This window comes from Marinicrinis lubricantis, from assembly GCF_042658665.1.
GTDB lineage: Bacteria > Bacillota > Bacilli > Paenibacillales > KCTC-33676 > Marinicrinis > Marinicrinis lubricantis.
This window is the reverse complement of sequence record NZ_JBHSQV010000035.1, coordinates 1-115343: the sequence shown is the minus strand read 5'-3', so window position 1 is coordinate 115343 and position 115343 is coordinate 1. Positions and strand designations below refer to the sequence as shown.

General features: G+C 46.4%; 99 protein-coding genes and 4 pseudogenes (1 of these 103 running past the window's edge). 71 read left to right on the top strand and 32 right to left on the bottom strand.

Going from position 1 to position 115343, the window contains the following annotated elements:
* The 3 genes in view from dinG to ACFPXP_RS06465 are tightly spaced (at most 45 nt apart) and all read left to right on the top strand, a layout consistent with a single transcriptional unit that may run on beyond the window.
* Positions 1–826, top strand: partial view of an ATP-dependent DNA helicase DinG gene (dinG, locus tag ACFPXP_RS06475; protein WP_379893399.1) — the 3' portion only. 2057 nt of this gene lie to the left of the window's left edge; the window shows 826 of its 2883 coding nt (coding positions 2058–2883); its start codon lies beyond the left edge, outside the window; the stop codon is at positions 824–826.
* Positions 827–829: 3 nt separating this feature from the next.
* A complete protein-coding gene (locus ACFPXP_RS06470) occupies positions 830–1450 on the top strand; it encodes a redox-sensing transcriptional repressor Rex (RefSeq protein ID WP_379893398.1) in 621 nt (206 codons plus the stop codon).
* A 45-nt stretch (positions 1451–1495) separates the two neighbouring features.
* A complete protein-coding gene (locus ACFPXP_RS06465) occupies positions 1496–1894 on the top strand; it encodes a DUF3052 domain-containing protein (protein WP_379893397.1) in 399 nt (132 codons plus the stop codon).
* Between the two features lie 107 nt (positions 1895–2001).
* On the opposite strand, the gene ACFPXP_RS06460 is transcribed toward ACFPXP_RS06465, so the two are convergent.
* Complete coding sequence (locus tag ACFPXP_RS06460) at positions 2002–3054, bottom strand: inorganic phosphate transporter (RefSeq protein WP_379893396.1); 1053 nt, start codon at positions 3052–3054, stop codon at positions 2002–2004.
* Positions 2999–3622, bottom strand: a complete 624-nt coding sequence (locus ACFPXP_RS06455; protein WP_379893394.1) for a DUF47 domain-containing protein — start codon at positions 3620–3622, stop codon at positions 2999–3001. Before ACFPXP_RS06455 ends, ACFPXP_RS06460 begins: the two co-directional genes overlap by 56 nt.
* Positions 3623–3991: 369 nt before the next feature.
* On the opposite strand from ACFPXP_RS06455, the gene ACFPXP_RS06450 reads away from it, so the two are divergent.
* The 7 genes from ACFPXP_RS06450 to ACFPXP_RS06420 all read left to right on the top strand — a co-directional run bounded on the left by ACFPXP_RS06450 (position 3992) and on the right by ACFPXP_RS06420 (position 11354).
* Positions 3992–5293, top strand: coding sequence for an amidohydrolase (locus ACFPXP_RS06450; protein ID WP_379893393.1), 1302 nt, complete (start codon positions 3992–3994; stop codon positions 5291–5293).
* Between the two features lie 15 nt (positions 5294–5308).
* Positions 5309–5806 (top strand): cell wall elongation regulator TseB-like domain-containing protein, encoded by a 498-nt coding sequence (locus ACFPXP_RS06445; RefSeq protein WP_379893392.1) that lies wholly within the window; start codon positions 5309–5311, stop codon positions 5804–5806.
* Positions 5807–6047: 241 nt separating this feature from the next.
* Positions 6048–6587: a hypothetical protein gene (locus ACFPXP_RS06440; protein WP_379893391.1), complete on the top strand. Its 540-nt coding sequence runs from the start codon at positions 6048–6050 to the stop codon at positions 6585–6587.
* A complete protein-coding gene (locus tag ACFPXP_RS06435; protein ID WP_379893390.1) occupies positions 6580–8094 on the top strand; it encodes an AAA family ATPase in 1515 nt (504 codons plus the stop codon). Before ACFPXP_RS06440 ends, ACFPXP_RS06435 begins: the two co-directional genes overlap by 8 nt.
* Before the next feature lie 480 nt (positions 8095–8574).
* The gene (locus ACFPXP_RS06430; protein ID WP_379893389.1) at positions 8575–9444 is read left to right on the top strand and encodes a 3-hydroxyacyl-CoA dehydrogenase family protein; all 870 of its coding nucleotides are present in this window, start codon (positions 8575–8577) and stop codon (positions 9442–9444) included.
* Positions 9441–10643 (top strand): acetate/propionate family kinase, encoded by a 1203-nt coding sequence (locus ACFPXP_RS06425; protein WP_379893388.1) that lies wholly within the window; start codon positions 9441–9443, stop codon positions 10641–10643. Before ACFPXP_RS06430 ends, ACFPXP_RS06425 begins: the two co-directional genes overlap by 4 nt.
* 24 nt (positions 10644–10667) lie before the next feature.
* Positions 10668–11354, top strand: a complete 687-nt coding sequence (locus tag ACFPXP_RS06420) for a DnaD domain protein (protein ID WP_379893387.1) — start codon at positions 10668–10670, stop codon at positions 11352–11354.
* Positions 11355–11619: 265 nt separating this feature from the next.
* Here ACFPXP_RS06420 and ACFPXP_RS06415 read toward each other — a convergent pair whose 3' ends face one another.
* The 7 genes from ACFPXP_RS06415 to proB form a co-directional block, all read right to left on the bottom strand.
* Positions 11620–12048: a ferritin-like domain-containing protein gene (locus tag ACFPXP_RS06415; protein ID WP_379893385.1), complete on the bottom strand. Its 429-nt coding sequence runs from the start codon at positions 12046–12048 to the stop codon at positions 11620–11622.
* A gap of 141 nt (positions 12049–12189) precedes the next feature.
* Positions 12190–12834 (bottom strand): methylthioribulose 1-phosphate dehydratase, encoded by a 645-nt coding sequence (gene mtnB / locus ACFPXP_RS06410; protein WP_379893383.1) that lies wholly within the window; start codon positions 12832–12834, stop codon positions 12190–12192.
* A gap of 38 nt (positions 12835–12872) precedes the next feature.
* Positions 12873–13547, bottom strand: coding sequence for a 2-hydroxy-3-keto-5-methylthiopentenyl-1-phosphate phosphatase (locus ACFPXP_RS06405; protein ID WP_379893382.1), 675 nt, complete (start codon positions 13545–13547; stop codon positions 12873–12875).
* Entirely contained in the window at positions 13544–14818 is a 1275-nt protein-coding gene (locus tag ACFPXP_RS06400; RefSeq protein ID WP_379893381.1) for a 2,3-diketo-5-methylthiopentyl-1-phosphate enolase, read from the bottom strand. The genes ACFPXP_RS06405 and ACFPXP_RS06400 overlap by 4 nt, the downstream gene beginning before the upstream one ends.
* Positions 14815–15681: a pyrroline-5-carboxylate reductase gene (gene proC, locus ACFPXP_RS06395; RefSeq protein WP_379893380.1), complete on the bottom strand. Its 867-nt coding sequence runs from the start codon at positions 15679–15681 to the stop codon at positions 14815–14817. The genes ACFPXP_RS06400 and proC overlap by 4 nt, the downstream gene beginning before the upstream one ends.
* Positions 15682–15738: 57 nt before the next feature.
* Complete coding sequence (locus tag ACFPXP_RS06390; RefSeq protein ID WP_379893379.1) at positions 15739–16986, bottom strand: glutamate-5-semialdehyde dehydrogenase; 1248 nt, start codon at positions 16984–16986, stop codon at positions 15739–15741.
* A gap of 40 nt (positions 16987–17026) precedes the next feature.
* Positions 17027–18130, bottom strand: a complete 1104-nt coding sequence (gene proB / locus ACFPXP_RS06385) for a glutamate 5-kinase (RefSeq protein ID WP_379893378.1) — start codon at positions 18128–18130, stop codon at positions 17027–17029.
* 484 nt (positions 18131–18614) lie between these two features.
* On the opposite strand from proB, the gene fabV reads away from it, so the two are divergent.
* The 4 genes and pseudogenes from fabV to ACFPXP_RS06365 form a co-directional block, all read left to right on the top strand.
* Positions 18615–19808 carry an enoyl-ACP reductase FabV gene (fabV, locus tag ACFPXP_RS06380; protein ID WP_379893377.1) on the top strand — a complete coding sequence of 398 codons (1194 nt, stop codon included), beginning with the start codon at positions 18615–18617 and terminating at the stop codon, positions 19806–19808.
* Between the two features lie 276 nt (positions 19809–20084).
* A complete protein-coding gene (locus tag ACFPXP_RS06375; protein WP_379893376.1) occupies positions 20085–20522 on the top strand; it encodes an Rrf2 family transcriptional regulator in 438 nt (145 codons plus the stop codon).
* Positions 20523–20664: 142 nt separating this feature from the next.
* Positions 20665–21309: a nitroreductase family protein gene (locus ACFPXP_RS06370; protein ID WP_379893375.1), complete on the top strand. Its 645-nt coding sequence runs from the start codon at positions 20665–20667 to the stop codon at positions 21307–21309.
* A 257-nt stretch (positions 21310–21566) separates the two neighbouring features.
* Positions 21567–21822: pseudogene (locus tag ACFPXP_RS06365) on the top strand (hypothetical protein); the annotation flags it as partial.
* Between the two features lie 310 nt (positions 21823–22132).
* On the opposite strand, the gene ACFPXP_RS06360 reads toward ACFPXP_RS06365, so the two are convergent.
* Positions 22133–23323, bottom strand: a complete 1191-nt coding sequence (locus tag ACFPXP_RS06360; protein WP_379893374.1) for a pyridoxal phosphate-dependent aminotransferase — start codon at positions 23321–23323, stop codon at positions 22133–22135.
* A gap of 266 nt (positions 23324–23589) precedes the next feature.
* Here ACFPXP_RS06360 and ACFPXP_RS06355 point away from each other — a divergent pair, with 266 nt between their 5' ends.
* The gene (locus ACFPXP_RS06355; protein ID WP_379893373.1) at positions 23590–24384 is read left to right on the top strand and encodes a carbon-nitrogen family hydrolase; all 795 of its coding nucleotides are present in this window, start codon (positions 23590–23592) and stop codon (positions 24382–24384) included.
* 18 nt (positions 24385–24402) lie between these two features.
* On the opposite strand, the gene ACFPXP_RS06350 is transcribed toward ACFPXP_RS06355, so the two are convergent.
* On the bottom strand, positions 24403–25323 hold the full coding sequence (locus ACFPXP_RS06350; RefSeq protein ID WP_379893372.1) for a LysR family transcriptional regulator: 921 nt from the start codon (positions 25321–25323) through the stop codon (positions 24403–24405).
* A 137-nt stretch (positions 25324–25460) separates the two neighbouring features.
* Between ACFPXP_RS06350 and leuC the strand changes: the two genes are divergently transcribed.
* The 17 genes from leuC (at position 25461) to ACFPXP_RS06265 (ending at position 50989) form a co-directional block, all read left to right on the top strand.
* Entirely contained in the window at positions 25461–26870 is a 1410-nt protein-coding gene (gene leuC, locus ACFPXP_RS06345; RefSeq protein WP_379893371.1) for a 3-isopropylmalate dehydratase large subunit, read from the top strand.
* A gap of 84 nt (positions 26871–26954) precedes the next feature.
* Positions 26955–27563, top strand: coding sequence for a 3-isopropylmalate dehydratase small subunit (gene leuD, locus ACFPXP_RS06340; protein WP_379893370.1), 609 nt, complete (start codon positions 26955–26957; stop codon positions 27561–27563).
* A gap of 216 nt (positions 27564–27779) precedes the next feature.
* The gene (locus ACFPXP_RS06335) at positions 27780–28277 is read left to right on the top strand and encodes a hypothetical protein (protein WP_379893369.1); all 498 of its coding nucleotides are present in this window, start codon (positions 27780–27782) and stop codon (positions 28275–28277) included.
* A 305-nt stretch (positions 28278–28582) separates the two neighbouring features.
* On the top strand, positions 28583–30031 hold the full coding sequence (locus ACFPXP_RS06330; RefSeq protein WP_379893368.1) for an N-acetylmuramoyl-L-alanine amidase: 1449 nt from the start codon (positions 28583–28585) through the stop codon (positions 30029–30031).
* 37 nt (positions 30032–30068) lie between these two features.
* Complete coding sequence (locus tag ACFPXP_RS06325; protein ID WP_379893367.1) at positions 30069–32723, top strand: S-layer homology domain-containing protein; 2655 nt, start codon at positions 30069–30071, stop codon at positions 32721–32723.
* A gap of 126 nt (positions 32724–32849) precedes the next feature.
* Positions 32850–33524 carry an endonuclease III gene (nth, locus tag ACFPXP_RS06320; protein WP_379893366.1) on the top strand — a complete coding sequence of 225 codons (675 nt, stop codon included), beginning with the start codon at positions 32850–32852 and terminating at the stop codon, positions 33522–33524.
* A gap of 25 nt (positions 33525–33549) precedes the next feature.
* Positions 33550–33822, top strand: a complete 273-nt coding sequence (locus ACFPXP_RS06315) for an NAD/NADP transhydrogenase alpha subunit (RefSeq protein WP_379893365.1) — start codon at positions 33550–33552, stop codon at positions 33820–33822.
* Between the two features lie 184 nt (positions 33823–34006).
* Entirely contained in the window at positions 34007–37663 is a 3657-nt protein-coding gene (locus tag ACFPXP_RS06310; RefSeq protein WP_379893364.1) for a dynamin family protein, read from the top strand.
* A 165-nt stretch (positions 37664–37828) separates the two neighbouring features.
* Positions 37829–39595 carry an ABC transporter ATP-binding protein gene (locus ACFPXP_RS06305; RefSeq protein WP_379893363.1) on the top strand — a complete coding sequence of 589 codons (1767 nt, stop codon included), beginning with the start codon at positions 37829–37831 and terminating at the stop codon, positions 39593–39595.
* Complete coding sequence (locus ACFPXP_RS06300) at positions 39595–41439, top strand: ABC transporter ATP-binding protein (RefSeq protein ID WP_379893362.1); 1845 nt, start codon at positions 39595–39597, stop codon at positions 41437–41439. The genes ACFPXP_RS06305 and ACFPXP_RS06300 overlap by 1 nt, the downstream gene beginning before the upstream one ends.
* A 214-nt stretch (positions 41440–41653) precedes the next feature.
* Complete coding sequence (locus ACFPXP_RS06295) at positions 41654–42433, top strand: GDSL-type esterase/lipase family protein (RefSeq protein ID WP_379893361.1); 780 nt, start codon at positions 41654–41656, stop codon at positions 42431–42433.
* 19 nt (positions 42434–42452) lie between these two features.
* Entirely contained in the window at positions 42453–43400 is a 948-nt protein-coding gene (locus ACFPXP_RS06290; RefSeq protein ID WP_379893359.1) for an ABC transporter ATP-binding protein, read from the top strand.
* The gene (locus tag ACFPXP_RS06285) at positions 43393–44385 is read left to right on the top strand and encodes an ABC transporter permease subunit (RefSeq protein WP_379893358.1); all 993 of its coding nucleotides are present in this window, start codon (positions 43393–43395) and stop codon (positions 44383–44385) included. The genes ACFPXP_RS06290 and ACFPXP_RS06285 overlap by 8 nt, the downstream gene beginning before the upstream one ends.
* Positions 44386–44536: 151 nt before the next feature.
* Entirely contained in the window at positions 44537–46513 is a 1977-nt protein-coding gene (gene parE, locus ACFPXP_RS06280; protein WP_379893357.1) for a DNA topoisomerase IV subunit B, read from the top strand.
* A gap of 42 nt (positions 46514–46555) precedes the next feature.
* On the top strand, positions 46556–48994 hold the full coding sequence (gene gyrA, locus ACFPXP_RS06275) for a DNA gyrase subunit A (protein WP_379893465.1): 2439 nt from the start codon (positions 46556–46558) through the stop codon (positions 48992–48994).
* 15 nt (positions 48995–49009) lie between these two features.
* Positions 49010–49423: a MarR family winged helix-turn-helix transcriptional regulator gene (locus tag ACFPXP_RS06270; RefSeq protein ID WP_379893356.1), complete on the top strand. Its 414-nt coding sequence runs from the start codon at positions 49010–49012 to the stop codon at positions 49421–49423.
* A 207-nt stretch (positions 49424–49630) separates the two neighbouring features.
* The gene (locus ACFPXP_RS06265) at positions 49631–50989 is read left to right on the top strand and encodes a DEAD/DEAH box helicase (protein ID WP_379893355.1); all 1359 of its coding nucleotides are present in this window, start codon (positions 49631–49633) and stop codon (positions 50987–50989) included.
* A 119-nt stretch (positions 50990–51108) separates the two neighbouring features.
* Here the strand turns inward: ACFPXP_RS06265 and ACFPXP_RS06260 are convergent, their stop codons facing one another.
* The 4 genes from ACFPXP_RS06260 to ACFPXP_RS06245 all read right to left on the bottom strand — a co-directional run bounded on the left by ACFPXP_RS06260 (position 51109) and on the right by ACFPXP_RS06245 (position 54934).
* A complete protein-coding gene (locus ACFPXP_RS06260; protein ID WP_379893354.1) occupies positions 51109–52419 on the bottom strand; it encodes a CapA family protein in 1311 nt (436 codons plus the stop codon).
* An 11-nt stretch (positions 52420–52430) separates the two neighbouring features.
* Positions 52431–53144 carry an RluA family pseudouridine synthase gene (locus ACFPXP_RS06255; RefSeq protein WP_379893353.1) on the bottom strand — a complete coding sequence of 238 codons (714 nt, stop codon included), beginning with the start codon at positions 53142–53144 and terminating at the stop codon, positions 52431–52433.
* Entirely contained in the window at positions 53145–54011 is an 867-nt protein-coding gene (locus ACFPXP_RS06250) for a class I SAM-dependent methyltransferase (protein ID WP_379893352.1), read from the bottom strand.
* A gap of 233 nt (positions 54012–54244) precedes the next feature.
* Entirely contained in the window at positions 54245–54934 is a 690-nt protein-coding gene (locus ACFPXP_RS06245) for a response regulator (RefSeq protein WP_379893351.1), read from the bottom strand.
* 149 nt (positions 54935–55083) lie between these two features.
* Here ACFPXP_RS06245 and gerPC point away from each other — a divergent pair, with 149 nt between their 5' ends.
* The gene (gene gerPC, locus ACFPXP_RS06240; RefSeq protein WP_379893350.1) at positions 55084–55662 is read left to right on the top strand and encodes a spore germination protein GerPC; all 579 of its coding nucleotides are present in this window, start codon (positions 55084–55086) and stop codon (positions 55660–55662) included.
* 62 nt (positions 55663–55724) lie between these two features.
* Here the strand turns inward: gerPC and ACFPXP_RS06235 are convergent, their stop codons facing one another.
* Positions 55725–55982: a hypothetical protein gene (locus ACFPXP_RS06235; RefSeq protein WP_379893349.1), complete on the bottom strand. Its 258-nt coding sequence runs from the start codon at positions 55980–55982 to the stop codon at positions 55725–55727.
* A gap of 185 nt (positions 55983–56167) precedes the next feature.
* Here ACFPXP_RS06235 and ACFPXP_RS06230 point away from each other — a divergent pair, with 185 nt between their 5' ends.
* The 5 genes from ACFPXP_RS06230 (at position 56168) to trhO (ending at position 62312) form a co-directional block, all read left to right on the top strand.
* Positions 56168–56614, top strand: a complete 447-nt coding sequence (locus ACFPXP_RS06230; RefSeq protein WP_379893347.1) for a GNAT family N-acetyltransferase — start codon at positions 56168–56170, stop codon at positions 56612–56614.
* 214 nt (positions 56615–56828) lie between these two features.
* Positions 56829–58319, top strand: a complete 1491-nt coding sequence (araA, locus tag ACFPXP_RS06225) for an L-arabinose isomerase (protein ID WP_379893346.1) — start codon at positions 56829–56831, stop codon at positions 58317–58319.
* A 499-nt stretch (positions 58320–58818) separates the two neighbouring features.
* A complete protein-coding gene (locus ACFPXP_RS06220) occupies positions 58819–59820 on the top strand; it encodes an acrylyl-CoA reductase family protein (protein WP_379893345.1) in 1002 nt (333 codons plus the stop codon).
* Positions 59821–60407: 587 nt separating this feature from the next.
* A complete protein-coding gene (locus tag ACFPXP_RS06215; RefSeq protein ID WP_379893344.1) occupies positions 60408–61010 on the top strand; it encodes a YqaA family protein in 603 nt (200 codons plus the stop codon).
* Positions 61011–61340: 330 nt separating this feature from the next.
* Complete coding sequence (gene trhO / locus ACFPXP_RS06210; RefSeq protein ID WP_379893343.1) at positions 61341–62312, top strand: oxygen-dependent tRNA uridine(34) hydroxylase TrhO; 972 nt, start codon at positions 61341–61343, stop codon at positions 62310–62312.
* 89 nt (positions 62313–62401) lie between these two features.
* Here trhO and ACFPXP_RS06205 read toward each other — a convergent pair whose 3' ends face one another.
* The 3 genes from ACFPXP_RS06205 to ACFPXP_RS06195 all read right to left on the bottom strand — a co-directional run bounded on the left by ACFPXP_RS06205 (position 62402) and on the right by ACFPXP_RS06195 (position 65935).
* Complete coding sequence (locus ACFPXP_RS06205) at positions 62402–64531, bottom strand: heavy metal translocating P-type ATPase (RefSeq protein WP_379893342.1); 2130 nt, start codon at positions 64529–64531, stop codon at positions 62402–62404.
* On the bottom strand, positions 64521–64898 hold the full coding sequence (locus ACFPXP_RS06200) for an ArsR/SmtB family transcription factor (protein ID WP_379893340.1): 378 nt from the start codon (positions 64896–64898) through the stop codon (positions 64521–64523). The genes ACFPXP_RS06205 and ACFPXP_RS06200 overlap by 11 nt, the downstream gene beginning before the upstream one ends.
* Positions 64899–65041: 143 nt before the next feature.
* Positions 65042–65935 carry a TetR/AcrR family transcriptional regulator gene (locus ACFPXP_RS06195; protein WP_379893339.1) on the bottom strand — a complete coding sequence of 298 codons (894 nt, stop codon included), beginning with the start codon at positions 65933–65935 and terminating at the stop codon, positions 65042–65044.
* Between the two features lie 190 nt (positions 65936–66125).
* On the opposite strand from ACFPXP_RS06195, the gene ACFPXP_RS06190 reads away from it, so the two are divergent.
* Together ACFPXP_RS06190 and ACFPXP_RS06185 are read left to right on the top strand one after the other, a co-directional pair.
* Entirely contained in the window at positions 66126–67643 is a 1518-nt protein-coding gene (locus ACFPXP_RS06190) for a DHA2 family efflux MFS transporter permease subunit (protein WP_379893338.1), read from the top strand.
* Positions 67644–67764: 121 nt separating this feature from the next.
* Positions 67765–68790, top strand: coding sequence for a DUF3231 family protein (locus ACFPXP_RS06185; RefSeq protein ID WP_379893337.1), 1026 nt, complete (start codon positions 67765–67767; stop codon positions 68788–68790).
* 254 nt (positions 68791–69044) lie between these two features.
* Here the strand turns inward: ACFPXP_RS06185 and ACFPXP_RS06180 are convergent, their stop codons facing one another.
* On the bottom strand, positions 69045–69650 hold the full coding sequence (locus ACFPXP_RS06180) for a TetR/AcrR family transcriptional regulator (RefSeq protein ID WP_379893336.1): 606 nt from the start codon (positions 69648–69650) through the stop codon (positions 69045–69047).
* Positions 69651–69819: 169 nt separating this feature from the next.
* Here ACFPXP_RS06180 and ACFPXP_RS06175 point away from each other — a divergent pair, with 169 nt between their 5' ends.
* From ACFPXP_RS06175 to ACFPXP_RS06165, 3 genes are all read left to right on the top strand, one after another.
* Positions 69820–70725, top strand: a complete 906-nt coding sequence (locus tag ACFPXP_RS06175) for an ABC transporter ATP-binding protein (protein ID WP_379893335.1) — start codon at positions 69820–69822, stop codon at positions 70723–70725.
* 1 nt (position 70726) lies between these two features.
* Positions 70727–72328, top strand: a complete 1602-nt coding sequence (locus ACFPXP_RS06170; RefSeq protein ID WP_379893334.1) for an ABC transporter permease — start codon at positions 70727–70729, stop codon at positions 72326–72328.
* A gap of 103 nt (positions 72329–72431) precedes the next feature.
* Positions 72432–72857, top strand: coding sequence for a VOC family protein (locus tag ACFPXP_RS06165; RefSeq protein ID WP_379893333.1), 426 nt, complete (start codon positions 72432–72434; stop codon positions 72855–72857).
* Between the two features lie 115 nt (positions 72858–72972).
* Here ACFPXP_RS06165 and ACFPXP_RS06160 read toward each other — a convergent pair whose 3' ends face one another.
* Together ACFPXP_RS06160 and ACFPXP_RS06155 are read right to left on the bottom strand one after the other, a co-directional pair.
* Positions 72973–76734 (bottom strand): glycoside hydrolase family 9 protein, encoded by a 3762-nt coding sequence (locus ACFPXP_RS06160; protein WP_379893331.1) that lies wholly within the window; start codon positions 76732–76734, stop codon positions 72973–72975.
* Positions 76735–76909: 175 nt separating this feature from the next.
* Complete coding sequence (locus ACFPXP_RS06155; protein WP_379893329.1) at positions 76910–77413, bottom strand: hypothetical protein; 504 nt, start codon at positions 77411–77413, stop codon at positions 76910–76912.
* A 293-nt stretch (positions 77414–77706) separates the two neighbouring features.
* Here ACFPXP_RS06155 and ACFPXP_RS06150 point away from each other — a divergent pair, with 293 nt between their 5' ends.
* Genes ACFPXP_RS06150 through ACFPXP_RS06135 form a run of 4 tightly spaced genes read left to right on the top strand, consistent with a single transcriptional unit; the run spans position 77707 to position 81626 of the window.
* Entirely contained in the window at positions 77707–78051 is a 345-nt protein-coding gene (locus ACFPXP_RS06150; protein WP_379893327.1) for a hypothetical protein, read from the top strand.
* Positions 78052–78068: 17 nt separating this feature from the next.
* Positions 78069–79328 carry a spore germination protein gene (locus ACFPXP_RS06145; protein WP_379893326.1) on the top strand — a complete coding sequence of 420 codons (1260 nt, stop codon included), beginning with the start codon at positions 78069–78071 and terminating at the stop codon, positions 79326–79328.
* Positions 79288–80424 carry a GerAB/ArcD/ProY family transporter gene (locus tag ACFPXP_RS06140; protein ID WP_379893464.1) on the top strand — a complete coding sequence of 379 codons (1137 nt, stop codon included), beginning with the start codon at positions 79288–79290 and terminating at the stop codon, positions 80422–80424. Before ACFPXP_RS06145 ends, ACFPXP_RS06140 begins: the two co-directional genes overlap by 41 nt.
* Positions 80421–81626, top strand: coding sequence for a Ger(x)C family spore germination protein (locus tag ACFPXP_RS06135; RefSeq protein WP_379893324.1), 1206 nt, complete (start codon positions 80421–80423; stop codon positions 81624–81626). The genes ACFPXP_RS06140 and ACFPXP_RS06135 overlap by 4 nt, the downstream gene beginning before the upstream one ends.
* A gap of 61 nt (positions 81627–81687) precedes the next feature.
* On the opposite strand, the gene ACFPXP_RS06130 is transcribed toward ACFPXP_RS06135, so the two are convergent.
* The 4 genes from ACFPXP_RS06130 to ACFPXP_RS06115 all read right to left on the bottom strand — a co-directional run bounded on the left by ACFPXP_RS06130 (position 81688) and on the right by ACFPXP_RS06115 (position 85709).
* Positions 81688–82026 (bottom strand): hypothetical protein, encoded by a 339-nt coding sequence (locus ACFPXP_RS06130; protein WP_379893322.1) that lies wholly within the window; start codon positions 82024–82026, stop codon positions 81688–81690.
* A gap of 134 nt (positions 82027–82160) precedes the next feature.
* Positions 82161–82952 (bottom strand): hypothetical protein, encoded by a 792-nt coding sequence (locus ACFPXP_RS06125; RefSeq protein WP_379893320.1) that lies wholly within the window; start codon positions 82950–82952, stop codon positions 82161–82163.
* 47 nt (positions 82953–82999) lie between these two features.
* On the bottom strand, positions 83000–84016 hold the full coding sequence (locus ACFPXP_RS06120; protein WP_379893318.1) for a DUF3231 family protein: 1017 nt from the start codon (positions 84014–84016) through the stop codon (positions 83000–83002).
* A 103-nt stretch (positions 84017–84119) separates the two neighbouring features.
* Positions 84120–85709: a hypothetical protein gene (locus ACFPXP_RS06115; protein ID WP_379893316.1), complete on the bottom strand. Its 1590-nt coding sequence runs from the start codon at positions 85707–85709 to the stop codon at positions 84120–84122.
* A gap of 157 nt (positions 85710–85866) precedes the next feature.
* Here ACFPXP_RS06115 and ACFPXP_RS06110 point away from each other — a divergent pair, with 157 nt between their 5' ends.
* From ACFPXP_RS06110 to ACFPXP_RS06020, 19 genes and pseudogenes are all read left to right on the top strand, one after another.
* The gene (locus tag ACFPXP_RS06110) at positions 85867–88101 is read left to right on the top strand and encodes an AraC family transcriptional regulator (RefSeq protein ID WP_379893314.1); all 2235 of its coding nucleotides are present in this window, start codon (positions 85867–85869) and stop codon (positions 88099–88101) included.
* Positions 88102–88129: 28 nt separating this feature from the next.
* A complete protein-coding gene (locus ACFPXP_RS06105; RefSeq protein ID WP_379893312.1) occupies positions 88130–89248 on the top strand; it encodes a carbohydrate ABC transporter permease in 1119 nt (372 codons plus the stop codon).
* A gap of 18 nt (positions 89249–89266) precedes the next feature.
* Positions 89267–90103, top strand: coding sequence for a carbohydrate ABC transporter permease (locus ACFPXP_RS06100; protein ID WP_379893310.1), 837 nt, complete (start codon positions 89267–89269; stop codon positions 90101–90103).
* 66 nt (positions 90104–90169) lie between these two features.
* Positions 90170–90592: a hypothetical protein gene (locus ACFPXP_RS06095; protein ID WP_379893308.1), complete on the top strand. Its 423-nt coding sequence runs from the start codon at positions 90170–90172 to the stop codon at positions 90590–90592.
* Positions 90593–90615: 23 nt separating this feature from the next.
* On the top strand, positions 90616–91647 hold the full coding sequence (locus tag ACFPXP_RS06090; protein ID WP_379893306.1) for an ABC transporter substrate-binding protein: 1032 nt from the start codon (positions 90616–90618) through the stop codon (positions 91645–91647).
* Positions 91648–91675: 28 nt separating this feature from the next.
* Positions 91676–96976, top strand: coding sequence for a polysaccharide lyase family 8 super-sandwich domain-containing protein (locus ACFPXP_RS06085; RefSeq protein ID WP_379893304.1), 5301 nt, complete (start codon positions 91676–91678; stop codon positions 96974–96976).
* A gap of 208 nt (positions 96977–97184) precedes the next feature.
* Entirely contained in the window at positions 97185–97445 is a 261-nt protein-coding gene (locus tag ACFPXP_RS06080) for a metal-sensitive transcriptional regulator (protein WP_379893463.1), read from the top strand.
* A 113-nt stretch (positions 97446–97558) separates the two neighbouring features.
* On the top strand, positions 97559–97786 hold the full coding sequence (locus ACFPXP_RS06075) for a sulfurtransferase TusA family protein (RefSeq protein ID WP_379893302.1): 228 nt from the start codon (positions 97559–97561) through the stop codon (positions 97784–97786).
* A gap of 68 nt (positions 97787–97854) precedes the next feature.
* Positions 97855–98334 (top strand): DsrE/DsrF/DrsH-like family protein, encoded by a 480-nt coding sequence (locus ACFPXP_RS06070; RefSeq protein ID WP_379893300.1) that lies wholly within the window; start codon positions 97855–97857, stop codon positions 98332–98334.
* Positions 98335–98362: 28 nt separating this feature from the next.
* Positions 98363–98725 (top strand): rhodanese-like domain-containing protein, encoded by a 363-nt coding sequence (locus ACFPXP_RS06065; RefSeq protein ID WP_379893299.1) that lies wholly within the window; start codon positions 98363–98365, stop codon positions 98723–98725.
* Positions 98726–98771: 46 nt separating this feature from the next.
* Entirely contained in the window at positions 98772–99068 is a 297-nt protein-coding gene (locus ACFPXP_RS06060) for a rhodanese-like domain-containing protein (protein WP_379893298.1), read from the top strand.
* 56 nt (positions 99069–99124) lie between these two features.
* The gene (locus ACFPXP_RS06055; RefSeq protein ID WP_379893297.1) at positions 99125–99697 is read left to right on the top strand and encodes a sulfurtransferase TusA family protein; all 573 of its coding nucleotides are present in this window, start codon (positions 99125–99127) and stop codon (positions 99695–99697) included.
* A 47-nt stretch (positions 99698–99744) separates the two neighbouring features.
* A complete protein-coding gene (locus tag ACFPXP_RS06050; protein ID WP_379893296.1) occupies positions 99745–100872 on the top strand; it encodes an MBL fold metallo-hydrolase in 1128 nt (375 codons plus the stop codon).
* 45 nt (positions 100873–100917) lie between these two features.
* Positions 100918–101694: a sulfite exporter TauE/SafE family protein gene (locus ACFPXP_RS06045; RefSeq protein ID WP_379893295.1), complete on the top strand. Its 777-nt coding sequence runs from the start codon at positions 100918–100920 to the stop codon at positions 101692–101694.
* Between the two features lie 146 nt (positions 101695–101840).
* A complete protein-coding gene (locus ACFPXP_RS06040) occupies positions 101841–102113 on the top strand; it encodes a cysteine-rich CWC family protein (protein ID WP_379893294.1) in 273 nt (90 codons plus the stop codon).
* A 56-nt stretch (positions 102114–102169) separates the two neighbouring features.
* Positions 102170–102582, top strand: a pseudogene (locus tag ACFPXP_RS06035) (beta-ketoacyl-[acyl-carrier-protein] synthase II); the annotation flags it as partial.
* 536 nt (positions 102583–103118) lie between these two features.
* On the top strand, positions 103119–104441 hold the full coding sequence (locus ACFPXP_RS06030; protein ID WP_379893293.1) for an MATE family efflux transporter: 1323 nt from the start codon (positions 103119–103121) through the stop codon (positions 104439–104441).
* A 164-nt stretch (positions 104442–104605) separates the two neighbouring features.
* Complete coding sequence (locus tag ACFPXP_RS06025; RefSeq protein WP_379893292.1) at positions 104606–106369, top strand: protein kinase domain-containing protein; 1764 nt, start codon at positions 104606–104608, stop codon at positions 106367–106369.
* A 51-nt stretch (positions 106370–106420) separates the two neighbouring features.
* Positions 106421–106609 carry a DUF4083 family protein gene (locus ACFPXP_RS06020; RefSeq protein WP_379893291.1) on the top strand — a complete coding sequence of 63 codons (189 nt, stop codon included), beginning with the start codon at positions 106421–106423 and terminating at the stop codon, positions 106607–106609.
* A gap of 17 nt (positions 106610–106626) precedes the next feature.
* On the opposite strand, the pseudogene ACFPXP_RS06015 reads toward ACFPXP_RS06020, so the two are convergent.
* A pseudogene (locus ACFPXP_RS06015) lies at positions 106627–106797 on the bottom strand (response regulator transcription factor); the annotation flags it as partial.
* A gap of 163 nt (positions 106798–106960) precedes the next feature.
* On the opposite strand from ACFPXP_RS06015, the pseudogene ACFPXP_RS06010 reads away from it, so the two are divergent.
* A pseudogene (locus tag ACFPXP_RS06010) lies at positions 106961–107215 on the top strand (thiamine pyrophosphate-dependent enzyme); the annotation flags it as partial.
* Between the two features lie 383 nt (positions 107216–107598).
* Here the strand turns inward: ACFPXP_RS06010 and ACFPXP_RS06005 are convergent.
* Positions 107599–108153 (bottom strand): DUF1697 domain-containing protein, encoded by a 555-nt coding sequence (locus tag ACFPXP_RS06005; protein WP_379893290.1) that lies wholly within the window; start codon positions 108151–108153, stop codon positions 107599–107601.
* A 188-nt stretch (positions 108154–108341) separates the two neighbouring features.
* On the opposite strand from ACFPXP_RS06005, the gene ACFPXP_RS06000 reads away from it, so the two are divergent.
* The 3 genes from ACFPXP_RS06000 (at position 108342) to ACFPXP_RS05990 (ending at position 110808) form a co-directional block, all read left to right on the top strand.
* Positions 108342–108710, top strand: coding sequence for a MerR family transcriptional regulator (locus tag ACFPXP_RS06000; protein WP_379893289.1), 369 nt, complete (start codon positions 108342–108344; stop codon positions 108708–108710).
* A gap of 2 nt (positions 108711–108712) precedes the next feature.
* A complete protein-coding gene (locus ACFPXP_RS05995) occupies positions 108713–109042 on the top strand; it encodes a thioredoxin family protein (RefSeq protein WP_379893288.1) in 330 nt (109 codons plus the stop codon).
* A gap of 278 nt (positions 109043–109320) precedes the next feature.
* Positions 109321–110808 carry a catalase gene (locus tag ACFPXP_RS05990; protein WP_379893287.1) on the top strand — a complete coding sequence of 496 codons (1488 nt, stop codon included), beginning with the start codon at positions 109321–109323 and terminating at the stop codon, positions 110806–110808.
* Between the two features lie 82 nt (positions 110809–110890).
* Here ACFPXP_RS05990 and ACFPXP_RS05985 read toward each other — a convergent pair whose 3' ends face one another.
* From ACFPXP_RS05985 to ACFPXP_RS05970, 4 genes are all read right to left on the bottom strand, one after another.
* Positions 110891–111652, bottom strand: coding sequence for an SDR family oxidoreductase (locus ACFPXP_RS05985; RefSeq protein ID WP_379893286.1), 762 nt, complete (start codon positions 111650–111652; stop codon positions 110891–110893).
* 141 nt (positions 111653–111793) lie between these two features.
* On the bottom strand, positions 111794–112363 hold the full coding sequence (locus ACFPXP_RS05980; RefSeq protein ID WP_379893285.1) for a PadR family transcriptional regulator: 570 nt from the start codon (positions 112361–112363) through the stop codon (positions 111794–111796).
* Between the two features lie 19 nt (positions 112364–112382).
* A complete protein-coding gene (locus ACFPXP_RS05975; RefSeq protein WP_379893284.1) occupies positions 112383–113306 on the bottom strand; it encodes an NAD-dependent epimerase/dehydratase family protein in 924 nt (307 codons plus the stop codon).
* Between the two features lie 109 nt (positions 113307–113415).
* Complete coding sequence (locus ACFPXP_RS05970; protein ID WP_379893283.1) at positions 113416–114156, bottom strand: SDR family NAD(P)-dependent oxidoreductase; 741 nt, start codon at positions 114154–114156, stop codon at positions 113416–113418.
* Between the two features lie 118 nt (positions 114157–114274).
* Here ACFPXP_RS05970 and ACFPXP_RS05965 point away from each other — a divergent pair, with 118 nt between their 5' ends.
* Positions 114275–115159 (top strand): LysR family transcriptional regulator, encoded by an 885-nt coding sequence (locus ACFPXP_RS05965; protein WP_379893282.1) that lies wholly within the window; start codon positions 114275–114277, stop codon positions 115157–115159.
* The last annotated feature ends 184 nt before the right edge of the window (positions 115160–115343 follow it).

Genomic DNA, 115343 nt, shown 5'->3' with positions numbered 1-115343 from the left:
CATTGTAATGACTTCGGCGACTCTTAGTGTCAATCAAAACTTCGAGTATGTGAAGGAACAGGTAGGCTTAAGCGGCTTTGCAGAGAAGAATAAGCTGCAGACCGTTCAGCTGCCCTCTCCTTTTAATTATAGAAAAAATGTATTGGTATGCATTCCTCGTGATTTTCCAAAATTGAAGGGGATTGCAGGAGAGAAGGAGTTCGCTCTCGAATTAATACAATCACTCTCTGAAGTCGCTCAAGTAACAGACGGACGCATGCTCGTGTTATTCACTTCGTACCGTATGCTGAAAATGGTTCATGGCGGCTTGAAGGAAAAGCTGCAAGGAACAGGCATACAAGTGCTTGGTCAAGGGGTAGACAGCAATAACCGCAGCAAGCTGACCAAATGGTTTACAGACAGCCCGAATTGTGTACTTCTTGGGACAAGCAGCTTCTGGGAAGGCGTAGACATTCCAGGGGACGATCTAAGCTGCTTATGTATCGTACGGCTGCCGTTCCAGCCGCCGAATCATCCCGTAGCGGAAGCGAAATCGGACTTCCTAAAACAGCAGAATAAAAATCCATTTATGCATTACTCGGTTCCGCAGGCCGTCATACGCTTTAAGCAAGGCTTCGGCAGATTGATCCGCACATCATCAGATCGCGGCGTTGTCATTATTTATGATACACGAGTGATTGACACCTATTATGGAAAACACTTTTTATATTCATTGCCGGGACCTAAAATCGAGCATATGTCGAAGCAGCAGATGATTCATCGAGTGAAGGAATGGTTTGACGAGGAGAAAGAGGTTCAACCGGATGTTATGAAAGAAGGGCGGTAGTTCATGAAAGAGATGAAAATTTCTGAGGCTGTTGTCAGGCGGCTTCCGATCTATCTTCGGTATTTAAACGAACTGAGAATGAGTGAGGTACAGACCGTTTCTTCGCAAGAGCTGGGGCAGCGTTTAAATTTAAATCCCGCACAAATTCGTAAAGATCTCGCCTACTTCGGTGAGTTCGGCAAGAAAGGCATTGGTTATGACGTCGGTTATTTAATCGAGAAAATACGTCATATCTTAAAGCTGGATCAAGTCATTCCTGTGGCGTTGGTTGGAGCGGGGAACTTAGGGCATGCACTGTGCAATTACAATACGTATTTGAAAAATACGATGAAGATTACCGCTGTTTTCGATGCATCTCCGAATAAAATAGGGACACAGATTAACCAATTGACGGTACTGCCAATGGACAAGCTGAGCGAGACCGTCAATGAACAGAAAATTCGTGTCGGCATTATCACGGTTCCTTCGGCTGTCGCTCAACATGTAGCGGATCAATTTGTACAGGCGGGGATTGAAGCGATTCTTAACTTTGCGCCAACGATTATTAAGGTTCCTTCCCATATCCGCATTCATCAAGCCGATTTTACCGCTGAGCTCCACAGCTTGGCGTATTATTTGGATTGAGTTTCTTGGCGATTCTACAACAAGACGGACTGGAGGACAAATGTCATGCATCCCTTATTGAAAAAGCTGCAGTACAAGGAAGAAGGGCCGATGCTCATCGTGGGCAGCCCGCAACAATTTGCAGGGACGATGAAGGAATTGGCTCCTTACGAGATTCATACCGAACCTAAAGAAGATCATTACAACTTCATTCTTATTTTTGTGAAGTCTCAGCACGAGGTTGAGCAATATGCCGGAATGGCGGTAGAGCGTCTGCATTCAGATGGAGTGCTGTGGTTCGCTTATCCGAAGAAGACATCGAAGAAGTATGAAGCGGATATTCATCGGGATCGTGGGTGGGATGCGCTGAACTGTCTGAATTATACCGGAGTCCGTCAGATCGCGATTGATGAGGACTGGTCGGCACTTCGCTTCAGACATAAGGATTTGATAAAATCCAAGTAGGAACAAAACGGGATCGAACGATGGTTATACTCATTAAAGAATATAAAAAAGGCTGTCATACATCGCAGCGCCTTACCCTGCGTATCGATGTATGACAGCCTTTCGTTTTATTCTAAGAATTGAAGAAGTTGGTAAATGAGAAAAGCCATAATGGCTGTTCCCGGTAATGTTAACACCCAAGCATATACAATTTTTCCGGCGACATTCCATCGAACAGAATTCACACGGTTGGACAATCCGACACCGATAATGGAACCGGTAATCGTATGTGTCGAGCTGACGGGAAGACCAATCTTCGCTACACCTGTCAAAATAATGGCTGCAGCCGTTTCGGCGGCGAATCCGTGGATCGATTCGAGCTTGGTTAATTTGGTTCCCATCGTCGCAATTACCTTCTTGCCACCGATTGCAGTACCTAGTGCGATCGCCAGACCGCAAGAGGTGATGACCCAGAATGGAATGTCGCTTTCCATCGTTAACCCGCCTACATTACCTGCAACTAAGGCGAGCATGATAATCCCCATCGCTTTCTGAGCATCGGATGCCCCGTGACTGAACGCCATGAAGGAAACGGAGAGAAGCTGAAGGATATTGAAAGATCTTTTTACTTTGGACGGCGATAAATTCCCAGCAATCAGCTGCAATATTTTCATGATGACAAATGCAAAAAGTGCGCCTAGTACAGGGGAAACGAGAAGGCCGATTAATACCTTAATCAATCCTCCTGAAACGAGCACATCGAATCCTCCGTAAGAAACGGATGCCCCCACCATGGCTCCGATTAATGAATGCGAGGCGCTGATCGGCATGCCGACCATGGTCATAATAATATTCCATATAATCGATGCGATAAGCAGTGAGACAACAACCAGCAGTGTGATCGAGTCTGGATTGACGATACCTTTACTAATCATTTTAGCCACCGCGGTGAAAGCGAATGCTCCGACTAAGTTCAGCACGGCGGCGAGCAATACAGCCTGATATGGCTTCAGCACTCGGGTACCGACAACCGTTGCAATGGCATTAGCCGAATCATTCCAGCCGTTCGTAAAGTCGAACAACAAGGCTAGAACGATAATAATGATAACGATCAGGGACAAACCTTCAACCATAACGGAGAACCACGCTTTCAAGGATATCTGCAACGTCCTCGCAGGCATCGGTGGTTTCTTCCAGACGTTCATAGATTTCCTTTAGTTTAAAGTCTGTATATGGATCTTTCGGATCGCTGAAAATTTCCCGAATGCCATCCCGCATTAATTTATCTGCCTGATTTTCCAAGTCGTTGATGACGACAGTATGTTCATGAATTTGCATATATTTCTTTTTGGACAGCAGTTTAAACGCTTCTAGAATGTGCTCGCAAGAGGATACAAGAATTTCGGTGAATCCTTTCATATAATCATCGGAAGCACTGACATTTAAATATTCGAAGCGTGCCATGGTGGCTTCAATTCCGTCGATGACATCGTCGACTTTTACAGCCAGTTCCATAATATCTTCTCGATCGAGAGGAGTTAAGAATACTTGATTCAATCGTTTGAAAATTTGGTGCGTGATGTCATCGCCCTTACTTTCTAATTCCTTAATGGAGGCAACGTATGCGTTAGGCTCCTTTTCACCCATCAAAGCAGTCCGAAACATTTGAGCGCCTTTCAGCGTATTCTCAGCAGACTGCAGCAACAGGTTCAAAAATTCATCATCATTTTTCCTGCCGAAAAAAAGCATCGTATGTAAGCTCCCCTTCTATATTAAGAATCTTACTCTTGCCATTCATCTCATAAATTATTACAGTATTACCAAGGGTTGGACCTCCTTATTGGACAATTTATGAAGAATGGCCACCCTGAAAAATTTATCATAATACGACATAAATCACAATGAAATATTCATGAAAAATTTACATTCTATCGTCAGTTTTTAGTGATCCATGTAAGGATATACCGTATTTTGGTGAAACAAGATGGTTTCTACCTTTTGGCGAATGTATTGTTTGTCATTCAGTTGATTTTCATACTCAAGAAATGTACATTGGTAAAGATGGTATGAATGACTAATAATGAATGTAATGGATTTAATAAAAAGCAGGTGAAACGAATGGGTAAGTGGTTAATTAAAAATGGTACGTTTCTGACGATGGACGAGAAGAGACCGATGATCAAAGGATCTATGGTCATTGAGGATGACAGGATAAAAGAACTGACGAATCAGAACGTTATCGATGAATCTGTTTTTAGTGAAATTGTGGACGGGACCGGGAAGTTATTTATGCCGGGATTAGTGAATACGCATAATCATGCCGCGATGTCTCTGCTTCGCGGTATTGGCGACGATTTAGCGCTGCAGGTATGGCTGCAGGAGAAGATGTGGCCGAATGAAGCCAAATTCACGGCACAGGACGTAAAATGGGGCAGTTTGCTTTCGATCACGGAGATGATTAAAAGCGGTACAACGAGCTTTGTCGACATGTATGATCATATGGACGAGGTGGCAAAAGCGGTAGAGGAAGCGGGAATGAGAGCGAGACTCACTCGCGGCATGATTGCGCTTGGCTGTAATGATGCGGAGCAGAATGCGAAGCTGCAGGAGGCTGTTCAGTTCGCGAAGGATTGGCATTTGCAGGCAAATGGACGGATTACGGTGATGATGGCTCCGCATTCTCCATATACGTGTCCTCCATCTTTTATCGAGAAGGTCGTCGCCGCTTCGGCCGAATTGGATCTACCGGTCCATACCCATATGTCCGAGACAGCCAAAGAAGTGGAAGACAACGTGAAGGAATATGGACTCCGACCGGTCATGCATCTGTCAAAGCTCGGTGTATTTGATCGTCCGTGCATCATCGCACACGGCGTTCATCTCACGGACGAGGAGATTGACATTTTATGTTCGAAAGACGTACGGATTTCCCACAATCCGGGAAGCAACTTGAAATTGGCCAGCGGAATCGCTAGAGTTCCCGAGTTGTTGAAGGCAGGAATTTTAGTTTCACTAGGTACGGATGGTCCCGCAAGCAACAACAATCTGGACATGTTTGAGGAAATGCGCCTGGCAGCCCTGATTCATAAGGGAGTGTCCGGGGATCCAACAGCGGTTCCTGCTACGGAAGCATTGAAGATGGGGACGGTATATGGAGCGGAGTCGATTTGGCTGGATCAGGTTGGACAGCTTAAAGAAGGGTACAAAGCGGACTTGATTGCACTTGATATCGAGCAGTCTCATCTGTATCCGAAGTCGGATTATGCTTCCCATGTGATCTATTCGGCTTCCGGCCATGATGTGACCGATGTGTGGGTCGATGGTAAAAGATTGATGAAGAACCGTGAGCTGCTTACATTAGATGAAGAAAAAATTAGGTTCGAGGCACAATCCTGCTACGATCGTTTGATGGCGACCTGATGACGGGGTGTTGGTATGAGTAATAAGATGAAAGCATGGCTGGCATTGGGTGTAATCCTGCTCACCTTGGTTGTGCTCGGTTACCGAACCTATCTGCAAATCTTCGAAGAGCCATGGGAGAGCGAGCAAAGAGCCGAGCAAATTGCTATCCGCTCAAGCGACATGAACCAGGTCGATAATACCGAGATCTATAACGGTGAAAAAAGCTATGTCATTGTTTATGGAAAGGACGAACAAGAGGATTCGATGATCGTCTGGGTGGGGGAAGAAGAAGGGGATGTCACCGCTCGTTATGCGAAGGATGGGATCACGGAGAATATACTGGAGCAGCAGCTGAAGAAATCGTCTCCCGAAAAAGAGATCATTCGCATCGTTCCAGGCAAATGGGAGGACGAGCTAGTATGGGAAGTGTTCTATAAGCAGGATGAGGAGCAGGGAGATCGGCATTATTATGACTTCTATCGATTTAGTGATGGTGAATTGTTAGAGACGTATACGATGAGTATTCGTTAAATATAAAGTATCATTGGGAAAAGACAGCTGGCATGATATCATTGCGCCGGGCTGTCTTTTTTGTTTCCAACCATTACATTCGAGAATAGTCTGCTGATGTGATATACTCTTTTATGCAATCAGTTGATAGATGAAGTTGATATACTCATGGACACAAACAAGGATGCCTTCGTATCGCAATACTGTTCACTCGCAAATGACAAATAAATCATGCTTATATATTGAAAGGAGGACGTCCAAGATGAATTGGAAAGTGCGTCCCGTTCCTATGATGATCTCCGCAGTTATCACTGCTGTATTATGTTTTGGAGGTTGGTTCGCTTATCAGCAATTTGGCGTCAAGTCTCCTTTTTTAAATACGATTCATCAGATGGATGGAATTGAGTCTGCGGACGTTTCGTTCAGCGGCTCGAAGGTTGTACTTGATTTAACATTGCAGCAGGACGCTAGTCTGAATGCGATTGTACAGCAGGTGAAGACCGAGCAAAAAGAGGCGCTTCAGAACAAACAGCTTGAGCTTCAGGTTCATAACGAATCCTCTCCGGAGCTTGACGGCTGGTGGTCTTCTGTACTGTTTGATATGGCTCAAGCTATGGATCATCAAGCTTACAGCGAGATCCCGGCAATTCTTGAGAAGTATGCTGGCGAATTGGAAGGCCTGCAGGCTTCAGCAGAGATTGACGACAACAATGTATATATCCGATTAGTTCATGGTGATGCAAGTAAGTTCATCATTTTGCCGCGTACGCCGGCTTCTATGGGGGTGTGGCCGAATGAATAAGTACTATAAGGAATTGACGCTGGGTATGATTCCGATCTTCCTCATTTTTCTAGCCTTTATCGGCGTAAATATGCTGCCGCTGTTGCTAGTGGGAGTCGTTGTCGGCGCATTGTTCTATATGACACGAATGAAAGGGGCCGTAGGGGTTTCTTCGAGGCGTTCGTCCAAGGTATCGAAGAAACCGCAGGTACTTACCTTTGATGATATTGGCGGACAGGAACGCGCGAAAAAAGAGCTTATGGAAGCGATGGATTTCCTGAATAGAGCCGATGAAATATCGAAGCTGGGCATTCGTCCGCTTAAAGGCATATTGCTGACGGGTCCACCAGGAACAGGGAAAACACTGATGGCTAAAGCTGCAGCCCATTATACAGATTCTGTTTTCCTAGCCGCTTCCGGCTCCGAGTTCGTGGAAATGTATGTTGGTGTCGGCGCGAGCCGTATCCGTGATTTGTTCAAGGAAGCGAAAAACCGCTGCGCAAAGGAAGAAAAGCAAAACGCGATCATTTTCATCGATGAAATTGATGTGATCGGCGGTAAGCGTGACGGAGGTCAGCAAAGAGAATACGACCAAACGCTGAACCAGCTTCTGACCGAGATGGATGGAATTCATTCGGAAGATACACCAAGAATATTGCTGATTGCCGCAACGAACCGCAAAGAAATGTTGGATTCGGCGCTGCTGCGTCCAGGACGCTTCGACCGTCATATTCAGGTGGATTTGCCGGACAAGCAGGGGAGAATGCATATTTTGAAGCTTCATGCGAACAATAAGCCGCTGGATCCAGAAGTCGAACTGGAGAAGGTCGCGGATGAGACATTTCAATTCTCCGGTGCTCAGCTGGAGAGTGTCATGAACGAAGCGGCGATTTATGCGATGCGTGATGGTTCGGAAACCATCGGGCAGCAGCATCTATCGTTTGCGATAGACAAAGTCATGATGGGGGAAAAGACGGATCGCGAATCGACGCAAGAAGAGAAGGAAAGAGTGGCGCTGCATGAGCTGGGACATGCCATTGCGGCCGAGTGTGTTCGTCCGGGTGCCGTATCGCAGGTTGCGCTAAGCCCAAGAGGGCAAGCGCTCGGTTACGTCAGACACCATCCGCATAAGGATCAGTATCTATATACGAAAACATTTTTACAGCATCAAATCATGATCGCATTGGGCGGAGCTGCCGCGGAAGAAATCTTTTACGGTGGACGCAGCACCGGCTCAAGAAACGACTTTGAGCAGGCCTTAAATATGGTACGAACCATGATCGATTCTGGGATGACCGATCTGGGAATCGTTCATACGGATATGGTGCCTCAAGAAATGCTCGTCAAGCAAAATCAACAAATATTAGATGAATTGATGGCCGAAACAAAGGCACTTCTAGAAGCGCATCGAAGCGTATTCGAGCACTCCTTGGACATTCTGTTGAAGGAAGAAGTGCTTTCCGGCGAACGATTCAGAGTTTTGCTTGCAGAAAGTGCAGCAAATCACACTCAGGCTTCCGCCTCTTAATGGCGGAGGCTATTTTTTTTAACTACTTAGATATAACCGCAATTTTGAATGAAAAGAACACGGCTGCAATGGAGTCCCAAAGGCTAATCCGCACTCACCCTTTACTCGCATAACTTATTCACGAACCATAGGACGCCGTAAGGCGTTTTTTTCATCCTGGAATGTTTGAGTTCCGTCTACACATAATAAGGCTAATTGAAAATCAAGTGTTCCAACGTGTGTCCTGTGAACGTTTTGTGGAATATGGTGAAACTTGGTGAAAAACAGTGTATTATTGAAGATAATGCCTCTTTAATAGGTCCGAATTTTTTATGTGCAGTGCCGCAGGGTGCTGGGAGAGACACGTTCAAAGTTCGAATGGACTTAAAGTGGTTGAACAATAAGGCTTGACCAAACAAAAACAGTAAAGGTCGGGCTAATCTCATCTGTATGCGGATGATGGTCTACAGCAAGGAATAGAAGCAAAAAGGAGCGTTATACGTGAAAAGGATAGGAGTTATCGGAGGAGGAACGATGGGGCAGGGCATTGCCGAGATGCTGTCAGAAAAAGGCCTCGAAGTTTACTTAATGGAACAATCCGAGCAGAAGCTGAATTGGTCCTATGAACAAATTGAAATGAGTCTCGACAAGCAAATAGAAAAATGGGCAATCACCCAATCGGAGAAGAAACTGATCTTGTCGCGCATTCAATTAGTGACCGATTACAGCAAGCTGTCTCAGTGCGATATGGTGATCGAAACGATCACAGAGGATTTAGAAAAGAAAGATGAGGTGTTTGCGAAGCTGGATGAACATTGTCCCGCAAACATTATTTTAGCATCCAATACATCTACTTTGAGCTTGACTGAGATGGCAGGAAAGACACGCCACCCGGAACGTGTGATTGGACTGCATTTTATTCCGCCCGTTTCAAAAATTAATCTCGTCGAAATTATTCGCGGCTTAAAGACTTCGGAAGAAACGTTTAACGCGACGAAAACGTTCGTAGAGGACACGATTCAAAAAAATGGAATCATGGTCTATGAATCACCGGGATTTGTGACGACACGTTTAATTTGTATTCTGATCAATGAAGCTCTGCATGTTCTTCAAGAGGGTGTAGCTTCTGCGGAAGATATTGATACGGCGATGAGAGTGGGTTACGACTTTAAGTATGGACCGCTTGAAGCATGTGACCGTTATGGTTTAGATTCTGTACTTGCTGCGATGGAACGGATGTTCCGTGAATTTGGGGATATCAAGTACCGTCCATCCTTCTTATTGAAAAAGATGGTTCGCGCTGGGCACCTCGGTGTAAAAACAGGCGAAGGTTTCTTCAGATATGATAAGGATGGTGACAGAATCAAATGAAAATTTTAGTGATTAATGCCGGAAGTTCTTCTTTGAAATATCAGCTGTACAATATGGAGCAGGAATCGATGCTTGCGAAAGGCCGCGTGGAGCGTATCGGTTTCGAATCTTCGATCCTCGTTCATGAGTCGATGGGCAAACAAGAAATTACGGAAGTAAGCGAAATTCTGGATCATAATGTGGCGATCAAGAAGGTACTTGATATGCTTATTCATCCGGAGCACGGTATTTTGTCTTCCATTGATGAAATTAACGCTGTCGGTCATCGCGTCGTTCATGGAGGAGAGAGCTTCTCCAGCTCGGTACTGGTCGATGCGGAGGTAAGACAAGAAATTCGCAAGCTGTTCGATCTTGCACCGCTTCATAACCCGCCAGCCATGATGGGGATCAATGCAGTAGACGCCAACCTGCCAAATGTACCGCAAACGGCCGTGTTCGATACGGCATTCCATCAAACGATGCCGCCGGAATCGTATTTATATCCTATTCCCAAGGTGCTGTACACAAAGCATAAAATTAGACGCTATGGGTTTCATGGAACTTCCCATTACTACGTCAGTCAAAAGGCTGCTGAATATTTAGGAAAACCGCTGGAAGACTTGAAGATGATTACATGTCATATCGGAAACGGCGGCAGCTTGACGGCGGTATTAAACGGGCATTCGTTCGATACAAGCATGGGCATGACACCACTTGAAGGCTTAATGATGGGAACAAGAAGCGGGGATATCGATCCTGCGATTGTACCATTCACGATGGCTAAAGAGGATCTGACGATGAGCGAAATCAACTCGATGCTGAATAAGCACAGCGGTCTGTTGGCGATTTCCGGTATCAGCAGTGATATGCGCGAAATTATTGAAGGGGTTCAAAAAGGCGATACGAACGCCAAGCTGGCATTTGATATGTACGAATATCGTATTCGGAAGTATATCGGTTCCTATGCTGCCGCTATGAACGGATTTGATGTGATGGTATTCACCGCTGGTGTGGGGGAAAATGCTTCCTACTTGCGAAAAGCGATCTGCAGCAATCTGACCTATTTCGGTATTGAATTGGACGAACAAGCTAATGAAGTTCGTTCCTCGGAAATTCGCCGTATTACAACGGATCAATCGAAGGTCACCGTGCTGGTCGTTCCAACGAATGAAGAACTCGTCATTGCTCGTGATACGTATGAGTTGGTAAAGAATAAATAAAACGATGCATTTGGGGTGAAGTGGATGAGCTATCAACCCGCCTATATTCAAGGTTTGCTTGATGGATTTCTCAAAGGGACTGTTTCAGTCCCTTACTTTTTGCTTCAGCATTATGCTAAGCTGAATCTGAATGAGACAGAGATGCTGCTTATTCTTCAGCTGTATGCCTTTCAGGACAAAGAGAACAAGGATTTTCCAACGCCGGATGAAATTAAAGCCCGAATGCATGCGCCGCTTGAGTTGGTCATCAAGTCTCTTCAGCGGCTCATTAAGGAGCAATATATCCAGATAGACGATGGAGTGGATCCGTTGACGGGAGTCCAGTATGAGAAATACAATCTGCGGCCGCTGTTTGAGCGGATGGCTCGATTATATGCTGATCATGCGCAAGGCGATCATGCTTCAGCGGTGTCTCATACGGAAACCGGTGACAGAGGGAATGAAACGGTGCAAAGAGTAGACTCGATCTATAAGATTTTTGAACAGGAGTTCGGAAGGCCGCTCAGCCCTATGGAGTTGGAGACGATCTCGCAATGGCTCGATCGTGACAGTTATTCCGAACCGTTAATTCTTGCCGCCTTGAAAGAAGCGGTTTTCTCCGGCAAAGTGCACTTTCGCTATATCGACCGTATCCTGCTGGAATGGAGCCGTAATCGAATTACAACTCCTGAGCAGGCAAAGGAATATGTACAAAAATTTAGAGGCAGGTAGCTGCTTCTTATCATGACATGTCAAATGCTAAACTTATTTTCTTATACTTTGGTCAATCCATTTCATAAATGATCTAAATACCGAATTTGTAACTACATATAGATCGATTGAACGGTTGATACATCATGTAGTCTTGATTAAAGCTGTTGAAGGTATTATGAAATTGATTTTGGTAACAAAATAAAACAGATTCTGTTGTGAGCTGCACCTCCATTGTTAGACATGACTAACAATGGGGTGCAGTTTTTTTGGGGCTATATATGAGCTAATGGTTTAAAAAATACAGAAACCATACGGCATGGTTTTGTTCATCGGCTGCGGCTCTTCGAAATATTGATTTGATGTAAGGATCGTGTGTTTTTTCTGCTATTTCGAGGTAGAAATCGACCGTTTTTTGTTCATCGCGAAAAGCGAAATGCAATCCTGCATCGTACGTATCTGGACAAGGTTCGGTAACTTGGGGGCGGATGGAGTGTCCTGTTAAACAGATATAGATACGCATGAAAGCTTGAAAATGGCGGATTTCGTCGCTTCGTATTTCAAGTATTTGCTCACGTATCGCCTCTGTTGGTGCTAATCTTGCTAATTGGCCATAGCATAAAATAGCGGAATATTGTCCATCGATTGCTTTCGCCAAATCATGTATGAGCTCAGCCTGAAGATGGTCTGCAGGCGCATATGGATTGGAGTGCATTGTTTGTTTTCTCCCCTTAAATAGACATTTTCATGTTTTAGGCTATTCTAGGGTGTAGGAGAAGGTGCATGAAAAACGATGATGGATAGGGATGAAATAAAAAAAGCCGTCTTCCGGAGAAGACGGTTTAATGAATCGGAATTATTGGATAAGAGATTTCATGCGAACTGCATATTCAAAGCAAAATTCAAAAGCTTCCAAATGTCTCTTCGCATCGAATGGTGTGGCACCCCACGCATATATTCCATGATTATGAAGCAGAATGCCCGGAACCTGTGGATTTATCGCTCCTTCGACCAGCTCAGCGATTTTTGGAATTTCCGCATAATTAGGAAGAATAGGGACATGAATTTCCGCATTTTCCTCCCAAATGTTGAAAGCTTTAATGATTTCAATCCCTTTCAGCGGTATCGCGCCTGCCGTTTCATAGATGGCTGAAGCCAAATTGTTGAATACGGTATGTACGTGATAGACTGCACCACAGCCTGTCAGTCGATAAATCTCGCAGTGGATGAGCGTTTCGGCAGACGGCTTTAACTTGGTTGGCAGTAACGGCACACCGTTTTCGTCGACTAGCAGGTAATCCTCAGGTGTTTGTACCGATTTATCTTTTCCGCTGGCGGTAATGGCGAATTGGAATTGATCCGGCGTATAATCTCCTACCCGAATCGACAAATTGCCGCTGGTAGCAGGAAACCATCCACGATCAGCGAGAATGCCTTTGATGTTGGCAAGTTCGGCATAGGCGGACTGGATTTGCTCTGCTGGAATATCGCTTCTTGTCATGGTACACCTCTTTCATTACTCAGGATCAAAAGTTGGGATTATTGCAGTTCTTTAGCAGTGCGCTCCAAATGTTCCACGACGGTATAGAAATCTTCGTAGGCGATGTACGGCTTGCCTTCGAGTTCACACTGTTCTTTTAAATGAGAACGGGCAAAGATGAGATCGACCAGCTTGGCACCTGCGAAATCCGTAATGCTGTCGCCGATCAGAATACGATAATGTGTTTCCTTCGAGAAGGAGCGGATAATTTTCGTTTTACACATGCCGCAGTCGTTATCGCATTCATCATCGCATGGATGCGGCCAAACGATACGAATCGTTTCTCCGAAGAAGTCACTTCCGTTGCAGTATATATGATCCTCCGGGATAGGATACGGTTCAAGCAAGGGATAAATGAAAAAGTCAATCCCCCCGCTCGTAATGAACAATTCGATATCATGGCTGCTGCAGTAATCGACGAATTCGGCAAAACCGCTGCGGATCTTTGCGTTGCGAATCGCAAAATCTATAATCTCCTGCTTTCGGCTGACGGGAAGAAGCTCGAACATGCGGCCGACACCGTCTTTTACGCTGATCTCTTGGCTTACGATTTGTTTGACGATATCTTCCCAGCCCTCAGGCTTAAAATGCTGCATAATTGCGACAATGTTGTCGGTTTCGGTAATCGTTCCATCAAAATCACAAAAGATGACTGGTTTCTTCGTTTGGCTCACTGTTTTGCCCCCCAAATATCAATCGCTGCTTGTAGTTCTAGATGTCCGTCTGCGGCAAAATCCTGCAGGCTCCGGCCTTGCAGAGCCGCATCAATGGCCTGCCTGAAGGCACGGCCTCCCGCGGCCGCGCCGCCTGGATGACCGTGAATGCCGCCACCGGCATTCACAACCACATCTCGTCCGAAATCACGCACAATCCAAGGCGTTAAGCCGGGATGAATGCCTGCTGACGGAACAGGGAAGCTTGGTTTCAGCGTCCAGTCTGGCTGCAATTCACCGGATGCGTATTCCTGATTCAGTTTCGTCGAACGTAACACATCGCGAATGGCTAGATTTTGTTCCTTCGGCATAACGACTGAACCATATGGTGAAGGGAACAATACGAGATCGGCGCCTGCCAGCCTCATTAATTTACCTAACAAGACGGAGGGGGCGATGCCATAGTAAGGTGACGGATAGAGAGCTCCAGCTAGAGCAGGGTGGGCGGCAATCGGTACGCTGATGTCGGGATCGGAAGCGAGCGCATGCAGCGCATCGAAGCCGTAGGCGAGCACATTGAATAGAAGCGCATTCGCGCCAAGCTCGATCGCTTTTTTCGCTTGTTCTTTCAGTTGAAATGTCGGACCGGTTAAGTTCACAGCGTACAGCAGCTTTTGACCCGTCTGCTGCTCGGCTTCTTTGGCCGCTTCCATACATGCCGGAACTCGCTTGTCAATAGGGGTCAGCGGATTTTCGAAAAGGATTTCATCATCTTTAATTAAATCAACGCCGCCCAGAGCCTGCTGTTTGAACTGCTCCTTCAGTTCAGGTAAATCGTGACCGATGACCGATTTGAAGATGCTCATGAGCAGCGGTCGTTCAGGAACACCAAGCAGCGATCTCACGCCTTCGATCCCGAATTTCGGACCTGGAAAAGCGCTCATGAAGGATTCCGAGAAGTGCAGATCCATCAGCTTAATCCGCCCGTCCATCGATAACTTGCCGAATACCGTAACGAGAAGTGCAGGTAGATCGCGGCTGAAATTAATATCCGGGTATGCGATAGACACATCTGCATAACGTTCTGGACCTTCACCTTCAAATACTTCGATCTGGACGACTCGTCCAAGATGCTTCTCCATTGCTTGTTTCCGTGCTTGCGGCAGATCTGTCCAACTGCCTACGGTCAGGCCGACCGCAATGGATTCCGCTTTTTTGGAGAAATCCGTCGTCTTGTCTCCAAATATTCGATATGCAGCGATACAGCTGCCGGAATTGTTCACTTCGTTCATCCTTTCTCCTTGGGTCTAATTTCCATCAGCGCGCCGAGTTCTCTTGCTCTTTCCGAGGAACGGTGTACTGCCTGCTTCACCGCGTTTGGAAAGCCCAGCTCATCCATCTTCTCCAATGCGGCTTGGGTTGTTCCATTCGGAGAGGTTACTTTCTTCCGCAGCACAGCGGGTTCTTCGCCTGTCTCCTGCACCATGCTTGCCGCACCGAGTACGGTCTGCACGGCTAACTTCTTAGCGGTCTCCAAGGAGAGTCCGCCTTCTACGGCAGCTTCTACTAGCTGCTCAATGAAGTAGTATACATACGCTGGTCCGCTTCCGGAGACTCCTGTGACGACCTCGAGCAGAGGCTCTTCCACGACTTCCGCAATACCGATCGCTTCGAAGATCGCCATCGTCATGCTGCGCTGATCTTCCGTTACTTGAGCAGAGAAGGAGATGCCTGTCGCACCTAGTCCGATGGTGCTGGACGTATTCGGCATCGTTCTAGCAATCGCGAGGTCGCTCTCCAAATATTGGAGCATGGACTGGATCGATAAACCGGCAATGACCGAGATGATCAGCTGAGGCTTGTGGACGCTCGCCTTAATTTGGCCGAGCGCTTCTTCGACATCCTTGGGCTTCATCGCCAGGAGCACAATGTCGGCATCGGCAATAAAACGTTCCTGCACCTTTTTATCCGAATGGATCTGTACGCCGTATGTGCGGCGCAGCTCCTGCAGCCGGTTCTGGTTATGCCTGTTGACAACGAATACATGGTCCGCGTGAGCGATCCCTTTGTCAATCACACCGCGAAGGATGGCTTCGGCCATTGCGCCTGCACCGACGAAGCATATTTTTTTGTTGGCTAAAATGGGCTTTGCCATAGATACACACCTGCCTTAGTCGCTAATGGTTACAAAATTCGAAGAACCGAAAGTCAATTAAGAGCGGATTTGACCGCTGCCATAAATGCAGTATTTGGTTGAAGTTAAGGCTGGTAATCCCATTGGCCCGCGGGCATGCAGCTTCTGTGTGCTGATACCGATTTCCGCACCGAATCCAAACTCGAATCCGTCCGTAAACCGTGTTGATGCGTTATGGTATACCGCGGCGGCATCAACTCGCTGCATAAAGCTGGATGCTTTTTGATTATTATTCGTTACAATACATTCCGAATGCATCGTTCCATATTTTTGAATATGATCGATCGCTTCGTCCAGCGAGTCTACAATTTTTACAGCTAAAATATAGTCGTTATATTCCGTGCTCCAATCCTCTTCCGTTGCAGGATTAATCCAAGAGACCATGTTTCTTGCCGTTTCATTGCCGCGCAGCTCCACGCCAGCGGCTTTGAACCGATCGGCTAACGCAGGGAAGTGCTGCTGAGCATAGTCCTTGTGAAGCAGAAGGGTTTCCATCGAATTACATACGGATGGGCGCTGTACCTTCGCATTGATTGCGATATCTACAGCCATTTCAGGATCGGCTTCACTGTCAATATAGGTATGGCAAATTCCAGCGCCTGTCTCAATAACGGGAACGGTGGCGTTATTGACGACATTTTGGATCAATCCCGCGCCGCCTCTCGGAATAATTACATCCAACAGTCCGTTCAGCTTGAGCATTTCATCGACAGAGGATCGGTTCGGATCGGAGATGAGCTGCAGCGCATTAGCAGGAATGGCAGTTTGCTCCAGTGCTTCGTGCAGCACTTCGACAATCTTTGAATTGGAATGAAGGGCGGAAGAGCCTCCACGCAGAACGACGGCGTTACCGGTTTTAAGACATAAGCCGGCTGCGTCGACGGTGACATTCGGTCTCGCTTCATAGATCATTCCGATGACCCCGATCGGTACACGCACCTTTTTCACCACTAGACCGTTCGGACGTTCAAACTGCTCCAGCTGATCCCCGACAGGGTCCGTTAATTCAGACACTTGACGGAGTCCGTCAGCCATCGCCGCAATTCGTTTTTCGTCTAAGGCGAGACGATCGAGCAGTGATTCGGAAAGACCGTTCTCTCTGCCGCGTCTTAAATCTTCCTGATTGGCTGCAATAATATCCTTCTGTCTGTGGATCAGATGATCCGCCATCTGAAGCAGAGCTTTGTTTTTCTGCTCCGTCGTCAGACTGCCGACCACTAGACTGGCTTGTTTCGCTAAACGGGATTTTTCAATGACTTCACTCATTGGGATAACCTCCTTCATGAAATAGGTCCATATCAGTAGTTTAAGCTAATGAAATCCATTCGTCACGGTGAATGACTTCGATTCGCTGTACGTCTAATCGGCGTTCGACCTCCATTGTGGAAAGTCGTGCAGCGGCTTTCAACTGCCATGCGGCATAATTTACGACACCACGTCCGATGATATCGCGGCCCTCGCCAATCACTTCGACGACATCTCCTGGATGAAACTCACCTTCGACTTCTACGACTCCCGCGGGAAGCAGACTTTTGCCCATCGTTAGAAGCGCCGCTTTTGCACCGTTGTCTACGATGATGCGTCCTTGCGGCTGTGAGTGAAATGCGAGCCATTGTTTTTTCATCGGCAGCGTGTGCAGTACCGTATCGAAATACGTGCCTTTTCCATTTCCCTCGGCAGCTTGAATAACATCTCCGCTTTGATCCGCTTTACCCACGAACACTTTGACACCGCCTCGCATGGCAATCCGTGCGGCTTCAATTTTGGAACGCATGCCTCCGGTACCGACGGAGCTGCCGGAACCGCCTGCAATGCGATACAGGTCCTCCGTAATTTCTGTGACCCGTTCAATTCGCTTCGCATCCGGATTCGTACGGGGATCGGCAGTGTATAAACCGTCGGTATCTGTAAAAATAAGCAGCTGCTCTGCCTTGACTAAATTGGCGACAAGTGCGGAAAGGGTATCATTGTCCCCAAATTTCAGTTCATCCACGGAGACGGTGTCGTTCTCATTAATGATAGGAACAACCTGGTGCTTGAGGAGCTCTTCAATGGTCATCGTGGCGTTATGAATTCTTTTTCGCTCGGAAAAATCCGAGCGGGTGAGCAGAATTTGCGCCGTGGTTATCCCCAAGCTGCTGAAAACTTCTTGGTAGGCCTGCATCAGCAGCGCTTGACCGACAGCAGCGGAAGCCTGCTTTTCATGAAGCACCTTGGGACGCTTCTCATAACCGATGCTTCGAAAGCCGGCCGCGACAGCTCCGGAGGTGACGAAAAGAAGCTGATGTTTCTTATCCTTAAGCCGTGCTAACTCACGGACAAAGTACCCGATCTTGTCCCTGTTCAGTCCCCCTTCCGGGGAAGTGAGCGAGCTGCTGCCGATTTTTACTACTATGCGGTGCGTTGTCACGATATCATCATCACTTTCTCGTTGGTAATCATGGATAGGCAGAAAGCAAAAAACACCTTCATCCTGTCTAAGGACGAAAGTGTTGTTCTCCGCGGTACCACCTTAGTTGTTGAACGCAGCGGACATACCGCTCCAATGACAAGCGTTCAACCTTCTCACATCCCTAATAACAGCAGGGCGGCTGTCCGATTCATCATCGGCCGTTCCAGGGTGGGTTCAAAAGGGGAGCTTCGGTAAATTTTTTCAGCCGGGAAATTTACTCTCTGAACGAATTCCGTCTTTTTACTGGCCCTATCCATACGTTTGAATATCCTTCATTTGATTGAAATCAGCATATCATGGAAGCCTTGTTTTGTAAAGAATCGGCAATTCATGCTTTAATAAATGGAGAGGCGTATGGTACAATAAGGCAAGGCTAAAATTAGTACCAGATACTAAATGTTCTGGATCAGCAGGAATCTAAATGATAAGGGAAGGGTTATATATGATCATTCAACCGAAAATTCGCGGCTTTATCTGCACGACGGCTCATCCTGATGGCTGTGCCAAGCATGTGCAGGAGCAAATTGATTATGTAAAGTCCCAAGGGAAAATCGAAGGACCGAAAAAAGTGCTTGTCATCGGTGCCTCTACAGGGTATGGATTGGCATCGCGCATCACGGCCACTTTCGGAGCAGGTGCTTCGACGATTGGAGTCTTCTTTGAAAAGCCGGCAGGCGGGCCGAGAACCGCGACAGCAGGATGGTACAATACGGCGGCATTCGAGAAAGCTGCGAAAGAAGCGGGCTATTATGCGAAAAGCTTGAATGGGGACGCATTCTCCGATGAAATGAAACAAAAAACGATTGAGCTGATTAAAAAGGATTTCGGGCAAGTGGATTTGGTCGTATACAGTTTGGCATCACCTCGCAGAACGCATCCGAAAACAGGCGAAGCTTTCAGCTCGGTATTGAAGCCAATCGGTTCCGCGTTCACGAACAAAACGGTTGACACCAATAACGGTACCGTATCTGCGGTGACGATTGAACCGGCTAACGAAGAGGAAATCCGCCAAACCGTTGCGGTCATGGGCGGCGAGGATTGGTCGATGTGGATCGATGCATTAAGTGAAGCAGGCGTGCTTGCTCAAGACGCAACGACGATCGCATATTCCTATATTGGACCGGCTCTGACTTATCCTGTTTATCGCGAAGGTACAATCGGAAGAGCGAAGGACGACTTAGAAGCAACGGCTCATCAGCTTGCAGATAAGCTGAAAGCGGGGGGCGGACGCGCTTATGTCTCTGTTAATAAAGCGCTCGTTACTCAATCCAGTGCAGCCATTCCTGTTGTTCCTTTGTACATCTCCCTATTGTATAAAGAGATGAAGGAGAGAAACTTGCACGAGGGCTGCATCGAGCAGATGTACCGTCTATTCTCTGAACGTCTATACACTGGGAGTGAGCCGGCTACCGATGAGAAAGGCCGCATTCGTGTGGACGATCTCGAAATGAAAGAGGAAGTGCAGGCTGCAGTTGAGATGCTGTGGGAGCAGGTAAATACAGACAACCTTCTGCAATTGTCCGATTTCGAAAGCTATCGCGCCGAATTTCTAAGATTGTTCGGTTTCGGTTTGGAAGGCGTAGACTACGATAAAGATGTCGATCCGAACGTACCGATTGAAGGCATTGAATCGTAATCATGTTTTGAAGCCCGTATGATGCGTCTGCGGGCTTTTTTTATTTTCGGTAAACACATCAATCATTGTTAGAATGGGCAAAGTATTGTAATCCGTCTCCTTACGAGAGAATGAGAATGTGGTAGAATAGATGGAAGCAGCCTGTTTAGGATCTTAAACGAGGAATTCCTCACCGTCCGTAGGAATGTTCATCATATGATGTAAGAACGGGAATAACGGGTGAGGATAAAGCAGGTATGCGCGGAAGGATCGGATTGACAAGGGGGTCTACTGGAGATGAAAAAGGAAAAGTACACCTGTCCTCCCAATTACAAAACATTTGGTTTAGCTGTGCAAGCCGTCGTGATCCTTGCCATGCAATCCAGCAGATGTCCTAGCAGTGAGATTGCGGATCAGGTCGGAACGGAAGTCACGATGTTAAGAAGGATTATGTCGAAGCTGTCCCAAGCCCAGCTTATTGAGGTGCGGGAAGGAAGGGATGGCGGCTATCAGCTGAAAGTGCCTCCAGAATCATTGACCTGTGCAGATATATATCAGGCGCTTCATCTGGAAGAGTCCGGCTGTGGAGCCATGCTTGAATCTGCGGGGAAATGTCAATTCGGAGAGCGGATCAAGCCGGTCTTATCGACGATTGTATCAAGCATCGATCACAGCATTCTTGCAGAATTACGGCGATATACGATTGCCGATGTGATTCAACGTATAGAAAGCTGAGGAGAAGTTGACAATGGCAACGTTCTCCAGTATACTGTGTGTAAATCAACACAGTTAAACGTTTATATGCTTAACTGTGCAAATTTGTACACATATTATAAATAAACGGCATTTTTAGCCGAAAACGGTGGAGGGAATTCCAATGGAGAAAGTACAAGATCGTTTGTCCAATTTGATGGAAGTGATTCAAAGCAGGCGCTCGGTGCGTCATTACGATCCTACTGCAAAAATATCAAAAGAAGAGCTGCTGGAAATATTAAAGGAAGCAACGCTCGCTCCATCCAGCTCTAATTTACAGCCATGGCGGTTCCTCGTCATTGATGATCAGGCACAAAAGGAAAAGCTGCTTCCGATTGCCAATCATCAACAGCAGGTCGTTGATTCTTCAGCTGTGATCGCCGTACTCGGAGATTTGCAAAGCTATGAAAATGCAGAGAAAATTTACGGCTCACAGGTTGAAGCAGGATTTATGACGGAAGAAATAAAAGAAGTTCTTCTGCGCAATTCGAACAATTTGTATCCGAATTTGGATGAAGCAACACGAGCAAAAATTGCCTATATCGATGGCGGGCTTGTATCGATGCAGCTGATGCTGGTAGCAAAAGCAAGAGGATACGATACGGTCCCAATGGGAGGGTATAATGCAGCTCAATTTATTGAGGCGTTCCATGTGCCTGAACGTTTTTTTCCCGTTATGCTGATCGCCGTTGGAAAGGCATCGAAGCCGGGCAACCGTACGACCAGACTGCCGATCGAAGACGTGACTTTTTGGAACGATATGAAGTAAACAAGAACGTCTCCGAGCTCGGAAATTATAATAAAGTAAACGATAAAAAGGGGCTGTCCCATAAGTAATGTCGTACAGTCATCGTCGAACTTCTTCGCTGTTCGGACTCGTATCTGATTCCGGTTGCTGCCTACGATGGATGCTTTAAATCATCACCTAAGGTTACCATCCACATTCAAAGGCAAACGCTAGCGCTCCTCCGCCAGATGCGAGACCCTTTGCTCAGATGTCGAACTTGGCCTTACGACATAAACTAAAAGGGGACGCCCCTTTTTTCGAACGTTAACAGCTATCACAGTAGACTAAAAGGATGGATACAACGATTTAAAGGTGTTGCAATCAAGTATTTAAATAATTATCTTACCTGGTTTCAAGTATTAGAAACTATCCATCACCAAAGAAATGACGTTAATGAATCTAATACCAAATATAGAAACATATAATACGCTTAGGTCATCAAATATGGTTTATCCAAGAAGGGTTAACGCACTTTTGGTGGAAGTTTTATATTAAGGGATTGGTGGATTTTAAATGAATAAGGAAGGATTTAAATTAGAGATAAAAGCAGCAGAAGAGTCACAGTTAGATCTACTTGTGTCTCAGTTTTCTCCCGATAACCCCCCAAAATAGAAACACAAAAAACCGTTTCTAGGTTAAATGAAAGCACCACACCTAAAGTGGGCGAAAATAAAAGAAACAGAGGAAAACCAGGGCTAGTATGATCCCGGTTCCACCTGTTTTTAATCTTCTCTAAGAAAATAATCTAATCGAACCGTCCGAAAGTTAATGAATCATGGACTTTTGAGACAGTCCCGTTAGCATATTAAAAAAGATGTAATTGTTCAATGCGGCGGACGGCTTCACGGAGGCGGTCTTCTTCCGATAGCAATCCGACACGCACATAGCCTTCTCCGTGTGTGCCGAAGCCGATACCCGGTGCAACGGCTACTTTGGCCTCAGAGAGCAGCTTATCGGCGAGGGACTCTGAGGTGTAGCCTTCAGGCACTTTCAGCCAGGCGAAAAACGAACCCGCAGGCTTCGGATTGCGCCAGCCGATCCGGTCCAACTCTTCGAATAAAGCGTTTCTGCGAGATTCGTAGACAGCTACGAGTTCTGCAACACAGTCCTGCGAGGCGGTCAGTGCCGTGGCCGCTGCCTTCTGTACAGCCCCGAACAGACTGACATACACATGATCCTGCATCAAATTGATGGTTCGAATGATCTCAGGATGTCCGATGGCAAAGCCGACTCTCCAGCCCGCCATGTTGTAGGTTTTGGACAAGGTGTAGATTTCAATCCCGACTTGTTTTGCCCCTTCGGCCTGCAGAAAACTGACCGGTCTCCTCCCATCAAACCCAATCGCGCCATACGCAAAATCACTGACGACTACGACCTGATGCTCAGCTGCCCATCGAACCGTCTTTTCATAAAATTCCAAATCGGCCGATGCACCTGTAGGGTTGTTCGGATAGTTGATGAACATGAGCTTGGCTTTGTCTGCCTGCGTCTTGCTGATCGCGGAGTAATCGGGGAGGAAGCCGTTCCTTTCAAGCAGCGGCATCATGGCCATCTCCGCACCTGACAATGCAACGCCAGACCAGTAATCAGGATAGCCCGGATCGGGAACGAGACAGACATCTCCAGGATTGAGCAGGCATTGACTGATTTCCACTAAACCGGTTTTGCCCCCGAATAATATGGCCACCTCGGTTTCCGGGTCAAGCGCTACACCATAGTCCTCCGCATATCGCTGGGCTACCGCTTCTTTCAGAAAAGCGTATCCGCTGAACGGTGAATATTTATGAAATTGAGGATTCTCAGCAGCGCGCTGAACCTCTTGTACGATATGGGAGGGTGTCGGTCGATCGGGATTGCCTTGTCCTAAATTAATGACATCGTGACCGGCTTGAACTTCGCGGTTCACTTTTTGCACTAACGTAGCGAAAAATTGAGTTGGCAGCTTCTGCATGCGCATGGCTGGCTCAATGGGAAAAGATCGATTGGAAAACGTCATTTTTTTCATCACTCCGGCCTTGAATTGTTAAGGGTACCGCTAATGTATCATGTTTTGAAAGACATGTATAGTTTGCGTTTACATCCTAAAGCTCCATAAGGCATAATGAACATAAATGCCTCCTCAGTGAAGATTATAAGGTTAGCTTTATCATGATGAATAGCATGCAGAGAACGAAGTGCCGGAAGGCCGTGTTGAAGTAAGTTTCAGCACGATTCTTAACGAGAGGGAAAATTATACAACAAAGTCTGGAGTGAAGAACGACTATGGGACAAACGCTGAATATCGCTTTAGTGCAGTACGACGTACAAATTGGAGAACCGGACGTCAATTACGATAGATTGCTGGATTGGATGAATTTGGCGGTGAAAGCGCCGGTGAAGCCAGATGTGCTGGTCATGCCTGAAATGTGGAATACAGGCTATGCCTTGAATCGAATTTCCGAATTGGCAGATGAAGAAGGGATACGGACGCGCAATATTATTTCCGCTTTTTGCAGAAAGCACGGCGTGCATGTGATTGCGGGCTCGATCGCCGAAACGAAGGGCGAGAACGTGTACAATACGATTTACGCCTTTGATCGTGAAGGGAACATCGTATCGGATTATTCGAAAATCCATTTGTTCCGGTTGATGGACGAAGAGAAGCATTTATGCGCGGGGAACAAGCTCGGGCAGCTGCAGCTGGAAGAGATTCCAGCAGGCATGATGATTTGCTATGACATCCGTTTTCCTGAACTCGCACGCAAGCTCGCTCTTGACGGTGCGAAAGTCCTGTTCGTTCCTGCGGAATGGCCGAACCCGCGCCTTGAGCATTGGAGAACATTGCTGAGAGCCCGAGCGATTGAAAACCAGATGTATGTCGTGGCATGCAATCGGACAGGCATCAGCGGACAGACGGAGTTTTTCGGACATTCGATGGTGATAGACCCTTGGGGTGCAGTGCTGGCGGAAGCAGACGATCAAGAGCAGGTCATACATGTTCAGATTGATTTGTCCAAGGTGGATGAAGTACGCCGCACCATTCCGATTTTCGAAGACCGCAGGCCATCTCTGTATTAGATTGTAATGGAAGATGGATCAGTGCCGCAGCTGACTTACCGAGTTTTTTAGCACTGTTTTTAATGTAGAAATGAACATCTCTGCTGCCTTGGACACGTAACGCCCCTTTCGGTGAGCGACCACGATCGTGCGATAAGGTCTGCCTTCCAGCGTCACAAATTGGGGGACGAAATGCGACCTTTGTGTTCTTGCGATCATCTCCGGTACGAAGGCGATGCCCATTCCGGCGGCGACAAGGCTTTGCACCGTCTCGATATTACTACTTTCAAATACGATTTGCGGTGTAAAGCCGTACGAGGCGCAAAGATCGAATGTAATTTGCCGGAAGCCCTGTCCTTTTTTGAGCGCAATAAAAGGCTCGTTCTGCAGTTCCGAAAAAGGGACGGGCTCCTCGAACGGTGCATATTTGTCTAGCAGCGGATGATTTTGCGGCAGTGCGAGCCATACTTCTTCCTGAATCAGCTCCTCATATGCCAGCGATGAGTCCTGCAGCGGAAGAGTCAGCAGAGTCACATCGGTTTTGCCCTGCGCGGACAATATTTCCAGTTGATTTGAGGTTTCTTCCACGAGAGCGACTTCGATTTCCGGGAAGCGCTGCTTAAAGGCAGGCAGGACGATTGGCAGGATATGCGACCCCGTAATCGGCAGGCTGCCGACGACCAGCTTGCCCCGTTTCATCTGGGACATATCTTCCATTTCCTTCGTCAGCTGTTCCGTTAAATCGAGGATATGCTGCGCTTTCTCCACGAAGACTTCTCCTGCATGGGTCAATTCGACGGCGTTGGTGCTTCGCTTGAACAGCAGTACGCCGAGTTCCTTTTCCAGCTTAGACAGCTGCTGGCTTAGAGAGGGCTGGGCGATATGCAGCTTTTCCGCAGCCCTGGAGAAATTTTTTTCAGCAGCGATTTGGATGACATATCGAAGCTGTCGGTATTCCACTGGACACGACTCCTTTATCGAAAAGTTTATAATTATTATCTATCAAGCTTATAGATATTATATCTTGGAACAATGATCAAAGACATGTTACTATATTTCTATAATAAAAAGCTAGAAACGAGTATGAGGTGACGAAAATGTCCAATAAAAAGACACTGTACGAAAAAATTTGGGAACAGCATGCAATCGTTGAAGAACCGGGCAAACCAAGCGTGCTTTACATCGATTTGCATTTGGTTCATGAAGTTACATCTCCGCAAGCTTTTGAAGGGCTTCGTTTGGCAGGCCGTAAGGTGCGCCGTCCGGACTTGACTTATGCAACGATGGATCACAACGTACCGACAAGAGACCGTTTTAATATCTCTGATCCAATCTCCAAGCAGCAGATCGATACGCTCACGAACAACTGTAAGGAATTCGGCGTGAAGCTGTTTGATTTGAACACGATTGATCAAGGGGTCGTACACGTTATGGGTCCTGAACTGGGACTTACACATCCAGGCAAGACGATCGTCTGCGGTGACAGCCATACGTCTACACACGGCGCCTTCGGTGCTTTGGCGTTCGGTATCGGAACCAGTGAAGTGGAACACGTGCTCGCTACACAATGTCTGCAGCAGTCCAAATCGAAAACGATGGAAGTGCGTGTGAATGGTGAATTGAAGCCAGGACTCACTGCGAAGGATATCATTCTTGGCATCATTGGAAAATATGGTACGGACTTTGCAACAGGTTATGTTATTGAATATACCGGTGAAGCGATCCGCAAGCTTTCGATGGAAGAGCGCATGACAGTCTGCAACATGTCCATTGAAGCAGGCGCGCGCGCGGGCTTGATTGCTCCGGATGAAACGACGTTCGAATATCTTCGTGGAAGAGAATACGCACCGAAAGGTGAAGCTTTCGATCGTGCGGTTGAGCAGTGGAAAAACCTGTGCACCGATGAAGGTGCAGAGTACGATACCGTTGTTGAATTTGATGCAGGTTCGCTCGTACCGCAAGTGACCTGGGGAACAAGCCCTGGTATGGGTACGAATATCGACAGTACGGTTCCGGCTCCTCAAGATTTCAAAACGGATAACGAGCGCAAAGCTGCTGAAAAAGCAATAGAGTATATGGGTCTTAAGCCAGGAACTCCGATGTCCGATATTCCGGTTGATGTCGTATTTATCGGTTCCTGCACGAACGGACGGATTGAAGACCTGCGTGCTGCTGCGAAAGTAGCTAAGGGTTACAAAGTTTCAAGCAATGTGAAGGCGATGGTCGTTCCAGGCTCCGGACGCGTAAAAATTCAAGCTGAAAAAGAAGGCTTGGACAAAATCTTTACGGATGCAGGCTTCGAGTGGCGTGAAGCAGGATGCTCGATGTGCTTGGCTATGAACCCGGACTACTTGAATCCAGGTGAGCGCTGCGCTTCGACTTCCAACCGGAACTTCGAAGGAAGACAAGGAAGAGACGGAAGAACACATCTGGTGTCTCCTGCGATGGCTGCGGCTGCTGCGATTAAAGGACATTTCTACGATGTTCGCAAATGGGAATTTAAATAAGATTCATAGACTTTTACTTTGATACATGACAGTGCGTTTCTACTGGCTGTCAAGCAAAGAAGTTTTTGAGAGGAGATCAGAACAATGGAAGCTTTTACTCAGCATAAAGGTATTGTCGCTCCGGTTGACCGCGTGAACGTCGACACGGATGCGATTATCCCAAAACAATTTTTGAAACGAATTGAAAGAACGGGTTTCGGACAATTTTTGTTCTATGAATGGAGATATACACAGGACGGGAAAGTCATTCCTGAATTCTCTTTGAACCAGAAGCGTTATGAAGGATCGTCGGTCTTAATTTCGAGAGCGAACTTCGGCTGCGGCTCCTCCCGTGAGCATGCGCCTTGGGCGATTCTGGACTATGGATTTAAAGTGGTGATCGCGCCTTCGTTCGCGGATATTTTCTACAACAACTGCTTCAAGAACGGAATTCTTCCGATCAAATTGTCGGAGGAGCAAGTGGAAGAGCTGTTCCAAAGAACGGACAAATACGAAGGCTATCAGCTGAGCGTTGATCTAGAAGCGAAAACGATCCAAGACGATCACGGTCTTGAAATCAGCTTTGACCTGGATGAGCACCGCCGCCAATTCTTGCTTCAAGGTTTGGACGATATCGGATTGACTCTCCAGCACGAAGATAAAATTAAAGCCTACGAAACGGCTAACGCTGAGCGGATCGCATACCAGGCGTAGACTCTACTAAAAAAAGCTTCCTTTCGAGAGCTCCTAAGAGCTTCGAGAGGAAGCTTTTTTGGCTCAATTATCCCATAATTTCAATTGTTCCTTTGACCAATGTCCCATGTGTTCTCCCAACCTTTCTATTACTTCCATTTTAATGGGTTTAGGAGTTTACACAATTTATTTTACAGACCCTCATATTATGTTTTCACAACAAGGGGCAGATGTAAATTGATTCAAAAATACGCTTGTCTCATGATTTTATTGCTACTAGTCAGCTGTTCGCAGGAAAAAAATACGGATAATAAATTACATGAGTCGTATGTTTTCGATAAGGAAAAGACCTATATTGCGCTGTATGAGGATGCGAACACTAGTGTATTTACGATTCAATATCAGCTTACGAACGTATCCAAAGAGGATTTACTTTCGTCTTACATCTTGTTCAATTTCCATGATGACATTCTAGAAGTGTTGTTGTTGAATCATGAAAGCTATTCTCCTTACAAACGATTGGGCGGCGCGGAAAATATCGTTTCATTAAAATCAGGAGAAACAACGCAGGGATCGGTAAGTTTAGAAGTTAAGGTGGATGTGGGGATAGAACTCGATGAGCTGAAGGAGACGATAGAAGATTCCGATTCGGTACAAATTCAACTGTTAGATACTGAAAGTGACAATGTATTAGCAAGTCTCTGGATACATCGCTTTCAGGCTATCAGCGAATAAAGGATGTGCAATAACTTTCTGTTATTACGAATTGATTAGTAAATAACAACTATCAAACTCGCTCTGCCGATACATTGTATCCGTCAGAGCATTTTCTATTTCCCCCTTGGTGCAACTTTCCTAGTCATTTATCGTCTATTTTTTGTAGAAACAACTACATATAGAGGGAAATAGTGCCGATTTTTTTGTCGACCAGTGTTACCTTCATTTGGTAGAATAGGAGGAGGGAGTTCAGAGCATATATTGAGAGTTTCATAGATTCCCTGGAGCATAAGCAAATTGACAGGACAGATCTGAGGTGAAATATGAAAAAAACGTGTGGATGGCTGGTGCTTCTTTCACTTCTTTGGCTGATTTTGCCCAGGGCTGCTGCCGCCGATGAGGATGCAGCCGTATCTTTATATGTGAATGGCAGGCAGGCTTCCGTTTCGGACACGCCTCAAATTATACATAAGGTACCCTATCTGAGTTCACGCGATATTGAAGCAAACATCGGTGCTGAGGTTGAAATCGATGCTTCCTCTTCTCAAATCGTACTGAAAAAATCCGGGAACACCTCGATCTTATCCACCGCCGCTGATGCGGGCAGTGGACCGCAAGAAGCAGTTCCTTTCAAGGACGGAGAAAGGTGGTTCATTCCCCTTGCCGCGTTAGAAGATGACTTCGACATGAAGGTGCTTTGGGATCCATTAACCTCGAGCATTTTCGTTTACTTATCCGAAGGTGTAAGTTACGAAAATAGCGGCACGGCCATTCCAGATGTGCCTTCTGTAGAGGATACTGCACCGAATCCGGATTCTAGTCAAGAGGTTATCGTGGAACCGAATCCAACCGAACCATCGGTTGAGGATACGCAGGATCATCCAGACTCAATAACGGATGTCCCGGTCATACCGTCGGACGGCCAGACGGTTATTGCTGGCTTCTCATTTGCAGAAGACGTTCTATCTATACAAACGAATGGCTACGCTATGGTGGAGCATTTTGCACTTTCGGATCCTGCACGAATTGTGGTCGATATCAGTCACGCTGTTTTATCGCCCGATTTGACCTCAGGACAGAGCGGCGGGACAATCGCTTCTACTCATGCGGCCATATCGCAGATCCGCTACTCTCAAACCGGCGATGCGGTTCGTCTCGTGCTGGATATGAACCAAAGGTCAGCATACAGCTTGCAAACGGATGCGAATAAAATTGATATCTCGTTTCAAGCAGAGAGCTATGTTGTCGTGATCGATCCAGGACACGGAGGCAAAGACCCGGGAGCTCCGAGTATGAGCGGCAAGTCAGAGAAGGATTTCAATTTAAGCACAGCAACACATATAGCTCAGGCGCTCGCCGAAATCCCCGGTGTAGTAGTCCACTTGACCCGATCAACGGATGACTTTATCGAACTCGCTGAACGAGGGGAAATCGCCAATCGATTGAATGCAGATCTTTTTATTTCTGTACATGGAAACACCGTGGACAAGCCCGTCTCCGGGATTGAAACGTATTATTGGCATAGGGAAAGCTTCGATGTTGCCTCGTTGATTCATCAAAAGATCGTCAATGCATCCGGTTTGAACGATCGCAATGTGCGGAGGAATGACTGGAAGGTGCTTACAACCGCCCAAATGCCAGGCGTCCTGTTGGAACTGGGATATTTATCCAGCAGTGTGGATGAACCGGTGATGTGGACAGAGGAATATCAGCAGAGCATTGCAGATGCAGTGGCTGAAACCGTGAAGGAATATTTCCAAATAGAAACTTAGGACTCATAAGCATGATGAATAATATGGAGGAATGATCATGGGGAAACAAAAGCATAGCGTATTCATTTGGCTTTTAGTTGCAGCGTTGGTGCTTCCGCTTGCGGGTCTGCAAGGGAAGACGGCTTCGGCTGCGGGAGAAGGTGTTATCACCAGCTTCAGTGACGTATCACAGACACATTGGGCATCAAAATTTATAACAAAGCTGGCTTTACAGGAAATTATACAGGGCAGCGAAGGCAAATTCTCACCAGATAACGATGTCACTCAGCAGGAAGCCATCATCATGGTCGTTCGTTTCATGGGATGGGGAGACGAGCAGCCGCAGGGCGAAGTCATTCTCGGACCTCTTGCAGCAAGTGATTGGGCAAAAAACTATGTGTATACTGCTCTGAAGCATCAGCTGATCAATATGAATGAGGAGCAGGCTTTGCTTGATGAAGATGAGAATTGGGGAGAAAAGCCGGCCAGCCGTGAATGGATCTCTCGCTTGCTGATTCGTGCGCTCGGAGAGCAATCTGCGGGAGCGGATGCTTCACTGAGCAACTTCTCCGATGCGAACACGGTATCGGCATGGGCGCTAGATTATGTCAAGGCTGCCGTTCAGCTGGGTCTACTCAACGGGATCGATGGTAAGATTGCCCCTAAGGTTACAGTATCCCGTGCGCAGATGGCGACGTTCTTAAGCCAAGCCGAGAAATACTTGGATGCATATCAGCCTGTTGTATCTGTAGGCCGTGTGGCATCGATCAGCGAGAATGCAATCAGCATTACACCTGAAAATTCGGACGTAGAACCATATACCATTTCGTCTGCGGCTAAAGTATTTCGTGCGGATCAAAATGTCGGTCAAATCCGCTTGAGCGAAATTGAACAGTTCGATTTAGTTTACATCATTCACCATGGCGGCCAAGCTTATTACATTGAGCTGATGGAAGAAGCAGAGCTGACGACAACCGAAGGAACACTGGCGGAGCTGTATTTGGCGGATGGGATCATTTCATTGAACGTGAATGGAACACCACAAATATTTTCACTGTCTTCTTCAACCTCGATAACGGATATGAACGGAAACGGCATGCAGCTGAGTGAATTGAAGCTGAACAGTAAAATTGCCGTCAGTCAAGATCCATACCAGAACGATAACAAAGTCGTGCTGATTCAAGTCTTGGAAGTACCTGTGAATAAGGTTTCTGATGCCAAATGGGTAAAACAGGAGAATGGACAAGTCACAGTATTTGATACCGTATCCGGCAAAGAAGAAAGCTATGCCGTGGCGGAAAGCACGCAATACGTATACGGTACAAGGGCCATTGAGGCGTCTCAGCTTCAGAAGGACGATGTGATCCGTTATGAAGTAACGAACAGTGTGGTCACGAAGGTCGAACTGATCACACCGGTTACACCGCTGCTAGAGACGAAGGAAGGAACGTTTGTAAGTGCCAATTATGATGATTACTTAAAAACATACATCGTGAATATGCGATTGCAGGATAATTCATTAAAAGCGTATTACGTGACGAAAGATGTCAAGGTTACCTTAAGTGGAATGACTTCTGCGTCGATGAACGATTTGGTTAGTCAAGATCAAGTTCGTATCGGCCTGAATCAAAATGAAGAAATCGTCAGCATCGAAGTATTGAACCGCAGCGTTGAATATAAATATCAATATACTGTACGGTACTATGATCAGAAGAATAACCGTTTATTGGTTGATGAATACAATGAAACGCTGTTGATTAGTGAGGATACAAAGCTGACAGCCTTTGGAACGAATGTATCATTCAGCGATGCAGCAACGTACTTAACGCCGGATAAAAAAGTCGACCTCGTATTTACAGGAAATCGCTTGATCCAAATCAATATTTCCAACAAATATACGGGTTCGATCAATAAAATAGACACGGTGGGTAAAGAAATTACAATCGCGACGAAAGACGGCCGTACGATGAGCTTTAACTGGGATGCGTATTTAGTTGTGAGCATTGTCGATTCGACGAGTTCGTCCGTTCATAATTTGAAAATCGGTGACGAGGTCATTATCGCGCTGGATAACAACAACAAATTCATCAACCAAGTTGAAGTGAAGAGAGAGAAAGTGTTCACTGTGACCGAAGTCAACGTGTCGGGCAATCGCCTGAAGCTGAAGGATGCAGCGGGCAAAACGCAGGATCTGTACTTGTCCTCTACGGTTGCACTGACGAATGAGTCCGGTACGGCCGTGACATTGTCCAGCATCGCTGCCGGGGATCGTCTGATCGGAATGTATACAGGCTACACCTTAACGGAGCTGCGTAAGGCGAGAATTAGTAATGGATCAATTACACAGGTGAATACAGATGCGAAGAGCGTCGTGCTCAAGGATTACAGCGGAACAGAAAGCACGGTAACGCTGTCTTCGGTCAGCGGTCTTACAGTCGGCGATCGTATTGAAGTCGCTAAAGATAATACGGGGCTTATCCTTGTCACGGAGTTGACAGCAGAAGAGAAAACGTTCTGGAAATATGATTACGCTGCGGATGTATTATATGTGAAGAAGAAAGATGTGAACGATACGAATTACACGTATAATGCCAGCGACGATGTCGTGTTTACATCCGGCGGGGTCAGCGTAGGTGCGACTGCGTTTAAGGATGGAGATAAAATCAAGCTGTATTTCCAAAACGGCGTTCTAGTAGAAGTGGCAAAATTATAAACATTCATCCAAAAACCTCTCTCAATCTCGTATTTGAGAGAGGTTTTTTATTGCAATTTGCTCGTTTCTCCGATAAACTGTATGACGATTCAAAGGATAGCCTTCCGAAAACGAGGTGTGATGAGCATGCTGAACCAAACACAGATTAATGAAGTAATGGACCGAATCGCCGCGATGTTCCCGGATGCCCATTGCGAGCTGAATCATGCGAATCCGTTGGAGCTGACGATCGCTGTCGTTCTCTCTGCGCAATGTACCGATCAAAAGGTGAATCAGGTCACGGCTAAGTTATTTCAAAAATATAAATCGCCTCAGGATTACATTTCGGTTCCTTTGTCCGAACTCGAACAAGATATTCGCAGCATAGGTTTATATCGGAGCAAAGCCAAAAATATTCAGCAGCTGTGCCGTATATTGATTGATCAATATGATGGAGAAGTTCCCAGAGAGCACGAAAAGCTCGTGGAGCTTCCAGGTGTCGGCCGAAAGACAGCCAATGTGGTCATCTCCAACGCCTTTGGTGTACCAGCCTTCGCAGTCGATACACATGTGGAGCGGGTATCCAAAAGATTAGGGATGGCGAATTGGAAAGACACGGTGCTGGAGGTCGAGAAGAAGCTGATGCGCAGAATTCCCCGTGAGGAATGGACGATCAGCCACCATCGCCTCATCTTCTTTGGACGCTATCATTGCAAGGCGCAAAATCCGAATTGTTCGGAATGTCCGGTACTTGAATTTTGCCGAGAAGGAAAAAAACGCATGAAAAAGCTGGAAATGGTCAACACTAAGAAAATAAGATAAGTCAGCCGTAAAAGGATGGGATGAGATGAAATGCATATCTGTATACACAAAGGATTTCGGCGCATTCTCCGATGTGCTTGAAGAAATCATGACCACCTCGTTTCAAGAGGATGAGGAAAAAGAAATCGAAGGCATTACCGTCAGTGAATCCGGCTTCGTGCCAGAAAATTATATCGAGCGCATGAAAGCAAAGCCCGAAGTCGTCGTGATGAAATGGAAAGATAAAAATGTGACCATTTTACAGCACGGAGATGTTTTTGAAATACTCTTACCGACAGAGGAAAGTGTGGTAAACTAATAACCGGAGCCCGTGATGCAGCAGCTGCAACTGCACTGCATTCATAGATGGGCGCCGGTTTTTTTCTTTGATTTGATATGAGCATCGTGGTGATCTGCGAAATCAGAACGCCATGATAGTGGGTTCATAGAATTAATATCATGATCTGGATACAAGGGAGTAGAAGCCGAGGATGTCACAGCCTATGTCTGTCGCAGTAAGAAATGAGTTAGAAGGTTCCTTAAAGGGGCTTGCCGAGCATTTGGAACAGCAGCAAGATGTAGAGCAAGCCGATAAAGTAAAGGATTTGCTTGAGCGCAGCACGACGGAAGAGTTGTTTATCGCGATGTGCGGCCATTTTTCAGCCGGCAAATCAACGCTGATCAATACATTGGCAGGAGAACCGCTGCTGCCGTCAAGTCCGATTCCGACGAGTGCGAATCTTGTGGTGATCCGGTATGGCGAACGAGGAGCGACGATTCGATATCGGAATGGGAAGCAGGCATCCGTATCGATGGACGAGTTGGAACAGTACTGCAAGAACGGGGAGGATATTGAACAGGTGCTGATTACGGCGCCTTCACCGTTATTGAGAAACGGACTTTGTCTGTTAGATACGCCGGGAGTAGATTCAACAGATCCCGCGCATGCGCAATCGACGCAGTCGGCGATCCATCTGGCGGACGTGGTCCTGTTCGTTACCGATTACAATCATGTCCAATCCGAACAAAATTTTATGTTTTTAAAGCAGTTAAGCGACTGGGAGAAACCGTGCGTTGTCGTAGTAAACCAAGTGGATAAGCACCGTGAAGAAGAGCTGGCTTTCACAGCATTTCAGCGGGAAGTAAACCAATCGCTTGAGCAATGGGAGCTTCATCCGGCCGGTGTCCTGTACGTTTCAGCCAAAAATGAAAACGCTCCACATAACGAATGGCATTCGCTGCTGAAGCTTCTGCAGCAGTGCGCACAGCAAGTAGAGCAGCTTCGCCTGCACACATTGACTCGTTCCGTTCGGGGGATCATCCGGCAGCACATGCAGGAGATGCAGCGCCGAACCGAACAACGCAAGCAGGAGCTGAGCCTTGATGCAGAGACGATAGAGCAGTGGCTGCAGCGTAAAGACGAACTCGAACAAGAGCTTCATGATATAGAGCAGTCCCAAAGCAGCTGGCTTCGAGATAGGCAGGAGGAAATGACGAAGTTGCTCGGGAATGCCAATATTATTCCTGCCGTGACAAGAGACCGCATGCACGCCGTCATTGAAAGCAGACAGACGAATTTTAAAGCAGGATGGCTGTTTGCGGGCGCAAAAACGGAAAAAGAACGAGAAAATCGATTGAACGCGTTGTTTAACGATTTCAGTGAACAAATTCGGGTTCATCTGGATAAACATGTACAGGATACGCTGAACCGATGGATGGAAGAAGCGGGTTGGAACGATCAGGAATGGAAAGAAGCGCTTCAAGCTGTAAGCTTTCCACTGACGCCGGAGTGGCTGGTCCAGCAAATTCAGCCGGGGGCGCTGGCGACGGGTGAATATACCATGACGTACGCCAACAGCGTTTCGGATAAAGTGAAGCAGCATGTGAGAAGAGAAGTGTTTCAATTATTGGATCGAATGGGCAAGAGGCACACCGAAGAAGCGGAACCTGTTAAGAAGGAACTTCTTCATGCGCTGGAGGAAGCGCGTTCGCAGCTTCAGGCGAAGGAGCAATCCGACCGATGGGATCGAGAGCTTCGGGAGGAAGAAGCTCGGCTGTATCAGGCATGGCCGCTTCCAGGCGAATCGGTGGAGCATCTTATGACAAGCTGGCTGAATGAGGAAAGAAAGAGCATAAAGGCGAATGATCGAGCAGAGGGAGAGCAAGTACCATCTGCTGCAAGCGAGTCGAACGGTTCTTCATCTCAAGCTAGGTCATCGATTGGAACGGCATCATCCGAGACCATTCCGTCTTTCAAGTCTGACATACTGCAGGTAAAAGATCGCGGCAACTCTGCCATCGCGCAGCGGATGCTGAAAGCGGCGAAGCGTCTGGGATCATTTCCAGGCTTTGAGCCGAAACGGAAGCATCTGCAGGAGAAAGCTATTCGCATGCAAAACCGTCAGTTTACGGTTGCACTGTTCGGTGCATTCAGCGCCGGCAAATCTTCCTTCATTAATGCTCTGCTGGGAGAACCGCTGCTGCCGGTCTCTCCTGCACCGACGACAGCTGCGGTGAACCGTGTGATGATGCCGCCGGAAGAGGCGGGGCATAAACAAGCTAGAGTGGTTTTCAAGTCGTCTCAGCAAATCGAAGAGGAGCTTCTTCGGTCGCTGACTCTGCTGGGGGAGAATGCTTCCGGAACTGAAGAGGCATTGCGCATCATTCGGTCGTTGGAGCTGACGGATATTCCGCCGAAGGCGAAAATGAACTATTCTTTCCTGCGTGCTGCCGAGAAGGGCTGGAACGAACAAAGTGTTTATCTAGGACAGGAACGATTGGTCGATTATGATCAGTACATTCAATATGCGGCTACGGAGAGCTATTCCTGTTTCGTTGATTACATTGAGCTGTATTACGAAAGCCCTTTGACAAAGGCAGGTCTGGTATTGGTCGATACACCGGGGGCGGATTCCATTAACGCCCGTCACACTGGCGTAGCCTATCATTATTTGAAAAATGCGGATGCCGTTATTTTTGTTACGTATTATAACCATGCGTTTTCACTGGCAGATCGTGATTTTCTGAAGCAGATGAGCCAGGTGAAGAGCCGGGATGAATTGAATCATTTATTTTTTGTGCTGAACGCTGCGGATTTGGCCGGTGATGAAGAGGAACTGCAGCAAGTACAAGATTACGTTCGAAATCAACTGCAGAGCAGCGAGATTGTCTCGCCTAGATTGTTTCCGGTATCGAGCAGAATGGCCGTGCAAGGAAAGGTAGAGACGTCTTCGGAGCTTTACAATGCATCGGGATTGGAAGCTTTCGAAGCTTCGTTTTACCGATTTGTATTCGAGGATTTAGCCGCTCTGGCAGTGGAGTCAGGAAGAAAAGAACTGAAGGAACTGACTGAAAGTTTGAATGTTTTCGCAGCGGAGGCTCAAGGTGACCGCCATCAAAGGCTGGAAGAACTGAAGAAGCTGAAAGAGAGGACCGAGCTTCTTAAACAGAAGACAGCCGAATGGTCTGACACATTCTCCAGGGATAGTATCGACAATGAGCTTGGCGAGCTGATGTATTATATTCGCCAGCGCTGTATGTACCGTTATCATGAGAGATTTGCGGCGAGCTTCAATCCTGCTGTGCTAAATCAGCAGACGAAGGACAATCGGCAGATGCTTTGGATTTGCTGGCAGGACCTGCTCCAAGAGCTTTCTACTTATTTCACCCGAGAAATGCAGACATTAGGATCAAGGATGGAGCGTTTCTTAACAGATCTTGCACAGAAAGAAACAAACAAGCTGTTGGCGGTATTAGACCCCGGTTCACGCAAGCTCGCCGAGCGGGAACACGTTGCAGTGGAATTACAGGTATTCGAGCAGGTCATCGAACTGAGGGATGAATCCGTCGATCCAAAGAAGCTGGTGTCATATTATAAAAATCCGAAATCTTTCTTCGAAGGCACCGGAAGGGATGAGATGAAGACACAGCTTGAGCCCGCTGTATCCGCCTTGCTTGAGCAGCATGGATCCGAATGGGAGACCGTTTTGGCAGAGAAATATCAAGAAAAACTCATTCAAGCGGTGGAAAGTGCAGCGAATGAAACGGTATCATCGCTGCAGCATTACAGCAGCGGACTAGAACATACGTTTGCGCAAGATGGGATGCTGCCACAAATTTTACGATTTATCGAAGAAATAGAGGAATGGCTGGAAGTTTAACATTAAGATTAAGGATTTATATCCATGTTTGGATGTAATCCTTTTTTTTTGCATTATTTTTCGCTTTTTGCGGGAATTATCCTTGTTTTTTGAATTGAAGGTTAGTATTGATGGTGCTAATATGCATTAAGACATGAAACAGCTCTTTTGAGAGGGGAGAATTCGATGGACGTTTTCAGGCAACTGAAACGCTTCTACTGGAGAGAGCGTAAATTTCTATTTACCTCTGTCCTTTTTTTAATCTTGGCGACCATCATGGGCCTAGCATATCCACTGCTTCTGAGGTATTTGGTGGATGATATTATTCAGGCAGAGAAATTCGACATGATTCCGAGCATCGCGCTGCTGGTAGCCGGAGCGATGGTCACCAAAGCTTGCTTCCAATTTATTCATGGATTCACGGGGGGGAGACTCGGGAATCGCGTTGCGTTCAATTTAAGGGAAGCGCTTTACGAGAAGCTTCAGTATTTATCGTTTCAGTATTACGACAGAGCGCGCACAGGGGATCTGATGTCCAGGCTGACCGCTGATTTGGAAGCGATTCGAAATTTTGTCGGTTTTGGTTTTGCTCAGTTGTTGAACATGATCTTAATGGTGACCTTCGGTGCGGTGACGATGGCTTTTATCGATTGGCGGCTTACACTGATTACACTCATCACGATGCCGATCATGGGATTTATCGCGATCCGCTTTGAGCTTAAGGTTCATCCGGCCTTTCGTTCGATTCGTTTGGCCATGAGCAGACTGACGACCGCAGTGCAGGAAAATATTATGGGGGTTCGCACCGTTAAGTCATTCGCGAGAGAGCCATTCGAAGTCGAAAAATTCTCAGAGCGAAATAATGAATATCGAGAGAATCACATTGAAACCTCTAAAATATGGGCGAAATTTTTCCCTGCTTTAGAGATGGTTGCGAATTTGTCAGTCGTCGTTCTGCTGAGTGCAGGCGGATGGTTTGTTATCAAGGATTGGATCTCGGTAGGAGATTTGGTCGCCTTATTCAGCTTGGTTTGGTACATTATCGGCCCCATGTGGGGATTAGGCTTTCATATTAATAACTATACGCAGTCTAAAGCTTCCGGTGAACGGATTCTAGAAATCTTGAATCAGCGTTACGATGTAGCCAGTGAACAGGATGCGCTGATGATGGAAAGTGAGCAGGTCAAGGGCAATGTTGAATTTAGAGACGTTCAGTTTCATTATCCAGACGGCCAGCCGGCGCTCAAGAATTTTAAATTGAATGCTCCGGCCGGTTCGATCATCGGATTGCTGGGCGGGACGGGATCAGGCAAATCGACCGTCATCCAGCTGCTCATGAGAGCCTACGATGTGAAGAAGGGGGCCATTACGTTAGATGGGGTCGATATCCGTCATATCGATCTAAACAACCTTCGCGAGCAAATTTCGGTTGTGTTTCAGGAAACGTTCCTTTTCTCGGCATCGATTCTAACGAACATTACGTATGGATGCAAGGAAGTCACGATGGAGCAGGTCATGCATGCAGCCAAGCTGGCAAAGGCCCACGATTTCATCATGGAGCTGCCGGAAGGCTATAACACTGTTGTCGGTGAAAGAGGAATGGGGCTGTCCGGAGGGCAAAAGCAGAGAATTGCGATTGCGAGAGCGCTGCTGAAAAATCCGAAGGTGCTTGTTCTCGACGATGCGACCAGTGCTGTCGACATGGAAACCGAGTACGAAATTCAACAGGGCTTAAAGGAATTGATGAGAGGCAGAACGACGTTCATTATTGCACATCGGATATCGTCGCTAAAGCATGCGGATGAGATTCTTGTTCTGGATAAGGGAGAGATCGTACAGCGCGGCAAGCATCATGATCTGGTGGTACAGGACGGGCCATATCGCCACGTATTCGACATTCAATTCGCGGATATGCCGGAAGCGCTTCGTCAAGGAAGGAAGGTGGCGAACTAATGCACGCGCAGCAAGAAGATAATGAAAAGCTCAAGCAGAAGGTAAATACCGAACGGTTTATTTATAAAGATGACGAAGAAATGGAAAAACCGTTCGACTGGGGCCAGTTCAAGCGGCTGGCCCGCTATATGAAGCCGTATGCAAAGGATAAGCTCCCGCTCATCTTCATCATGATGCTGCTGAGCACGGCGACGAAGCTGACGGTGCCGCTGCTGATCAGTATCGCGATCGATAAAGTGTTTATGGGGGATGAGGGACCTTCACTGCTGTATATATTGGTCGGCGTCATATTAGCGCTATACGTAATCCAATGGGTTTCCAACGTATTTCGGATCAAGTATACGAACATCATCGGACAAAATGTAATCTATGATCTGCGGGCGGATTTGTTTAAGCACATTCAGAAGCTGTCGTTCCGGTTCTACGATCAGCGTCCAGCGGGATCTGTTCTCGTGCGGGTCACGAATGATGTCAATGCACTGCAGGAGCTGTTCACGAACGGGGTCATCAACCTGCTCATCGACTGTATTCAGCTTGTCGGAATCGTTGTCATTCTATTGATGATTAACTTCAAGCTCGGACTTGCAGTCATGATTACCGTACCTATCATGTTCTTCATGTCGACGGCGCTTCGCAAACGGATTCGCCGCGCATGGCAGAATGTACGTATTCATCAATCCCGCTTGAATTCGCATTTGAATGAGTCGATCCAGGGGATTCGCGTGACGCAGGCTTATGTGCAGGAAAAGAATAATATGGATTACTTTGAGCAGATGAACATGAAGAACCGCCGCAGCTGGGATAAGGCTTCTGCAATGAACCAAAGTCTAGGTCCTCTTATTGAAGTGACCAGTGCGGTCGGGATGTGTATTTTGTTCTGGTACGGAGGCATACTTGCTCAGTCTGAAGCCATTACGATCGGTTTGCTTGTTGCCTTTACGAACTATATCGGGAACTTTTGGGAGCCGATCAACCGTCTCGGCCAAATGTACAATCAGCTGCTCGTCGCGATGGCATCCTCGGAACGAATCTTCGAATATATCGACGAAAAACCATCCGTGGCGGAAAAGACGGATGCCAAGCAGCTTCCCGCGATCGAAGGCCATGTACGCCTAGATCATGTCGTATTCGAATATGAGAAGAACCGTCCTGCACTGAAAGGTATCGATCTTGAAGTGAAGGCGGGACAATCGGTGGCGCTCGTCGGCCATACCGGATCAGGGAAAAGCACCATTATCAACTTGATTTGCCGATTCTACGATCCGGTCCAAGGTGCCGTTCGAATCGACGGTGAAGATTTACGAAATGTCACGCTGCAAAGCCTCCGGGAACAGGTCGGCATTGTGCTGCAGGATACGTTCATCTTCTCCGGTTCGATCCGCGACAATATCCGGTTCGGCCGACTGGATGCGACCGATGAAGAGATTGAACTCGCTGCAAGAGCGGTTCATGCTCATGAATTCATCATGAGTCTGCCGCAGGGCTATGATACCGAAGTTCAGGAGCGCGGTAATTTGCTGTCGATGGGCCAGCGTCAGCTGATCTCGTTCGCTAGAGCGCTGCTCGCCGATCCGAAAATTCTCATTTTGGATGAAGCGACAGCCAGCATTGATACGGAGACCGAGCTAAAAATTCAAGACGCCCTGAAAACGCTGCTGAAAGGCAGAACCTCGTTCATTGTAGCTCACAGGCTGTCGACGATCCGTAATTCCGACGTCATTGTCGTGCTGGATCACGGCGTGATCGTGGAGCAGGGGAACCATGCCGGACTCATGCAGCGTCCGAATGGTATCTACAAAGGTTTGATCGAGGCGCAGTACCGATTCTTTACAGAAGCTGTATAAACCATTAGAAGATTGAAGAGACTGTCTGATTGCGGGCGGTCTCTTTTTTTCGTATGGCGCAGATGCAATATTGGACCCCGTATTGGCTGCCAGGGAGTTGCGAATTTGCAAAATGATGGGTCAAGCTATACGCTATAGGTGCATATTTTTTAGAATGCTTTCGGGCAACATGGAAACATCTGAATGAGGGATCTGGGAGGAGGGCGACACTGCAATGCATCGAAAAAGCTGGCTATGGAGAACGATCAGCATCAGTTCCCTATTGCTCACAGCGATTCTTCTATTTGGCTTCGGATATGCCGTAAAGACCGTCCAATTTCAGACAGGAGGCGGACTAGGACTTGATGATGGCCCCCGGGAGGCGGACGCGGATGCGAATCAAGACGGGGTATATACGATCACAGTATTTGGCGATTCTTTAAGTAAAGGAACTGGTGATGAAACGGGCAAAGGCTATGCGGGGATCGTGAAGGACGAGCTGGAGAACGTAGAGGAACACGTTCATTTTTATAATTACGGGATCGAAGGATACGAAACGGCAGAGCTGCTCTCGGATCTTCAGAAAAAGCAGGGGATTATGGAAGCCGTCAAATCGGCCGATTTGATTCTCATGACGATGGGAGCCAACGATTTGTTCTCAATGGATGAGGATGCGGATCCCGATTTATATGAGCAAAAGAAGAAGCCGGCGCTTCGCAATATGAAACAGATTTTCGAGCAGCTCCACGCACTAAATGCAAGAGCGGAAGTCGTCTATGTCGGCTTGTATAATCCTTTTTTGTCCGTCGATGAAGATAAACGAATTTCTGCCAGCGTGCAGGATTGGAACCACCATATTTTCGAGCTGACACAAACCTATGAAGGGTATGTCGTTGTGCCTACATACGATTTATTTTTAAAGGAACAGCAAAGGTTCCTGTCATCGGATCATTATCATCCGAATCATGAAGGCTATTCCCGTATTGCAAAACGGATCGTACAGGCAGTTAAATAACGGGCAGGAGGCAGCGCGTATGGAGGAACAAGGGAACACCGTTCTTTCTGTGAACAATTTAAAAAAGAAAATCAGAAGGAAATGGATTATTAAAGGGATTACCTTTGACGTTTATCAGGGTGAAATTTTCGGATTTTTAGGTCCGAACGGTGCAGGGAAAACAACGACGATCCGAATGCTCGTCGATTTGATCAAACCGACCGAAGGAACGGTGACGGTATGCGGCAAGGATGTACATAAGGATCATAACGCGGCGATGATGCATATCGGGAGCATTGTTGAAAATCCGGAGCTTTATCCATATTTAACAGGGTGGGAAAATTTGCAGCATTTTGCAAACATGATTCCCGGTATGACTGAGCAGCGCATTCATGACGTCGTCAAGCTGGTTGGACTGGATCAGCGCATTCATGATAAAGTAAAAACCTATTCTCTCGGTATGCGGCAGAGGCTGGGCATTGCACAGGCGCTGCTTGGAGAACCAGAGCTGCTTATTTTGGACGAACCGACGAATGGTCTCGACCCGCAAGGGATTAAAGAGATGAGGGAGTTTATCCGCGCTTTAGCGGACAAAGGCTTAAGCATCTTCGTATCCAGCCATTTGCTCAGCGAGATCCAGCTGATGTGCGACCGTGTCGCCATTATTAGGAAAGGTGAAGTGATCGCCGTTGGCCGTGTGGACGAGCTGCTGGATCGGAGCACCACACGTGTCGAGTGGAGACTTATGCCGCTGGAGCAGGGCAAACGGCTGCTGGAATGTTATTCTGCAGTGCAGGTGATAGAAGAAGGGCAGCAGGAGGAAGACAAGGCTTGGCCTCTTTTATCAGCCGATATGGATCCTACATCCGTGCCTGAACTGGCTCGTCAGCTCGTTGAAGCGGGTGTCGAGGTATATTCCATCGAAGTGAAGAGACCGACCCTGGAGGACTTGTTCTTGACGCTGACGGAGGGGGAGAAAATTGGTTAGCATGATTCCTTTAATCCGTAATGAAGTGATGAAGATATGGAAGAAAAAGCGATTTTTCGTCATTTTGATTATCCTTGCTGTTCTCATTCCAATTTTTACGTATGCCCAATATAAAACGGCCATGAATTTAAAAGAACAAATTGGAAGCAGCGACTGGAGAATTTCCGCACAGGAAAGAGTTAATGATTATACGAATCGCTTAAATAGTCCGAGGGTGCTTCCGGAATGGAAGGAATACATAAAGATCCAAATTCAGATTCTTCAATACCATATCGATCACAACATCGATCCTCAGTCACCCAGCGGTGTAACCTTTGCGAAGGAATTTTTGAAAAATGCCGTCGGTTTGTTTTTGCCGCTTCTTATCTTAGTGCTGGCATCGGATATGATATCCTCCGAGCATACGCAGGGAACGATTAAAATACTGCTGACCCGGCCTGTACAGAGGTGGAAGGTGCTGACCAGCAAGCTGCTTGCACTCCTCCTGTATGTTTCGATGACGCTGATTGCGCTTATGCTGATGTCCTACCTCATTTCCGGTATCGTCTTCGGGTACGGCGGTTGGAACGCACCGGTGCTTACAGGCTTCCAGATTGAAGGGGCAGCCGTTGATACAAGCGGGGTGCAGCTGGTAGAGCAGTGGAGATTTGTGCTGATGGAGCTAGGGCTTGCCTGGTTCTCGTGTGTCGTGGTCGCAGCACTCGCGCTCATGATTTCGATTTTGGTCCGCAGTACCGCGGCGAGCATGGGGATGATGCTGGCGCTGCTCATTGCCGGCAGCATCTTATCGAATATGGCGGCCTCATGGGAAAGCGCGAAATATTTTTTCATGGTAAACTTGGATACGATCATTTATTTAAGCGGGGGCAAGCCGCCGGTGGAAGGAATGAGCCTTGCATTTTCCTTGACGGTCTTGTCGCTAACCGCCCTGATTTCCTTGATTGTATCGTACACCGCATTCACCCGAAAAGATATTTTGAATTAAATGCAGGAATTTTCGTGGTATAATGCTAATTAGTATTTAACAACATTAATCAATAGAGATAAATGGATCCGGGAAAACGATGAACATTGGTGTCCTAATGAAGGGCGTAAGATGAACCCTGGTTCATGAACGGAAACGAAGGGGGAGCTTTATGAGTCAACAGCTGGAGTGGTTTGCGGAAGCGCAGGCTAATCAAAGCGCCTCAAACTATGATGCCGATGATATTCAAGTCCTGGAGGGCTTGACTGCGGTGCGCAAACGGCCGGGGATGTATATTGGGAGCACGAGTGCATCGGGACTCCATCATTTGGTTTGGGAAATCGTGGACAACGCAGTCGACGAGCATTTGGCGAAGTATTGTGATCATATTCAGGTGACGATTCATAAGGATGAATCTGTCACGGTTGAGGATAATGGCCGTGGAATCCCGACTTCCATGCATAAAACGGGAATTCCGACGCCGCAGGTCGTATTTACGATTCTCCATGCAGGAGGAAAATTCGGCGGTGCGGGCTATAAAAAGTCCGGCGGGCTTCACGGTGTAGGCGCCTCTGTAACGAACGCTTTGTCTGAATGGCTGGAGGTACAAATCTCCCGCGAAGGTAAAATTCACAGGCAGCGTTTCGAATACTGGGTAGATGACAGTGGAACCGAGCATGTCGGTGAACCGGTAACTGATTTGGAGATCATCGGCAAATCGAACAAAACCGGAACGAAGGTCACCTTTAAGCCGGACAAGCGTGTATTTTCCGCAAACGCATCGCTGAACTACGAGACATTGGCGGATCGTCTGCAGGAAATTGCTTTTCTGAACTCCGGTCTGAAAGTGACCATTAAAGACGAACGCGGCGACAAAATGGATGTATTCGAATACGAGGGCGGTGCGAAGCAATTCGTAGAGTTCCTGAACGAAGGGAAGACCGTTCTTCATCCGGTCATTCATTTTATGGCAGAAAAGGACGAAATTGAGGTGGAGGTTGCGCTTCAATACAACGATGGATACACCGAGACGTTCGCCTCGTTCGTCAATTCGATACCTACCCGAGGCGGAGGAACCCACGAGACAGGCTTCAAGACCGCATACACACGTGTGATGAATGAATATGCCCGTAAAGCTGCGCTGCTGAAAGAGAAGGAGAAAAATATTGAAGGCGGCGATTTGCGGGAAGGGATGATGGCGGTCATCAATATAAAAATGGGCGAGGTGGAATTCGTCGGGCAGACGAAGGACCAATTGGGAAGCGCTTCGGCAAGAAGTGCGGTCGATGCGGTCGTGTCGGAACAAATGGCCATTTTCCTGGAGGAAAATCCACAAGTCGCGCAAATGATCATCAAAAAATCGATTCAAGCGGCGAAGGCGAGAGAAGCCGCTCGAAAAGCGCGTGAGGACGTACGCAGCGGGAAGAAGGGGAAGAGTCAAAGCTTAAGCTTGAACGGCAAGCTTTCCCCGGCGCAGTCGAAGGATTATACGCGCAATGAGTTGTTTATCGTAGAAGGTGATTCCGCAGGGGGTTCTGCGAAGCAGGGCAGGGATTCGAAGTATCAAGCGATTTTGCCTTTGAAAGGAAAACCGATGAATCCGGAGAAGGCGAAGCTGCACGATATTTTGAAAAACGATGAATATAAAGCGATCATCTCCGCCATCGGCGCCGGTGTCGGATCGGAGTTCGAGCTGGAGGAGAGCAATTACAATAAGATTATTATTATGACCGATGCGGACACGGACGGAGCACACATTCAGGTGCTGCTGCTGACGTTTTTCTATCGTTATATGAAACCTTTAATTGATGCGGGCAAAGTGTATATTGCGCAGCCTCCGCTGTACAAGGTGACGAAGAAGGGCGGCAAGCAGGAAGGCAGGTACGCATGGACCGATGAGCAGCTTCAGCAGGTGATGAAGGAGATCGGCAAAAATGTGGAGCTGCAGCGCTATAAGGGGCTCGGAGAAATGAATCCGGAACAGCTGTGGGAAACGACGATGAATCCAGAAACGCGTATTCTACTTCAGGTTCAGATCGAGGATGCGGCGAAAGCGGAGCGCCGGGTGACTACGCTGATGGGGGATAAAGTCGATCCGCGCAAGCGCTGGATTATAGAGAACGTAGACTTTACCGAATTCGAAGAATAGAACCAGATAGGTGAATAGAGTTTAATTGAGAAGGTGATGGCACTGAGTACGAGTGAGCAGTTTTTACCTGCATTTTTAGAGGATGTGGTCGGGGAGCGTTTTGGACGTTATTCCAAATACATTATTCAAGACCGGGCCATTCCGGACGTTAGAGACGGTCTAAAGCCGGTTCAGCGCAGAATATTGTATGCGATGTATGAAGCCGGAAATACACCGGACAAGCCGTACCGCAAATCGGCCAAAACGGTCGGGGATGTGATGGGGAATTACCATCCGCATGGGGATTCCTCGATTTACGAGGGAATGGTACGGATGGCGCAGCCGTGGAAAATGTCGCATACGTTGATCGACGGGCACGGCAATTGGGGTTCGATGGACGACGATCCAGCGGCCGCGATGCGTTATACCGAGGCAAGGCTTTCCTCGATTGCTATGGAGCTGCTTCGGGATATTGAGAAACGTACGGTGTTGTTCAAGGATAACTTCGACAATACCGTGAAGGAGCCAGTCGTGCTTCCTGCGCGGTTTCCGAATCTGCTGGTCAACGGGGTCAGCGGCATCTCCTCAGGCTTTGCGACCGAAATTCCAACACACAGCTTGAGAGAAGTCATCGATGCGTGTGTGGCTCTAATCGATAAGCCTCACATCAGCTTGGAAGAGCTGATGACGTATGTCAAAGGCCCAGATTTTCCTACGGGCGGCATTATTATGGGCGAAGAGGGTATTAAAAAGGCTTATGAAACCGGCAGAGGAAAAATCTACATCCGTGCCAAAACGGAAATCGAACAATTGCGAGGCGGAAAGCAGCAAATTGTCATTACCGAGATCCCTTATCAAGTGATCAAATCCAAGCTGGTTACCGCTATGGAAGCGATTCGTATGGATAAGAAAGTCGAAGGGATCGCGGAGGTTCGGGATGAGAGCGGACGGGACGGTCTCAAAATTGTTGTCGAATTGAAGAAGGATGCCGATGCCGAAGGAATTTTGAATTATTTGTTCAAGAAAACCGACCTCCAGGTTACCTATAATTTCAATATGGTTGCCATCGTGAACAAAACGCCGAAGCAGCTTGGCATCATTGAGATGCTTAAAGCATATATAGAGCACCAAAAAGAGGTCGTCACCCTTCGTACGAGATTCGATCTTGAAAAGGCGGAAGACCGGGCCCACGTATTGGAGGGGCTCGTGAAAGCGCTGAATATTTTGGACGATGTGATCGAGACGATTAAAGCTTCACGCAACCGTCAGGATGCGCAGAAAAATCTCGTTCAGCAGTACGATTTTACTGAGAGACAAGCGGACGCCATCTTGACTCTCCAGCTGTATCGTCTTACGAATTTAGAGATTACGTCGCTGGAAAAGGAATGGAAAGAGCTTCAAAAGACGATTGATGTTTTACGAGGCATTTTGAATGACCCGCAAAAATTAATGAAGGTCATAAAGAAGGAAATAGGCGAAATCCGTGATAAATACGGAATCGACAGACGCTCTGAAATCCAATCCGAGGTCGAAGAAATCAAGGTCAATCTCGAAGTGATGGTTACCTCGGAGGACGTGAAGGTCACCTTTTCCAATGAAGGCTATATTAAACGCACCTCGATGCTGTCTTTCAACCGATCTGGAGGAGAGCTTGAAAGTACAGGCGTGAAGGAAGGCGATTACGTCAGCGGCATCTGGGAAGTCAATACGCTCGACAATCTGCTTCTGTTCACGAAGAACGGTCAATACTTCCTCCTGCCGGTGCATCAAATTCCGGAGTATAAATGGAAGGAAAACGGAACTGCACTCGTCAACCTGCTGCCGGTTCAGAAGGACGATCCGATCATTGCTGTCATTCCGATCAAGGATTTCGATGATCCGTCGCAGAGCATCGTATTTGTAACCGCCAAAGGACAAGTGAAACGGACCGATCTGAGCGAATATATGACGAATCGCTCCATCGGCATCAATGCGGTCAAGCTGGGGAAAGACGATTATGTCATAGATGTGCAGCTTAGTGATGGGGCTAAGGAAATCATGCTTGTGACAGAGTATGGCATGTGCATACGATTCGACGAGAAGGAAGTGAATGCGACGGGCCGGGTATCTGCCGGTGTGAAGGGCATTCAGCTGAAAGAAGGGGACCGCGTCGTTTCCGGTTTATGGGTGTCCGGCGATGAAGGCGAAATCCTTGTCGTCAGCGACATTGGTTACGCTAAGCGAACGCTGCTGCTTGACTACCATATTCAAGGGCGAGGCGGTGTTGGCCTGATTACGTTCGAATTCAAGCAGGGTAAGAGGGTCAGGCCGAACGGAGATAAGATCATCAAGGCGTTTTTCGTAAAAGATGCCTTCGAGCTGTCTGCGGTGGCCAGCGACGGCTCCCGTACGACATTCTCTACAGAGAAAGCGCCGATTGAGGAACGAAAGGCTCCGGGCAAAGCAATGTTCAGTTTGAGCAAAGGGCTGCATCTTACAGAGATCATTCAGATCGCCGAATAGGAGGCGGGTGCTTGTATGCATTCCTCTCAATTTGCAGAATGGTTAAATAAAATCACGAGAGATTACAAGAAGCACATGGAGGAGCATCTTGCGCCCCATTTGACGGAAGGGCAATTCCATGTGCTGGAATACTTGATCGCACAACCAGCTCCTCACAAGCCGTCCGATCTTCTCGACTATTTAGCTACGACACCCGCCGCGATCACGACATTGCTCGATCGCATGGAACGGGGCGGATTGATCCGTCGCGAGCGGGACAGTCAGGATCGGCGAATCGTATGGATTCATTTAACGGAAAAAGGGGAGCAGGAAGGACGCCGCGGCATGGCGATCAAGGAACAATTTCTGGGACAGTGCCTGGATCGGATTTCGGCGCACAACCAGCAGCTGTTCATTTATTTGCTAGGGAAAGTGGCAGGTGACTCATAGGTTTATTTTTTCCATGTTCGTGATGAATGAAGAGCTTCTGAAAACCTTCGCTGGGATGCCCTAAACGATGAGGGGCATCCTTTTTAAATATTATAAGGTAAGCCCGGAATACGATTCGGCGCTTCGGTTCATTTTGGCAAGTTATTTTGTATGATCAAGAATGGGTAATCTATGTGGTAAAGAATATATCATGAAAAGAGGTAGCACATGGCACAATTTTCTTCGCTCGGCATTCGCCAAGAGCTGATTGAAGCACTGCGAATCGGGGGGATTACCAGCGCCACACCGGTACAGCTGCAGGCGATTCCCGTCATTCTATCCGGTAAGGATACCATGGCACAGGCACAGACGGGAACGGGTAAAACGCTCGCTTTTGTTCTTCCCATACTGGAGAAGATTCAACTTGATAAGCCTTATATTCAAGCATTGATCGTTACTCCAACTAGGGAACTAGCGATTCAAATTACAGATGAAATCCAAAAGCTGGCCGGTGCAGTAGGGGCAAAAGTATTGGCCGCGTATGGAGGTCAGGATGTCGAAGCACAAATCCGCAAACTGAAAAATCCTCCCCACATCGTCGTCGCCACACCTGGACGACTGCTGGATCATTTACGCAGGGATACACTGCGAATCTCGGGCGTGTCCATGCTTGTACTGGATGAAGCGGATCAAATGCTGCACATGGGATTTTTGCCGGGGGTCGAGGCGATTATTGAACAGACGCCTGAAACTCGTCAGACGCTGTTGTTCTCTGCAACGCTAAGCGGTCAAGTTCGACAGCTGGCACAAAATTATATGCGCCGGCCTCAGGATATCCGGATTGAAGGGAAACAGACGACGCTTGAAGGCATTAAACAGATGGCGGTGGATACGACAGATCGAGGAAAGCTGGCGACATTAGTTAAAATGATCGAAGTATACCGTCCTTATTTGGCAGTCGTCTTTTGCCGTACGAAGATCCGTGCCAAGAAGCTTACGGAACAGCTCGTATCGTATGGCATCGAAGCGGATGAGCTGCATGGCGATTTATCGCAGGCGAAGCGTGAGCAGGTCATGCGACGGTTCAGAGAAGCGAAGCTGCAGGTGCTCGTGGCAACCGATGTAGCGGCAAGAGGTCTGGATGTGGAAGGCGTGACGCACGTATTTAACTATGACATCCCACAGGATGCCGAAAGCTATATACACCGGATCGGCAGAACCGGCAGGGCTGGGCAGGAAGGAGCTGCGGTTACCTTCGTGTCACCGCGTGATCGTTCTACGCTGCAGCTTATCGAAAAAGGAATCCACATGATGCTGAAAAGAAGAAGTATGTCGGAATTCATTGATGTGAAGGAAATGCCGTCTGAACCATCGGAAAAAGTGAAAGCGGGGCCGCGAGGCAGGTCTGCTGGATCCATGAAGAAGGATGGCGGCAAGTCAAGAAGCGGCAGATCGGACCGAGGCGGATCGAGACGCGGTGCGACGAAGGACAGCAAGCCGGGAAGAAATGCGCCTAAAGGCAATCCGAGAGGTGCGAAATCTGCTGAAGGCAGCAAAACGGGCAGAAGAGGAAGGTCTTCTAGGTAATTTAGAAATGTTGCATTTCATGGGTTCAATCATCCGATGACATTGTGATCAATAAAGCTCCTGTACGAACGGAAGGTTCGACAGGAGCTTTTGATTTTGAATGAATTATTAAATTGAATTTATGGCTGAAAACTGATGTTTGGCTCTGTGGTCAGCAGAGCCGGCTGCAGCGTTACAGGCACATCGACATTCATAAACGTGCGAAGGTGATGATGAATTTCTTCATCATATTCACTCATCAACGCCCAATCGCTCGCAGTGAGAATCGGATCGCTGCGTTCAGGCAATTGCAAATAGTTGGGAAGAGGCAGTACTCGGTAATGTCTCTTTCCATCGGTCTGATATTTATGGACCCATGTCGGAATAGCACTGACTTGCTCAATCTCGATCGTCTGTTCCGGAAAATGCTTGGCGATATCCAGCTTCAGGATGACACCGACATCCGTATATTTCGGTGTTTGCTGTGCCGGTCCTTGATTAGAAATGAAATTGCCAAGAGAGTAGATGACGAATCCCGTTCGCTCTGTGCCGTCCTTTGTAACGCTTATGACTTCATAGGGCTGAACGACGTGAGGATGACTTCCGAGAATAATGTCTGCCCCCTCTTGGATGAGCTGCCGCACCAATTCTTTTTGATGATCGTTGGGATTTCTTTCATATTCATTGCCGAAGTGAAGCGCTATGGTGACTACGTCAGCACCTAATTGTTTGGCATGATGAATATCTTGGATCATCAGCTCGGTATCCAGCGGGTTGACAAGGTATGTCTGGTCGTCTGGCACGGGTATGCCGTTCGTACCGTATGTATAAGCCAGAAATGCCATGAAAATGCCATTTTTCTCAACAATTTGGATCGTGTCGCGATCCTCTTGCGAGCTGTATGTACCTATGGCGAGCAGTTCTCTAGCCGTCAATGCTTCCAAGGTACGAAGAACGCCTTGTCCTCTACGGTCCATGGAATGATTGTTGGCGGTAGATACAATATTGAAGCCCGCTGTCTTGAGTGAATCCGCTAAAGCATCGGGTGCGTTGAACATCGGATAACCGGAGTAACCGCCGAGATCCTCCCCGGCTAATGGGGTTTCTAAATTGCCGTACACCCAATCGCCCTCTGATAAGATATCTTTTACTTCAGCAAAAAAAGAATCATAATTATATGTGCCTGTGACGGGATCATACCCGGCAGGAATTTGCGGGCTGTGCATCATAATATCCCCGACGGCGATCAGACTGGCTCGTAACGAGTATGGCTGCGGTTCGGGCTCAACGGGTTCCGGTTCGGGCTCCTGCACCGGCTCCTGTCCGATCTCATGCTGCTGTTCGTGCGACGGGCTTATCTCGTTTGGAGCATGTGCTCTAGACATACATGCTGATAACAGCACGATTATGCAAGTGTATGCGATCCAAGTCAAGATTCGTTTGTTTTTCATGCGTTATACACCTATTCTGGAGCTTGTTGAAGAAGATCCAGCATTTCCCTTTCTGTCCAATACGTCCACGGATCATCCACAGGAGGGAGGGAACGTATATGTTCCCAACTTTTTTTCGTGGGATGCTCGAAGCCGATCTCTGAGGACCAGAGTGCAATTTGCTGTCCAGGCTTATTCACATGGGCACCGTATTTCTGATCGCCGTACAGCGGAAATCCTATGGCCGAAAGCTGAACTCGAATTTGGTGAGGTCTTCCCGTTTTAAGATGAACAGCGATGATCGTAAGGCCGTTCCGTGAAGGTCCTTTGACATAGGATAGTATGGCTTTTTTAGCGTCTGGTTCCTGCGGTTTTGCGAGATGAACGGTGTTTGTTTTTGAATCTTTTCTTAAGTAATGAACAAGTTCTTCTTTATCCGCAGCAGGCTCCCCCCGGACAATCGCTAAATAGGTCTTCTTGAACGTGTGGGTTCGAATTTGATCCGACAATCTGGATGCAGCTTTGGATGTTTTGGCGAAAATCATGACCCCGCCGACAGGGCGATCCAAGCGGTGGACTAATCCGACAAATACGTTCCCAGGCTTCTGATGACGCACCTTGATATCGTTCTTCACTTCGCTGAGCAGATCCGCATCCCCTGTGCTGTCCTCCTGTGTCGGCATATTGGGCGGTTTCACAACAGACAGCAAGTGGTTGTCTTCATATAAAATCGTAAGCGGCGGCACTTATTCGGCCTCCCATCTTCCACTGATGCCGCAAGGAAGGGTTAGACCGGATCTTGTAATCGGCAGTCCCACCTCGTCTGTCGTCAATGTTCCTCCGTAGCGCTGCTTCAGCGTCATCGTCATTATGTTATTCAATACAGCAGGAGAAATACCGGCTGTATAAGAGTTGATCAGCAAAAACAGCGGCTTGTCCGATAAGACGCTCATACACGTTTCGACAAAACGAAACAGGTCGTTTTCCAACTTCCACGTTTCGCCGTTGGGCCCTCTTCCGTAGGAAGGAGGATCCATAATGATCGCATCATATTTACTGCCTCTGCGAATTTCTCGCTGAACGAATTTGAACACGTCATCTGTAATGTAACGGACTTTTCGTTCCCCGAGACCGGAAAGCAGAAGATTCTCCTTGGCCCATTGAACCATCCCTTTTGCCGCATCGACATGACATACCTCTGCACCCGCGTATGCCGCCGCTGCGGTAGCCCCGCCGGTATAAGCAAATAAATTGAGCACTTTAATGGGGCGATTGGCCTGCTCAATTTTATCCATAATCCAGCCCCAATTTACGGCCTGCTCCGGAAATAATCCGGTATGCTTGAAGCTCGTCGGTTTAATGTAAAATTTCAATCCCCGGTAACCGATCTTCCATCTTTCCGGCAACTCCTGATTAAACTCCCAGTGGCCGCCTCCGGAGGTGCTGCGGTGGTAATGTCCGGCAACCTGCTTCCAAGCGTCGTTCTCGTCTTGAATCGGCCAAATCGCTTGTGGTTCAGGACGTCGCAGTACGACTTTGCCCCACCGTTCAAGCTTCTCTCCTCCACCTGTGTCGATTAATTCGTAGTCATACCAATCTTTAGCTTGCAGCATGCTGTTCCTCTTTTCCTTTGATCTTCGAATCGTCATTCGAAGTGCAGATTTTTTGATGCTCTTATTTTATCACATTCGAAATTATATGTTTATGTTTACCCTGTGCCTTCTCAAACTAGAGCATCTTATAACACCCATCCTAAGCACAGGTTCGACAAAAAAACTTTGAACGATACAGTTCAAAGTAGGATCTAGCGCTTATTATGTATGGATTAGGAAGCAAGTATTTCTCGTTACGGCTGAAATTTATACCCTACACCACGGATCGTAATAATAAATCGCGGCATCGCCGGATCCGGTTCGATTTTCTTGCGCAGATTGCTGATATGCACCATGAGCGTTCTTGTATCGCCCAGACTGTCGGATCCCCAAATTTGAGAATACAGCTGATCGATTTTAAACACTTTTTTCGGAGAAGATGCGAGCAGCGCTAGAAGGTCGAATTCTTTGGAGGAGAGGGTTGTTTCTACGCCCCGGACTGTGACGCTGTGGCTGTGCAGGTCAATTTCCAGTCCGTCAAATTTCAACACGTGGTGGTTGTTCGATGAATCTTTCATATTGTTCCGTCTTAAGTGAGCCTTGACCCGTGCTACCAATTGACTCGGGCTGAATGGCTTGGGAATGTAATCGTCTCCGCCGACACCGAGCCCAAGGATGACATCCAAATCATCATAGTTGCAGCTTATAAATAAGATGGGAACATTGGATATTTTACGGATAGAACGGCAAACTTCAATCCCATCCATTCCTGGGAGAAGCACATCTAATATAATTAAATCCGGCTGGTGAACTTCCACGGCTCGGATGACTTCATCTCCTCGTCCGCAGGTGACGACTTGATAACCCTCTTTATGTAAATATAATGTGATCAGTTCCAAAATATCCGGTTCGTCATCAACGACAACAATTTTCTCGCTAGTCATGTCGAATCACCTCGTTTCAGCCCTATTATAATCATTATGTATTGGAAATTCAATGAAAGTTGGGATGTTTTGTCATTTCGTGCAAGTTTATAGTTCGTTGTCAAATTTGTTAGGTTTCTTCCATACAATGCTATGAGGAGGCGGTGATAATGACGATCCAGGAAATGTATGCGATGCTGTATCAATCAATGAAATATATGATGTGGCAAGCCGAGAAAATCAATCGCTTGGAAGAGCAGATGAATCAGCTTTTAGAACGAATGGAGCAGTGGATGGAACAAAGCGGCGGTACGAAGATTGATCGAATTGAATATCATTTTGACCAACTGAAAATCGACACCTTGGCAGGGACGCTCAACATAGGCATGACGCCAAATGGGGGTTCACAAATCGAGGATCTGTATATTGATCAGCAGAAGCAGCAGGATGAGATGGAGATGCAGCAGGAGGATCCGTTATTTGCCGCTGTCAGCGGGAAGATCAGTACATACCTCGAGGAGGAAGCATTCGAACAGATCATGATGCAGGAGAACCAATACGGATGCGCACTTTCTCAGGAACAGCGCAAAGCCGTTATTGAGGATATACGCCGCCAATTGCCGGCAAGAATTAGACATTATATGCATTCGCCTGACAGTGAGGAGGATGAGATTTGCAATAAAGTGATACGGGATATTGAAACGGCGATACATACATATATGAAGCGTACCTTCGGAAAATCGCCTTGAATAGAAAATTAAGGACACATCCGAAAGAAGATGTGTCCTATACAATCTTGTACATTATGCGATCAATAGAAAAAAGGTCCGTATCCAAAACCGTATGGAGGATAGCCAAATCCGCCCCCGAAAAAGAAAGGTGATTCAATCGCGGCTACATCAAAGAGCAGCAGAGGAAGCAGAGCTTTCGTCTGGACTTTATTGTTTGTGGACTGAATATATAGTTTTTGGCCCTGGATTTTAACAAGCTTGCCTTGAATCTTCTGGCCGTTTCGATGCATCGCCACAATATTTTTTCCGATGAACGGTTTTGCGTCTGATAATTTCATGACAAAACCTCCTTTGGTGATGATTGTGTAATCCTTTTATCGTATGTAAGTCGGAAGGCGATAGCTTGGACAAATCACCTACAGGCATAAAAATGGGACAGCTTGGACGAATGCCAGGTCCTCGTTACCTTTTTAGAACATATCTTATGGTATGTTTTTTTAATCGGTTGGAAGGGGACGGGCTGATGATGCGATTTAGAAAGCGGATTCCTGCTAAGGATGACAGAGCGATTACTGCTTTGGTGAGAAAAACATTGCTTCCGTATGCGAAAATAGCCAAGCCAAGTCTCTCCGTAAGCTTGAAAGAAATGAAGGAGCGTTTAGCGGTTGGGGTGACATGGGTGTTGACAGAGAATGGACGCCTGCAGGGATTTATTCACGTGAAGCCGGAGCAAAATGTACTTTTGGTTTCACTGCTTGCTGTTAAGCCTTCATCTCAAGGTAAGGGTCTAGGCAGCCGGTTGATGAGACGTGCGGAGAAGTATGCGTCCGATCAGGGGTATCAGGGGATATGCCTCTTCGCAGATCGATCGAATTCGAAGGCGATTCGTTTCTACAAGTTAAAAGGATACCGCATTCAAGAGTATATTTCCGAGATCGATAATTATATGATGTGGAAAGAGACAGTCTGAAAGGAAACTATGGAAGAATGGTCTTGAAATCGACTGCGAAAGAGGGTATGATAACACTATGAGTTGTACGTACAAGTTGGGGGTTGGAAAACAAAAGACAGTTCGCAATACGATTGTTTTTCGATGATCTGAAGGACTCATCATGATAATTGCTATAAGATGTACTTACAACTTTCGTAAACATGAATGCGTTTACTTACAAAGGAGGATCAATATGCTGAAGACTAAAGCTTTTGAATTTTGGTTTGTGACAGGGAGCCAACATTTGTATGGACCCGAAACGCTGCTTGAAGTAGAAGAGCATTCGAAGACGATGGTGAAAGGGTTGAACGAAGACGGAGCACTTCCTTTTAACATCGTCTTTAAGCCCGTTTTAACTACGCCGGAATCGATTCGCAAGCTGTGCCTGGAAGCGAATGGGGACGAGAATTGTGGTGGTATCATTACGTGGATGCACACTTTTTCCCCGGCAAAAATGTGGATTGCCGGTCTGACTGAACTGCGGAAGCCGCTGCTTCATCTACATACGCAATTTAATCAGGATATTCCATGGGACAGCATTGATATGGATTTTATGAACTTGAATCAATCGGCTCATGGAGACAGAGAATACGGTTTTATTGGCACACGAATGGGTATCGCTAGAAAAGTCGTTGTCGGGTATTGGGAGCATGCGCAGGTGAAGCAGCGCATTGCCGGGTGGATGCAGACTGCAGCCGCTTATTTGGAGAGTTATTCGCTGAAGGTAGCCCGTTTCGGAGACAATATGCGCCAAGTCGCGGTAACGGAAGGCGATAAGGTAGAGGCGCAAATCAAGTTCGGATGGTCTATTAATGGTTACGGCATTGGTGATCTTGTCCAGCGAGTAAACGAAGTGTCTGATACGCAGCTGAAGCAGCTGCTAAATGAGTACGGGGAAATGTACGAGATTCCAAACGAGGTGAAGAATACGCCGGCCTTGTGGGAATCGGTTCAGGAGCAGGCCAAAATTGAATTGGGATTAAAGGCGTTCTTACAGGAAGGCGGCTTTAGTGCGTTTACAACGACATTCGAAGATTTACACGGCATGAAACAGCTCCCTGGGTTGGCGGTTCAGCGTTTGATGGAGCAGGGCTATGGCTTCGGTGGAGAGGGAGATTGGAAGACTGCGGCGCTCGTGAGACTCATGAAGATGGTTGCAGGAGGTGAAGGCACTTCCTTCATGGAGGATTATACGTACCACTTTGAACCGGGCAATGAACTGATCCTCGGCGCTCATATGCTGGAGGTATGTCCTACGATTGCGGCAGGTAAGCCGAAAATTGCGGTTCATCCGCTGTCGATTGGAGGTAAAGAAGATCCAGCCCGGCTGATTTTTGAAGGACGGGATGGTGCTGCGGTCAATGCATCGCTCATCGATATGGGGAACCGCTTCCGTTTAATCATTAACGAAGTGGATGCGGTTCAGCCTAAGGAAGACATGCCGAATCTTCCGGTAGCTCGGGTTCTGTGGAAACCTCAACCGTCACTCAGCGAATCAGCAGAGGCATGGATTTATGCTGGCGGTGCTCACCATACGGTGTTTTCCTATAAGGTTACGACGGAACAGCTGGTGGACTGGGCGTCCATGGCGGGTATCGAGTGCGTGATTATTAACAAGGATACCCATCTGCTTTCGTTCCGCAATCAGCTTCAATGGAATGATTTGTTTTGGAAGTTATCATAATATCAAATGATACGCAGAAAGCCGACGATGATCGTCGGCTTTCTTTTCATTCTGGGTTTTTGCCCTTATCCAAGCTTTGATTTACTTGGATAGGGGTTTGCTTTATTATAAGGTTTGGCACATCATCAGCCGCGGCCAAACATGTGATTTTGCGGTGAAATAAAAAACCATAGTTGTGCTCTAAAACGACGAAAGCCCTGCCTCTCTTCCATCCTTGCGGCTCCGATGACCGCGCCAGTGTGAATCAGTGACACAAAACAAGCAAATCCTAATTTCGTGAGTAAATGGGAATTTGTCATATCATTATGGCTTGAGGTAAAACATGAATCGTGGAAACATGTTAGAGGATAATCACAATTTATAATATTACCACAGTTCATATAGATTTGTCAAATTTGTGGACAATGTCACATGAAGCAATCCGTGAGTTTGGTATAATAGGATCAAGGTATGTTAAACGAAGACGACATTCATGGTCGTTGAAAGGAGCGATAGGATCATGCCGGACCGATTTCGAGCCTTTATTCTTAGAAAACAGGGAGAGACGGTTACATACGAAGTAGAGCAGGTACCCTTTTCCATGCTGCCTGAAGGAGATGTGCTGATTGATGTCGAGTATTCAAGTGTGAATTATAAGGATGGACTGGCGTTTCAGCCTCATGGAAAAATTGTTAAAAGCTACCCGTTTATTCCTGGAATCGATTTATCAGGCATCGTCGTAAGATCCAAGGATCCTCGGTATCGAGCGGGAGATCGGGTATTGGTCACAGGATATGAGCTTGGTGTATCCCATTTTGGCGGATTTAGCGAATACGCGTCTGTCCCTGGAGATTGGTTGGTGCCTCTGCCCCAAGGGTTTTCTTTAAAAAGTGCGATGGCTATTGGGACGGCAGGATTTACAGCGGCTTTGTCCATACACCGGCTGGAGGCCAGTGGCCTCAGTCCGTCTAATGGTCCTGTGCTCGTACTCGGTGCCAGTGGAGGTGTAGGAAGTGTTGCCGTTGCCATGCTCGCCAAGCGGGGTTATGAAGTGGTTGCTAGTACGGGGAAAACCAGCGAGCATGATCTGTTGCACAGGATTGGAGCTGGCGAGGTAATATCGAGAGAGGCCGTGCTCGAAGACAGCAAACCTGGGCTAGGTAAGCAGCGGTGGGCAGGGGTGGTCGACCCCGTTGGAGGCAGGTCGCTGTCTGCAGTATTAAGCTGCGTTCAATATGGCGGCTCCGTAGCAACCAGCGGCTTAACCGCAGGAACGGAAGTATCTGCGACGGTTTATCCTTTCATCCTCAGGGGGATCAGCTTACTTGGTATTGATTCGGTGTACTGCCCGATGGAACAGCGGCTGCAGGTGTGGGACCGGATCGCAGGGGATCTGAATCCAGAGGAGTCATTAGACAGCATTACGAATGTAATCCGTTTGGAAGAACTGCCCGAGACGCTTCATCAACTGATGGAGGGGAAACACATCGGCAGAACGGTTGTCGCGGTCTCCAGTCAATAACGCAGATCGCAACTTCATATCAACGAGACCAGGATAGCTTAAAACCGGGAGGACTCCCGGTTTTTTTTTAGGAGCCTTATCTATGACATCTCCTGACACATTGTCTTGAGATGGATAACTTTTTAAATAAAAAAGTGTAAAAGCTTTCCTTTGTTTTATAAAGAAATGTTATAATGAAATAAAACCATTTAGGCATGAAAATCGTTTATGAAGGTAGTTCTGGATTAGGAACATCATTTTGAATAGGGACTTCCGATTGATATGCAAGTATCCTATAACGGTTGTATCCAGCACCTCACTGAACACCATGGAGATATTGAGCCCCAGAAGAACATCGTCAGCATCGTAACCGCGCCTAATATACCTCAAACTGTAAGTCCAATGGATCTGAGTAACCTTCGTTCTTTTTCCGTGCGATCGCGATAAGATCCAGAATAGATACTAAATAAAAAATAAATATCTGCTTGAATTGCTATTTTTGAATAGAATTACATAACATTTACAAAAAAATGAACATAGAAGAGGAACAAGAGTAAAGGCAAGAAGCTATAAATTCCTCTATTTTAGGTGGGAGGGTAAACCGTTTAATGGATGCTGTAATGGAGTTTTTACGCAGCTTTGGAGCTGTAGGATTGTTTTTTCACGCGATGATTGATGCGATCATTTTTCCGATTCCCGCATTTTTTCTTCAAGTATCTTTGAGCGCACTTCATCCGGATGATGCACTTTGGCTTGCTACGATTGGATACGTCGGGTGTTTGATTGGAACCCCCATCGGATATTTGATCGGCAAGGTGGCAGGTAATTTTGTTTTAAACCGATTAATGAAAAAGAAACGGCTGGATTCTGCGACCGAGTTGTTCAACAAGCACGGTGACGCTGCCATCCTGATCGGTTCCTTTACACCGATTCCGTTTAAATTGTTTACGATCATGTCAGGCTTTATGAAATACCCTTTATGGAAGCTGATGGCATACGCTGCGATCGGAAGAGCGGTTAAGTTTTACGTTGTCGGCAGCTTGTTTTATATTTACGGACGGGCTGCAGAAAATATGGTTGGTGCGCAGCTGACGTATATCATGTTAGGTATCGGTGTAGCATTGGCGGCAGTATGGCTGCTGCTGCACTGGCTGCGTAAAAGAAAAGCATCGAATCAAGCTGCAGTTCAGTCTAAGGACCAGAACGGATAGCTCAGGAATAGAAGCCCCATTCAAGCAAAGTACAGGAACGAATCACTTGCTTGGATAGGGGATTTTCTCAACGATCCGACATATCAACGTTCGATACGTCAACACTGCTGTCACGACCATGCAATGGATGTAAGCGAGGCAGCGTTATGTGAAGGGGCTGCAAATCACGGCAGTTCCTTTTTGTGTACTTTTCCATGAATGATCGGTGTCGTGGTAATCCGGTGGTTTAGAGCAAACTGTCAAAATTTTTCCTAACTTTTTATATATTGAAGTATAAAAAATCTGCTATAATAGGATGATGATTTTATATCAATATACAAGGTGGTTATTATGCAAACAGCAATGTACCGAGTACTTCTTTATTATAAATATGTAAGAATAGATGATCCCGAGCAGTTTACCGCGGAGCATCTGGAGTTTTGCAGGCAGTTGGGTTTAAAAGGGCGCGTGCACATTTCTGCAGAAGGCATGAATGGAACGGTCTCCGGCACGATAGAACAAACAGATGCCTATATGGAGAAGATGAAGCAGGATCCCCGTTTCGAGGATATGGTATTCAAAATCGATGAAACCGATCGACACGCCTTTAAAAAGATGTTCGTGCGTCACCGTAAGGAGATTGTTAGCCTTGGCTTGGAGGACGATGTCAATCCGCTTCAAATCACCGGTAATTATCTGGAACCGAAGGAATTTATGGAGCATATGCAGCGTGAGGATACGGTTGTCATTGATGCTAGAAATGATTATGAGTATGATTTAGGTCATTTCAGAGGGGCGATCCGGCCGGAAATTCATGCGTTCCGGGAATTACCTGATTGGATTCGAGAAAACAAGCACATGCTGGAAGGTAAGAAAATCTTAACCTACTGTACGGGCGGCATACGCTGCGAGAAGTTCTCGGGATGGCTGCTGAAAGAGGGCTTTGAGGATGTGTCGCAGCTGCACGGTGGCATCGTCACGTATGGTAAAGACGAGCATACCAAGGGCCAGTTGTGGGACGGCCAATGCTATGTGTTCGATGAGAGAATCAGTGTGCCGATCAATCAGATGGAGCATGTTGTTGTCGGCAAGGATCACTTTACGGGTGAGCCATGCGAACGTTATGTCAACTGTGCGAATCCTGAGTGCAATAAGCAAATTCTATGCTCAGAGGAGAATGAGGAGCTTTATATGCGCAGCTGCAGCCACGAATGCCGTGTTCACTCTAAGAACCTGTACGTTCGAGAGCATGGTCTGTCTCCGCAGGATGTAGAGCAGCGTCTTCAGAACATTGAAGCTGCACAGCAGCATACGGCGGTATAGTACCGAGAATACGATTTCCGACATAGAAACAGAAAATGAACATGAAAAAGGACGTGGGATGAATCCCCGCGTCCTTTTTTTTATGCTGCTCATTGTCTCAAATCATGTACCTTCAGCAGCCTCAAACTGTTCAAGGTGACGATAAGCGTTGCTCCCATATCTGCGAATACCGCCATCCACAGCGTCAGCCAGCCCGGACCGATCAAAGCGAGCGCGATCAGCTTAATGCCGATCGAAAATGCAATATTTTGTTTGATGATCGATAGCGTTCTTCGGCTGAGCTTGATCGTGTAGGGCAGCTTGCGCAAATCGTCAGCCATCAAGGCGATGTCTGCCGTTTCCAGAGCGGTATCTGTTCCAGCGCCGCCCATTGCCATACCGACCGTCGCTGCTGCAAGCGCAGGAGCATCGTTCACGCCGTCACCTACCATCGCTACAGCATCGTATCGCTCTCTGAGCTTCTTGATTGCATCCAACTTATGCTGAGGCATCAGATCCGCATTTATCTCGTTGATCTCTACACGTCGTCCGATGGCTTGTGCCGTTCTTTCATTGTCTCCTGTAAGCATCACCGTTGTTAGTCCCATGCTGTGAAGCTGATGAATGACTTCTGTGGCCGATTCACGAATTTCATCGGATATGGCAATCATTGCTGCGATTTCTTGTTCTGCAGCCAGCAGTATGACCGTTTTTCCTTCATGCTGCAGGGTCTTGATCTGTTCTTGAATCGCCCTCGTCATACAGGAGGGAAGCAGCTCCATCATCCAAGCAGGGCTGCCGATACGATATAATTTGCCGCCGATGATTCCTCGCACGCCTTTTCCCGTGACAGATTGAAATTGATCCGCCTCTAGGGATAAATTCACACCTTCCTGCTCCGCCTTGCGGATAATGGCTGATGCCAAAGGATGCTGTGACCCTTTCTCCAGTACGGCTGCTGCAGCGAGAATCTCCCTTAAATCTTGTTCGACATAAATCGTTACGTTCGTGACAACCGGATATCCTTTCGTCAATGTGCCGGTTTTATCGAATGCAATGGCAGCAAGACGGCCGGATTCCTCTAAGTGAATGCCGCCTTTGATCAAGACGCCGTTTTTGGCTGCATTCCCAATCGCCGTTACGATTGAAACGGGTGTGGATATGACCAGTGCGCAAGGACACCCGACAACGAGAAGAGCTAAGCCTCTATAAATCCAATCCCCCCAACCAGCATTCGTAAATAGCGGAGGGAGGACGGCAGTGCATAGCGCTAAAATCATAATGACAGGTGTGTAATACTTAGCAAAGCGATCGACAAAAGCTTGTGAAGGTGCACGTTCCGCTTGCGCTTCCTCTACAAGATGAATGATTTTCGACAGCGTTGTATCTTCTGACGTTTTCGTTACAAGGACTTCCAGCAGACCTTCTTCGTTCAATGTACCCGCGAAAACCTCATCGTCCACTGTTTTAGGGACAGGAATCGATTCGCCTGTGATGGCGGATTGATTGACGGTGGAAGCGCCTTTCAGTATGACACCGTCCATCGCGATTTTTTGGCCAGGCTTTACGATCATGACGTCGCCGACGGAAATATCCTCGACGTGGATGATCATTTCCTCGGAACCGCGCTTTATCAGGGCTTCTTTCGGAGCGATATCCATCAACGAGCGGATCGAATGTCTGGCTTGTTCCATCGAATAACGTTCCAGCGCTTCACTGATCGCAAATAGAATCACGACGCTTGCGCCCTCCGCCCATTCACCGATCAGTGCGGCTCCGATAATAGCGACGGTCATTAACGTGTTCATATCGAACTGAAGCCTGGCCAGGCTTTTGAAGCCTTTAATAAATAAATCGTAACCGCCGAGTACGATAGCAGCTCCGTAAGCCGCAGAAGTGGACAGTGAATCATCGTAGAGTAACCCGAGTCCAAAGCCGACAGCCAGCAGCAATGCGGAGACGAGAACATTCCAGTGCTCCCGCCAAAATGGCTTTTTACTTTCTGCAAAACGCTCCTTTTCAGGGATCACCTTTAAATTTTCAAAAGCGCCCGCTTGTTCCAGCTCTTGAGTGGTCGTGCTGCCGTATACCGTAATTTTGGATGCGCCGAAATTGACCTTGGCATCCTTGACGCCCTGTAAATTCTTTACGTTTTTCTCAAAGATTCCAGCACAATTGGTGCAGGTAAAGCCTTGAACCCGATATACCGTCTTGTCTAGGTTCTGTGTATCAGATGCCACTTTCAACCAACTCCTGACTATGAATCGAGGCTAGACGTACAAGCTGTCTGATGTGGTCATCCACCAGGGTATAAAACACAAGCTTCCCTTCCTTGCGGTATTTAGCCAGCCCGAGCTGCTTTAATGTACGAAGATGGTGTGAAGCTGTTGCCGTGGAAGCACTAATGATATGAGCGACATCGCAAACGCACAGTTCATTTTCTTCACAGAGCGCATAAGCAATCTTCATTCGCGTCTCGTCTGCAAGCACCTTGAACATTCTGGCCATGAGGTCGATTCGCTGTGTAAGCAGCGCAGACTTTACCTTGTTGACCTTCGTTTCGTCATAACAATATATTTCACATGAATCCTTTTCTTTATTGCTCATGCCGCACCTTCATTCAAATGTATATTTGATTATGATTATATACTTAATTTTTTACTTATTCAAATATAGATTTGAATATTGGGTTTAGGGAAAATGGCATAAAAAACACCAGATCCCTTAGGACTGGTGTTTGCGGGGCAGAGCTAGTGAGGTGCATACTTTGTAATGATTTCTTCATAATTCGCGAGATAAGATGAATTCTTTAACTCGTTGCACATTTGTAACGAAAGCAGCGCGCTTTCAATTAAGTAACTTCGCGGCGAACGCTGATTGAACATTTCCTCTTGGATAAAGTCTAGGAGCTGCAAATATTTTAAACGCACAGGCTCATTCAACAATTTCTCGACCTGTTTTTTCATTTCCGAGGTTGCTTCGAAAACATCGTGAAATATTTTATTTTTGGTATTGGGGGAATCAGGCAGCCATGTATTTAAAATGTCAGGATCAAGAAGCTGTTTGCCTGACTGTGCAACATCAAGGACAACCGATTGGATTCTTGCTACGCAGTACCGAATGACGTCCAAGTGATTGAGGTCTGATGCTTTGGCCATAAAATTGTACTGGATGGTTTGCTGCAGCATTCCTGAAAACAAAATGGCACAATCGAGCAAGTAGGGTTCTTTATCGGAACCGAAAAGATCAATAAACCTGCGATAAATCCATCTGATACTTTTGACGTGCATCAATTTAATGAACTGCCGCAGATCAGGATCATTCGAAGCGAGTACTTCATCGATGAGGGCGAACATCTTATTTCGTTGATTCGACTGCATGATCAGGTCAAGCTGTTTAATGAATATTTCGACATCTGCAAGATCCTCACCGATTAATAACTGGTTTCGAATTTCTTCGTATTTGAGCTGGATATGATGGAAAACAGCCTTGAACAATTCACTCTTGGATGGGAAATAGTTGTAGAAGGTTCCTTTTGAAATGCCTGAGAAATCAAGAATATCTTGAATGGATGTAGCCTGATATCCTTTTTCTCTGAACAATTCATGTGCTTTTTCCATGACATGCTGTTTACGGTCAATCATTTCGAACATCCCCTCCATTTCCCAGAGCCTTCAAAAAATTATACGATAAATTGCATGAGTAGTTCAAATGGATAACAGTAAAAATAAACATATTGCAAAATTTTTTTGAAGGGAGTAGTATATTGTAATGTAACTTAAAAAGAACAACAGTACAAAAAAATATACTATCGGTTTAATTGGAGGTTAATTCATGAGTACGGAAGTACAACATAAAGCAAAATCACCTTATGGTATTATCGCGATTCTGCTGGCGGGTGCATTTGTTTCATTACTGAATTCGACACTGCTCAATGTAGCGCTCCCATCCATGATGGAAGATCTGGATGTCGGTGCTTCTACGATACAATGGTTGGCGACGGGATATATGCTCGTGAATGGTATATTGATTCCGACTACCGCATTCTTAATTCAAAAATATTCTGTTCGCCATTTATTCATCGCCGCTATGCTGTTGTTTACGATCGGTACGATCGCATCCAGCATGGCTCACACGTTTCCGATCCTGCTGCTGGGCAGAATGATTCAAGCGTCTGGTTCTGCGATCATGATGCCGCTCTTGATGAACGTTCTGCTTGTCAGCTTTCCTGTTGAAAAACGGGGAGGTGCTATGGGAATTCTCGGTCTGGTCATGATTTTCGCTCCAGCCGTCGGACCGACGTTGTCCGGATGGATTGTGGAGCATTATCATTGGAGAACTTTGTTTTACATGATCATTCCAATTGCACTCTTAGTATTGATTTTTGCCTTTTTCAAGCTCAAGGACAAGAAAGATAAAAACAATATTACCATCGATGCGGTGTCGCTTATTTTATCCAGCCTAGGATTTGGCGGCATTCTCTACGGATTCAGTTCAGCCGGGGATAAAGGCTGGGACAGCCCGCATGTGTATTTGAGCTTAATCATCGGTTTTATCTCCTTGGCGCTGTTTATTTATCGTCAATTTAAGATGAAGACACCGATGCTTGATTTTAGAGTTTATAAATATTCGATGTTTTCTCTCGCATCCGGTATTGCGATTTTGCTGAACATGGCTCTGTTCTCGGCCATGATTCTTATGCCGATTTACCTGCAGCAATTGCGTGGCATATCGCCGATGGATTCTGGACTTCTGATGCTGCCAGGAGCGGTGATTATGGGTATCATGTCTCCGATTACCGGCAAGCTGTTTGATAAATATGGAGCGAAAGCATTGGCATTGACTGGCTTAAGCATCACGGTTGCTACAACTTACTTTTTCAGCATGCTTTCCTTTGACACGTCTTATCCTACGCTCCTGTTGATGTATTCGGTTCGGATGTTTGGGATGTCGATGGTGATGATGCCGGTCATGACGAACGGCTTGAACCAGCTGCCGGCTCGAATGAATCCGCACGGTACGGCGATGAACAGCACGATCTCTCAAGTGGCTGGCGCGATTGGTTCTGCGCTGCTCGTTACGGTCATGTCCACTCGAGCGAAAGCACACGGGGAACAGCTGATGCAACAAGAGCTCGGCAAGCTGACAGAGCAGCCTACGCCAGATATGCTGGAGCAGCTGCAAAACCAAGTGACGGGCCAAGCGACATTAAACGGAATCAATGATGCGTTCCTAGTCGCGGTCTTTATCGCGGCAGGCGCACTGCTGCTGGCTTTCTTTATCAAGCGTCCAAAACCGGCAGAACAGCAGCAGGGACATGGATTGCAACAATTGAAAGAGGAAACGAATTGATGTGAGAAGGCGCCTTTGCGGCGCCTTTTTTTGTGTACATAACAAGTCCGAAAGAATAAGAGATCTGGAACGTATGAATAATAAGAAAAGGACACATTGAAAAGTGACGGGAGGGAACGAGATGAGCCAACAGTCGGCACCATCGGCCAACATTCGTTTTTGCAGCACCGATATTGGCGGGCTTTGGAGTATATACCAGCAGGAAAGCATCAATATCTGTTTTTTGACTTTTTTTGTTCATCATGTGAAAGATGAAGAAATTACAATGATCGCGAAGGAGTCTTTAAAGCAAACCGAGAGTCGTTTGCTTCGGATGAAACAGTTTTTTGAAGAAGAGAGGTATCCGATCCCGGATGCGTTTTCTGTAAACAGCGATGTTCAATTGGACGCTCCGCCGCTCTTTCATGATCCCTTCGTGCTGAGCTATGTATATATGATGAATCGATTATCGATGATTAATTACGGCTTTATTGCTGCGAATGTCTCGCGATTAGATGTATTTGAGTTTTTTAAAGAATGCATTCAAACATCATCGGACATGTACGGGAAAGCATTGAAGCTGATGATGGAAAAGGGAGTTTATGACCGACCGCCGAAAATGAATTATCCCGCTCACAACGAGTATGTGCAGAAAAATAATTTTTTGGACGGCATATTTGGTGAAAATAGGAGGTTAAATGCCGTCGAGCTGACGGAGATCTTTTTCAATATTGAGCGTAATTATTTCTCCATTATTATCATGCTGGGATTTGCACAGGTGATCAAGGATAAGAAGCTTCGAGATTTTATCATCAGGGGTAAAAATATTAGCGAAAAGCAAATTGAAGTGTTCAATAAATTATTGATGGAGGAAGACCTGTTGGGCATGGTGACGGTAAGCATGGAGGTCACGGATTCCACGACCAGTCCCTTTTCGGAAAAGCTGGTTATGATGCTCATCCATACCTTGAATTCCGTCGACATTACTTTAATATCGCATGCTTTGTCTCTTTCAATGAGAACGGATTTGTTTGCGCATTATACCAAGTTCGCTGCAGAAGTTATGCAGTATGCGAAGGATACCTTTGATATTGTGGTGGAGCGGCAATGGCTGGAGCAGCCTCCGCTTGTAACGGATCGGCGACAATTGATTTACTCAAACCAATGAATGTAGAAGAGGGGCTGTCCCAAAAGCAATGTCGTACAGTCGTCGTTTAAACTTTCTTGGCTGTTCGGGTTCGTATCTGGTTCCGGTTGCTGCCTACTATGGATGCGTTAATTAATCATCAAAGGTTACCATCCACTTTCAAAGGCAAACGCTAACGCTCCTCCACCAGATACGAGACCCTTTGCTTAAGCTTCGACTTGTCCTTACGACATAAACTCGTAGGGGACGCCCCTTCTTGTTGGTTATTCTTGTTATTATGTTGGCTGTTCAATATCGGTTTGACCAATAATTCCGTAAAAACAGAGGCGGGTCAGATCTTCAGCTATGGGAAGCACTTTAGAATAAACTTCTTCTCTTCCCAAATAATCCTTGAACATTTGAAAATATAAAAGGATGGCTTCATTCGAGATGTTCGGATTAACGTACCCCATTTTTTTTCCTTCTTCAAAAAAATGGACCAGCCTTGGCAGTGCTTTATCTATATAAAACTTTTCAATATAGCTGTTACCGGCAGCATACTCTTTCATAAAATAGCGATAAAAGTCTTCATGAATTTGCGAAGCGTTTTCTTTTTTATTGAAAATCAACAGCTTGATTTTTTCCGGGTAGGAGAGATCGCTGTTTAAGACCTCATTCATTTCATTCCACACTTGATCCACGTAATACAGAACGACCTCATGAGCTAGTTGATTCTTGCTTTCGAAGTAATTATAAATCGTTACTTGTGAAACCTTCGCCTTCCCCGCAATTTCAGCGATAGATACTTTCTGTACGCCATATTCCATGAATAAAGCCAAAGCGGCTTCCAAAATATCTTTGCTTTTTTGTTCTCTGCGTTTTTGAAACCCGTCCAATATCATTCACCTCCAATATATTGTAATCATTTNATATCATTCACCTCCAATATATTGTAATCATTTTTTTGAAATATAACAATATAAATATTACAAAACTATTGTCATTCTGAATATTTATTTATATTATGAAATAAATGAATTAAAACATTTCATGAAATGGGGAAGACCGAACATGAATATATTAAAGACGGTCAATTTATCGAAAAGATTTGGAACATTTGAAGCGTTAAAGGGTGTGAACATGGAAGTGGGCCCAGGGGAGGTCTATGGTTTCATCGGGCCGAACGGAGCGGGAAAATCGACCACCATTCGGATACTGTTAGGCATGTTGAAGGCGACCGAAGGCGAAGCTGTAATTTTGGGGAAGGACGTTTGGAAGGATGCAGTCGAAATTCATAAGCGTCTCGCTTATGTTCCTGGCGATGTAAGCTTGTGGCCTAATCTTACCGGAGGAGAGGTCATTGATCTATTCTTAAAGCTAAGAGGAGATACCGGTCATCAAAGACGCAATGAGCTGATCGAGGTCTTTGATTTGGACCCGAGGAAGAAATGCAGAACATACTCTAAAGGAAATCGTCAGAAGGTTGCATTAATCGCTGCATTTGCTTCTGATGCCGATCTGTTTATTTTGGATGAACCAACTTCAGGGCTGGACCCCCTGATGGAGATGCAGTTTCAAAAATGCGTATTAAAAGCGAAAGAGGAAGGGAAAAGCGTTCTGCTTTCCAGTCATATTTTATCTGAGGTGGAAAAGCTGTGCGACAAGGTGGGGATCATTCGGGAAGGAAAAATCATTGAGAGCGGAACGCTTGCCCAGCTGAGACATCTAACGCGTACGCAGATGCTCGTGGAAACAAAGCGTCCTATCCCTCATTTAACAGAAATACGGGGTGTGCATGAAGTGCAGCAAGAACAACAGCTCTATACGTTTCAAGTGGATACAGATGCTCTGGAGCAGGTAATGAAAGAAATTGCACAATGCGGAATCTTACGAATGGAAAGTGCACCGCCTACGTTAGAGGACTTATTCATGCGTCATTACGATGGCAAGCAGGAATCTAAAGGAAGGGGGGCTTAATATGAACGAATTATTTCAAAAGGTTTGGATTCTTTATCGTTTTATATGGCGGCGAGACTGGCTTCGAATATTCGTATGGATTGCAGCGATTACCTTCTTCACAGTACTTATTGCCATCTCACTGAATGATTTATATCCGACGGATGCGGATAAAGCCGCAATTGCCGCAACAATGGAAAATCCGGCGATGACCGCGATGATTGGGAAAAGCGAAGGACTAGATCATTACACGACAGGAGCGATGGTATCCCATCAAATGCTGCTCTTTACCGCAATTGCGGTTGCGATTATGAATATATTGATCATCATTCGGCATACAAGAAACGATGAAGAGGAAGGCAGGCTTGAGCTGCTGCGCTCTCTCCCAACAGGCCGTCTGTCTCAACCAGGTGCCGCGATTTTTGTAGCCCTTACGGTCAATGTGCTGTTATCAATGATCGTAGGTTTAGCTTTATTTGCTTTAAATATCGAAAGCATCGATTTCAGCGGTTCCATGTTATATGGGACAGCATTAGGTGCGAGTGGTTTGCTGTTTGCAACTGCAGCTGCTTTCTTCGCGCAGCTTACCGAAAACAGCCGAGGTGCTTCGGGATATTCGTTTGCCGTCTTAATCGCGGCTTATTTGATCCGGGCAGCAGGGGATGTCGGCAGTGAATGGTTATCATGGCTTTCCCCTTTAGGTTGGGTAATGGCCACAAATGCTTACGTACACAACGATTGGATACCTGTCTTTTTGATGATCTTCACAGCCGCGGCGCTAACTGCACTTGCCTTCTATATGAATTCAATCCGTGATATCGGAGCGGGATTGCTTCCCTCCAAACCTGGAAAAGAGCATGCTTCTAAGTCATTACTCAGTCCGTTCGGTCTGGCCTTCCGACTTGGACGTACAGGCTTCATCGCCTGGGCGGTCGGAATGCTGGTCTTGGGCATGTCCTATGGTTCTGTTCTGGGTGATGTAGAGTCTTTTGCGAACGAGATTGAAATGTTGATTGATGCTCTGCCTCAAACCGATGGAGTTACACTGAGGGAGCAGTTCATTGCGATGATCCTATCGATTATGTCGATGATCTGTACGATACCTGCTTTAATGTCGCTGCTCAAATTGAAAGGGGAAGAAAAGAGGAATCGGACGGAGCATCTATTAAGCCGTGTAGTTTCAAGAGCGAAGCTGCTCGGCGGGTACAGTGCGATGGCTTGGTTGTCGAGTATTTGCATGCTCTTCTTGGCTGCCTTCGGTTTGTGGATTGCTGGAGAAGCTGCAGTGGATGGCGGAATTTCGTTTATAACGGTGATGAAAGGCGCCTTCGTTTATTTGCCTGCAATGTGGCTGATGATCGCTATCTCAGTTTGGCTTTTCGGGATGTTTCCGAAATATACAGGCTTCGTTTGGCTGTATTTAGGGTATTCCTTTTTCACCGTATATATGGGAGGCATGCTGCAGCTGCCGGAGTGGATTGGGAAGCTGTCACCCTTTGGAAATGTTCCGATGATTCCAGTGGAGGAGCTGAGCGCATCAGGATTCATCCTTCTCCTCGTATTGGTCGCACTTTTTATGGCAGCGGGAGTGAGCGGCTACAACCGCAGAGATGTTCATGGCTAAAACATAGAGGGACATGGAAATTTGGACTGCTCTTTGGATATAATGGGATTTAAGGATAAACCTAATCTTTTGAAATCTGTGATGTGAAGGAGCTGTTGAATCCGTGGCTTTGCGGCTAAATCCTTACCTTATGTTGGACGGAACGGTGAAAGAAGCGATTGCATTTTATGAGCAGGCATTGGATGCTAAGGTGATCCATATTCAGAAGTTCGGAGATATGCCGGCCGATCCGAAATTTCCAATGCCGGAAGAAGCGAAGGAACGGATTGCACATGCTTTATTAAAAGTGGGGGAGACGGATTTGATGCTCTCTGACACGTTTCCTGGCAATGCGGTTCGCATGGGTGACAATGTTTCGATCTGTATTACTACGAACGATCCTAGCCATTCGAGACAAATCTTTGAAGCGTTGGAGAAGGACGGGCATGTGAGGATGCCGCTTCAGGAAACGTTCTGGAGTCCTGCCTATGGGACCGTGACCGATAAATATGGGGTCACATTTCAAATCACTACAGAAACCAGCGACTGAAGAAAGACTTCGAAGGAAGCATACAATCAGAGATGAAAAAACAGGCGCCGGTTTGTTAAACGGCGCCTGTTTTGCTGCCCAAGTAAGGGCAATTTTACGGTTGTTAAATCACGGTTTATTCGTTCATTGCTTTGATTAGGTTATAGATGAGCTGTGCTGCATCTGCACGAGTGGCTGATGATTTCGGACCGAAACTTCCGTCTTCAGCCACAACCAGCACTTGCGCTAGGTTTAATGCGTCAACGGCTTCCTTCGCGTAATCGGAAATGTCTGCTGCATCTCTTAAAGCAGGCACTTCTTCTCCGCTTGGCTGCAAAGTATAGCCGCTGGTCACGATGGCGCGATACAGCAGGGCGGCCATATCTTCTCTTGTTAGTACGTCGCTTACACCGAATGTGCCGTCTGTCTTACCTTCGGCAATCCCCAGCTTTTCAGCAGCTGCAACCGCTTCGTAGTACCATGCGCCTTCTTTCACGTCTGTAAAGCTGCTGTCAGCGCTTGAATCCGCTGCATCTAGGAATTTCACCAGCATTTGAGCAAATTCAGCCTTCGTCAGACTTCCTTGCGGATCAAATTGACCTGAAGATTTTCCTACGACGATGCCTCTTGCAGCGATGGCGAGGATTGCATCACTTTCTAATATGCTGGAATTAAGATCATTGAAGCTGACCTTAGAATACAAAACAGTATATGAGCTGAAATGTTCTGGTTGAAATACGGCCATATTGGATGTAAACAAACTTTTACGTACAACTTCCAATTCGTCTCCAACATAATAGACGACAACTTGATTCGGGTTTTGTCCTTCTTGAAGCGTATATGGAAGTTTGATAGTGATTGGATAACCGGTCCACTCCACAATGTTGCCATCTACCAAAAGTGTGAAATCATATACGGCGTGATCTACTACGTGTGGTATCACAGACGCAGGAATATCCTCTGCCGAAGCAATTGCAATACCTATAGTAAGTTGTTGTGCATCGTTTTGAACGATTTCCTTTAGGAATTTCGTATCTAATTCCACAAACGAATCTAGCGTTTCGATAGTTATAGAGTGAAGGGCTTCCGTACCTAAGTTGCGAAGCCAATTTGTCGGCAGTTGTATATCGATTTTATTCAAATTATTTGCTGCGTTTACTTGGATTTTAATTTGACCATCCGAAGCATTGTTGAGAGCTTTCTCCAAGTTTCCTACAGTAACTTTTACGGATGCTGCTCCGTTGCCGCTATTTTTTGCCTCAACCAAGATGTTTGAACCATTCACGACCGTAGACGTTGTTGAGCCAGAGCTGGAGCCCGATGATGCACCATTACTGGAAACGACATCAACTTCGTAAATCGCACTGATTCTTCCATCGATGGATTGTACCCTTACTTCAGTTTGTCCCACATTATTAGCTGTAACACTAAAGGAGGTTTTGCCAGTCTGTTCGTTGTATACGACATTCGTAACTGTGGCTACATTACTGTCTGCAGCTGTTACTACAAGCTGCTTGAATGTCGCATTGCTAGGCTGGACAGATGCTGTAACGGTCTTCGTTTCCCCGATCACAAATCTGCCTGCTGGACTGTCAAGATGAATGCTTTCAGAGAACTTCTGATTTTCTACGTTCGAGAGAAGAGCCGTTAAATAAATGAGCGGAGAGTTGTAGTTCAAGGCTTGCTCGTTGCTCTCCCAGTCAACTGTTGCCTGATTATATGCTTTGGCAGGGAAGTTGAATTTCCCGTTGTTGTTCGGTCCTCCCGGCATATATCCGTTCGGCATTTCAACAATAAAATCTCTCATATAAATCTCATGGTGCGTAATATGGACCCGGTTTTCGCCATGACCCGTAATAAAGCTGAGCTGCAGCGGGTTGATACCAAGAAGATAATTCAAGTTGCCGGCTGCGACTTGGATCATTCGCTCATCGTATTGTTCTATCACGCGGCTGCCAATATCTAAGCTGACCGCAACGCTGGCAACATTGGAGTTCGCTCCCCAATAGAAGCCTTTATTGGTTGAATTGCGCCATACGGCTTGGTTGATGGCCGTATCGATGACCATATTTCTCCATTCGCTATATCTCGGCACGAACCATGCTTTGACTTCTTCGCTTGGTGCTGCTCCGCTTAAATAATGATAGAAACCGATCAGTTCCAAGCTGCCAATTCCATGAGAGAAATCGGTCGTCTCGAATTTCGATTCGAAGGCCTGGTAGTTCGCGACAACATAGTCGCTATACCTGGCTTCGCCCGTAGCTCTATACAGTACTGCGGCCGCATAGAAGCGGTCATTTAAATCGTCATTGTCATTGTAAGGTCCGTCAGGTTGAGCGATAAATTCCGGATGTGCTTCGAGGTAGTTCCAGCCTTTTACCGCAGATGCTAATAACGTGTCCGCATATTCCTCTAATCCCGGTACATCTTTGAATACGATATACGCATGCGCAAGAGCGCCTACGGTCGTAGCGGTTTGAGAAGTCGGGATCACGCTATCCGGTCCAGTCCCATCCATAATATAGCGGTTTGGCACCGGTTCACGAATGACATAAGCATAAAATCCGCCGGATTGTTCCTCCTGCATCTTCAAGAAGAAATCCGTCTCAAACTTAATTTCATCGAGCAGGTCTGGAATGCCATTGCCGCTCTCTGGAATGTTCAACTGACCATCCTCGAATTGGTTCGGATAGCTTTCATAAGCCCATAACAAGTCCGATACAGCCGTTGCGGCAGCGGTTACATATTTACCCGTATCACCCGCATCCCACCATCCGCCGGATACATCCTTCGTTACGTTTGGATCCGATTGAAGAGGGAGATTCGCGTCATCCTTATGCTTGCCGGTACGAGCGAAAGGTCCCGCATGCTCAGGAAGCAGATCTACATTGGCTCTTTGATAGTAAAAGAACTTTTGCACATCATTTAGCAGAGTATCATAAACATCCGGTCCGATTTCAAAAGGCACGGAAGGTTCTGCCACACCGTCTACGGTGATATAGTATTCACCGATGTCATTCAATGCGGAGAAATCGGCTTTGAATACTTTTTCGCCGGACAGCTCATCGTAGGCGGCAACCAGCGTCAAAGTACCGGAATAGGCGGTGCTGTTGTCGGAGGTTCTTTTTACTTGGAAAGGCGTACCGACATCAGCGGATAATTCATTATAATAACCGCTGACATGTGCATATTTTTCACCGTAGTTCAAATACCCAACCTGATTCACTTTGATGGGCGCATAGCTTCTTTCCTTATCTGGAGATGTCACCTTAATGTTCGTAATCCAGAAAGTGATCGGCGTGTCATTGCCCGCCATTTTGAACAGCTGAATTTTGCTTTCATCGAAAAGCGGTTCGCTGTCAAAAATATGTTTGAGCGGAATGGAAGCATGCTGCCATTCGGTGGTCACCTCAATGTAATCGCTCACATTCACAAGCGCACTGATATTCGTTTCTTCAGGAACGTCATCGTCCGTATAGAAGTCGCCGTTTTCGTCTAATCTTTCATGAACGACGTCTAGGAACCCGATATCGAATGTTTCTCCACCGACCTTACCGACAATGTCGAATTCCAAAGTCCCATTCTCGTAATAAGGGCTCAAATCGAACGACTGCCAGCCGTTGATGACGAGATGGTCTGCCCACCAGCCATTTGTTTCAACCTTGCGTGCATCCTGCTCCAAATACGTTTCTTGGGTCACGGTCGTTCCAAAACCCCATCCATTATCGGTAATTTGGATATCACGAAGCTTGTTCCAATGCTCACCCCCCGGTGGAAGGTATGGATTGGAATCTGAAGCAGCTGCCCCAACAGGTAGAGCAATCGTGAAAGCGATTGCAAAAATGAGAAAATACATTGCCGCTTTCCTTGCCAGATTCGTTCTTGATGTGTGCTGCACGTTTTGTATCCCCTTTCATAATTGAAGTACAAGGGAATATTAACAAATATTCGGAGGGGAAAATACATGGAAAATTATTGATTTTCTCATGTGAATATTTTAGAATTCATGGATGATTCATGAATATAGGGTCATCGCTCCTGCTAAAATCTTAGTCTGAAGCGATGTCCCTGTATTATTTTCTGCCAGGTTCGAGTTTCCAGCGCAGTCTTCTTTTGGCCTGTCTTGCGGCTTCAACTGTTTCTGGTGTATCTTCTCGCATCTTACGAAACAGCTTAGTGATCCCGTACGCTGCCCAAAACAATCCGACATAAATGAGGAAAATATAGAAATAGTTAACCCACTTGTATCTTTCGAACAATTCGAGAAACGACAGCAGCGGCTTAAAACCGAATCCAAAAATGACCGCAAGGCCTGTGGAATAGAGGAAATAGTTTTTATGGTGATTCACGGTCCATTGATACAGGAACATGATGGCGGCAGGAATAAAGGCTGCATCCAATGAAAAGCTGGACAAAAAAGGCATCAGCTGGTATGGATATGCCCGCAATCCATGACGGATTCCATACGTGTCGACATAGGCAAACAGCGCGTGGGAGGCAAATCCGAAAAAGGCGATATGAAATATCTGCTTCCGATCGATGTATAGATAGATGAGAATCAAAGGGACAACCAACATCCCTAAGATCACCCAGAACTGCCAGCTGTCGAAGCCGGAGTAGAGCTTCCAATATTGATATCCTTGGTCAGTCAGCTTCTCCTGTCCAGATACAAGCTTTTAAAAAAAATTGCCGCTGTTTTTGATCCATTATTTTAAACCGCTCCCTTCAAGCTGTATCATTATTTTCCCTATGCATTTTGTTTTTATCCAACCTGCGGGGTATGAAAATCTCAAGCGGCCATGCATGAAGACCATCATATACAGCCAAACTAATCCTATTCATTGTCTGCATAAGGACAGGAGGACACTGAATGGGCATCTTTATACGTAAGGCGAAAAAAAGCGCGAACATTCAAGTTCCTGAAAGTCCGATCCTGCAAGAAATGGCGGATAAAGTCATTGATACGCAGCTGAAGAATACGTTGGAGTTGTTTTCAAATGTATTTCAGCAGGATATGGATTTTTCAATCCGTACTTTTTATTTGTTCCGAAAGGTCCCCGCAGCTGCCGTTTTTATCAGCAGTATGGTGGATAAGGATCAGATCAACCAGGACATTCTGAAGCCGCTGCAAGAAAAATCGCAGCCGAGAACAAAGCCAGTATCGCTGACTCCTTGGCTTCTGGATGATGTATTGTATCATTACCAAGGGAACTAGAGGGGCAAGTATCCAAATTGCTGGACGGGCTGCTTCGAGGGAAAACCGTCATTGTGATCGAAGGAGAGGCTCAAGCGATATTACTTGATACATATAAGCCGGAAATTCGCGGCATCTCTCAGCCCGAGACAGAACGAGTTGTAAGGGGACCTCGGGACGGCTTCATTGAACAGATTCATACGAATATTTCGCTGCTTCGTCATAGGCTGCCGGTGCCGGAATTTCGTGCTGAGGCGATGGAGGTCGGAACGAGAACGAAGTCGAAAGTGGCGATCTGTTATGTGGATGGTATCGTCGATAAGGAACTGCTGAGCGAAGTGAAGAAGAGAATAGAACGCATCCAGATAGATCGTGTGTTGGATGCGGGATACATAGAACAATTCATTGAAGACAATCCTCGGTCACCTTTCCCGCAAGTGCAGAATACGGAAAGACCGGATAAGGTCGTAGGCAACATTTTAGAAGGCAGAATTGCGATCGTGGTGGACGGTACTCCTTTTACGCTGCTCGTACCGGCTGTGTTCAATCAGTTTTATCATACGAGCGAGGATTACAATGAACGATGGATGATTACTTCGGTGATTCGTCTTATCCGCTTCGTCGCGCTCATTTTTTCACTGACGTTCACTTCTTTGTATGTGACCGTCCTGTCTTTTCACCCAGAAATGATTCCCGCAAAGTTTATGGTTGCAGCGGCCAGCGGTCGGGCGGGGGTGCCATTTCCGGTTTTTATCGAAGTGCTTCTAATGGAAATCGCCATGGAGATTTTGCGGGAAGCAACGGTTCGAATGCCGCAGCAGGTGGGGGGAGCACTGTCTATCGTGGGTGTTTTGGTCGTGGGACAAGCCGCTGTACAGGCCGGTTTCGTGAGTCCGATTACAGTTGTCATCATTGCGATGTCGACCATTGGTTCATTTGCGACCCCATCTTATAATGCAGCTACGGCATTTCGAATGCTTCGCTTTCCGCTTATTGTTCTTTCCGGTTCGTTCGGTTTGCTCGGTCTAGCGACCGGTCTGATGCTGATCATCAATCATATGCTGAGCTTGCGTTCGTTCGGGATTCCTTATATGGCTCCGGTCACTCCGGGAAGTTTCAATGGGCTAAAGGATTCATTGATTCGTGCTCCGCTAGCCTGGATGAGAAGACGTCCTCCTCGACTTCACGCACCAGACGCCGTAAGGGTAAGCAGCAAAGGGATAGGAAGCAAGAACAAAAAGAAGATGGGAAAATCATCTGTTTTTCGGGGGAGAAAAGGAGGGGATTCCAATAAATAAACACAGCGAATCGATCTCAACCGTTCAAGTAGCCGTTATAACTACCAGCACGATGATAGGTATACCTGTACTTGCGCTTCCCCGTTTTGTCGCAGATCAAGCAGGATCCGGCGCACCGCTGGCAAGTGTGATCGGTGTAATGATTACATTTGCCGGACTGCTGGCTACGCTGTTATTGGGAAGACGTTTTCCAAGTGAAACGATCATCGGATATAATCAAATCATTTTAGGCAAATGGCTGGGGCGACTGATGAGCCTGCTTCTGGTCGTTTTTTTTGTCCTGCTGATGGGGTTGGAGATAAGGCAGTTTGCCGAAGTAGTTGCCGGGGCCCTCCTTCCGGATACGCCGATTCGAGTTTCCATTTTTATTATGATCTTTCTGTGTGTGGCTGCGGGATTCCAAAGCGTAGCTACGTTTGCATATATCCATTTTTTTTATTTTCCGCTCATTCTCATTCCGTTTTTCATTGTGATGATACCGGCATTTCGTGATATAACATCATATCATTTACTGCCGATCGCCGGGAGCGATTCTTCGCTTAGATCCATGCTGGGAGGAGGTTTAGTGACTGCACAAGCGGTTCTTAATTTTATCATTGTCGGCATGGTGATTCCTTTTATGAAAAAACCAAAGCACTGTGTGTCTGGAGGAATTTGGGGCTTCATTATCGGAAGTGCAATGGTCATCGGCCTTATCACCATGACGGTAGGGGTATTTGGGGAGCGCGAAATCGTCGAATTAATATGGCCGACATTGGTGCTCGGCCGGATGATTAAAGTTCCCTCTGAAGTACTAGCACGTGTAGATTCGATCCTGCTTATCTCTTGGATATATGCTGTGTTCACAACGACATTGTCCTATTACTTCATCGTTGTAAGGGGGGCGGGAGAATTGTTTCGTTTTCATCGATATCGGCTCATTTCGATCATTGGAGCACCGATTATTTTCACGATTGCAGTCATCCCGCGAAACATTATGCAGATGTACAATTATATTTTGGCGGTCACGCTATGGGGTCTTTTGATCTGTATTGTGCATCCAGTTTTTCTTCTTATTGTGGCGAAATTAACAGGCAAGAAGGAGGGGATGTCGTGAAGAGGATCTGTGTCCTCTGTATCCTATTATGGGTTTCTCTTCTTACGAGCGGCTGTTGGGATCGTTATGAGCTGGAGGAACGCGCGAATATTCTAGGTCTTGCGATTGATAAGGCCGATCAGAAAGACATGGAAATGGATCCTGAGACAACACATCTGAAAGGGCAGTTTCCGGAAAAGGATCAGAGCTACCTTAAAGTGACGGCCCAAATGGCGATTCCCGGAAAAATCAAGCTGGGTCCGGAAGGGGGCGGAGGGCAAGGCTCATCCCAAACGGCTTGGGTACTGGAAACGGTTGGATATACCTTAGGCGATGCAATGGCAAATTTTCAACAGCAGCTGGCAGAAAGGTTGTACTTAGGACATCTGCAAATTATTGTTGTTTCTGAAGACATTGCGAAGGAAGGCATTAGAGAAATCAATGAATTTTTAAGAAGAAATGAAGAAGTGAGACGTACGGCATGGATGGTCGTTAATGATAAGGATGCTTCAAAGGTGCTGAAAATTACTCCGCCGATCGAGACGGTACCTTCTTTATATTTATCTGATACGCTCGATAATGCGGTCCGCTTCGGAAAACTTCCTAGAAAGTACTTAGGTAAATTTTGGATTGATTTAAATGATGTCGGTATTGATGCAATATTGCCGTCAGTGAAAATCGTTGAAAATAACAGGATCCTCGTTGACGGGATCGCCTTTTTTAAGCAAGATAAGCTGGCAGGGATGATTAAACCGCTTGAAATCGGCGCGTATATGGCGATGAAGGAGAAAAACCCAGGAGGATACTCCGTTGCTGTTTCGGTGAAAGGCGAGGAAGGGGTATACTTAGTACAATCCGAGGAACGCCGTTCCAACATCACGGTAAGCGTGAATTACGGCAAGCCCAGCGCAACGATACAAGTGGAAATTGATGCGGTCATCGAAGAGGAGGTCAAGACCAATTCGATTAACCTGGAAAAAATCTCTGAAATTGAGAAAGAGGTCAAGTTGAAACTAGAGACACTTGGTGAAGGGTTGATTCGTAAGTGGCAGAAAGCCGGTTCAGACGTCTTAGGGATCGGCGCGTTAGTCCGCTCCCAATATAGCGGGTATTGGAATCGGGAAGTTGGCACGCATGAAGAATGGCTTCACATCTATAAAGATATGGAGATTGAAGTCATAGCGGGTTGCAACATTCGCAGAACGGGTATGAAATGGAAATAACGAAAAAAGCACCCACTTGGGTGCTTTTGGTATGTAAATGCCTTATCCTGTAAGAGGCAGCTTAAAGTTCATTTTTAACTCTAGCTATACCTAAAGCCAAATGATGCCAGAGAATGCTCTCCACAGTATCGCATTGATCCTTTTCACATTCAACGATTAAAATGACCTCCGAATTTTTGCCTCGTAAAAGTCGATGTTGTTTTTTTATAATTTTGTAGTACGCAAGATCAATCAGGAAGCCCAATAGAAAACCAGCTGCTGTCCCAATGAGTCCCCAGTAGATCGGTCCCCACTGCAGTTTAAAGCCAATACTTGCTCCAATCACCGCGAAAGCTGTTCCTAGTGCAGCGCCTGTATTGATTAATGATATCCCGTCTGCATTGTGAATCGAATCGAACATCCTTCTTTCCACCTTGCGATTGGTCAAAGGAACGGCAAAAATGTTTTCTTTTCGGATTTTGTTTTTTTCTAATGCGGTGATGGCCAATTCCAAGTTGGTTGTATGTTCGAAAGTGGAGAAAATTTGATGCAATATTATCTCACCACGTTTCCTTTATTAATTCGAAAATTGGGATTTTGGAATTTCTTTATCAGAAAGTTCTTTTGCTCGGCATCAAACAGCTTATTATTTTCAACCGTGTTCATGTAGGAATCATACACGGCAAAGCCCCACATGGAGGGCATGTAGAGCAGCCATTGCGGATCAAGAATCGCGGTCGATTGCTGTACTTCCCCAAGAAATAGAAGCTGCACAGCGATCAATGTCTTGGAAAAATACAAAAAAATGATGGTCCACACCATGGCAAAAAAGGCTGTTAAGATTCGATGGATATACAGTTGTCCCAATCCAGGCATGAATAAAGACCAAATGACCGACATGACCGGGTTACGCTTGTCTAAATAATTGATTTCAAGTGCGCCTATGGTAAAGGCATTAAACGGCGCGTCCTCTCTTTCCGCAAGCAAATAAACCTTGTTCATATCCACCGTCGTTCGGTAACTGTCCCAAATACCGAATAAATATACCGGAATGTACATTAACATCCACCTTGGATCCAGTATCTCTTTTGCAGAATCAATATTTCCGCAAAACGAATGCACCATCGCAAGATTAATCTTCGCTTGATAATTGACAATGACCTCCCAAATAAAAAGGACCAGCCCCCGAAGATATTTACTTAGCAATAGGTGGCCAAATCCCGGGAAAGCAGCAGACCACCATGCGATCGTATAGGGATTCCGTAAATGAAATTGGGTGGTGCCGGCCGTACTGACATGTGCTTTGTATCTTCGAAATTTATTTTCTAAGTTCCTATAGCTGTCCATGGTCATGTTCTCGCTTTATGTTGAGGAATCAGTTTCTTATAAACCACTTACGTTTTCACCAATTGCTTTCGATCGGGAGCGAGCGGTGTCTGCTCCAACCACTGGTTCCTAATCATGATTTTCGATCCTGCCTCAGCAAATATGCCGATTTCGGCTAATAAACGGCTGTACATCACATGGAGATCATGCCTCTGACTGCCGGACATGGCGGCACCGTAATTATTGATGCCGAGCGAATTGATCCCGCTAATATGAAACATCATCAGCTTATCGGAAAAAGGGGGCTCGGTTGAATCTGTTACATCGTGGTCCCATGACATGGGAGATGGAAGATCTTCAATTCTCAGTGTGCTGCTGAATACTTCCATATGCTTGGTGGCAATTTGTTTGCCTCGGTTGAAAAATTTGCGAACTTCTTCAGATCTTGCAACTTGTGCGAAGCCCATGATGAGTCCTTTCCCTAAAGCGTTCGTTTGCATGTTTGAATAAAGATGGGTGATTTCTAAAGCATTCAGCGGCCTGACATCGCGTGAGAATCCGGAAAAAAATGTTTTCGGCGATTCCACATATTCTGCCCCGTGCGAAACGGAAATATAGGGCGGTCTAATATAGATACCTTTCGATAAGGATACTTCGGCCACTTTATTGTAAAGTTCCGTTGTAGACATAATGCATTCGGATATGAAATCACGGACGTCGGATCTCGCGATATTGGGCAGAGCGATCGTATATAAGCTGAAGCCGCTTTTGGTCGTCTGATGAAGATAATTTAAAAAGAACGTGTCAGAATACAACCTGGGGGCGTTCAAGTTTACATCATTGTCATTGAAACCGAATGGAATGGGGAATTTTTCATGAAGAAAAATGCCTTTAATCATCTCAACATGTTTTTTGGACAGGGATAACGCATACTCAACCACCTTCTTAATTTCCTGATCCTCTCTGTGGAAATAGGCAAGAACCAGAGAAGACATGGAGTTGCCGAGATAGGCACCCCACAAGTTTGCGATTTCGGCTGAGGTCAGTCTGACATTCTGATCTGTTACATGTTTGTTCCTGCGCAAGAAGAACGACTCCTTATTTAACGATAGATATATATTTATATAATAAAATGCCTCTATTTCCGAATTTTCATCCTCCGTCAAGCAACGAAAAATGCTGCACTGTTTACGGAAGCCGTTTCATTCTTTGCAGTGCCTTTTGAACTTGATCTTCGTAATGGGCAAGAATGATGCCGCCTTTAGTATCATTCAGCAGCATCTCCCGATACTGGGGCCATTGTTTCCCGGATTTCTCTTCCAGCAGCAATTTGATCTGAAGCTCTTGTTGCCTATGACGGAAGGATTGGACATCCACGCCTAGCGGTGGCGTTAAGATCGTTCCGATGCCTTCATCAACGGGCATGGAAATGATTTGTTCGAAGATCGACCGATCTGTCTCGGTCACCCTTGGATCAATAACATGAAGCCCGAATACTTCTGGAGTATCCGGCGTGAAGAAACTCCAGATTTTGAGGAAATCCCCTTTTTGTTCAATATCCGAAAGAGCCGAAGGAATCCGTTCAATCGCCTTCCCCTGCCGGATATAATGGACTTGCTCCCGTCCATAATGCGTCAGCAGAAATCCTTCCTCCCCTGCCAGCCAATCGAGAATTTCGGCACTCTTCTTTAATTGTTCAGCCCCCGCATTCACAGAAAATACGAATGGAACATCCGGTATGACCACGGAACGTATCGGTTGATCCCCAAAAGGATGGAACGGCACCCATCGAGCACTGGGATCATAAGCTTTGCTTCGAGCCTGTATACTGTCCGGATTCGATTCAAACGCGAAATCCTTCGTATCACCCAGTACGATGCCTGCACGGCCTCGGATGGCGTTGTTCCACTTCTGCTTGTCATCATTGAGGAACCAATCGGGATCAACAAGTCGCTCCTGAAGCACGAATAAAATGTCTTGAATCACTTGTTCGATGCGAGGATCGGTTTGCATATCGATGAATTGCTTGCCTTCGAGCTTATAAGGGTAGACCAGACCGTTTTTGAAGTATTCCGGCCATTCCAAAGAGATGGAGGTTCCGTATCCGGCCGTAGTGAAGCCATACGTATCCGCCTTTTCGTTACCGTCTGGGTCTTCATATGTGAAAGCCCGAAGCACTTGAATATATTCCTCATACGTTGTGGGGATGTCGAGATTTAACCGATCCAGCCAGTCTTGCCGGATGTAGTAGGATCGATACGAATTCTTGTCGTATGGAACGGGCGCTCGAACAAACTGATTATGAAATTGATAGCTTTTGAGCTCCGCTTCGCTCATCCAATACTTGAAATAATTCGGCATCATGTCCTCATTTACGTAATATTTCATATCAGCTAAGACGTTATGGAGGGCATAATGCGCTGCACCGTCCTCTCCCATATGAAGCCACATATCCGGCGGGTCATTGGATGCGTGAAATGCAGCAAGCTTCGCGTCATAGGCTTCGCCAGGCTCCATGTAGATCATATTCAATTGAACGTCAAATCGCTTTTCGATCGTTTGGCGGACAAAATCTTCTTCGGGATCAGGTAAATAGGTACCGCTGGGACTGCTCACAAACCAGTTCAATTCCATTTTTTGTTCCGCTTCCACTGCCGTGCTGCCTATGTCCGTGACCGCCCTCATTTTGAACGATTGGAAGTAGACGAAGGAGATGAATACGACGAAGACGGTCAATGATGTGAACACTAAATTGGTTTTTCCAGATAGAAGCTTCATCTTCATGCCTCCTGCGAATTGAAATCTATTGAAACCGACGGGGACGGAGATCTTGTATTCCTATTATATTCCCGCCGATTTTGAATATTAAATAATTATAGAGAAATAATGACGGGCCCTATTGATAGATTGAACTCTACTAACGGAGGATTCTATAATGCGGAATCATTGGTTTAATCGACTGTTTTTCTCTTATTTCCCCGTACTGTTCGTTGTCAGCCTAAGTCTTCTGTTCGTTACCTATTTAACAGTAACGGAAATGTCCAGGCGCGCCGCGATGGAAGCCAGCCAGGTACTTTCAGAACATATCGTCAAATCGGTTGACAATCTTCTTCAAGGGATTGATTCCGCAGCGACTGCTGAAATATTGGAGAACGATGCGATTCAGCGATTTTTTCAATCGAATGACACGGATCGGCGTGGCATGGAGGAATATCAAGCGGCTCGGGCACTAAAGGACATTCAAGATCGTCATCCTCAGATCTCCTCGATTTATTTATACCGAACGACCGGCAACCAAGTATTAACCACGACATCGCTTCTTCATCTTGAAGATTTCGGAGATAAACAGTTTGTCGGCAGACAAGTAACCAGTCAAGTGCCGTTTCGGTGGACGTCCAAAAGAACATATCAGGTCTGGCCAGACGAGGAAGGTACTGAAGTGATCAGCCTCGTGAAGTTTACACATTTGGCGGATCGAAGTTTAATGGTGATCAATGTCCGAGTCGAAACGTTACATACCTTGATTCGCAGCGTTTCAGACACACGATTGAATTACGTAGAGCTGGTAGATGAGAGCGGGTATCGAATTGCGTCCAAGGATTCCCAAGAGGTTCAGGAGGACATGTCCAAAGGAAGAGAATGGTCCCGGGCCAGTTCCACATATACAGGATGGTCGATCCGCACCGGTACCTATGATCAAAGCATCGTAGAATGGGTCACTTCATTATTTTATGTATGGATTTCCGCGGGTTGTCTGATTATTGTTTCTGGCTTGATCTGGCTCATTTACATTTCGAAATATCATTATTTTCCGATACATTTTATGAAGAAACGATTAACGGATTACGCGGATAAGACGGAACATCGAAGCCTGCCGCAAGAGAAGCGCAGTGAACTGCACTTTATCGCTGAAGCGGTACATCATATTCTGGATCAATCCAATGATTTGATAGAAAAAAATAAAGAAAATACCCATTATCGAAAACGACAGGCATTTCTCAGCATCATTGAACAGGCGAATGAGGAAAAGGCTTGGAAATGGGAGAACGAGCTGGCGGAGATCGGGATACGCAACGATTTTCATATGTTGACGGTTGTGATTATTGAACTGGACAAGGTGTCACATAACGATCGTTATAATCTTCGAGATTTACAGCTGTTAAAGTACGCCATTCGTGCCGCTCAGCAAGAGCTGGTAGATGAAGATAACGTTCAAGTATGGACTGAAGATATGGATCGAAACAGACTTTGTTCCATTTATTTTGTGCGAGGTTCAGGTGATACGGCAGAGCTAACGGCCTTGTTATGCGGCCAATTATGTCAATGGGTAGAACGTCATCTTCCGATGACGATTACAATCGGGATGGGGACATTTGAAGAGAGTGTCAGGGGTGCGGGGCACTCTTACCGGACAGCACTTGAACTGCTGGAATATAAATTTATGCTTGGTCCGAATCGATTGATCCGAACGGGTGATGCGAACTCTATGCCGCGCGGCGAATCATTCTTACTTGTGCCGTTCGTTCGTGACATCAGCAGCCATTATCGTGTAGGTAACTTCGAATGGGAAACCGTATTTGACGAGCTTCGGGATACGATGCGCTGCCGTTTATTTTCCAGATTGGAAATAACGAATATGCTTTATTACCTTATACACTCTTTGCATCAGGAAATCTCGGAGCTGCCCCATGAATTTGGAGAGCTCTGGAAAGATAGCTGCGAGTCTGCGCTTTATGATACGTTGGAACGTTCGGAAACGATGGAAGAGGTGATGAGTGCATTTAGAGAAATACTGATGGAATGTGCTCTAACTATGCAGGCCATGAGGGAGAGTAAGAGCAACCATCGGCAGGTTCAGGAAATTCAGCAGTTTATTTTAGAGCATTATGCGAAGCCGGAATTGTCACTCGCCTATATCAGCAGCGAGTTTGGCTGGAATGCCAGCCATTTAAGCATTCGCTTTAAAGAAGCTTTCGGGGTCAAGTTCATCGACTACGTCACCCAAATTAGGGTAGAGCGAGCAAAAGCACTGCTGCTGGAAAAAGAAAGCTGTACGAATCAGGAGATTGCCGAAGCGGTGGGGTACACGAATGTCATGACCTTTATGCGGGTGTTCAAAAAGGTTGCCGGATGTACGCCCGGTCAATACCGCAGCCAGCTAAAAAAATGATGACCTCACAAAAGCTGTGGCAAAAAAAATGAATATCCGGAAAAAAAATAGGCGATTTACGGCTCATTATGAACCATGTTACTTTGATCGCAACCCGCTGTCCATCTCAGGTGATTTCGAGCAGAATGAACTTGGCGGATTAGGCATGCAAGAGGGAGATGGGAGCGGGAATTGGATCAAAGGGGGGAAAACGTATTTGAATCCACACCGAAACAAGGAACGCCCACGGGTGGGTTTACATCCGAAATGGTGGTTCCAAAAGGAAAAGGTGCAGAAAAGATGGTTTGTGATATTGTCTGTCGGTCCATGCTTGTTCGGCTATTTGCTGTTCACGCTGTATCCGAATCTGATGTCAGTCTATTATGCGTTTCTAAACTGGAATGGCATATCCGAACCAGAGTTCGTCGGCTTCGACAACTTTGTTCAGCTGGTGAACGATCCGTTCGTCTGGCGGGCATTGTACCACAATGTGCTTCTTATGGTCATTGCACCTGCTGTGACGGTACTGATCTCTTTGTTTCTAGCTTATCTGCTTGTGAACAAAAATTATCGCGAAGCTCGTTTTTACAAGATATTGTTCTTCTTCCCGAATGTACTTGCCGTCGTCGTCGTTACACTGCTCTGGGCGTTTATATACGACGGGAATTTCGGACTGCTGAATGCCGTATTGAAGCTGGTGGGGATCGACAACGGAGGATACTACTGGTTAGGAAGCAAAGAAACAGCGCTTTGGAGCTTGATACCACCCATCGTGTGGGGCGGTGTCGGGTTGTATGTCATTATCTTCATGAACGCGATGCGCTCGATCTCGCCTTCACTGTACGAATCTGCCATCCTGGAAGGGGCAAACCACTGGACGAGGCTGATTCGCATTACACTGCCGCTGATTATGCCCATTGTTCGCGTGGCGATGCTGTTCTTGGTACTTGGCGTTCTGAAAGGGTTCGAGATGGTTTTGATCATGACGAATGGAGGACCATCAGGCTCTACCGATGTGATCGGGCTGTATATGTTCAATCTGGCCTTTGGAGCGGATTACCATAATTACGGCTACGCTTCTGCCATTGGTATGTTTTTGTTCGTCATTTTGGTCGGTGCGAAGCTCTTGATCGATAAATTTTTACCGAATGAGAATATTCAGTACTAAGGAGGGGAGGGAATCTAGGTGAGGACGCCAAGAACATGGATCGATTTTATATTAAGGCTGCTGCTGCTGCTCTGGGCGATTACGGTGATATTTCCAGTGATTTGGCTGCTATATGAATCTTTGAAAACCAACCCTGAATTCTTTCAAAACATTTGGGCGCTGCCCGAAAAATGGAACTGGGTCAATTATAAGCACGCATGGGAATCGTATGACATGGGCCGCACCATGCTCAATACGCTTTATTATGTCGGCGTAGGACTCGTGCTGGGAACATTCCTAACGACACTCAATGCATACGCTTTGACCCGATTCGCTTTTCGAGGACGGAAGCTGATCTGGGGGCTCATTATGCTCTCCCTCTTTCTCCCGGGTATTAATGCGCTGATCCCTCAGTATGTGCTCATGCGTGATTTACATATGACGAACAGCTTGACCGGCTTGATTATTTTGGACAGCTTGGGAGAAAGCGTGTTTTTCCTCATGCTGCTGGGCGGATTTATGCAGTCCCTTCCGGGAGAGCTCGAGGAAAGTGCCCGCATGGATGGCGCATCGTTATTTCAAGTGTTTTGGCGCATTATTGTCCCGCTCTCTACTCCGGGTATCGTGACGGTCGCGATATTCAAATTTCTCGGATTATATAACAATTTCCTGCATCCATTCATCTATTTAAGCGATCCCGCCAAATATACCATTGGTGTCAATATGTATCAGGCTAACAAAATGATGCAGTACACTGCGGATTGGGTAACGCTGTTTGCCGGCGTAACGATCGCGATGATTCCGTCTTTAATTGTGTATATCTGTTTTCAGCGGCAAATCGCTGAAGGTTCTACGCTTGGTGCGGTTAAGGGATGAACGTCATTTTACCGTTGCGGCCTTAATCTTGGAAAGCCCTTACAAAGTTGAAGGAGGAGAAGACAAATGGTTGTTCGAGTCAATAGGATGGCGGGTAGGACGTTTTTCTTCTGCGTATGGTTTTTGGTCGTGATGCTGGTGATATCAGCCTGCAGCAATTCGAATACGATTCAAGAGGATCCTGCCAATACGAACGGAAATGGCGGAAACCAAGTGGAGGAAGAAGAGGTCTATGCTGAAAACGGCCTTCCCAAGCATACCGAAGTGACATTGAAGGTAGGGTTTTTCCGCGCAGGAATGGGTCAAGAATGGTTCGATTATGCGATGGATACGTTCAAGGAGAAGTTTCCGAATGTTTCATTTGATGTGATTTCTTCGCCGAATATTAGCGATATTATCGGTACAAAAATATCAAGCCAGGACGACGAGGATATGTTTGATCTGTTCAATGGCAATCCACCGGGGGTACAGCTGGAATCATTAGTCTAGTTGAAGCCGGTAAGCTGGAATCGTTGGAGTCGGTATGGGACCAATCTATTTACGATATCGATCAGACGGTAAAAGAAATTACGACCGAAGGAACCTATGAAATTGCGGGACGATATTTGGACGAATCGTACACGATTCCGCTGTGGGCCAACGGAGGCGGACTCTTTTATAATCAGCAGCTGTTCGAGGAGCATGGCTGGAACCAAAATCCGAAAACGTGGGACGAATTCGTGAAGCTGCTGGAAGAGATTCATGCCGAAGGCATTATTCCGATTACGTTTCCAGGGCAGTATCCTTACTATCTAGACTATTCCTTCGGTCCGGTGAAAGCCTTCGAACTTGCTGATATTAACGGCAATTTGGAGCAATTTACGGAGGATTTCCGGAATTTCAACCTGCCTCAATACCTTGCCGAAGAGAATATCGAACGCCTGAATCGAATCTATGAGCTGGGACAGAAGGGCTATTTCCCATCCGGTATCGCGGCTCTGAACCATACGCAAGCACAGATGCAGGTGCTGCAAGGCAAGGCTGCACTCGTTTCAACTGGCGTATGGGTCGAAAATGAGATGAAGGAATCCGCTCCGGAGGACTTTAAGTGGGGATATATGGCCGTGCCATTCGGCGATCGTCCGGAAGATCCGAAATGGATCCATCACGTACCGCAATCTTCTTTCATGGTTTGGAGCAGCAAGCCGGAATTGAATAAGCAGTGGGCTAAGGAATTTATCGTATGGATGCTCAACATGGATGTTCAGGAACGGATCGCTGATGCGGGGCAGCTGCCGATTCGGCAGGATTATCTCGATGATCCTCAGCGTGTGAGCGCATTGCAGAATGCTCCGAAGTCGCTGCTCGAATATATGAATAACAATCCTGTAAAGACCGAAAACGGGGTGCGCAAGGTGACGCTGACGGATCCATCTTATGCGCAGGCGATGAAAATTTTCAGCGAGGCTGTGACGGAAATCGTTGAAGGGAAACAGGATCCGATGCCGATTCTGGAAGAAGCGGAAAAGCTGCTGGAAAAGGCGATTGAAGTCGATCATAAATGATTCTCAGGTGGAGGGGAGCGGACGTTCATTGGTAAAAGAAGGAATGCGCAAAGCCGGCATGATGTGTTTGCTGCTTATGATCATATTGGCCGCTTTCATGATGTATAAAGAAAATGCTTCTGCAGATCAATCGTCTGATGAATTCGACGAGCTCAGACTCAAATGGCGTTATTATTTAACAGGCGAAAATATGTATGAGCTGCCCGTAACGGAACCTGAGCTGCAAGCAAGAATTGATCGGATTACGGCTGACGCACGGGCAGCTTGGAACGAAATGAACACTGAAGCAGACCGTGACTTTTTATGGGAGAATGTTCATCCGAATCAATACCCCGACTCCGCCCATATTTATGAAAATTACAAGCGCCTGTATCGGATGGCTATCGCTTACTGCACGAAAGGTTCGGATCTGGAAGGAAATGCGGAAATGCTGGACGATTTGATACAGGGCTTAGACTGGGTATACGAACATCAGTACAATGAGCGATTGGATTGGCAGGTGAACTACCACCACTGGGAAATCAATATCCCTACTCTGCTAGCTTATACGACGGTCCTTCTGTATGATGAGCTGGGTGAGGAAAGAGTGGATCATTATATGAATGCGGTGCATAAGTTCGCACATGATCCGACGACTTATGCATTGTCTACCACACCTTCTTACGGAGCGAATCGTTTATCTGAATCACTTCCGATAGCACTTCGGGGTATTCTCGTAAAAGACGGGGAGAGGCTTGCGCTTGTACGGGATCGATTGGGTGATTTTGAGGCTCTCATCTATCCCTTTGTGAAGCAAGGTAACGGATGGTACCGAGACGGTTCCTTCATCTCTCATGACCGTCACGCTTACAACGGAACTTATGGGTTAGAGCAGTACAATAAGTTGATTTCTTTAGTGTATTTATTAGAAGATTCCACCTGGGAAATCGAGGACCCTCGGCTGGAAAACGTATATCTTTGGACGAATGACGGTTATCTTCCACTTGTTCATAAGGGCAGAATGATGGACATGGTGAACGGCAGATCCATCGCTCGTCCTGGTGCGAGCGATCACGTACAGGGGAATAAATTGATAGACTCTCTGCTGCTGTTAACTGAATTCGCCGATTCGAAAAATGCGGCGCTATACAAGCAGAACCTGAAGCAATGGGCGCAGGGAAAAGCGGATTTCAATTATATGGACAGTGCTTCCATTCCATTGATGCTGAGGATGAAGGACATTCTGGAGGATAATTCCGTTGCTGCGGCTCCTGTTTTGACTTATCGGCAGTATGCCGGCATGGACCGAGCCGTGCAGCAGAGACCGTCGTACGCATTTGGGCTCAGTATGTTTTCGGAACGAATCTATGATTTTGAAACGGTCCATGGCGAGAACAAAAGAGGGTGGTACACGTCTTCCGGCATGACCTATATCTATGATCAGGATTACACACAGTATAACGATAATTATTGGGCGACTGTCAACATGAAGCGGCTGCCAGGGACGACGGTGGATGCCCAATATGAACGTCCAGAAGGAGACAGCAACAAACGAAGCTCAGCAAGTTGGGTAGGCGGTGTAGAAATCGCGGAACAATTCGGGGCATCGGGCATGGAGCTCGAGGGGTACGGAACGACATTGACGGCTCGAAAGTCGTGGTTCGCGTTCGATGACGAGATTGTTGCTTTAGGATCCAATATTGGCAGTCAAGATCAAAGGACCATCGAGACGATCGTGGAGAACCGTCGATTGAACAAGGAGCTTGATCAGCTGCTGACCATCGATGGCGAGGTTCAACCATCGTCCTTGGGCTGGGCTTCGCCATTCGATCAGATCCGGTGGGCCCATCTCGAAGGCAGTACGGAAGGAGCTGATATTGGATATGTTTTTCCGGATGGGGCTTCGATTCACGCACTTCGTGAAGAACGAAGCGGGACATGGAGCGATGTATCGGATATGGCGACCGATCCCAATACTTACTCGAACCGATATCTCACGCTATGGTTTGATCATGGGAAGAATCCTCAAGACGAATCGTATCGTTACATTGTGCTGCCGGATCGCTCCTCAGAACAGGTGGCACAGTATTCATCTCAGCCGGATGTGACCGTTCTAGAGCAGAATGAATATGTTCATGCGGTCAAGGAAAATCGATTGAATGTCCTTGCGGCATTGTTCTGGAGCGATGTGAAGAGGACGGTCGATGGCATGCTGACCGTCGATAAGAAAGCGGCCGTGGCGGTTCATGATCGAGGCGAAGAATTGGAAATTTCAGTTAGCGATCCGACACAGGAAAATGAAGGGATCATTGAAGTAGAGCTGAACCAAAGCGCTTCCGGTGTCGTTTCTTCGGATTCATCCATAAAAGTACTGCAATTGTCTCCGACGATCCGTCTGGCTGTGCAGACCCACGGCAGCGGGGGGAGAACGCAGCGAATTATATTAACAAGAAATGATGCAGCTGAGCGTACTGCGGCATCTTATGTTCCGGTTGCGGACGCTTCCATTCATCACGGGAGTAAAGCCTCCGAAAACTTCGGTACGGCGACAACGTTATCCGTGCGGGATGCTGGTGATGAGACGAAGAACCGAAGGGCTTTTCTCAAGTTTGATTTAGCGACCGCCGAATCTGTGAACCGCGCCGTACTGCGAGTACACGGCTACAGCGATTCTGGGGAATATGGGCTGTTAAATGTTCTGGGAAGCGGAAATCAGTGGTCGGAGACAGAGCTCACATGGAATAATGCACCGCCGTATGAAAGCAGTGTACTGGATGCGGTCTTTATAAACGGGATGGAAAAATACTACGAGCTGGATGTGACGGACTACGTGAAGCAACAGCTGGCTGGCGGCAGGAATGAAGTCACGCTGGTCTTAGCAGGGACGGATTATGAGAATATTCTTCTCCCTATACACAGTAAAGAGCATTCCTATGGAAGTCCGCAGCTATGGGTTGAAGGGACATTCCATACAGGTGCGCCGCCGGAGATAGAAGATCCCACATACGGTAAGTGGATGACAAAAGCAGTGGAACAATATTTTGACCATGATACGCCAGGCAGCATACCCGCACATTGGAATATTCAGGCAGAGGGTGGAGAAGCGGTTACGATCCAGCCTGCTGGTTCCAACGGCGATCTTGAATTGAAGCTGCAGAGCGGAGGCGAGCCACTCACTGCCTTGCTCCCTTTCGAACAGCAAGAAGGATTGGTCTACACTGAATTTAGGATGAAGTCAGGACAAACGAATTCGAGAGTGAATGTTTCATTAGAAAGCAGTGATCATGAATCCCCCGTGATAGAGCTCGTTTTCGATGAAAGAGGACGGATCACGGCTTCGAATGGGAAGGATGAGGTTTGGCTGCAGTCCTATAGCAAGGATGGATGGTATAAAATACAAATCCTCGCCGATACCGCTGCAGGTACTTATGACGTATACATGGATGAGGTGAGGAAAGCGGCGCGGCTTTCATTTCGCCAGCAAACCGATGCACTTGATGCAGCCAAATTCGAGGTTCAACCGAGCGGCTTGTTCTTCGTGGATGATGTTTCGGTAGGAACAACCAGCGCGATGCAGCCCGCGCCTTCGGAGGAGGATCAGCGAAACAGTGACGATTGGAATGCGCAGCTGCCGATTTATACAGTAAGCGACCATTTTAACGGGGAGGAATGGACGAACGGATGGAGCTTTAATGAAACGGGAGGAACGGTACAATTTATCAGCACACCAAGCGGCTCCAATCGAAGTTTAAGATTGATGAATCTGAGAACAGGCCAAACGGGGGCTACAAGAACCTTTGATTCACGAACGGGCAAAGTGACGGTGGAGTATTGGGTTCTGCCTGAGCAGCGGAATCAGACGTTCGGAGCGCCTTATGTAAGAGATTCGGCAAATCGGGATTTGGCCGTCATCTTATTCAACGGCAACGGTAATATACAGGCCTTCAATGGTGCAGCCGCACAAAACATCAAGCCATATGAAGCCGGTGAGTGGGTGCATATCAGACTCGATATGGATACGTACACGAAAACGTATGATTTGTATTTGAATGGCCAATTGGCCGCAAGCCAATTCGGATTTCGCAGGACAGACAGTACAGGAGTCGGAAGATTGTTCTTTTTCAGCAATGCAGCAGCGGGTTCCCTTTATCTTGATAATGTTCGTGTCACCTCTGAAGAAGATCGGTTTAAGCTACCTCATTCTGCACTGTATCCCGGATTAACGATATCAGCTCCCGAAAGAGCTTTACCCGGGGAAACCTTTCAAGCAGCGCTGCATTTCGATTCAAAAGGATACATCGCTGAACCAGAGCGTATGCTGATCCATTATGATCGAGAGGTGTTTACGTACGAGGGAGCGGAGGATGGCTCGGTCGAATACGACGTTCAGGAAGTAGATCCTGGTACGATCATGGTCATGAAGAACGATGACGAGTACGGAGGTGAGCTGCCGAAGCTCAGCTTTAGTGTATTAGAGCAGGCGAATGGTCCGGCAGGTAGTATTCGATTGGCATTCTCGGAGGTATATTTGGTCCAGGAGGGAATGTCCATTCAGACTCCGGGTCATTCTATCTCGATAGCGTTTCAAGAGGATCAACAACCACCGAACACCCTAGTGAAGCTGTTCCCCGAGTACCCGAACGGAATGAATGGTTGGTATATCGAGCCTCTTTCGGTCACCCTTGAAGTTTATGACGATAGGTCTGGCCCTTCCAGCCTGTCATACAGCATGGATCATGGAGTCACTTGGCATGTATACGAGCAGCCTGTGGTAAACATTCCAATTCATATTGATGGGGATTACACCTTGTTATATCTATCAACGGACCGAGCTGGGAATATGGAGAATGAGAAGTCCGTACATTTTCGATTAGACCAGACAGCGCCTCAGGTTCTTCTCAATATTGCAGAGGAAGCCGTGTTTTCAAACGAAGGTGAAATGAAACTGGAACTGTCCGTATCGGATGAAGGCTCTGGAGTGGATGCGGAGAAGACCGTGGTGAAACTGGATGGGACCGTGATCCATGCTGATGAATCGATTGCACTTTATCGCTTAACGCCCGGGCTCCATGTACTTACCGTTCAAGTATATGATTTCGCAGGAAATGTCCATGAAAGGCAGATTAGATTTTATACGGAAACGAGTGTTCAGGCATTGAAAAGCTTAGTTCTTTTGTTCGCTGCAAATGGGGAGATCGATCAACAGGGAATTGCGAACAGTCTGCTAGTGAAGCTGGAGAAGGGAAGTCTATCCGCATTCGTGAATGAATTGAATGCCCAGCGCGGCAAGCATATATCAATTGAAGCGGCTGACATACTCCTTCGCGATGCGATGTTATTGCTAGATTGAGGATTTGCAACACTCCAACCATTAGGACGGTCTACTGTGGACCGTCCATTTTTTTACACGAATAAGAAATTTCGTGATCAACGAAATGTAAAATGGAATGAAATACATGTTCGATGTTGATATTGACAATATACCTGTAACGGTATATTGTGTCGTATATCGAGTGAAAATCCATGAAGACGTAAAATTTGCGAAAGGAGATGGACTAGTGGAATACAATGATCTAATGAAAAATCGAGTAAAGCGGATGGAAGGTCAGCTTCGCGGCATTCTTAAAATGATGGAAGAGAATAAAGATTGCAAAGAAGTGATTACACAATTGTCTGCCGTTCGTTCCGCTGTAGATCGGACCGTGGGAGTCATTGTCAGCTCCAATCTTGTGGAATGTGTGCTCGAAGCAGAGAAGAGAGGCGAAAATACGGAGGATTTCATTAAGGAAGCCGTCAACCTGCTGGTCAAAAGCAGATAACGATTCAGGGGTTGACAAACTTTTTTTAGCCTTGTAATATACCCATAGGGGTAAGGGTAGTATATAAAGACGACACATGTAAAAAACAGTTCTACTCAAGAGGAGGTTTATAGATGAATGCAGCTAAATTGTTAGATGCGAAAGGATTGGCTTGTCCGATGCCGATTGTAAAGACGAAGAAGGCGATGAATGGGCTCCAGTCCGGTGAAATATTAGAAATTCATGCAACGGATAAAGGTGCAAAAAAAGATCTTGCAGCTTGGTCGAAATCAAGCGGTCATGAACTGCTGAAGCATGAAGAAGATGGAGGGGTATTGAAGTTCTGGATTAAAAAAGGATAATTCGCACATTTTTTTGGTCGCTCATATACCCGCGTGGGTATATAAAGTGATTCATAGGAGGGTTCTACATGTCTGAAACGAAAAAGACAAATATTATCTTATTCAGTGGAGATTATGATAAAGCGATGGCGGCCTACATTATTGCCAACGGAGCCGCTGCCTACGATCATGAAGTAACGATCTTTCATACGTTTTGGGGATTGAACGCTCTGCGCAAAGATGAGCCGGTTCCACTTAAAAAAGGCTTGCTGGAAAAGCTGTTCGCCAAGATGATGCCAAGAGGGGCAAATAAGCTGGGGCTTTCCAAAATGAACTTTGCCGGTTTTGGCCCTAAAATGATAAAAGAAGTCATCAAGAAGCATAACGCAGTTCCACTGCCGCAGCTCATCGAAATGGCACAAGAACAGGAGATTAAGCTGGTAGCGTGCATGATGACAATGGATTTGCTGGGACTTCAGAAGGAAGAATTACTGGAGGGCATTGAATTTGCAGGAGTCGCTGCGTATTTAGCAGATGCCGAGGATGGCCGCGTGAATATGTTTATCTAAAAAAAGATATGGGAGGCCCTATGTAGAGATGGGAATCATTCAATATATTATGATAGCTTTTGTTGTCATTTGGCTCGTTTTACGGTTTATGCCTGTTAAAGGCGTGAGACAAATAAGTGCCGCGGAATTAAAACAGGAGCTGGGTGAAAAAAATAAACAGTATATTGATGTTCGCACCCCTGGGGAATATCAGGGAGGCCATATTCGTGGCTTTAGTAATATGCCGCTGCATCAATTGACTGAAAGCCTATCTTCCCTTTCCAAAGAAAAAGAAGTTGTTGTGATCTGCCAAAGCGGTATGAGAAGCCAAAAGGCATGCAGTCTGCTTAGAAAGCACGGCTTCCACCAAATTACGAATGTTCGCGGCGGAATGAGCGCTTGGAGAGGTTAACTTCAGCATTGAAAAAAATATTTACTAGAACAGGAGGAATGAAAGGATGAAAGAAATGACAGCGAAAGAAGTAGAAAACAGGCTAGCTGAAGGCGAATGCCCCCTTATCATTGATGTGCGGGAAGTAGAAGAGGTCCGGGAAGGGAAAATTCCGGGTGCTGTAAATATTCCATTGGGACTTGTGGAATTCCGGATGCACGAGCTGGATAAGTCGAAGGAATACATTATCGTATGCAGATCCGGAGGCAGAAGCGCTCGGGCATCTCAGTTCCTAGAAGAACATGGGTATCAAGTTATCAATATGGCTGGCGGTATGCTGGCTTGGGAAGGGAAGACCGAGTAAATTTTTTTGAAATTCTTAATACCGTGTTGGGTATATTACAAGAGGAGGCAGATCATATGAAGAATTCGATACAAGCAAACGTCGTACTAGATGCCAAAGGCTTTGCTTGTCCAATGCCGGTCGTAAAAACGAAAAAGGCGATGAACAGTCTAAATCAAGGACAAGTCATTGAGGTGTTGGCTACCGATAAAGGCTCGAAGGCGGATTTGAAGGCTTGGGCGGAGAGTACAGGCCATCAATATATAGGGACCATCGAAGAAGGGGACGTGCTGAGGCATTATTTGCGGAAGCTGTCTGATTCGGAGTCCCTAGAGAGAAAACATCCGCTAACAATCAGCAATGAAGAATTGGCGCAAAAAATAGAACAGAACACAGCTTGTATTGTCCTGGATGTCAGGGAGGCAGCTGAGTATGTATTCGGCCATATTCCTCATGCCATCTCTATTCCTCTGGGACAGCTGGAAGAACGAATGCACGAATTAAATACGAATGATGAAATTTTCGTGGTATGCCGTACAGGAAGCCGCAGTGATTTGGCTGCACAGAAGCTTGCTGAGAAAGGGTTCAGCCGTGTAATCAATGTGGTACCCGGCATGAGCCAGTGGTCTGGAGAGACGAAGGGAATGTAGCTGCATCATTTTTTTTAGTCAGAATAATACCACAGGGGGTATATAGAATGGGTATTCAAGTGATGACTTCACAGGAATTAGCAAGAAAAGTCATGAACAAAGAACCATTATTCATTCTTGATGTACGGAATGAACGTGATTTTCAGGATTGGAAGATCGAAGGAAGGAATTTCCAATATTTGAACGTGCCATATTTTGAACTGCTTGACGGGGTAGAGGAGATCTTGGGACAGCTTCCAAAGGAAATGCAGGTGTTGGTCGTATGTGCGAAGGAAGGCTCCTCGGTGATGGTGGCGGAGATGCTTTCTGAAGCGGGACTCGATGTCTTTTATCTGCAGGGCGGGATGAAAGCTTGGAGCGAGCACTTGGAGCCGGTGAAAATCGGCGATCTGCAGAACGGAGGGGAGCTGTATCAATTTGTACGTCCAGGTAAAGGCTGCTTGTCCTATATGATCATCTCCGGTGGTGAGGCTGCTCTTATTGATGCCACTCGCATGACGGAATCGTATTTAGATTTTGCTAATAAACGGGATGCAAAGATTACACATGTTTTCGATACGCATTTGCACGCAGACCACATTTCAGGCGGGCGCAGCATCGCTGAGCAGACAGGTGCGAAATATTGGCTGCCGCCAAAGGATGCTGCGGAAGTGACGTTCAACTATTTGCCGCTGGAGAATGGTAATCGGATAACGGTCGGTGAAACGGCGATGGAGATTAACGCGTTGTACTCCCCAGGGCATACGATCGGTTCCACTTCATTTATCGTAGATCAACAGTATTTGCTTTCCGGAGACATTTTGTTTATCGATTCGATTGGGAGACCGGACTTGGCCGGTATGGCTGAGGACTGGGTCAGCGATTTGAGAGAAAGTCTATACGTTCGATACCGTGAGCTTGCTAGAGAACTCATTGTGCTGCCGGCACATTTTATGCACATCGACGAGCTGAATGAAGATGGCACCGTTTCAGCAGCGCTTGGAGCGTTGTTTACTCACAACCACGGTCTAAATGTGGAGGATGAAGCACAATTTCGCGCCATGGTGACGGAGAACTTACCCCCGCAGCCGAATGCCTATCAGGAAATCCGTAAAACAAACATGGGGATGTTGAAGCCTGATAAAGATGCACAGCGTGAAATGGAAATCGGTCCAAACCGCTGCGCGATTCGATAATCCTGCATAAGTAAAAGAATTTCAATTTATCGGAAGGAGGAGGTCATGGACGTTTCCTTTATCATTGTCATCTTTATGATCGGATTTATCGGTTCATATATTTCCGGCATGCTGGGAATCGGCGGATCCATTATCAAATACCCGATGCTCTTATACATTCCCCCTTTATTCGGGCTTGCTGCATTCAGCGCGCATGAGGTATCAGGAATTAGTGCGATTCAAGTGTTTTTCGCTACCATTGGTGGAGTATGGGCCTACCGTAAAGGAGGATATTTGAATAAGTCGTTAATTGGTACTATGGGAGCCAGTATTTTAATCGGGAGCTTAATCGGCGGATACGGTTCCAGACTGATGTCGGAAAGCGGAATAAACATCACCTACGGTATGCTGGCATTGATTTCAGCGGTCATGATGTTTATACCGAAAAAAGGTTTGGATGAGGTATCATTCGACAAAGTGAAGTTCAGTACATGGCTTGCCGCCGCATTGTCTTTTATCGTTGGTGTGGGATCCGGTATCGTAGGTGCAGCAGGAGCGTTCTTGCTTGTGCCCATTATGCTGGTTGTATTGAAAATACCAACACGAATGACCATCGCCAGTTCTTTAGCGATTACATTTATTTCATCAATCGGTACTACCATTGGTAAGATAACAACCGGTCAAGTAGATTATTGGCCTGCACTGATCATGGTTGTGGCCAGCTTGATAGCTTCACCTTTGGGAGCGTTAGCGGGTAAAAAAATAAATACGAAAGTGCTTCAGGCCACGCTCGCTGCTCTCATATTGGCCACGGCGGTAAAAATATGGCTAGAATTGATATAATCCTACAAAGTATCCCCTGATGGAGAGTTGGCTCAGGGGATACTTTTAACTGAAATGCTGGCCTTTTGCTCGGAGCATCTTTATGTAACATTAACATTAATGATATTTTCATATCAGCTGGATATATGTTAATTTGATTATAAAACATGATGATGCACTCGATTAGAGTCATCATTCGAATCCATGCAAGGAGGATTTATTTGAATCGTACTATTCTATCTGAAGATGAGAAGAGATGCCCCTTATGTCTTCAGCTCAATGATTGCCGTGTTCATCAGGAGGATTGCTGGTGCTTTCACACGAAAGTACCTGTTGAACTTCGCTTGCGAATACCCGAAGATCGAAGGGGAAAATCATGCATTTGCAAAAAATGTGTCGATGCATTTTATGATACACAATCGTCCAAGCATCCAGTGTAGGCGGGCAGTGGCACACATGTGAAACGAGAAGAACAACGAAGCATGTAACCTCATTAGGTGCAGGTGCCTATCGGGCGATGAGGATGGCTCTTCAAGAAGCGGGGATTTTACCGGAGGAAGTAGATGTTATTAATGCCCATGCCACCGGAACTGCACTAGGGGATCGTTCGGAAACATTGTCAATTAAGAGAAGGTTCGGGGATGATGCGTACCGGATCCGATTACAGCGGGAAAGTCGATGACAGGCCATTTATTGAGTGCTTCCAGTGCGCTAGAGTCTACTGCTCTGGTGAAGACCTTGCAACAGCGCATCGTTCCTCCAACAATCAATCAGGATTATGCTGATCCGGAATGTGATTTGGATTATGTTCCAAATGAAGCTCGTGAAATTTGCGCCAAGATAGGTATCTCGAACTCTTTTGGATTCGGAGGACATAATGCCGTTATAGTGATGAGAGCACTCTCTTAATGGCACGATTTAATGGAATAAACAGCGATTTATAAGAATATCTGTCCGTATGAGATTAATTGTTAGGAACATGCTACATTTTGGCATAAGCTAATCTAACAGATTAAAGGATGATAATCGTATATGAAAAGTGGCAGCGCATGAATGTTTTGTTTAGAAACATATGAATTGCTTAGAACGATAACAGCGGATATTGAACTGCATGCTTTATGCTCGGAGATGACAACGGATTTCGCTAAGGTGCAAGTACCGTTGGCATGTCAAGTCTCCTTTTGTTTAGAGAATCATAGGAATACTCCTATTATGATCTTCGGGTTGGCAAAAATGCGGTAATGAACTTGCAAAATGATGGATTACGACATGCCAGCCTAACTACAAATGTTCTGCATTATGGTATAATGATGCAACGCCATGAGGCGGCAGCACTCAAGTTGCTGAATTATCCGAATGCGAAGTGATCATAGATGATGCAGCCTGTTGCACGCATAAAACACAAGTCGGCAGAAATTCTGAATCGGTCCTTTACCGGAAAAGCAATGAATTATAAACAGATTTTCGCGATGATTCTCCCGATCTTTGTGGATAACGCCTTTCTTGTGGTTATGACTATGTTGAATACTGCGATGATTAGTTCCTCAGGCGTAGCTGCGGTCAGTGCGGTCAGCATGGTCGATTCTCTCAATATTTTTTTGGTGAATGTGTTTATCGCTGTTGCGACCGGTGGAACCGTCATTGTCGCACAGTATAAAGGCAGCGGTAACGCCGAAATGGTCTCTAAGGCCGCATCCCAAGCGGTCACGACGGTCACGATTGTTTCCTTGGCGATCAGCGCTTTAGTCATCCTTTTTCACAATCCGACGTTGAATGGTTTGTTTGGGAGTGCAGAGGCTGACGTATTTGAAGGGGCAAAGCTGTATTTAATTGGCAGTTGTATCACCTTTCCATTTTTCGCGATTTATCAGGCCGTCATTGGAGTGCTTCGAGGGGTGGCGGAAACCAAGGTCTGTCTGTTTTTGTCCGTTTTTTTGAATTTAACAAACTTCGTTTTAAATGTGGTGTTTATTATCGTTTTAAACATGGGGATCAAGGGTTTAATCTTATCCATGATCTTGGCCAGAGTACTTGGCATGGCCGCTTCCATAATCTATTTGGTCAAACACAGCCCAATGATTCACTTTCAATTAAAACATGCTTTTAAACTGGAGCTTTCGATTATTCGGAAAATCATGTACATCGGTATTCCTTTTGCTGCAGAGCAGCTTTTTTTTAACGGAGGCAAGCTTCTGACACAGACGTTCATTGTCCAATTCGGGACGCTGGCATTAACAGTTAATGCAATCAGCAATGCGCTTTCGATGCTGCTGCAAACAGGTGCGTCGGCACTCAGTATTGCTATTGTGACGGTAGTAGGTCAATGTATAGGACGAGGTGACGTGCAGGACGCAAGGAAATATGTCATGTCCTTCATGAAGCTGTCGATGTGGGTTTTTATTGCTTCGGCCGCCATTATCCTGCCTTTGTTTCCACTATTGGTGAATATGTTTTCACCGCCGGAGGAGATTATATCAACGATCTTTAAGTTGATTCTGTTGATCTCGATCACTCAGCCGATTCTTTGGACGTTCAGTTTTGTCCTGCCTTCTGCACTGCGCGCAGCAGGGGATTCAAAGTTCACATCCATTACAGCCTTAATCACGATGTGGTTGATACGTGTTATTTTAGGATATATTCTGGGCGTCACATTGGGTTACGGTATTATCGGAGTATGGATTGCCATGGTTGTAGAGTGGGGAGTTCGCGGGATATTGTTCGCTTGGCGCTTTAAGGGAGATCGGTGGTACAGGCATAAACTCATTTAAAGCAGGGTGGTAAGAGGTCTGAAGCGTGTTCGCGCGGCGGTCCTCTTTTTTACATGATTTAAAAGTAGACATTAGAAGGAATCGGCAACGGCTTTAACGAATTTATACAGGATGCACTGATGATATGAATATATCCAATATTTCTCATAGAAAAGGAAATTGCAATGCTGACACTCCCCGGATTTCAATTCCACGATGTCATTTATGAAGATCCCTACATACTTGTTTGTTACGCATATTCGGAGAACACAGGCAACCGGACACTTTTAAAGCTCGTAAAAGAAAGCAACCGGACAATGATTGAAAATGCAAAGATCATGAATGAATACACCATTGCCTCCGGTTTGCAGATGGAAGGTATTTTGAGGCCGGAACAGCCGATCGTTCACGGACACACGATGGCCCTGCAATATCAACCGATAAATGGCGTCACACTGCGGCGTTACTATACGACTCAATTTTCGTCCATAGATGCATTTTTCACCCTTGCCATCCGGATATCGAAATTACTGGTTGAGCTGCATGAAAGCAATGTCGTGCACCTGAATCTCCGACCTGATACGATTCTCATTCAACCGGAAACGATGCGTGTGTACTTATCAGGCTTTGGCTACGCTACCTCGCTTACTTACGGCGGCAGGCCGCGGACCCAGATGACGCTGCTCGAAGCATGCCCCCCTTATATGTCACCGGAACAAACGGGACGAATGGAACATACCGTTGATCATCGGGCTGATTTGTACTCATTGGGCGTTACCTTTTTTGAATGGCTGACGGGATCCTTGCCATATTCAGCAGCTGATGCTTTAGGATGGTCTCATGCACATATGGCAGAAGATCCACGGTGGTCGCTATTAGATACAGCACTGCCGTTACGTCTACAGAATATCTTAAGAAGATTGCTGGCTAAGGATCCCGACGTCCGCTATCCACAAGCGGACGCGCTGTTAACGGATTTGGTATTCGCTTTGGAGGAAGTTACTACCTTCCGCTATGAAGGTCAGGAAGGGAAAACCGAGCAACGGAGCGACCATTCGTTTAAGGCAGAAACGTCTGATCAGGCAGCTCATATCCATGAAGCAGCGTCAATGGAAGGGGAAACCTTACAAAAGCTTGTCCCGCTGCCTGCCTCCTCAGCGAACGCCGAGCCGAATTCAAATTATCCCCATATGCTGGATTTGGCGGCGATGGTACGTTCATCCCAACTGTTTGTGAAGGAAACGAGTCATCGAGTCATGATTCAAGACATGATGAAACTCGTCATGCTCACGGCTGGGGCGGATCAGGCTTGGTTTATTATGAATCCGTCTCATGAGCCTCGTGTAGAATGGATGAAGGAAGTTAGGCAGGGAAGGTGGACAGCAGAGCCTGTGAATGTTTTACTACGGACTTGTCCTCGTTCTGCAAGGCGTGTTGTGCAGGAATGTTTGCGTAGTCAGCAAATGCTGCGTACGAGCCGGAAAACGAAAGCCGTATCACTTTCTGACAAGCATCCATCTGAAGGGAAAGTATCTATGCTGGCCCTGCCCCTGATCAAGGATGGCGAAGTAAAGGGATGTTTGCTGCTCTCGAATCGTTTTATTGCGAAAGCTTTTATTCCGGAACGGCTATCTACCTTACAGCAATTAGCATCTCAGGCGTTATTTATTGCGACCTACACAGGTATGCCTAGCGGATTAACGAGTTCACACCAGACAGCGGAGCTATTGCCGCATCTGATAGAGCTTACCTCTAGAGAAAAAGCCGTATTGCAGTGGATTGCAAAAGGCCTGACAAATAAAGAAATTGCTGAACAAATGTCTATAACTTCGGAAACCGTAAAAGCGCATTTAAAGAATATATATCGCAAATTGAAAGTGGACCGCCGGATCAAGGCCGCAGCGGCCGCACACGCCCTTGGATTGCTCGAGGAAGGGGATCATCCATGAATATTCCATAAATATGTTATAGTGGTACAAAAAGATGGGTGTCCGATAATTATGGAAAAGAGTATCGCCTCTGTCATTGCTTCCGTTCTTGTTATAGCGCTGACCGTAGTATTCATCGTTTCATTCGCGCTTTTTATCCGAAGAATCATACTGCATGCTTCTTCAAAAAAAGAATACCTTGCCACGATCAGCCGAAAGCTGGATCGTATTATAGAGCTTATGGAAAAACAGAAGTCATAGAAGCTTTCTCGTGAGGCTCACCCCTTATGGAGCCTTTTGAGCAAAATGAAATTGGTTAGCTGCGTTCGATTATGTAGTCTGGTTTTATGCAGCATCGATTGCACATGTTTTATAACCGCCGCTTCGCTGATAAATAGCGTTGAGGCAATATGGGCGTTGGTTTGTCCCTCTACAAGCAGCTTGGCTACTTCCTGTTCCCTTTATCGTGAATGTGAAAGGCACGGATACCCGACTGAATATAATCGATCAACCAGCGAACGATATCACTGCGTAGTTCAATCGCTTCCAAGTTTTCTACATCCATCGCGTATAGAAAGCGGCAAAGGAATGTGGGGGCTTTACGCAGTAGGCATAGCGATCGGGGCACAAATCGGAAAGCCTGACGCATTGGTCATCTCAGTCAACGGAGATGGAGGAATTCAGATGTGCTTTCAGGAGCTTGCGATCTGTGCGATCCATCAAATCCCCGTCAAAATTGTCATTATTAACAATCAGACCCTCGGGATGATTAAGCAGTGGCAGGAACTTATTCACGAAGGCAGATACAGCCACATTGATCTTTCAGGCAGCCCTGATTTTGTGAGGTTGGCAGAAGCATACGGTATCATTTAAGCCGCAGAATTAAATCCGTCCACAGTATAACAAAAAGGAGCAAAAGATACGTTAAACTAAGGGGGGATAAATAAAAAGATAGCTGCGGACGCAGCAAATGGATCGGAGTGTCGGGACTTGATGAATTCGATCAAGTAGAGATCCCTGTTTATTTTGTGATGGGCAAATATGATTACATGACTTCTGTAACCGCCGCGAGGGCGTATTTTCAATAGCTAGAGGCACCCATCAAAGACTATGTCATTTTTGATAACTCCGCCCATTACCCGCAGTTTGAAGAAGAGTCGCTGCTTGCCAATTGGATCATCGAAACATGGAATGAGCTGAATTCATGATACACTTTTTTCTGGGTATCGAATTCAGCTCTAACATGAATCTTATGAAGTGGCTGACTTCGCGGCCAGCATCAGCTCAACAATTTTACGAGTCGTGTTGACATTTCGTACAGTCATCTGACGATAGATCTTCGTACCGATGATTTTGTGCATGCCGCTTTTCGTAACATGTTGTCGTTCTACTGACCACAGGATCGCACCAGGTAAGTAAATGACCGTATCGATATCCGGTTTCGCCTGCAGCTGTTCGAGAATCGACTCATCATCGATTTCATCCCATAAGAACATGACATCGCTCTTCATCTGCTGGCCGTTCGTCCAATGCTCCGGAAGGGAATCCATTACTTTGGCCATATCGTCTATACTGCGGACAAGTACTTTAATCTGCAAACCGAAAACATCTTGAATAGCTTGTTCAAGGATGCGGGAAATGTCTGTTTTGGAAGGAATATCGGAATCGAAGATGATATTGCCTGTATTGATATAAGTGACAACATGGTGCATACCTGCATCCTCAAAAGCTTTTTTCAACTGCTTCATATCTATTTTGTTATTTCCGCCAACGTTGATTCCCCGAAGAAGTGCGACATAGATCATGTGTATCCTCCCAACATGGTTTTTCCTTCTTATCATACTTATTCGTTACAGTGGCGAAGCCTTCCTCCCCAAAAGGGATCGGATATAAATAACATGGATTAGAACACATGGGAAAATATTTTTAGCTCTTGACCCTGACATTAGTGTCACCATTTAGAATGGAAATGTAACGAGAGGAGAGGGACGCCATGAAAATTGGGGAACTGTCGAAAAAAACAGGAGTCAGTATTCGTTCACTCCGCTACTATGAGCAGCAGGGATTGCTGAGTCCGCTGCGCCAAGACAACGGCTATCGGGAATATTCAATCTTAGCGGAGGAGCAGGTTCGGATCATCCAGTTTTACTTGAAGCTGGGCTTGTCAACAGAGCAGATTAAAGGATTTCTGCATTGTGTGCTGAAGAATAAAGAATCATTTTGTGAAGAAGTGCTTCCTATATATCAGCAGAAGCTCAGCGAAATTGACGAGCAGATCCGATTGCTGTCTCAAATTAGGCAAAACCTGAGTGAGCGTATATCCTCAATCCTTCTCGAACGAAATCAAAGACTGGAGGAATAGAGATGAGCGTACTTTCGGTTAACGATCATAACTTTCAAATGGAATTGCGAAGCAGCGGAACGACTCTAGTTGAGTTCGGTGCAAAATGGTGTCCGCCGTGCAAGGTGCTGCTGCCGATATTGGATGAGCTAGCCGATCAATATGGGGAACATGCGGCAATTCTGAAGTTGGATTGCGACGAATCTCCATTGACTGCTGACCAATTCGGTGTGATGTCGCTGCCGACGGTCATTGTATTTCATCATGGGGAACCGGTGGAGAAACTCGTAGGTTTAAGGCCAAAAAGTCTTTATGAAAGTGTGTTGGATAAATACGTTGTGCCCGCTAAATAAAAATGAACCAGTTTTCGGCATTGTTCTTTGCAGCAATGCTTTTTTTCTTGGCTAAAGAGCTGTTGAAGATCATTAAATTTGTGGCAGCGCTTACTTCAATATGTATTTTTCTGTTCGATTGGAATATATATCTAGAAGGATGATCGGAATGTATGGTTCTATTTTTCTTTTATTCTCATCAAATCTTCATTTTAAAAGCATTGATTCCAGAAGATTTAAATAGTATGATTAGATCAATTACTAAACAATAATTATTATAAATAAGAGGAGGACATACCATGGACAATAAAGAAAACAAGAAAATGACTACAGCGTTTGGAGCTCCTGTTGCAAATGATGACGATACAATGACAGCAGGTCCTAGAGGACCGGTACTGCTGCAAGATGTTTGGCTTTTGGAGAAAATGGCGCATTTTGACCGTGAAGTCATTCCTGAGCGCCGGATGCATGCGAAAGGTTCCGGAGCATACGGTACATTTACGGTGACGAATGATATCACCAAATACACGAAAGCGAAGCTGTTCTCCGAGATCGGAAAGCAAACGGAAGTGTTTATCCGATTCTCTACCGTTGCGGGCGAACGCGGTGCGGCAGACGCAGAACGCGATATCCGCGGTACAGCGATCAAATTTTACACGGAGGAAGGGAACTGGGAATTAGTTGGTAACAACACACCTGTATTCTTCTTAAGAGATCCTAAGAGGTTCCCGGATCTGAACCACGTCGTAAAACGTGATCCGAAGACAAACATGCATAACGCTCAAGCGAATTGGGATTTCTGGACGAGCCTGCCTGAAGCGCTTCATCAAGTGACCATCGTCATGAGTGACCGCGGTCTTCCAGCCAGCTACCGCAATATGCACATGTTCGGAAGCCATACGTTCAGCATGATCAACGCAGACAATGAACGAGTTTGGGTGAAGTTTCATTTCAAGACCCAGCAGGGCATCAAAAATTTGACAGACCAAGAAGCGCAAGAAGTCGTGGGTCAAGATCGCGACAGTCATCAAAGAGACCTGTTCGAAGCGATTGAAAATGGCAACTTCCCGAAATGGAAAATGTACATCCAAGTCATGACGGAAGAACAAGCGAACAACATGCCTTACAATCCGTTTGACTTGACGAAAGTATGGTACAAGAAGGATTTCCCTCTGATCGAAGTTGGGGAACTGGAATTAAACCGCAATCCTGAGAACTATTTCGCAGAAGTAGAGCAAGCGGCTTTCTCTCCTGCTAATATCGTTCCAGGGATCGGATTCTCTCCAGACAGAATGCTGCAAGGAAGATTGTTCTCTTATGGCGATACGCAGCGTTACCGTTTGGGCGTAAACTACTGGCAAATTCCAGTCAACTATCCGAAGAATGCGGCGAACTTCTGCCCTTACCACAGAGACGGCGCAATGAGAGTTCATCCGAACGTGGGAGACGCTGCTCCTTACAGACCGAACAGCTACGGTGTATTTGACGACAGCAAAGAGCATCAAGAGCCAGAGTTGGATCTGTTCGGGAATGCAAGCCATTGGAACTTCCGTGAAAACGACGACAATTACTACGAGCAGCCAGGCAAACTCTTCAACCTGTTCAGCGACGAAGAGAAGCAGCGCTTGTTCGAGAATACGGCTCGTGCCATGCAAGGAACAACGAAAGACATTCAGCTTCGACATATCTGCAACTGCTACCGTGCTGACAAAGCTTACGGTGAAGGCGTTGCAAATGCGCTGGGCATTTCGATGAGTGAAGTGGAAGCTGCGATTGCGAAATCGTAATGATCCATAATATATAAACCTTTGAGATATGAAGAGTCCGCCATTGCGTTCAGCATTGCGGACTCTTTGTTCGCAAGGTATTCTAAAATGCAGGGTTATGGGTTAGGAAGCTTTCCCATGCTTGCTTTGTTCCTTGGTCAATTTCTTCCTTGGTGGCACGGAGTCTTTTTTCGGAATCGCCATAGCCAATTTCTAGATCTCCGTTTTCGAAACGACGGAATACTATATCCGCGAAATCATCCAACGGTGCCCCCGCGGTATGTAACCCCATTCCCCCGAGGTCGGTATTGACCGCTGGCGGAAACACTTCAATCACTTTGATGTTTGTGCCTGCCAATTGAAGCCGCAAAGATACGGTGAATGAATGGAGGGCTGCTTTGGTCGCACTGTAAATGGGAACCCATGCGCCGGGCCTAATGGCGAGTCCTGAAGTGACGTTTATGATGGCTGCGTGATCTTTTTTCATCAGATGAGGAATGAATAGCATCGAAAGATGAATAGGTCCCTCCATGCCTATGCAGATTTCGTTGCGGTAATCGGTCCAGTCCTTAGCCGCCTGCAAAAGATTGATGCGCTGTTGAATTCCCGCATTATTGATTAATACATTGAGCGATGGAAATTGATCGGTAATCCAGTTGAGCAGGGATCTTCGATTGGCTTCATTCGAAACGTCACATACCCTCGTGTGCAAAGCTGGATATTTGATCTTGGCCGCTTTAAGCTTCTCTTCGCTGCGTCCCGCAATAATAACTTCATTGCCACGATTCAGAAACCGTTCTGCAAAAGCCAGTCCAATACCTGACGCGCCGCCGGTAATCAGAATTGTATTTCCGGATATGTTCATACAGGCTGCCTCCGTTCAATCGTTAGGATCCAAATCGGTATCGATGCCATCATCCATGCTAATTTTGCCATGAATCGATACATATTACTCATTCATCATCTTACTCATTGGTTACAACCGATTCAGACCTGCAAAGCGATTTCATTCAGCAGATCCGTTTAGCAGCTGGATACTATCCTCACACCATTCGATGAGCGCTTTTGACTGCAGCTTTCCGTAATTGATGGTGATTAACCAATAGGTGAGATTTGGATCATCGGGATGGCAGCTGCGAATTTCATCCTCCATCGTTTCCAACACAAATAATTGATCCTGCAACTGTTCCTTTAACGATTTCAAATGCTGGATGTTTGTCTCCGGAGATGCATGTTGTCCAAAGAATAAACGGAGCAAAAGCTCGTTCTTCTGTTCCATGATGGATAATTTTAACGGGGTGCGCAGCCAATCCTCCAGCGATTTCTTTCCCTTATCTGTGATGGTATACACCTTCCGATCCGGCTTGCCGTCTTGTTTCTCAATATGCATCGTCACATCCTGATTGTCTAACAGCGCACTTAGATGGGGATAGATCTGTCCGTAATTCTCGTTCCAGAAGTAACGAGTGCTTCGCTCCATCAGCTTCTTGATATCGTAACCGCTTTGAGGGCCTATTGCCAATATACCTAGTACTGCGAACATGCTGGTTTTTATTTTTGTTTTTGAACGCGACACCTTTTTCTCTCCATCCGTGTTATTTTTGGTTTTTTCGATACCAATCCATGGTTCTCCTCACGGCCTCTTGATGCGGTGTCATGCGAATACCGAAAGCATTTTCGAATTTGCTGTGGTCTACAATGAACGGACGATGGAACATATACGTCAATTCTTTAAACTCCCGCATGGTGGGGCTGAACCAGCCCATGACGGTTAACAGGGGGCCGCGTGCAATTCGATATTTGGGCGAGCAGCCGGTTTCGTGAAAAATGAGTTCAACTAACTGGCGGGTCGTGACGGTCTCGGCAGCTGGAATATGCCAAATCTGTCCCAGCGCTTCATCCTTTTCTGAGAGGGATACTAACCCGCATGCGAAATCGTCAATATAAATGTGCGTATGAGGTTGATCGATGTCTCCTATCAATTCGACAGGCTTTCCAAGCAGTGCAGCTTGAAATACCCGCTCTCCCAATACCGCTGATCGTACCCCAGGACCATAAAAGTCAGAGCCACGGCCGATCGCAGCACGAATGTTTCCTTGACGATGTGCTTCCAGCACCATTTGTGAAAGCTTTGCACGAACGGATGTTTTGGTTCCAACCGGACGGTACGGTAGATTTTCATGCAGCGGCCCTTCATGCGCTCCATAGCCATATAGATTGTCGGCATAAATCAGCTTGGCCTGGCTTGAAGCGGCTCCTTCGATGATACCGCGCTGAATGGCAGGCCATTCTTGTGCCCACTTATGATAGGGGATACCGATACAGTTGTATATGACGTCTGCATCTTTGCATACTTGATTGCAAAAATGCACATCTCTCGCATCTCCTTGAACCCATTCCACTTCTTCTGGCAATGCAGGGATGGAAGAACGATTAACCATTAGGACTTGTTTCCCTTTGCGCAGTAATTCACGCATCACGGCTTGACCTAATGCACCCGCACCAAATATGATTTGCAACGACAACACCACCTACATTTTATAAATATATATTATTATAATATATAAATTGAGGTAATGTCAGCCATTTTGTGGAAGGAATAATCGAATTTATCCTCGCTTACATCCATTAGAGCGTTTGACCGCTGTCGACGGTTATGATTTGTCCCGTCATCGATTCCTGGGACAGCGCTGAACAAATGCTTTTGGCAATATCTTCTGGAATGGATATGCGCTGCAGCAGAAGATTTGGAGCCAGCTGCTTCATTTGATCTTCTCTGCCTTCCCACCATCTTGTGGCAACAGCACCTGGTACAATACAGTTTACTCGAATATATGGAGCTAACGCGCGGGCCAATGATTTCGTCAGGCCGTGAACGGCAGATTTGGATACGGCATAAGGAAGTGAAGAGCCTAAACCGGTTGTTCCCGCGATACTGCCAATGTTGACGATCGCTCCTTGTTGATTCTTGAGCATATAAGGAGAAACCGCCCGTGCGCAAAAAAACATGCCCTTCACATTGACATTGTAAAGTTCGTCCCATACATCCTCTGTTGCGGCTTCCAAATCACTCATCGGGATATGCCGAGTGATGCCGGCGTTATTGACGAGCAGGTTAATCGTACCTAGCTGCTGAACAATGTGGCGAATCATTTCCCTGATTTCCTGGTCTTGAGACACATCGGCTTGGACCGTGACGGCATGTCCTCCTTTATTAAGGATCACACGTTTGGTTTCTTCCGCATCCGCTGCGGAACGGGAATAATGAATAGCAACGACGGCTCCTCGCTCAGCTAGTTCAATACAAGTGGCCCGGCCAATTCCGGTCCCCCCGCCAGTAACCAAAGCAACCTTATTGTTCAAATCCATGTGTCACACGCTCCTTCTTTGTTCGATGAATATGTTTCATTGTATAATGGAAAATTGATTCTGTATAATTGAATGAAATGATCGATAAATTCAATATTTTTGAACTTATGGAGGCCATATGGATTTAAAAGCGATACAAACCTTTCAAACGATTGTGAATTTCGGCAGCTTTCATCGGGCCGCGGAGGAAATGAATTATGCGCAATCCACCGTAACGATGCAAATACAAAAGCTTGAGTCCGAATTAGGAGTTGCGCTGTTCGCACGAGGGAGAAAGCAGATCCGATTAACCGAAGCGGGAAGATTGTTCTATGAACAAAGCTTGCACATTACGAGGCAAGTAGAGCATTTACAGACAAGTCTATCGGATTTCATGTCCGGAGAAGGAGGGGAAGTCCGAATGGGTGTGACAGAGCCTGCAGCAAGCCATCGTTTTCCAGCCATCTTAGCTGAATTCTTATCTCAATTCCCTAAGATACGAATCTCTCTCGATATATCCAACACACCTATACTTAGCGAGAGGCTTCTAAAGGGGAATTTAGATATAGCGATATGCTCTCCTGCAGAAATGAACACAGAGCTCTATTTTGAACCGTTATTTGTCGAGGAATTTATGCTCTTGATGCCGAAAGACCACCCACTTGCTATAAAAGATATGATCGAACCGAAAGATTTTCAGGGGTACAGGCTGCTAATTACATCGCCCACCTGTCCATATCGCAGAAAATTGGAAATGATTTTGCAGGAGTCTGGAATGACCTCGATCGATACGATGGAAATCGGAAGTATGACTGCTTTGAAGCATTATGTCGCGAGTGGATTTGGAATGGCTCTAGTTCCGAAAATCATGCTGAATCCGGCACCGGAAGGTACAACGATTCGGGCTATGAGCGGCAGTCAAGTGAACATGAGTATCGGTATTCTGATGAAATCATCGGAAAATCCTTTGAATTTGGCTGGAATAAAGCTGGTAAAGTATTTAAAGCAATGGGAATGGAAGTAATCTATTGCCCCTATTAACGGAGCAGGGCATCAAATGATTAAGCAGCAAGCCATCTTATTCTTATATGAGCATTTTGCAGAAACCTGAGCCCTTGTTACAGAAGGATTTTCAGAGATAAAAAAGGGACTTCACCCCAATTTGGAGAAGTTTTCAAGTGACCAAACCCAAAAACTCCGAGAGGAAG

Coding starts and splice junctions, on each gene's coding strand:
- ACFPXP_RS06265 (WP_379893355.1), top strand. CDS start 49,631: ATGGCACAATTTTCTTCGCTCGGCATTCGCCAAGAGCTGATTGAAGCA.
- parE (WP_379893357.1), top strand. CDS start 44,537: ATGAGTCAACAGCTGGAGTGGTTTGCGGAAGCGCAGGCTAATCAAAGC.
- ACFPXP_RS06040 (WP_379893294.1), top strand. CDS start 101,841: ATGATGATGCACTCGATTAGAGTCATCATTCGAATCCATGCAAGGAGG.
- ACFPXP_RS06195 (WP_379893339.1), bottom strand. CDS start 65,935: ATGATTGACCGTAAACAGCATGTCATGGAAAAAGCACATGAATTGTTC.
- ACFPXP_RS06000 (WP_379893289.1), top strand. CDS start 108,342: ATGAAAATTGGGGAACTGTCGAAAAAAACAGGAGTCAGTATTCGTTCA.
- ACFPXP_RS05970 (WP_379893283.1), bottom strand. CDS start 114,156: ATGGATTTGAACAATAAGGTTGCTTTGGTTACTGGCGGGGGGACCGGA.
- ACFPXP_RS06020 (WP_379893291.1), top strand. CDS start 106,421: ATGGAAAAGAGTATCGCCTCTGTCATTGCTTCCGTTCTTGTTATAGCG.
- ACFPXP_RS06270 (WP_379893356.1), top strand. CDS start 49,010: ATGCATTCCTCTCAATTTGCAGAATGGTTAAATAAAATCACGAGAGAT.
- ACFPXP_RS06110 (WP_379893314.1), top strand. CDS start 85,867: ATGCGGAATCATTGGTTTAATCGACTGTTTTTCTCTTATTTCCCCGTA.
- ACFPXP_RS06075 (WP_379893302.1), top strand. CDS start 97,559: ATGAATGCAGCTAAATTGTTAGATGCGAAAGGATTGGCTTGTCCGATG.
- ACFPXP_RS06420 (WP_379893387.1), top strand. CDS start 10,668: ATGAGCTATCAACCCGCCTATATTCAAGGTTTGCTTGATGGATTTCTC.
- ACFPXP_RS06315 (WP_379893365.1), top strand. CDS start 33,550: ATGAAATGCATATCTGTATACACAAAGGATTTCGGCGCATTCTCCGAT.
- ACFPXP_RS06030 (WP_379893293.1), top strand. CDS start 103,119: ATGAATTATAAACAGATTTTCGCGATGATTCTCCCGATCTTTGTGGAT.
- ACFPXP_RS06150 (WP_379893327.1), top strand. CDS start 77,707: ATGGGCATCTTTATACGTAAGGCGAAAAAAAGCGCGAACATTCAAGTT.
- ACFPXP_RS06105 (WP_379893312.1), top strand. CDS start 88,130: ATGAATATCCGGAAAAAAAATAGGCGATTTACGGCTCATTATGAACCA.
- ACFPXP_RS06400 (WP_379893381.1), bottom strand. CDS start 14,818: ATGAACGAAGTGAACAATTCCGGCAGCTGTATCGCTGCATATCGAATA.
- ACFPXP_RS06025 (WP_379893292.1), top strand. CDS start 104,606: ATGCTGACACTCCCCGGATTTCAATTCCACGATGTCATTTATGAAGAT.
- ACFPXP_RS06170 (WP_379893334.1), top strand. CDS start 70,727: ATGAACGAATTATTTCAAAAGGTTTGGATTCTTTATCGTTTTATATGG.
- ACFPXP_RS06045 (WP_379893295.1), top strand. CDS start 100,918: ATGGACGTTTCCTTTATCATTGTCATCTTTATGATCGGATTTATCGGT.
- ACFPXP_RS06185 (WP_379893337.1), top strand. CDS start 67,765: ATGAGCCAACAGTCGGCACCATCGGCCAACATTCGTTTTTGCAGCACC.
- ACFPXP_RS06250 (WP_379893352.1), bottom strand. CDS start 54,011: ATGCTGCAAGCTAAAGATTGGTATGACTACGAATTAATCGACACAGGT.
- ACFPXP_RS06460 (WP_379893396.1), bottom strand. CDS start 3,054: ATGCCTGCGAGGACGTTGCAGATATCCTTGAAAGCGTGGTTCTCCGTT.
- ACFPXP_RS06470 (WP_379893398.1), top strand. CDS start 830: ATGAAAGAGATGAAAATTTCTGAGGCTGTTGTCAGGCGGCTTCCGATC.
- ACFPXP_RS06310 (WP_379893364.1), top strand. CDS start 34,007: ATGTCTGTCGCAGTAAGAAATGAGTTAGAAGGTTCCTTAAAGGGGCTT.
- ACFPXP_RS05985 (WP_379893286.1), bottom strand. CDS start 111,652: ATGAACATATCCGGAAATACAATTCTGATTACCGGCGGCGCGTCAGGT.
- araA (WP_379893346.1), top strand. CDS start 56,829: ATGCTGAAGACTAAAGCTTTTGAATTTTGGTTTGTGACAGGGAGCCAA.
- ACFPXP_RS06005 (WP_379893290.1), bottom strand. CDS start 108,153: ATGATCTATGTCGCACTTCTTCGGGGAATCAACGTTGGCGGAAATAAC.
- ACFPXP_RS06200 (WP_379893340.1), bottom strand. CDS start 64,898: ATGAGCAATAAAGAAAAGGATTCATGTGAAATATATTGTTATGACGAA.
- ACFPXP_RS06190 (WP_379893338.1), top strand. CDS start 66,126: ATGAGTACGGAAGTACAACATAAAGCAAAATCACCTTATGGTATTATC.
- ACFPXP_RS06445 (WP_379893392.1), top strand. CDS start 5,309: ATGAGTAATAAGATGAAAGCATGGCTGGCATTGGGTGTAATCCTGCTC.
- ACFPXP_RS06375 (WP_379893376.1), top strand. CDS start 20,085: ATGAAAAAGGAAAAGTACACCTGTCCTCCCAATTACAAAACATTTGGT.
- ACFPXP_RS06125 (WP_379893320.1), bottom strand. CDS start 82,952: ATGGACAGCTATAGGAACTTAGAAAATAAATTTCGAAGATACAAAGCA.
- ACFPXP_RS06115 (WP_379893316.1), bottom strand. CDS start 85,709: ATGAAGCTTCTATCTGGAAAAACCAATTTAGTGTTCACATCATTGACC.
- ACFPXP_RS06175 (WP_379893335.1), top strand. CDS start 69,820: ATGAATATATTAAAGACGGTCAATTTATCGAAAAGATTTGGAACATTT.
- ACFPXP_RS06155 (WP_379893329.1), bottom strand. CDS start 77,413: ATGTTGGTTGTCCCTTTGATTCTCATCTATCTATACATCGATCGGAAG.
- ACFPXP_RS06465 (WP_379893397.1), top strand. CDS start 1,496: ATGCATCCCTTATTGAAAAAGCTGCAGTACAAGGAAGAAGGGCCGATG.
- ACFPXP_RS06245 (WP_379893351.1), bottom strand. CDS start 54,934: ATGACTAGCGAGAAAATTGTTGTCGTTGATGACGAACCGGATATTTTG.
- fabV (WP_379893377.1), top strand. CDS start 18,615: ATGATCATTCAACCGAAAATTCGCGGCTTTATCTGCACGACGGCTCAT.
- ACFPXP_RS06180 (WP_379893336.1), bottom strand. CDS start 69,650: ATGATATTGGACGGGTTTCAAAAACGCAGAGAACAAAAAAGCAAAGAT.
- ACFPXP_RS05995 (WP_379893288.1), top strand. CDS start 108,713: ATGAGCGTACTTTCGGTTAACGATCATAACTTTCAAATGGAATTGCGA.
- ACFPXP_RS06425 (WP_379893388.1), top strand. CDS start 9,441: ATGAAAATTTTAGTGATTAATGCCGGAAGTTCTTCTTTGAAATATCAG.
- ACFPXP_RS06290 (WP_379893359.1), top strand. CDS start 42,453: ATGGAGGAACAAGGGAACACCGTTCTTTCTGTGAACAATTTAAAAAAG.
- ACFPXP_RS06330 (WP_379893368.1), top strand. CDS start 28,583: ATGAAAAAAACGTGTGGATGGCTGGTGCTTCTTTCACTTCTTTGGCTG.
- ACFPXP_RS06230 (WP_379893347.1), top strand. CDS start 56,168: ATGATGCGATTTAGAAAGCGGATTCCTGCTAAGGATGACAGAGCGATT.
- ACFPXP_RS06355 (WP_379893373.1), top strand. CDS start 23,590: ATGGGACAAACGCTGAATATCGCTTTAGTGCAGTACGACGTACAAATT.
- ACFPXP_RS06065 (WP_379893299.1), top strand. CDS start 98,363: ATGGGAATCATTCAATATATTATGATAGCTTTTGTTGTCATTTGGCTC.
- ACFPXP_RS06215 (WP_379893344.1), top strand. CDS start 60,408: ATGGATGCTGTAATGGAGTTTTTACGCAGCTTTGGAGCTGTAGGATTG.
- ACFPXP_RS06295 (WP_379893361.1), top strand. CDS start 41,654: ATGCATCGAAAAAGCTGGCTATGGAGAACGATCAGCATCAGTTCCCTA.
- ACFPXP_RS06130 (WP_379893322.1), bottom strand. CDS start 82,026: ATGTTCGATTCGATTCACAATGCAGACGGGATATCATTAATCAATACA.
- ACFPXP_RS06050 (WP_379893296.1), top strand. CDS start 99,745: ATGGGTATTCAAGTGATGACTTCACAGGAATTAGCAAGAAAAGTCATG.
- ACFPXP_RS06260 (WP_379893354.1), bottom strand. CDS start 52,419: ATGAAAAACAAACGAATCTTGACTTGGATCGCATACACTTGCATAATC.
- ACFPXP_RS06390 (WP_379893379.1), bottom strand. CDS start 16,986: ATGAGTGAAGTCATTGAAAAATCCCGTTTAGCGAAACAAGCCAGTCTA.
- ACFPXP_RS06235 (WP_379893349.1), bottom strand. CDS start 55,982: ATGAAATTATCAGACGCAAAACCGTTCATCGGAAAAAATATTGTGGCG.
- ACFPXP_RS06455 (WP_379893394.1), bottom strand. CDS start 3,622: ATGCTTTTTTTCGGCAGGAAAAATGATGATGAATTTTTGAACCTGTTG.
- ACFPXP_RS06415 (WP_379893385.1), bottom strand. CDS start 12,048: ATGCACTCCAATCCATATGCGCCTGCAGACCATCTTCAGGCTGAGCTC.
- ACFPXP_RS06055 (WP_379893297.1), top strand. CDS start 99,125: ATGAAGAATTCGATACAAGCAAACGTCGTACTAGATGCCAAAGGCTTT.
- mtnB (WP_379893383.1), bottom strand. CDS start 12,834: ATGACAAGAAGCGATATTCCAGCAGAGCAAATCCAGTCCGCCTATGCC.
- ACFPXP_RS06360 (WP_379893374.1), bottom strand. CDS start 23,323: ATGACGTTTTCCAATCGATCTTTTCCCATTGAGCCAGCCATGCGCATG.
- ACFPXP_RS05965 (WP_379893282.1), top strand. CDS start 114,275: ATGGATTTAAAAGCGATACAAACCTTTCAAACGATTGTGAATTTCGGC.
- ACFPXP_RS06060 (WP_379893298.1), top strand. CDS start 98,772: ATGAAAGAAATGACAGCGAAAGAAGTAGAAAACAGGCTAGCTGAAGGC.
- trhO (WP_379893343.1), top strand. CDS start 61,341: ATGCAAACAGCAATGTACCGAGTACTTCTTTATTATAAATATGTAAGA.
- ACFPXP_RS06300 (WP_379893362.1), top strand. CDS start 39,595: ATGCACGCGCAGCAAGAAGATAATGAAAAGCTCAAGCAGAAGGTAAAT.
- gerPC (WP_379893350.1), top strand. CDS start 55,084: ATGACGATCCAGGAAATGTATGCGATGCTGTATCAATCAATGAAATAT.
- ACFPXP_RS06450 (WP_379893393.1), top strand. CDS start 3,992: ATGGGTAAGTGGTTAATTAAAAATGGTACGTTTCTGACGATGGACGAG.
- nth (WP_379893366.1), top strand. CDS start 32,850: ATGCTGAACCAAACACAGATTAATGAAGTAATGGACCGAATCGCCGCG.
- ACFPXP_RS06435 (WP_379893390.1), top strand. CDS start 6,580: ATGAATAAGTACTATAAGGAATTGACGCTGGGTATGATTCCGATCTTC.
- leuC (WP_379893371.1), top strand. CDS start 25,461: ATGTCCAATAAAAAGACACTGTACGAAAAAATTTGGGAACAGCATGCA.
- ACFPXP_RS06095 (WP_379893308.1), top strand. CDS start 90,170: ATGGTTGTTCGAGTCAATAGGATGGCGGGTAGGACGTTTTTCTTCTGC.
- ACFPXP_RS06325 (WP_379893367.1), top strand. CDS start 30,069: ATGGGGAAACAAAAGCATAGCGTATTCATTTGGCTTTTAGTTGCAGCG.
- ACFPXP_RS06220 (WP_379893345.1), top strand. CDS start 58,819: ATGCCGGACCGATTTCGAGCCTTTATTCTTAGAAAACAGGGAGAGACG.
- leuD (WP_379893370.1), top strand. CDS start 26,955: ATGGAAGCTTTTACTCAGCATAAAGGTATTGTCGCTCCGGTTGACCGC.
- ACFPXP_RS06440 (WP_379893391.1), top strand. CDS start 6,048: ATGAATTGGAAAGTGCGTCCCGTTCCTATGATGATCTCCGCAGTTATC.
- ACFPXP_RS06370 (WP_379893375.1), top strand. CDS start 20,665: ATGGAGAAAGTACAAGATCGTTTGTCCAATTTGATGGAAGTGATTCAA.
- proC (WP_379893380.1), bottom strand. CDS start 15,681: ATGGCAAAGCCCATTTTAGCCAACAAAAAAATATGCTTCGTCGGTGCA.
- ACFPXP_RS05990 (WP_379893287.1), top strand. CDS start 109,321: ATGGACAATAAAGAAAACAAGAAAATGACTACAGCGTTTGGAGCTCCT.
- ACFPXP_RS06070 (WP_379893300.1), top strand. CDS start 97,855: ATGTCTGAAACGAAAAAGACAAATATTATCTTATTCAGTGGAGATTAT.
- ACFPXP_RS06305 (WP_379893363.1), top strand. CDS start 37,829: ATGGACGTTTTCAGGCAACTGAAACGCTTCTACTGGAGAGAGCGTAAA.